This is a genomic window from Mucilaginibacter sp. A5337 (genome assembly GCF_059690695.1).
Window position 1 is genome coordinate 334,271 of sequence record NZ_JCAWEC010000005.1, and the last position, 115,343, is coordinate 449,613.

Genomic DNA, 115,343 nt, shown 5'->3' on the forward strand with positions numbered 1-115,343 from the left:
ATTGGTGGAGGTTTTAAAAGCAGTTGGTACCGATGCATCGCAGGTGAACCTGCAGGCCGAAGCAAGGATCTGGAAAGTGTATTGTTTTAGCAGGCTTACAGATCTTTATGGCGATATCCCATATTCGCAGGCGGCGCAAGGTTATAACCAGGCAATTTATAAACCTGCTTATGATGCGCAGAAAGATATCTATGCCGATTTATTGAAGGAGCTTGACCAGGCAGCCCAAAGCCTTGATGCTTCCAAAACAACCTTTGGCTCTGCGGATTTAATTTACGGTGGTAATACCGTAAAATGGAAAAAGTTTGCCTACTCACTTATGCTCAGGTGTGCCATGCGCATGACCAAAGTTGATATAGCCCAAGCTCAAACTTGGGCAACAAAGGCTATAGCAGGCGGCGTTATTTTGGATGATGCCGATGTTGCCAAAGTAGCTTACGTGGGTGCCGGCCAGGACATCAACAAAAACCCTTTAGCGCTTGATCTTTATAACAACGATTATATTGCAGGTAACGGCAGTACCAATACCGAGGGTGGCAAGTACCAGGATGTATTTATCAGTTACCTGAAAGCTAATAAAGATCCGCGTTTGGCTGTGGTGTCTGTAGTATGGAACGGTGGGGGTGCTGATACAACCTCGGCTATCCAAAAGGGCATGTCAGCAGGCTTGAATGCCAAGCCTGCCGATTTTGTGACGTACTCCGAGCCAAATCCTAAAACTATATTGTTGTTAAACTCTCCGCGATTGGTTTTTACTGCTGCCGAAAGCTACTTTCTGTTATCTGAAGCTGCTGCAAGGGGTTGGTATACCGCAGCTACTGCCGAGTCATTGTACCAGAATGGTATAGCCGCGTCAATGCGCCAATGGAGCATTATTGCAGGCAGCGCGGGCACAATTACTACTGCTCAGATCAATTCATACATTAACGCACACCCATTCAATACAGGTGGTACATTAGATCAAAAAATGGAGCAGATCTATACCCAGTTTTGGGTTGGTATATTTCCTGACGCGCAGGAGGTTTTTGCAAGCTACAGGCGTACCGGTTATCCGGCGCTTGTACCTAATAATTATGTGGGCAATGCTACCGGTGGTAAAATATTCAGGCGGATGTTGTACCCCGTTAGTGAGCAAAACCTTAATGCGGCATCATATGCTGCTGCCATTGCACGACAAGGTTCAGATGATTTTTTAACCCGGATCTGGTGGGATAAACAATAATGTGAAAGTTTGATTAGTTGATGTTGTTTTCGGGGAGGGCGTGGGGCCTTCCCTGATTTTTTTAAACGTTTTTTTGATGTATAAGAAATATCTTTTTTCCCTGCTGCTGTTTTGTTGTATCCAAGGCGTATCGGCACAAAATGATCTGGTTAAGGATGATAATGCAAGTAATTATAACCTGAATAAGCCCGAACGCGAACTATGGCTTAAAAACACCGGCTTGGGTTTGTTTATCCATTTCAGTATGGATAGCCAATTAGGTGTGGTGATCAGTCACTCGCTGGTTGGCGCAAGCGATGATTATGTGAACCGATACTTTAATGAGCTGCCCAAAACCTTTGATCCTTCCAAGTTTGATCCGCACCAGATAGCAACACTGGCTAAGCTGGCCGGGATGAAATACATCGTATTTACAACCAAACATCATTCGGGTTTTTGTATGTGGGATACCAAGACCACCGATTTTAGCATAACCCATACCCCTTATAAAAAGGACTTGTTAAAGGAGTTTGTTGATGCCACGCGCGAAGCCGGGCTGCAGGTTGGCTTCTATTTTTCGCCGGAGGATTTTAACTTTCTACGTGACCATCGCATTGCCATCAGCCGTACCGATGTTAAGATGGATGCCCAAACCCGGCATCAATATGATGAGTACACCCGAAAACAATGCGAGGAGCTGATAACTAATTATGGTAAGATAGATGTGCTTTTTATAGATGGTGATCCGAAGGAAGTAGTTAAGCAAACCTGCTGGAAATTGCAGCCCGATTTACTGATAACCCGCGGCGCTATCAAAACACCCGAGCAGATCATGCCAGGTGCTATGATCAACGAGCCATGGCTCTCCTGTATAACTATGGGCACGGCCTGGGGATATCAGCCAACTAACGAGCGCTATAAATCAGGCAATCAGTTGATCGGTTTATTGATTGAGGCCAGGGCAAAAGGCGGGTCGCTGTTGCTGAACGTTGGCCCGAAGCCTGATGGCGCATTACCTATTGAGCAAGAAGAACGGCTGCGCGAAATGTCGGCATGGTATTTTGTTAACCGCGAATGTATTGATAGCGTACGAAGCTGGGTAATAAGTAAAGAAGGAGATACCTGGTTTACCGCTAAAAACGGGCATACACTTTATGCTATAGTAACTAATGCCGCTGATTGGAAGGAGGGGACACGCAAAAGTTTCCTGATCCGCTCGGCCATAGCCACTAATAATACTAAGGTGAGTGTGTTAGGGCAAAACAGCAGGATCATCGAATATAAAAATGATGATGTAAGCTGCAGGTATAAGCAAACCGATAAGGGGCTTGAAGTATCGGTAGTAAAGGCACAACGCATTTATGACGATCACCGCTGGCCTAACCCGGTAGTGATCAAACTGGAAAATGTTAACCCCGTTTTTAAAGAAGCCGCCATAGTTGAAACGGGTGCAAGTTCAAAAGTACAAACCGGCGCGGTTTTGAAAGGGAAGGTCCTGAACTACAAGAACATTTCAGCAAAAAGGGCCCGGTTTGATTACCGCCCTTATCATGGGCAGGTTGAAACTTTATATGCAGGCAAGTGGACAGCCGGTACATGGGTAAACATACATGCTGATGGTACTTTTGAAGCAACGTTACCACTAAAAGCCGATTATGAATATAAAGCAGTAGTTGAACAGGCTAATGTTGAAATTGAGGGAGAGAACAAATTATTTAAGCCGTAGTATTTCTAAGAAGCTGTTTACAAACGAATGGAAAGTTTTTTGTAGAGGCGCATCACATGCGTCTCCCGGTGGACAGGCCGATTTAAAAGGCTTCTAATTCCGTCGGAAATTGCACGCGGGAGACGCATGTGATGCGTCTCTACATTTAAAAACAATCAAATTTTAACAGCTCCTTAACATTATGAAAAACGGGATTACGCAAAACGTAATCCCGTTTTTAGTTTTAAAGGTCTTTGATATTATCGTTAGGATTCCTGTCAATCAGTTTGCTAAACGGATCGATGCCTATAGAAGCAGGCTGGCCTTTAACAACAATACTGAATTGCTGTTGCCCGCGTTTAAGCTTATACTTTTTGAGGTATAGGGTATTACTCACCATGCGGTTACCTGCACCTTGAACCTGCTTGCCGAAAATTCCGATATCGATATAGTCGTTCATGTTAACAGCCGGGATGTCGTTGTTCTTTGCATCCTTCCACACTTTATCAATATCAAGCTTAAAGGTGACTTTATATTCATTTTTATTACCTGTGGGCTTGCTGCTTGCTTCAACCACCCGGTTATCATACAGGGTGATCTTCTGCCAGGTATCGGTAAGGTAATATTGCAGCGAATCGGGCACGTGCTTTTGAAGATATTGGTAAAGATTGTTGGCTCCGGCAAAAGGGCCGTCTGTTTTAAAAGTATAGGCCTTTTTAAATTCGCGCAATGCCACGTTTATGCTGTCTTCACCAATCAGGTCGCGCAAGCCATATAAAGCTACGCTTGCCTTGCCTCCCCATAAAAACCATTGATCGGCTTTTATCAAAGGATGTTCATTTTCATTAAGGTGCCGCCGGATAAACAGGTAGTACCACAACTGGTCAAGCACAATGTAACGCATGTTATCTTTACCGTATTTGCGTTCTGACATTACCAGTTGATCATAGTTTGAAAGGCCTTCAGGTATTACCAGGCTACCAATGGTATTGTTTGGTGCTGTCTGAAAACGCCACCATTGTTGGGACAATAGTCTTGTGGTACTGGCATAACAATAATCAAAGCTGTTGGGATCCCTGAAATCGGCATTCCATCCAAAATATTCGGCGTATGTATCCAGGGTGGTCATAGAGGCATCCTGCGGACCATAAACAGATGTTTCTACCAGTCGGATGTCGTTGAACGGATAATTGCCGTAAACCTTGCTGTAATAAGTCAGGCCATCTTTATAAGCGGCAATATACCTGTCGATATTGATGTTATGTTCAGGGTGATAATAAACCTCAATGTTCACCTGGTGGTCTAACTGAACGGTCGCCTTTTTTACGGCCAGTTTTTCGGATATAATACCCATTGGCATATACATGCCCGGTTTGTCCTGCACATAATGGAAATAATTGCGGCCATTTTGCTGCCAGTTTTTTACGAGCCGGCCGGGGGCGATGGCGGTTTGATCGGCCAGGGTTCCAATGGTTACATCAAGTTTCAGGAGATCGGCGGCCCTTCCTGCTTTAAGTGTGTTGATGCCCTCCGGGTTATCCTGCTGAATTTCTTCTTCCTTTTTTTCGGGCAGGCCGGCTTTTTTACGTTCATAGGGGCTGCCCAGTTCGTCGTCTTCATCGTAGCCTAAACCGGGCAGTCCTCCGTTAAAAAAGGTGCCATTATTAATGAGGGCTGCCGCATACATCCCATTGGTAAACCCTTTGTGAACTATTTCAGACTTGATTTCCAGCGTTATGGAGTCGCCGGGCATTAATGGTTTTATAAACTTATATAAACGGAAATCGGCGGTATCCATTTTCGGCCTGAACCAGTTGAAAAATCCGCGGGTATACAGCAGCGGGGCGGTAAACGGAATTAATACACCATTGGTTTTAAGCGAATAATTGCTGAGTTCATCGCCATCAAGCAGCATTTGAGATATGGCAACTTTGTTTTTATTGGTTATAGTTACCCATGCGTGTGTAGATACCTGTTGTTTATCGGGATAAAGTTCTACCTGCATTTTTATGCCGGTTACTTTAGGCAGCGGAAGGCGTTCATATTTTTTTAGCGTTTTTTCATATTGGACCGCTCTTGCTATGTTTTCACTTTTGATGAGATAGCTGTTTAAAAAGCTTACGTTGTAATAATTCCACGCGCCCACTGCCAAAAATGCCATCGCTACTATAGTAGTAATGAGTGCCGTGCTTTTGTTAAAGCGTTGAGGTAGTAAACGTAACCGCTCTTTAAAAGATGAGGTTACCCCCCGGTAATAAAATAGTGCCGAAACAATGATGAGCAGCCCTGCAAACAGCAGCCAGTACAGGTTAAACCAATTAATTGGTGTTACCATGTGGCCCATACCGGTCATATCAGAGATCCCAGAGGATGGAGTGTATGAATATAACAGCAGGTTGTAATCAAAGGTGCCCGTTTTACGCAAAAAGAAAACAATCACCCATAAAAACACACCTATGCCGTGGGCTGCAAATTTGTTATTGATAACAACATGTACCACATAGCAAAATACCACCATCTCCAGTAATGCAGGCAGCAATATGTACAATATGTAGAGAAAATATACCGACGGGTTCAACGTATGATAACCCTTTAATAATTGAACAATAACCCCGGTTAGTATGGGTATGAAGGATAAACCTGTACCTATCAATAACAAGGTAATGAGCTTTGACCCGTTCAGGATCCAGTTTGGCGGCGGGAGCGAATCATTGATAAAAGCATAGCGGGTTGTCCTGTCGCGGTGCAGGGTTTCGCCGGTATAAAACATCAGGATAAAGAAAATGAAGAAAGGAAAGGCTTCATTAAAAATTGCAAGCAATGTAACTGTGCGCGGGAAGTCGGGAACGCCGTTTCTGTTGTCGCCAAGCCAGAGTACAAAGCCAAGGAATAAGCTGCCGCTGATCAATATGATCCAGAAGTAATTATCGCGAATGATATTAAGCAATTCAACCTTTACCAGGTTGCGTAATGTGTTCCTGTTGTATTTGCCCGTAAAGCTAACAGCCGGCTTAATAGTTATTGCGTTCTTGGTTTTAGTACCTACTTCATCAATTGCTGCTTTATCGCGCCTGCCGCTAAAAAAGCGCTCGAAGTTAAACCGCAAATAAGTAAAAATTACTACAATTATCCCGATGCCTCCCCATACTACACGGTTGAGCATAAAAGTACCAGTTACCGGGAACAACGTGGTGTTTTGTTCAAGGGTGCTTGAAGAGCTGGTTTGCAGCCTGATGCCGTTGAGACCAAAAGGATCGCTTAGGTTGATTACCGTTGGATTGTTGATATGGTTGAGGAAAAACAGCGCAATAAAATAAAACAGAAATAACAGGATACCACCAAAGTAAATCACCTTTACGTTGCGTGTAATAGCCACCAGTCCAAAAAACAACGAAGAAGTGAACAAAACGTTTGGCAGCCCGATAGTGAAAAACGGGTGCAGGTAGTAAATGAGGTTATTGGGGCCGTATTGTTTTACATCCGTCCATCCCATAGCCGGGCCAAGTTTGGTGCCTATAAATGCACCGATAATAACAGCCGATGCTATGAAGATCATAAAAACGAATGAGCCAAGGTAACGGCCCCAGAAATAACCCGCTTTTGTAATAGGGTAGGTTAGGTAATAATCTTTTGTGTTATACTCAATATCGCGATATAGCGCGGTACCCATAATAGACGAACTCACAAGTGTGATCATCATGGTGATGCCTGAGCACCATAAGGCAAGTACATAAGGTGCGTTTATGTGTTCTTTTTCGCCCAGCGGTAACGAGCCTGTTGAAAAGGTGAACACTGTAAATATGAGTGCTGCCAAAAAATATAGGTAAACGGCTGGCCTGCGGACCCTATTCCGGATCTCGAACAGAAATATTTTAAGAAACATAAACTATTGGTTTATAGTGAGTTTAAATAGTGTCTACATCTATTCGTGTAGCGATGTTGCTGAAGTACACATCTTCCAGGTTTGGGGTGCTGCTGATAAAACCGTTGCCGGGTTCGGCTTCGCTGATAATGCGGATATGGAGCTTGCCGGTTTTAAGCTGCGTTGATATTACCTGGTAATCATCTTTATAAAAGCCCAACTCTGATTGGGTGATCACCTTGCTGTAGATCTTCCCGTTCAATTCATTTACCGCGCTTTCAGGGTCGCCGGCATATAAAACCTCGCCCTGGCAAATGATAGCAAAGTTGGCGCAAAGGGTGCTTACATCCTCAACAATATGGGTTGAAAGGATCACGATGGTATTTTCCCCCAAACGGCTTAACAGGTTGTAAAATCGGTTCCGCTCAGCCGGGTCGAGGCCTGCGGTTGGTTCATCAACAATGATAAGTTTGGGGTTACCAATTAATGCCTGTGCTATTCCGAAGCGCTGTTTCATACCGCCGGAGTAGGTGCCGAGGTGTTTTTTTCGGTCTTTATAAAGGTTTACGCTTTCCAACAGTTGCAGTACCAGGTCTTTTCGCTCGGCATTGTTGCCAACGCCTTTGAGCTGGGCAATATGGTCGAGCATGCGTTCGGCTGATATTTTAGGGTATACACCAAACTCCTGCGGTAGGTAACCCAGTAGCTGCCTGACTTCGGTTTTGTTTTTCAATACATCCAGGTCATCCAAAAAAATGCTGCCTTTATCGGCCTCCTGCAGGGTGGCGATGGTACGCATGAGGGATGATTTGCCGGCACCGTTTGGCCCAAGCAGGCCAAACATGCCATTATTCAGGGTCAGCGAAACATCTTTTAAAGCATGTACGCCGTTGGCATAGGTTTTTGATAGGGAGTTGATTACTAATTTCATGATTTGCTAAGTTTTGGTCATTTATTGTTCCGGATCTGTTTTGTATTGCCATTCAGGATAAGTTTGGCGCTATCAGCAAGTTTGTAGTTTATGTTGCTGAGACTGTCGTCCTTGATCCATAAGCGGCTTTTGTTCCGGACATCGAGGTTGGTTTTACCGAATTGGTTGCCTGTTTCGATAGATAGGTTTGAAGCGCTGCTGCCGCTTTTGCCGATAATGGCATTTAGTATATTGAACTTGTTGTTTTTTAGTAAAACGGTGGAGGCATGATCCTGGATAATATCGAGTTTATCTCCGTTGAAACCTTTGATTGTAGTAACGCGCCAGCTGAAGTCTTGTGTGGCTGTCGTATCTGTAATTTGAACATCACCCGCCTTGTATTTTGCATCAGCGTAAAAGGCATCCAGTTGCGGAAGGGATATGTACAAAACGTTTGGAGGTTGTACATTATGAAAGTTATCTTTAAACACTGCGCGTATAAAGAGCGAATCATGCCGTTGCTCAATTTTCATAAACTCCATAGCTTGAGGGGCGGCAAGCACCTTGAACGGACCTTTTACAAGCATGATGTTAATTGCTGTTGATGAACCAAGGTCAATAACTTTGAAATTTTTGAAATTCAGGCTGCTGAAGCCATTGTAAGGATTTTTGTACTCGCCTTTCAAATATTCTGCTTTCAGCTGAAAGTCATAGATCCCTACCGAAACTATGAGTAGTAATACCGCGGTAAGTAAAAATTTATTGCTTGTTTTCATCGTGGCTGGCCTGGTTTAGTTCATTATTTTGTTGTGCCTGAAAATTTTGATATTGCAGGCTAATCTCATCTATTGAAATACCCAACAGGTACATGTTTTTAAAAAGCTCGGGCAGGTTTTGACGTACAAAGTTTTCTTTACGATAAGCTTTTACTTTATCAAAACCGTCATCGGCCACAAATAAACCCAGACCGCGTTTGTTATATATAATTTCGAGCCCCTGCAAAAATTCGTATGATCGCATAACCGTATTGGGGTTTACTTCCAGTTCTACAGCCATATCGCGTACCGATGGGATTTTTTGCCCGGCAGGCCATTTGCCCATCAGGATCTGATCGCTTACAAAAGCCGCTATCTGGAGGTATATCGCTTCGTTATCTTTAAATTCCATTATCGTCTTTTTTAAGCCTGTTTTTCCTTGAGTTTAAAATATGCCGCTATCCAAAACAGCAGTGATATAAGGGGGACTACAATAAAAACCCAGGCAGATTGCTGTGCATTTAAACCAACGGAGTAAAAGTTTATGCCATCCTGAAAATTCAGAAATGAAAAAGGCATTACCGGTTTGATAGGCCTGCCAACAATAAATCTTACAAATACAGTATTCACAAGGATTAGCAGTGCATAAAAAATAAAGAAACTGAACCCTGTTTTTATGAAGTGTAGTTTTTCGAACCGGATTGCTCCGTATAAGGTGACGGAATGCAGAAATGAAAACAATACCATCACTATCACAAATTTGTCCTGGAACAACGAAAGTATTTCACTTTGGTGCCCGGGCCAGGGTTTTAGATTCATCAGTATAAATAATACCAGGTAAAAAACGCCTGTATAAACCAACAGGAATATAACGTACGAATAGATCCAGCTAACCATAAACTTCTCGAGTTGCGATGCGGGCAGGGTCAATATCGGAATAGCCCTTCGTTTGTCGCCCAGATCAGCAAAAATGGTGCTTGTAAATAATGGCCCCGCTATGATCATGAGTACCCCGAATATGGCCATCTGAAAGCCGGCGTCTACCGGGCCGGGGATCATATAAAATATAAACGAACCGCCAAGCAAAAATACGCCTGCCAAAACCGCTGCCGACATTAAATAGGTGCGGTAATGCTCCACGGTGTGTTTCATGAACAGCAGGCCAAAGCGTTTTAAACTGAAGTAGTTATGCATGGCTTGTAGTTGGTTTTAGTACGTTTAATAATTTGCTGCTGTTGGTTGTTGTGGCATTAAATAATAATTCAAGGTCCATTTTACCGTATTTACCTGCTGTGTTTTGTACAATAGCATACTTGCCCATGAGGGTATCTTCTTCATATAATACATTCATTCCGGTAAGGTCTTTGAACACGCCGAAAAACAATTTATCGGTAAGCTCATCTACAGTATTTTCTATCACTATGCGGTGATCATCTAAAATCAAAACCGTATCAATGAGGCTGTCCAGGTCTCTCACCTGGTGGGTTGAAATAATAATGCAGCGTTCTTCATTTAAAACCGATGCAATCAATTTTCTGAACTGCACCTTTGATGGAATGTCAAGCCCGTTGGTAGGTTCATCGAGTATCAGCACGCCGGTATTTGTTGCCAGTCCGAAGGCGATGATCATCTTTTTTTGCTGCCCGTATGACATTTTGGTCATCAGCAAATCGGGATCAATATCTAATATTTTGAGGTAACTGTAAAAATCTGTAATGCTAAAAGCGGGGTAGAAGCTTGCTGTCCTTTCCAGAAATTGTCCTGGCGTTAGCGCAGGCACGTAAACCTCTTCGGCAATAAAATAAAGGTTTTGTAAAGTGGATACCAGCCGTTTTGAGCTTTCTGTTCCATTAATAAGGCATTTGCCCGATTGCGGAAAGGCCAGGCCTGCGATATTTTTAAGCAGGGTTGATTTACCTGCGCCATTTTTACCCAGCAAGCCATAAATGTGCCCCGCCTTTAATGAAAGGTTCAGATTTTTGAACAGCGGTTTTTTACTGTTGTAGCTGAAATTCAAATTATTTATTTGAATCATGATTTAGTGTATTAGTGTGGTAGTACACTGCAAATGTAATTAAACATTTTTAAAATGCAAATGATATTTTTTATTGGGAGATGTTCGTGAAAACTAATCATCCGCTTAACAGTTAATAAGATATGTCAAAGAAAAGAACCATGCCAAACGAACCAGATGAAATGCCGGTAAACCCGGAACGGCCGGAGATCAGGCAGCCTACAGACCCCGGTGAGCCGGAAATGCCTGAAGAAGCGCCCGAAAATATCCCGAATGAAATTCCCGATACCGAGCCGGATGAGCCAGAGGTTGACCCCGATGAGTTTGAAAAGTAAGAGGAGGGATATTAATTATTGTCATTGCAATCAAGCGTTTGCGTGAGTGGCTGCGCTTTTGTATTTTATAAAGGGGGGTATATAACCTAAACTGCTTAAATTGCATTATGAAAATAGCTACGTATAACGTAAATGGTGTAAACGGGCGCCTGCCTGTTTTGCTCCGCTGGTTAACTGAAACAACCCCTGATGTTGCCTGCTTGCAGGAACTCAAAGCCCCGCAGGAAAACTTCCCCGAACAGGCTATTCTTGATGCCGGTTATAAAGCCATTTGGCACGGACAAAAAAGCTGGAACGGTGTAGCCATACTGGCAAAAACAGATAAACAAATTACTGAAGTTTGCAGGGCGCTCCCGGGAGATCCCACAGATGAACATAGCCGTTATATTGAAGCTATTGTTGATGGTATCACCATTGGCTGCCTTTACCTGCCCAATGGTAACCCTGCGCCCGGCCCTAAGTTTGATTATAAATTAGGCTGGTTTGAACGATTGAAAATTCATGCAGCCGGTTTGCTTGCTGCTGATAAACCGGTTGTGTTAACCGGCGATTATAATGTGATGCCTACCGAGCTTGATGCTTATAAACCGGAGCGATGGGTAAATGACGCCCTATTTCGCCCTGAAACCCGCGAGGCTTTTAAAACACTGGTGGAACAGGGATGGACGGATGCCATCCGCAAACTATATCCTACCGAGGTAATTTATACCTTCTTCGATTATTTCCGCGATGCTTACGGTCGTAACGCCGGTTTACGTATCGATCATTTTTTGTTGAGCCCGCACCTGGAAAAGCGGCTTGTAGCTGCCGGGGTAAACCGGGATGTACGCGGCTGGGAAAAAACAAGCGATCATGCGCCTGTATGGATTGAGTTGAAAGATGCTGAATGACCTTGAGGATTGAAGACTTACGAAGTTTTTAAAACTTCGTAAGTGTGGGTTCAAACTTGTTATGTTACCTCCTCATACCAATATTTTCGTGCACCCATTTAACCTCTTCTTCCGGTGTAACTTTATCTACGGTACTGCTTACCCGGCTAAATGTAGCCGCAGGAAAATCATAAGGGTTGCTATCGTCAAAAAACGGGCCTACAACGCCTAATATCCACACGTATTCGGTAGCCCAGTGGGGCGGATTGACCCGGTACTTAAATACCTCATAATGTATAAAGTTGCCTCGCCCGTTAAGATCAATGGTAACCCGTTTAATGTGTTCAATTTCGTCAGGACAGGCATCCAGTTCAGTAGGAAACTCCAGCCATTGGGCCAATGAGCTTTCTGCCCCTTTAATTAGCGTGTAGTATTCTTCGGGAAACAGGTGTAGTTCGCCAAGTTCCCTCAAATATAAAAAGGTATCATAGCGGGTAAGCAGGTTTTGGGCAAAGGGCAAAACATCTTCGGCGGTTAGGCCTGCAGCCGATTCTGCCTTTTTATAAAGTGGCAAAATCCTGGCCGATCGTTCTAACTCAAGTTTCTTTTTTTTCTTCTTAACGTCGAATAACCTGAAAGCCGCAAACGCTATAATAAAAACTATAACAGTAATGACAATAAGCGTGGTTATATCCATAATGATATGAATGTAAGCTTTTATGTGGACGTAGTATCAAATTTATCGTGTTATCAATGGAAAATCCACACTTAACGTTTTACCCGCCGCCGGAGCTATTACAGCTAAAACCCTGTCATCCTTATTGATGGCGCCATCCATGTTAACATCCTGGTAATGATCACCGCCTACGGTTGCCGGGGGAGTCTGCACCGGCCAGTTATTGATCTCTTGCTGCGAAGTAAATACGCCTACTTTAATAAATGATCCAATTGTCGGATCGATAACCTGGCCATCACCTGTGTAATGGTACAGGTAATAAGTTTTGCCTGGTATAACGGAGAAGCTAAGCTGGCCGCCGGCGTTGCTTATTGCCGATAGGGTATCTTTCCCAGGATAAATCCGGGTTTGATCGGACAAGATAGAAAGGTAAACATTGGATTTTGCGGAACCTGATTTTACATTAACAATAATCCGGGCTTTTCCGCCATCTTTTTTGCAGGAAAAGAACATAAGGACGATGGCCAAAACAGAAAGGAGTTTATTACGCATGATATTTTGTGAATAAGGCGGGGCTAAATTAGTAAAATAAGGGAAAACACAAGTAATGTGTTATAAAAGGGTTTAGATGCATAGGGACATGCATCTGCATGAAAATAGAGGGTTAATACAGCTATTTATTTCATTTTTACCTCTTTTTTGTTGTAGAAACCACTTGGTTTTATAAAAAGTGAATTTATTTATATAATTTCTATAGAATTAGTAGTATTTATCAAATCTTTTTTTACATTTGCCTCAGAAAAATTAATCACAATAATCAAATCACTTAAAAGCACCCACCATGCAACCCGAACTTTTACCTAAATACGGCTTTGCTGATAATCAGTTAACTGCTGCTGCTTTTACTCCTTGTTGTTATTCTTGTTGCTGCTGTTAAGGCTGCCTTACCAGGGTTAATCCCTTCTCTATAACGGTGCGTTGACCCGCCCGGAATCCCAGATTTTTAATTCATTACATTATTTAACGGGCATTGCTGCTTTGTGCGGATTGCTATGCACTGCCTGCATGTTTAATCACTTAATAAGTTCATTATGACCATTAACGACGTTTCCCTAATCGGGAAAAAGGTGTTGGTAGGTGTTATAGTAACCCTCATCCCTTTTGTTATCATTTTCGGTGGGCTGTGGCTTGGCCGTAAACTATTGGAAAAAGGCCCTGCAACTAAGACAGCACAAATTGTTCAACCCTCAAACAGCTTCCCCTTATGAAATTAGAGCAGGCAACTAAGGTACAGATAGCAAAGAATGCTTTGCTGAGCCTTTTTCTGTACATATTACCCATCGTGCTCATGTTTGTAACGTTCGCCATAACCGGCCAGCGCCCCTGGGAAAAGAAACAACAGCATAAACAGCAAATAACCTCAAAAAGTAAAACTGTAAACTCACAAGACAATGATTGATCAGATAAAACAAATAATAGAAAACCTTAACGGCTATGGTTTTTCCGTTTTGGTGTTGGTACTCGGTGTACTTGAATTTTCGTTCGGCCTTTATAAAAAACGCTGGAACAAAAATGAAAAATGGGTTGATATTGCCTGTTTCACCATCCCTAAGCTGGTAGTAAAACCATTGGTGGCTTACTACGGCTTAAAAGTGCTGCCGGCTATATTGCCCGGGTTAAAAAACACCTTTGATTGGGTTCCGTTTTTCTGGGGATTTATCATCATTGCGGTGGCCGATGATCTTACCCAATACTGGTACCACCGTTTGCACCACCAGGTGCCGTGGTTGTGGCGTTTTCACCGTACGCACCACTCGGCATCGTATATGGGTATGGCCATGGCCAGCAGGCAAAACATCATTTATACTATCTTTTTTTCGCAAACCTATTTAACTACAGCGCTGGTTTATCTTGGTTTGGGTATCCCGGCGGTAGTGGTAAAAGGTATCAAAGGCACCATTACTACATTGGCGCATTCAAGTATCCCATGGGATAAGCCTTTTTATCAATATAAAATATTGCATCCGCTGGCCTGGATCCTGGAACGCACCATTTCAACTCCGGCTACGCACCACGCGCACCATGCGGCAACTACCGATGATGGCGTAGGTTATTATAAAGGCAATTTTGGCAATATGTTCTTTTGGTGGGATATCATTTTCGGTACTGCCCATATCTCGCGCCAGTATCCTAAAGCTTATGGTATTTCTCATTACGAAGGGGATCAATGGTACGCACAACTGGCCTGGCCTTTATTTAAATCAAAAGTGCCAGGAAGCGAGCTCGCTGCTGATGGCCCTATGGTTAAGGATGATGTGCCTTTGCAGCCTCATCAATTATACCGGCCCGATGTTGTAGTTGAGCCCGAAACAGAACAGGTTGATGCGGCATTTCAATTACAGCCTGTAAAAGCGTAATGAAAAAGATTGTATTTATGTTTTTTAGTATCGTATGGTTTGCATCATGCAGGCAACCGGCGAAACCAGTGGTGAGTATTGCGGTAGCCACGGTTCCCGGTACTAAAAAGAAACTTTGCTGCGAATCAAATATCCCCAACAGGTTTAAAGCAGCAGGACTAAGCGGTGCGGCGCTTAGTTTACCTGAAACCGGTAACACCCATGCCAACCATGCGGGGATGGCATGGGTGCCGCCCGGCACTTTCAGGATGGGGGCAGATAACCAACAGGCCGAACCTGATGAATATCCCAAGCATGACGTAACTGTTGATGGTTTTTGGATAGATAAAACCGAAGTTACCAATGCCCAGTTCGAAAAATTTGTGAAAGCTACAGGCTATATTACCACAGCCGAGCGAAAGCCCGACTGGAACGAGCTAAAAAAACAAATGCCCCCGGGCACCGAAAAACCTGCAGATAGTTTGCTGGTACCGGCTTCGCTGGTGTTTGTGCCGGCTGATCATCAGGTTAATCTGAATGATTATAGCCAATGGTGGGCCTGGAAAACCGGGGCCAATTGGAAACATCCGCACGGGCCGGGCAGCGATATCAAGGGTAAAGACAATTACCCGGTAGTGCAGGTGTCATGGTATGATGCTGTGGCTTACAGTAAATGGGCCGGTAAACGTTTACCAACCGAAGCCGAATGGGAGCGGGCTGCGCGGGGGGGGCTTGAAGATAAGATCTATCCATGGGGGAATGAGAAGGTAAATGAGGGACAGCCCAAAGCAAATACCTGGGACGGTAGTTTTCCTTATAAGAATACCCAACGCGATCGTTACTATTATTTAGCCCCGGTTAGTTCATTTGCACCCAATGGTTACGGCTTGTACGATATGGCCGGTAATGTATGGGAATGGTGTGCCGATTTGTATAACAACAATTATTACAAAACGGTAAGCAGCCCGGCAGGTGTTAAAAACCCCAAAGGCGCTTCCAAATCATATGACCCTGATGAGCCTTATGCCATCAAAAGGGTAGTGCGGGGCGGCTCATTTTTGTGTAACGACAGCTACTGTTCAGGCTATCGTGTATCGCGCAGGATGAAAACTACCGAAGACAGCGGCATGGAGCACCTTGGTTTCCGTTGTGTTAGCAATTAAAATAATACCCCTGAAATAATTGATTGATCGGCCTGCTTTATCAGGCATAACCAGAAAGGAACATGAAAAAGTAAACAACTACATTCTTCAAATAAGGGAAAAGCAAAGCCTTTCCCTCAGTCATTAAAACAACGAAACAGGGATCGATTGGCGTTGAGCCTGTTTCAATTGAGTCATTTTAATTATTCAAATCTATGCAAAATATTGCAAATGCAGGGATTGGCTATGCGTTGCCTTTTCCGCTACAGGCAGCATCTTTTACGCTGCAAATTATTGAGGATGCCTTTCATCCGCAGCAATTATACAGGCCGTTCAATGCGGCTATTGATCAGTCGTCCGGTTTTTCATCTTTTAAAAACCTGTCGACATGAAAAAACTGTTATTAATCCCATTCCTGCTGTTTATTGCTTTTCCGTTGCTAACCATCGCGCAGCAAACCCAGCCTACCATCAATTCGCATTTGGTTGGCCGTGTAATTGACAGCGCAACCCGTGAGCCCTTGCCCGGTGCAGTGGTTAAGATCCAGGGTACCACTCACGTGGTTTCAACGGACATTGAAGGCAAATTCAGCTTTATAACCGGCCAGAAATTTCCTTATAAACTCATTATCACCTTTACCGGATACGAAAAGAAGGAGTTTATTGCTGATGGCAGTCCGGTTGAAATCAAACTTAAAGATGCTCAAACTCAGCTAAACCAGGTGGTTGTGGTAGGCTATGGCTCGCAAAAACGTAAGGATATCACCGGTTCGGTGGCTTCTGTTCCGGCACTGGCTTTAAAGCAACCGGTTCCTTCGCTCGACAGGGCCTTGCAGGGTTCTGTTTCGGGCATCCAGGTTACACAAGCTACCGGGCAGCCGGGAGCAGGTGTAACCGTGCAGATCCGCGGCGTAAACTCTATCAATGCTGTTGCCGAACCATTGTATATTATTGATGGTTTCCCAACATCAAATAGCAACTCGCTTACCGACGCGGGGGTAACCAACGGACCAAAGATCAATCCGCTGGCATCTATCAATACTTCGGATATTGAAAGTATCGAGGTTTTGAAAGATGCTTCGGCCACGGCTATTTATGGTACACGCGGCGCCAATGGTGTAATCATTATCACCACAAAAAAAGGTAAAGCAGGCGTATCATCTATCAATTATGATGGCAGCTACGGCAAGCAGGAGGTAATTAAAACCTTGTCTTTGCTTAATACTCCTCAGTGGGAAGCTTTACGTAACGACGCGCTGGTAAATACCGGAAAAACCGCCCAAACAGAGGCTCAACTAAACCCATATAATGCCAATACCGACTGGCAGGCCGCCGCTTTCCGTAAGGGAACGTCGCAAAATCATAGTCTTTCAATATTTTCTGGTACCGAGCGCACGAGACTTGCTTTTTCCGGCAATTACTTTAAACAGGATGGTATTCTGCAAAATACCAATTTTGAGCGTTACGCGGGCCGTGTGAATGTGGAGCATGATTATAACGACAAGTTTAAGATTTCGTCATATATCACCGGCAGCCGTACCACCGCGCAGATAGCACCGGCTGGCGTAGTTCCTGCCATTTTGCTGATGACCCCAACCACACCCATTTATAATACAGATGGCTCCTTCTTTAGTAAAAATATATTCGAAGGCACTTACGGAAACCCAATCAATACGCTATATAACCAAACCAACACCACTACCACAAGCCGCATTTTAGGTAACATCGCGGGCGATTATAAGATTACCGAAAACCTTACCGCAAGGGTATTGGCTGGTGTGGATATCATCGACAATAAACAAAACCGTTACCTGCCTGCTACCGTTTATGAGGGCTCAGGCTACTCAGGTCTCGGTGAAGTTGGTACACTAAACTCATTTAACTGGCTTAATGAAAATACGCTTACTTACAACAAAAAGTTTGGCAAGCACTCGCTTAATGTATTGGCCGGTTTTACGCAGCAGCAATTTAAAGCAGAAGGTTCTATTAATGGAGCATCAGGTTTTGTGAGCGATTATGATACTTTCAATAACCTTGGATCAGGCAGTGTAACCAACGTTTCAGGAAGCGGTTTTGCTATCGCACCATCTTCATCATCAAATACCTGGGCTTTAAAATCTTATTTGGGCAGGATCAATTATGGTTTTAACAGCAAATACCTGTTAACCTTAACCCTGCGTGCTGATGGTTCGTCGAAGTTCGCGCCCGGGCATCAGTGGGCATCTTTCCCATCGGCTGCCATAGCCTGGAACGCATCGAGCGAAGATTTCCTGAAAAACGTAACTGCTGTCAGTCAGTTAAAACTGAGGTTGAGCGCCGGTCAAACCGGTAACAGTGATATCCCGGCTTACCAGTCGTACTCGCAATTAGGTTACTATCGCTACAATTTCGGTAACGCTACGGTTGCCGGTTTTGCACCCAATAGTTTGTACAATCCCAATTTAACCTGGGAAAAAACAAGTCAGTATGATTTTGGTTTCGACCTGGGCTTGTTTAAAGACAGGGTTACCATAACGGCGGATGTTTATTATAAGAAAACCACTAACCTGCTGCTTTACCTGCCCTTACCGGCAACAAGTGGTTTAACCATCATTACCAATACGGCTATTACCAACCCCCAGCAGTATGAGAACGTAGGTTCGGTACAGAATAAAGGTTTTGAATTGGGCATTAACTCCCATAACCTTGTTGGCAGTTTTGTATGGAACACTAACCTGGTATTTGCACTTAACCGTAACAAGGTGTTAAGCCTTGGCGGCAACGGTGTTAATCAGTTTATCCCCGATTCATCCCTGCCATCCATCATTAAGGTTGGCGAACCTATAGGCTCATTCATCGGTTACAAAACCAATGGCCTTATTCAGGCCGGCGGACCGGTACTTACTCCTGCGGCCAATACTTCACCGGGCGGTCAAAACTACCAGGATATTAATGGTGATGGTAAAATAACGCAAACCGGCGACAGGGTGATACTCGGTAATGCTCAGCCTAAATTTACCGGAGGCATTACCAACACGTTTGCCTATAAAGGTTTTGACCTGAGTGTGTTTTTACAAGGGTCTTATGGTAATAAGATCTATAATCAGCAACGCAACGTTCTGGAACTGGGTACCGGCTATACCAATGCTACAACCACCTTGCTAAACCGCTGGACACCAGCCAACACCAATACCGACGTACACAGCGCATATCAGGATCCTGCGCCAACCATATCAGACAGGTTTGTGGAGAATGGGTCGTACCTACGGTTGAAAAGCCTTGGTTTGGGTTACACGTTTCCGCAATCGGTACTTTCTAGGTCGCCTATCAAGAAAGTCAGGATCTATCTGAGTGCCCAAAACCTGGCAACCTGGACTAAATACACCGGTTATGACCCTGAAGTGAGCAGCAACGAGCAATCAGCCATTACATCGGGAGTCGATAATGGAGCTTACCCGAATAATAAATCTGTAATAGTTGGCATAGGAGTTACCCTGTAACAGCTAAACCTTGATTTTTTAGATATGAAGACGAAAAATATTAAATACCTCATTATACTGGTTGCTTTTGCCGCGGTTTCGTGCGCAAAGCTCAAAGAAGACCCGCGGTCGTTCATCCCGGCAAGCCAGTTTTATAAAACCCAGGCAGACGCCGTGGCAGCAGTTACCGCCGCTTATTCGTTATTGAACGCCGGGGCAAATAGTGTTCAAACACCTTATAACACCCTTTTTAACACGGGCATGAATTTTATGGCCGATGACGAAGCTCCGGGCCCGGGCGCTACCAATCCCGATGTACGCTCACAAGCAGTATTGGGGCATTCGGCATCAGGTTTGCGTGTTTTGCAGATCTGGCAGCAGCATTATGCCGCGATTAAAAAGGCCAACATTGCTATTGATACTATCCCCGATATCAAGTTTGATGCTACGTTAAACAAAAGACTTGTTGCCGAAGCTAAGTTTTTAAGGGCACTGTATTATTTTAACCTTGTGAGGCTTTATGGCGATGTGCCATTAGTTTTGCATGATCAAACCTCTATAAACCTGGCCGATCTTCAAATTCCGAGAACGGCCGCGGCTACCGTGTATGCGCAAATAGAAACCGATTTAACCAATGCAGCTGCCGATTTACCCAATAACTATACTGGCCCTGATATAGGCAGGGCTACAGCGGGTGCAGCCAACTCCTTACTGGCTAAGGTTTATCTTACCGAACGCAAATGGGATAAAGCTGTAGCACAGGCAGAGGCTGTAATTAATGGCCCATACGGGTACGATCTGTTTGCCAATTACGCCGATGTGTTTTTGCCTGCAACTAAAAACGGAAAGGAGCATATTTTTTCGGCGCAGTTTAAATCAAATTCGCAGGGACAGGGCAACAACCAGGCACCCCGGTCAATATTGAACGGTATCCCGGGAATGGTGGGCAGCTACGCCGACCAGGTGGTATTTTATTCTGTACCTGATGCCACCAAACCAGGCGGTGTAGATAAGTTTTTCAGTATTTATAAACTGTATCCGGCCAATGATAAACGTAAGCGGGTAAGCTTTGTAACACGCTTTCAAAGTCCTACAACCAATCTGTGGTATGGTAAGCTGAATGATGCCACAATCCCTAATGATTCAATCCCATTCTTTAATAAATATTATGATCCAAGCGTTGCTGCTAACGAGGCAGAATCGGGTGCTAATGTATCTATTATTCGTTTCTCGGACGTATTGCTGATCCACGCCGAAGCGGAGAATGAACTGAACGGGCCAACAGCAAAAGCATATGCATCCATCAACAGGGTAAGGAAACGCGCCGGGCTTGATGACCTTACCGGGCTTGATCAGGCTTCATTTCGCAACGCGGTTTATCTGGAACGCAGACTTGAGTTTGTATTTGAATACCAGCGCTGGTTTGATCTGATCCGCGAACGCGATGCTTCGGGTAATGGCATATTGGAAGCAAGCCTCCTTAAAGTTGGTAAAACCAATGTGAGCAAAGGCGCGGCGGGTAAATTTTATCTGTTCCCGATACCACAGCAGGAGATTGATAACAGCAATGGTAAGCTAACACAAAACCCTGGCTGGCAATAGAAGCTGATGAACTGAGCGATGCGGGCAATGGTCTACGCGGTTCCCTCTTGCAAAAGATGATTTAAAAGCGATATTCTATGAAAAAGATAACAATGTTCCTGCTAATCCTGACTGGCCTCGTAAGCCGGGTATCGGCACAAAGCGCCCCTATCGAAAGTGGCTCGCACGGCATTGACCCGCGTGTAAGTGCTGCCGTATTGCAGGTGCTTGATGAGTACATGTCCACCTTTAATGCTAAAGATTTGAAAGGATGGGAGGCCACCTACCAGTTTCCGCATTACCGATTGGCCGGCGGCAAAATGTCAGTATTGGAGAGGGCTGGTCTGCGTGATTCGGCAAAAGTATTTGGCGAATTGCAAAAAGCAGGGTGGGACTACAGCCAGTGGGACCACCGCAACATTGTGCAGGCGTCGGCAGATAAGGTGCATGTTGATACCCGCTTTTCGCGCTTCCGTGCCGATGGCAGCCTTATCGGGCATTATGAATCACTATACATATTAACCAAAGAAAACGGCCGCTGGGGTGTAAAATTCCGCTCCAGCTATGCCGAATAAACCTACATAAACATGAAAACAAAAAAAATAACATTGTTCCTGTCGCTTGGCCTGTTAGCAGCATTTACAGCCAAAGCACAAAACGGACAAGCACCGGCATTTGGCGGCACGGTGGGTAAAACGCTTGATGATTCGAAGGAGTGGTGGCCCGAGCCTCATAAAGCGCCCACCGGCGCGCCAAACGTATTATGGATCATTTTAGATGACGTAGGCTTTGGTGCTACAAGCACCTTCGGCGGCATCATTAAAACCCCAAATTTTGATACGCTGGCCAATAACGGCCTGCGCTACACCAATTTCCATACGGCAGGGATCTGTGCACCAACACGCTCGGCTTTATTAACCGGGCGTAATCACCACTACGTTCACGAGGGTGGATTTTCGCATGTAACTCTGTCTGCCGGCTTCCCCGGATATGATGGCAGGATCCCATCGGATAAAGGTACGGTAGCCGAAATATTACGCGAAAATGGCTACAACACCTTCGCTGTGGGCAAATATGGGTTAACGCCGGATGAGGACGCTACCGATGCCGGTCCGTTCGATCGCTGGCCTACGGGCAAAGGCTTTGATCATTTCTTCGGGTTTTTAGGTTCGGCAACAGATCAGTATAAACCCGACCTGGTAGAGGATAACGCCCACGTAACACCGGATGGCCGTCACCTCACTGATCAGATCACTGATAAAGCCATCTTCTACCTTACACGGCAGCATAAAGTTGCACCTGACAAACCGTTCTTTTTATACTATGCGCCAGGCGCTACACATTCACCTCACCAGGTGGCAAAAGAGTGGAGCGACCTGTACAAAGGTCAGTTTGACAGCGGTTGGGACGATTTCAGGGAGAAGGTGATTGCAAGGCAAAAACAATTGGGCATTATCCCGGCCTATGCCAAATTGCCCGAGCGTAATACACGCATCCCGGCCTGGAAATCATTGCCTGACGCCGAGAAAAAACTGTACGCCCGTTTCATGGAAGTTTATGCAGGATATTTGACCTATACCGATCATGAAGTTGGCCGTTTGATCAATCACCTGAAACAAAGCGGTCAGCTGGATAATACGTTAGTGTTTGTAATTATCGGCGATAACGGTGCCAGTAAAGAAGGTACAGTTCACGGTGTTATCAACCCTAAAAAGAACTCGTCCAAATTGGTTGCTGAAGATGCTTACCTGAAAACTAATATCGAGGATATTGACGATATCGGTACTCCGCAAGCAAGCACCAACTATCCGCTTGGCTGGGCACAGGCAGCTAATACGCCGTTTAAATACTGGAAACAGGATGCCAACTCTGAAGGTGGCACCCGTAACCCATTGATTGTTTATTATCCCAAAGGAATTAAAGACAAAGGAAGTATCCGCACCCAATATGGTCACGTAATTGATGTGCTTCCTACCACGCTTGAATATACCGGTATTAAGCTACCTGAATATATCCGTGGCATTAAGCAGGATACTTTGCAGGGCACTTCATTGGTGTATTCGTTTGATCATCCCGAGGCAAAATCAAAACATGTTTTGCAGCACTATTACATTTTCGGTTCGAGGTCGATTTATAGCGATGGCTGGAAGGCCGAAGCCGCTCATCACCCTGATAATGTGGAATTGGGCGACTTTAAAGTTGGGCAAAACGTACCCGATAAAAGCTTTGATGAGGATACCTGGGAATTGTATAACCTGAATGAAGATTTTAACGAGCGCATTGACCTCGCCAAAAAATATCCCGAAAAGTTAAAAGAGCTGAAAGCTGTATTTGAAGCACAGGCCCAAAAGAACAACCTATATCCGTTTATCGATTGGTATGATGTGTATCACCAGCGTATCCACAAAAATTATAAAAAGTAACCAATTATATAAAAGCTAAAAGCAGAAGGCAAAAAGCCCAAAGCTTGATTGCTATTTGTGAACTGAATAATAAACTTTATATAACCATTTACAATTATGAAATACGCTTATCAACGAATTGTCGCCTTATCGGCAATAGCCGTGGCGTTCAGCTTGCCTGCCTTTGCGCAATTGCCGCAGGTTAAGGTGACGCCCGCTAATATAGCGCCCATCGATCCCGCCAATTATAAAGGCGTGGAAGGTAAAACCCTTGCCGAATCAAAAGAGTGGTGGAATAAACCACTCAAGGCGCCGAAGGGTGCACCAAACATTGTCTGGATTTTGCTGGATGATGTTGGCTTCGGCGCATCAGGCACCTTTGGTGGTTTGATCAGTACGCCAAATTTTGATACGCTGGCTAATAATGGCTTACGCTATGTCAATTTTCATACAGCAGGTATCTGTGCGCCAACACGATCTTCATTACTAACCGGACGTAATCACCATTATGTACACATGGGTAACTTTGCACACGCTTCAACGGCTGCCGGTTTTCCGGGCTATGATGGCCGGATCCCGCCAGATAAAGGTACTATTGCCGAAGCTCTTCGAGCCAATGGCTATAGTACTTTCGCGGTAGGTAAATGGGGGGTAACACCTGATGAGGATACTACGGCCGTTGGTCCGTTTGATCGCTGGCCTACAGGTAAAGGTTTTGACCATCACTTTGGTTTCCTTGAATCTGCTACCGACCAGTATAACCCGCCGCATTTGGTTGAGGATAATTTCCACATCAAACCGGATGGCCGCAACCTGAACGAGCAGATCACTGATAAAGCCATAGCTTATATCGATGCAGCCCATAAAGCAGCGCCAGATCAGCCTTTCTTTTTATACTATGCGCCCGGCGCCACGCACGCGCCACACCAGGTAAGCCATGAATGGAGCGATCTGTACAAAGGCAAGTTTGATGAAGGATGGGATGTATACCGTGAAAAAGTATTTGAAAACCAGAAAAAGGCAGGTTATATCCCTGCTTATGCCAAATTGCCTGAGCGCAACGAGCGTATCAAGGCCTGGAACAGCCTGCCTGCCGATCAGAAAAAATTGTATGCCCGGTTCATGGAAGTTTATGCAGGCTATTTGACCTATATCGACCACCAGGTGGGCCGCGTAATCAGCTACCTGAAAGCTTCGGGCCAGTTTGACAATACTTTGGTTTTTGTGATGATAGGTGATAACGGCGCCAGCAAAGAAGGAACTGTGCACGGCGTGATCAATCCTAAAAACTCAGCAGCAACCACACCCGAAGCAGACTACATCAAAAGGAATGAAAGCGATTACGAAACCATCGGTACGCCCGAAGCTTCAACCAATTATCCTTTAGGTTGGGCACAGGCAGCCAATACGCCGTTTAAATATTGGAAATCGGACGCTGATGCTGAGGGCGGTACCCATAACCCGCTGATAGTTTATTATCCAAAACTCATCACCGAAAAAGGCGGCATCCGCACGCAGTACAGCCATGTATCTGATGTATTCCCAACCACTATTGAGGCTGCCGGGTTAAAACTGCCCGAGTACGTTAAAGGCATTAAGCAGGATACGTTGCAGGGTAAATCATTCTTCGGTTCGTTCAATAATGCGCAGGCAAAAACATTGCATACACAGCAGTACTATTACATTTTTACTTCGAGGTCGATATATAAAGATGGCTGGAAAGCCGAGGCTGCACACCGCCCGGATAATGTGGACCTGCTGAACTTTCCAAAAGAGAAAACGATTCCTGAACGTAATTACGATAAGGATGTTTGGAAATTGTATAACCTGAACGAGGATTTTAACGAGCGTGTTGACCTGGCCAAAAAATATCCTGAAAAGTTAAAAGAATTGAAAGACCTGTTTGATGCGGAAGCTAAAAAGAACCACATCTATCCATTTATTGACAGGGACGATATCAACAACAAAAGGATCCATAAACTCGAAAACAACAATTAATTATGAAAAACTTAAAAATTGTATTACTGGCCCTGCTGGTAGTTTTCACCGGCGAAGTGAAAGCACAATCACCTGCTTTATTATCGCTCGAAGCTTTTGCGACTAAACTGAAACAGACAAAAGAACCACAGATATTGGATGCCCGTTCGGCGGAGGAATTTGCGCAAAACCATATTAAAGGTGCTGTAAACGTTGATGCCAAAGCAGCAGATTATCAGCAAAAACTGGATGGTTTGGATAAGGAAAAGCCAACCTTTGTTTACTCAATAGCTAATGGCCGTAGCACAGTGCTTTCGCGCGAGTTGCGTGCTAAAGGGTTTACCAACGTGGAGGAACTGCCTGGCGGTTTAGCCAATTGGATAGGTTCGGGTTATCCTATCATTTCGACGACAAAAAAGGGCGTTTCGTTATCAAAAGCACAGTTTAATGAATTGGCTGCTTCGTCACCTTTGGTGTTGGTTGATTTTGGGTCGAGGTATTGCGGGGCCTGCAAAAAGTTGGTGCCTGTATTGGATTCGCTCAAAGCAAATTCTGCCTTTACTCCGAAGGTGATCAGTATTGAGGTTTATGACAATACCAACTTAGCAAAAGAGCTAAAGGTAAATGTATTGCCAACGCTGGTGCTGTATAAAAACGGTAAGGAGGTTTGGAAAAAGCAAGGCTTTTCGTCAACTGCGCAGGTTATAGCAACTACCGAACTGGCCAAAAGTGGATTGACCGCCAATAATAAATAACCCGGAACATGATTAAACACATTGGCTACCTATTGGTAGCTATATTTTGCACGGGGCCTGTATTTGGGCAGGCCCCTAAGCAAAAGCCCAATATCGTTGTCATTTTAGCCGACGATATGGGCTTTTCTGATATTGGCTGCTTTGGTTCGGAGATCAGTACGCCTAATATCGACAGACTTGCCCGCGAAGGTCTGAAGATGACACAGTTTTACAATGCCGGCAGATGCTGTCCATCGCGGGCTGCATTATTAACCGGCCTGTACCCGCACCAGGCCGGTGTTGGCGACATGGTAAAATACAAAGGCTCTCCCGCTTACCAGGGTTACCTGAATGACCATAGCGCTACCATTGCCGAGTTGCTGAAAGATGAGGCAGGTTATAACACCATCGTATCCGGTAAATGGCATGTTGGGTTGCAAAAATCTGCACTGGCCTATAACCGCGGTTTTGATCAATCTTTTACCATGCTAAACAACGGGAGCAGTTATTTCAACTCGGCGCCGTTGTATAATGATGGCAGCAAGATCACCTTTATGCTGAATGATAAGGAGATCACCCGCAGTGATACTTCAAAATATCTTACACAAGCCATTACCGACTTTGCTATCAAATCATTGAATGAGATCAAAGACCAGCAGAGGCCGTTTTTTATGTACGTAGCTTATAATGCCCCACATTGGCCTATTCAGGCGCTGCCACAGGATATTGCGAAGTTTAAAGGCCAATATCTTAAAGGCTGGGATGTATTACGGAAGCAGCGTTATGAAAAACAGTTAGCTGCCGGTATTATCAAAAAGCAATGGCAATTATCAGCACGGGATAAACGCGCACCGGCATGGGATTCATTATCTCCCGAAGAAAAAGACAAATGGGATACCCGCATGGCCATTTATGCAGCCATGGTTTACCGGATGGATGCCTGTATAGGTGAGATCATGACCAAACTGAAGCAACTTGGGAAAGATAAAAACACCATCGTCCTGTTTGCTTCAGATAACGGAGGTAGTGCCGATGAGGTTAAGAGCCTGTCGACTGTAATACAAAAAAACGGAACTCCCGGTTCTGTAAACTCAATTGACAGTTACGAAATTCCCTGGGCCAACGTTAGCAATACCCCGTTTAAGTTGTTTAAACGCAATACACACGAAGGCGGTATAGCAACGCCGCTTATTGCCTGGTATCCCGGCCATATCAAGCCCGGAAGCAGTAATAGTAGTCCCGGCCACTTGATTGATCTGATGCCAACCTGCCTTGACATTGCAGGTATTAGTTATCCAACGCAATATAAAAACAGGCAGTTAACGCCGTTGGCGGGTATTAGTTTAGTTGATGCTCTTAAAGGGAATCCTTATAAAGGTAATGAAACTTTATTTTGGGAACACGAGGGCAGCAGGGCTATAAGAAAAGGACGCTGGAAACTGGTTGCAGAAATTGGTGAGCCCTGGGAGTTATATGATCTGGAAGCAGATCGATCTGAAATAAATAACCTTGCAGCTCAATATCCCGATAAAGTTAAAACCCTTGAAACAGAATATTTGGAATGGGCCAAAAAAGTTGGCGTTGTTGATTGGAATAGTATTAAAGGGTTGTAAACAAACAGTAAGCAAAGCTGAAACCAGATAGGGGGGCGGCTTTGCTTATTAACTATTGTGCTATCCGGTCTTCAAATTCCTGTAATAGCATAGAAACCTTGACCCGGTACCGCTCTATTAGTTTCTTTTGAAAGTTTTCGGGAGATGGTTTGGCGAAATGTTTGCTTGCTGCCATACTCATTACATTACCCCGCATATTCAGCTTTTTCATTTCGGTTTTTTTGTTCCAGCGGCCAGATGTGATCTGCATTAATGTATTATCGAGCCAGTTGCCAAATGGGTTATTAAACAGCCGCTCTGCAAATACCTTATACCAGGGCTTTTTTAACGGCAGGGCAGTGGCAAGGCGCATGCATTTATTGGGCAGGAAATCGTGCATCCAGGCATTGGCTTTATAAAAATTCTCAAAGGTAACGTCGCCTTCAAGCGGAATAATAGTTGCTACTTCAATGGCTGTATAAATGTTTTTTTCAACTATCTGTAGCTGTACCTCATCGATATAATAGTTCATGCAGTAGTTGTGCTGTTTACCAACCAAAAAAGTAAGCTTTTTGAACATGTGCATCAACGTACGCGCAATCCAAAGCCGGTTACGTTCGGTGATGATAAAGAAATCAATATCTGAATTATCGTCCGCGCAGTTTTTAGATAAGGACCCTGAAATGCCTATACCACGCACATAAGGAAATTTGATCAGGAAAGCTCCCACTTCTTTAGCCTTGTTGATCAGCTCGGCTGCTTTCTTATTTCCTTTATTGCGCTTTATCGCAATCATATAGTCGTTTTTGAGCGAATAGAACCTGTCGAAATGGAACACCAGCTTATTAACAACAAGCTGATCGAGCGCTTCGGTAAAATCATATTGCCCATATTTATTTTCCAGAAACAGGAATATTTCGCCATATGTTAGCGGATAATCCCACATGTCAAAATAGGCAAGGGTAGCTAAGATATTGTTCCGGGTATTCAACAAGCGTTTATTGTTTTGTTCAACTAAGGTGGCTATACTTTTCACGTCTTTGTATATATAGTGATGACGTACCCCTTGTAGCTTTGGTTGCCTGCTAACAAAGTAGTTACACAATATTTTTAGCTTGATTGCCAACATCCTGAAGGCTTCCTGAAAATATCAATAACGAGAAAAATACGCTGTAAAAAAAGATTCCCTTATCTACGTCTAAAAAGTTTTCGGAAAGGGAAACGGCAGTTACAATAACCATAAAAGCCATCAGTAATAAGTCGCGTTTTGCAATTGCCGTTCTGATGCCAAAAGCCAGCACAAACAGGTAAACCAACAAGCCGGCGATCCCCGATTTAATAAAGAAGCTAATGAACTGGTTATGTGCATTTAATTCTGCTAAATACGATCGGTAAAATTGATGATCAAAAAATGGGTCTTTGAGCAAACCAATCTCGGTACCTGCACCATGACCAATAACCGGCGATTGCGCGCCCACGCTAACGGCTACACCCCAACGGGCCAGCCGCGGATCGGTAAGACCGGGGCCGGTTGATTCACTAAGGTCTTTTCTTAGTTCGGTGACATATCTTTCACGGAAGGCCCGCATCGCAAAAATGCCTGCAACCACTACAACAAACATCGATGTAACTATAGTTGTGTATTTTAACCGTACCTGCCCCTTCAGTATAAACCATGGTATAATCACATTCAAAATAATAACTATCGCCGCAAATATTGATTTTGAGCTAAGCTGGATAATGCCGGCAGCCAGTAAACAACAGCATAACATATAAAGTATCTTAAGCCTGGCTGAGCTTTCTTTTATGAACATATATAATAGATAAACCAGTGCAATAGCTATCTGCATGGAAAAAAACGTGGCGTGGATCTCCAGCGGTCCTGAAAAATTATGATTTGTAAATGCCGGTGATACCAACGCTTTAAGTGGTAAATGATAATATCTGATGGTAATAAGGGCCTGCAAAAAAAGATATGCTATCGTAATCGTACATCCAATGGAAAAAATTAGCAACAGGTTATACCGGTATTTTTTTAGATCAAGCGGGTTGAAGATAAAGATTAATGGAATCAGCAAAATAGTAACCTGCCTGCCTAATTCTGTAAAAGCCTGCGGTTTATTGGTAGTATAAATCGTGCTCAGCAGCGTTACAAAAAATACTGCCGTTAAAGCAAAGTTAGTTTTGGTTAAAACAGGCTTGATGTTGTTTCTACGAATCTGGATAATGGTATGCAAAGCCAGGCCTATCAACAACAGGTGACTGTAAAACATATTGAACGGCAGGCTCAGCAACAATAACATCAGCTGGTAATAGCTGATCCTGTTGTTCAGCGTATCATCAGGCCTTAGCAGCTTTTCCATGTTGTTCCTGGTAACATTGTAATATAAAATCCTCGTAATCATTGATCACTACCTCCCAGTTAAACTGGTATTGTATCTTTTGAAGGTTGTTCTTAACCATTTCACGCTCGATATCCTTGCGCTGTACGTTTTCAACCAGGTGCCGAACCTCGTTGGCATTATCAAAATAAAAAGCATCCGAGTTAAGTACCGATTTATTGAAAGGATTATTATGGGCAGCAATGAGCGCTTCGCTGGCCATGGCCTCGAGCAATGAGGGGTTAGTGCCGCCCACGCTATGCCCGTGAAAATACAGATAACTGTTGTTCTGCAATGCACGCACAACCGAGTTGTCAAAATTGGCGCCTTTAAATTGTATGCGGTCGTCGTTTTTAAACCGGTGCGTTATGAATTTGCCAAAGCGGTTGCTGGTATCGCCCAAAACCATAAAGCTTTTTGTTGATGAACTGTTGTTAAAACCCTCTAAAATGGTTTCGATATTGTTTTCGGGCTCCATGCGGGCCATTAGCAAAAAGTAATCTTCTTTCAATACTTCGCTTTTATCAAACTGCTCACGTTCCTGTTCCGAAAAAAGATCGGCACCATAAGGGATATAGCGGCTGTCAACCTCGTACTTATCTTTAAGGTATGACCTGATCACCCTTGAATCGGAGATGTAATACTGGCTATGTTTTACGGCCAGCTTTTCGGCATATTTAAGGAATTGTTGTACCGGTTTTGAGTACTTGGAGCGTTTCCATTCCAGGCCATCCATATTGGTAATGATTACGCTGTTTGGCGGATAAAGGTGGCCCCAAACCGAGCTGCTGGTATAGCCCATAAGCAGCACCACATCAAATTTACGTTTGCGGGCGTCCATAAGACAGTTAAAGTCATAGGCAAACTGCCCGGCGGTACCTACAAGGTATTCCGGATCATAACAATGCACAATGTTAACGCCGTTCCAGGTATCGGCTTTGTAAGGGTGGTTATGCGAGTTATAAACAGTAACCGAATGCCCTTTTTTTACCAAACCGGCCGATACATATTCAGAAATATGCTCAAACCCGCCATAGTAGTTCGGGATGCCCCTCGTGCCTAAGATCGCTATTTTTAGTTTCATGACAATGAAAGTTTGCTTGTAATAAATTGTAAAATATGATGCCGCTTTTTTGCCAGTGGTACCGTTGTTCAACATGTTCGGCTACCCGGCTGGTAAATGCATAACCGGGAGGTTGCTGAACGGCGAGTGACAGTTTTTGCTCAAAAACGGCCTGATTTGCCGGGTCGAAAGTATATGGCGCAAAAAAGCCAAAGTTTTTCATGGCTGTTTCTGATGAGCACAGTACCGGCGCTCCGCAAATGGCAGCTTCAAGTGGCGGAATCCCAAAACCTTCGGCTTTTGAGGGATACACAAACAATCTGCATGCGCGGTAAAACGCTGCCAGATCGGCTTGTTCTGCCTGTGGGATCCACCTGAAAAACTGCTTTTGCTCCGGCGTGAGGCTCCTGATGAGCTTGGTTAACCCGGGTGTTTTTATTGACGCTTTGCCGATAAATACTAAGCTGATCCCTTTTTCATATAACCTCAACTTTAAGTATTTCTGAAGTAATAAAAGGTGATTCTTACGCGGTTCAATGCGGCTGGTGTACAGGATAAAATCCCGGATGCCGAATTTCTTTGCTACCTGGTCTTCAGCTTCCTGCTTTGATGCCTGGTATTGCAGCAGCGAGTTACTTACGCCGTTTTGGATGATGTGTACTTCATTGACGGGAATCTGATAGTAATCACAGATCCGCGCTTTTGAATAGTCGGATACCGTGGTTTTTATATCAGCATTTTTGATGCTGCGGCCAAAAATGTAGTTGCGCGGGATGCTGAACAGGATTGGGAAATCTTTCCTGAAATCATTAAAAAGCATATCATGCATGGTGACGATATACCGGCAGCCGGCTATTTTTTTAGGGCAGATGTATTGGAAATGCGCAAAATCAAACCTGTATTTTTTGATATAAGCAGGGATATCAAAAATGAAACGTAAAATGTTAAATCCCCGGTTTTTGTAGGGCAATATGTTTTGCGGCGGCAGCAGCGGGAACTGCCGGCGAATATTTTCGGTATCACGTGCGCCGATGTAAATATCTATGTCAGGGCGCTCTGCCAGCAGGTGGTTATATAGCTCGCGTATAAAAGTTTGCGCCCCCTGAAATTCTTTATCAAAGGAGTGTGCGTCAACAAACAGTTTTATCTTTTTAGCTGCCATAGTTTAATTCCTTTTGATTTAGAACAGCAGTTGGCAGTTCGGCTTCGTCGAGACGAAAATTGCCTTTGCCTATTTGATACAGTCTGAGCAATGTACGCTCGGGCAAAAACGTCATCAGCAGTAAAAAGTAATTCTTAATATGCAGCGGACTAATAGACAGCGTTTTGATCAGGTTTTTTCGTGCTTTTTCGGGCTGGTAATTATTCCATAAGTATTTTTTGCCGATTAGGGCATAGTAAGCCCCTTTTTTGATGCGGGGAGACAGCTGCTTAATGCCAATCTCCGATAACTGCCTTCCTTCGGCCTCAGTAATGCTCAGCTTACGCAGGGTTTTGTATTTGATCTGCCTGAATTTTCCTGTGCGCCACTTTTCATCAATGGTAATAGATTCGGCATTAAGCCTTACTTTAATGAGTGGTTGATTGAGATTAAAAGCCTTTTCGTGTTTAAGGATACCAGCCCACAAAAAATGATCTTCAAAAGTATAGGCCAGCTCATTATAGCCACCTGCATTTAACACAGCGTCGCGTTTGTAAAATACGCTTGAATGAATAAACGGACAGGTCTTGTAACTCAACTGCCTGATCTCATTGTGGCTCAGTGCATCGGGCTGCCAGGTAAATATCAGGTCGCCATGCACGTCGGTATAATCAACTCCTGATCCTATTATACTGTAGTATGGATGCGAAGTGATAAAATCATACTGCACCTGCAGCCGATAGGGATAGCATATATCATCGGCATCAAAACGGGCAATGTAAGGTGCACAGGCATGACGTAAACCGTTATTAAGCGCCGTGGCTACGCCTTTGTTTTCCTGTGTTAAAACCTTTATGCGCTCATCTTTAAATGAGTTGATGATCTCGAGTGTGTTATCTGTAGAACCGTCATTTACAATGAGTAGCTCAAAATCAGTAAACGTTTGTTCAAGTACCGAAGTAATAGCTTCGCGGATATAGTTACCTGCGTTATAAGCAGGCATTAGAACAGTAATTTGAGGGTTATGCATATGCAAGTTCCTCCGGCACTGTGGTTTTTGTTTCCAAATCGGGCGTTGTGGTTTCTTTTATATTGAGGAATAGCATCAGTTCAAAAAGCACGAGTACCGAAAGTTGCTCAAACCAGTAATCGAGAAAAAATATGCCCGCTACCATCATGATTATGGGTAAACCGTAACTAAGCTTTTTGAAATGCCGCGCAAAAAAGCCGAGGTAAAAAATAATGAGGGCAAGAAAGCCCAGGATGCCATATTCGCTCAGCATCTGATCATAAGTGGAGTAAGGGCTATTGCGTACCGAACGGAACTCGGCATTTTTGCTGAAGAAGCTCAGGTACAAGTCGAGATGGTTACTCATAAAGGCCGGGTTGATATAGATGTATTTTTTAGGATAATCGCCCCTGATACCTGCGCCCACAGCCCTGAATGCTATTTTGGACGAAAAATTTCCCGGGCCTAAGCCGGCTATGCTTTGCAGCGGATGTGCCGCGAGGTAATTGAACGTTTGTGCAGCACCGGTGATTTTACCGGGTAGGGTTGGCCTGAAAGGTTCAACCTGGCAAAGCGGCAGTTGAGCCCGGTGAGTAGTTATGCAATCAATCAATTGTTGCCTGTCGGGCGTTATCTCACCAATATTATAAAATTCGGCAAAGTGGGTGTTGGGAGCGGGTATGTACAATCTGCCATCATCTGTAAGGGGCAGTTTTTTGATTTTTTTATCGAGTGCGCTGAACTTTTCCTGACTGGCCTTTATCGTGCTCAGGCTATCGAGGTAGTGTTGCGCATATTGTCTGCGGCGTTCGTCCCTGCTTAATGTATTGCCAGTATGGGAAACCGCGTTGTTAACTGTTCCTATTTGCTTTTCAGGGCGATTTTCACGCAATGCACTTGCCGTAACCTCATTAAGGTATTTTCCGTTTTGCGGCGATATTTTAACCATGGAGATGATATAGATCATCAACGCTACCACGATCATGCTTTTTTGATCGCGCGTAGTTTTAAAAGCAAATATGAAAACCAGGATAAGGAGAAATAATACACTAATGAGGTTACTGTAGGTAAGTACCAGCGTGCTCATACACACAATCATCATGGCCAGGTTGGGTTTATAGATAAAATAAAACACACCGAAAGCGCAGATTACCGCGTTGGTTGACGAGAGATCAAAGCTAATGCCCATTACATCATCGCCGGTATTTATAAAATAGCGCTGGTGCATTCCCATGTACGCGTAAGGGTTAATGCTTTTGATTATCCACATAATATGCACCAGGTTCGCTGCCGAAAAAATTGCATTTATGATAAAAAAGATGATGAGCGTGCGGTAAATGGTTTCGGCATCCGTTTTATCAACCATGAGTTTAACCTGGTGAACTGCCAGTATGGCCAGTACCCAGCATATTAATGCCCAGCCAAAGACAGGTAAATAGTATAAGTCAACAAAGTTTTGGTTAATGAGCGCGGCAACGATGGCTATCGGAAAAACGAGCAGGTAAAACAGAGGGATCCTGGAATTGCGAAGCTTAAACCCAAACCTGAAGTTAAACTGCGTTAAATAAGCAAAAAGCAGCGCAACTATCTTAAACGGAATGCGTACGTTGATGAACAGCAGCAGGAAAATAAGCAGCCGCCAATCGGCGTAAGTTTTCCACTTCTTAATATCAAAACCCGGCAAGCTGATTGTCATTATTCCCCTTGTATTTATTGATGTTTATTCCCGGTTTTGCAGGCCCGTTCGTGATTGTTCTGTTTAAATAGGTTACGTGTCAAAAAATAGAATGGTTGCCTCGGCTTTGTGCTGATATATGCAGATATTTAACCGGTTTATAAAAATGTTACAGGCAACCTGCCGGTAAAAACATTAGTATAAGGGTATAAACAACATATAGCGTTGCTCAGGAGTAAAGCGTTCATCAGGTTTTTTTCATCAGGTTTGCAGGCATTGGCCCTGCAGGTGCTTGGCAGTATCTTTTTTTATGTTATTTCTGTTTACCTCAGCAAGGATAGCTTTGGAGCTATAAGCTGGATGAATGCAATCTCTATCTTCATTACTACAATACTTGGTTTTGGTTTGGAGCAGGTGGTGATTCGCCGCATAGCAGCCTCACAACGATCAGACTGGGCTGCTGCGGCATTTTTATTTCATTCGTTGGTTGCTTTTTCGGCAACACTTGCCGTGTTGTGGCTATTGAGTTTAGTACTTCATGATGATATCTACAGGTTGCTTCCCTGGTTTTTTGCGGCTCAGGGTTTGCTTTTTATGGGGATACCGTTAAAGCAGTTTTTAAACGCCAAGGAAAAATTCACGCCGTATGGTGTCATTGCTATTGTAAGCAATAGTTTGCGGGTTTGTGGGGCATTTTATCTTATTGCAGTTCATCAGTTGCAGGTCCGTTCTATCATCATGGTAATGATATGTACTGCCGGGGCCGAATTATTGGCCTTGCTCACATACGTTATCGCCAAAACTGATTTTAGTTTTAAATTTCGTTTTCAGGCTTATAAAAAACTGCTTAAAGAGTCCACAGCGCAATATATATCTGTAATTTTTGACATGAGCCTTTCGCGGATGGACTGGCTGCTGTTGGGCTTCATGGCAAGTAAAGCCGTTTTGGCCGATTATAGTTTCGCTTACCGGGCTTATGAGCTTACCCGGCTGCCCATGCTTATTATAGCTCCGGTTATTTTGCCGCGTTTATCGAGGTTAATGACGTCAAAGCTAACTAACGAGCTGCGTGATCAGGTAAACGCTTTTAATACTGCCGAACTGTTGCTGGCCATGCTTTTGCCTCTCGTGTTTAATATACTTTGGACACCTGTAGTTGGCATGATAACCGGCGGTAAGTATGGTGCCACCAACGCCGGCGAGTTTTTGATACTATCGTTGTGTATACCATTGCAGTTTTTTATCAACCTGCTTTGGTCGTTAAGTTTCAGTATTAAAAAATATAAGGCGGTATCGTCTGTTACCGTAGCATGCGCCATAACAAACATCGGCCTTAACTTTGTATTGATCCCACTATTTAATGGTATCGGTTCGGCGGTAGCGTTTTTAATTACCAATGTGTTACAGGCTGTACTTTATTACCGGCTGGTAAATAAACATGTGATGCATATCAGCTTAAAGCCCTTTGCAATATTGTTGCCGATAGCCCTGGCAGGTTGGTTTATAACAGCTTTTTTAAACGTTCATTTTTTGTTAAGGCTTTTATTGGGGGTTGGTTTTTATCTGGCAGCGGCCGTGGTTACAAAGCAACTAAGCAGGCGCACTATACAAAATACTCAACAATTTTTAACGCAATGAACATTTTATACCTGTGCGATGAATACCCTCCAGGGCCGCATGGCGGTATAGGTACCTATGTATGGCTTATTGCCCGGCAAATGGCAAAGCTTGGACATAAGGTAATTGTTGCCGGTTTGTACAGCCGCGGGTATGGAGGCGCTGATGAATTTGAAGATGATGGTGTAAAGGTTTTCAGGTACCGTTGGGGAATTGATGGCAAGTTGTTTGAAAAGCAGCAGGGTATAGGCACGCGAATAGTTAACAGGGTATTGCTGGATACGGGCATAACCCGGCGGGATATTAAAAAAAGCCTGGCTGCTTACCAAGTTAAACTGGAACAGATCATCGCCTCTGAGAAAATTGATATTATTGAAATGCCTGATTATAACGACTACATCAGGTTTTGTAGTTCTTATATCCCGTTCCCCAATTTATCAGTTCCGGTAATTGTTAAGTTGAATGGTTCAATTACTTATTTCAATGCGGAGGCCGGAAAATCTGTAGCTCCGTATGTTTTGAAAATGGAGCAGGATATTTTAAACCGTGCAGCGGCTGTAAGTAGTGCGAGCGCTTATACTGCTGATAAAAGCGCCTCGTATCTGTTGTATAATAAGCCCATAAGCATATTATATAACGGTATCGATACTGATATCCCTTTTGAGAGGAATAGGATGTGTGATAACAAGCAAGTTGTATTTACAGGCAGTCTTGTTCAAAAGAAAGGGGTTTTTCAGCTGGTAAAAGCCTGGAATATAGTAGTTAAAGAGGTTCCTGATGCCCGGTTGCTGATACTCGGCAAAGGCCCGGTAGGTAAGGTTGCCGCTTTTTTACAGGAGCACGCAAAAAGCAGTGTGACCTTTAAAGGTCATGTAAATAAAGATGAGCTTTATGGCTGTTTAGCCGACTCGGCAATGGCGGTATTCCCGTCATACGCCGAGGCCTTTGCGCTGGCGCCATTGGAGGCCATGGCATGCCGAACGGCCGTGATCAATTCAAACCGAACATCAGGTCCGGAACTGATTGATGATGGCGTTAACGGATTACTAATAAATCCTGACGATGTTGAGCAATTGGCATCGGCAATTATAATGCTGCTTAACGATCCCGAAAAGCGATTGAAACTCTCCGTAGCAGGAAATGAAAAAGTGAAGCAGTGTTTTGATATCGATATTATAGCAAGGCAGACGCTGCAATTTTATGCGGAAGTGCTCATTAAACATGTTCAATAGTCAATTCACTATGATAAGCATCTTGTGTTTGCGGCAACTCTTTATATTGTTTCAAATAAAGGTATTTAAGATGCGTGTTTTTATAAATAACACGTGCTATGGCCAATCCCTCAGCGCCATCCAAAAAGCCCAGCCTGATAATGTAATTACGTAAAAAACCAAAAGCAGGCGAAAAGTAAAGCTTTATAAACGTTGCTTTTTTACCGGCTTTATAATACTTAGCGGCACTTAGTTGCGCATAGTGAACAGCTTTGCGTTTAAAGTCATCAATATCTGTTACCGAATGATGATGGATATAACCTGCTATGTTTTTAATTTCTGCACCGGGTGGCAAAAGCAAAGTTTCGTGCACTTCTGTTTCGCCCCATTTTACCAACAACCGGTTAAATAAACGCAGGTGATGATCGTTCCCCCAATTGCCAAAGCGGATCAGCTTTTTACCAAAGTATGATCTGAATTTGATGTCATAAACAATGTTTGGTTTATCTAAATTTAAATTGTGAAGCGCTTCGATAAGTTCCGCGTCTGGTACTTCATCGGCATCAAGGCTTAAAATCCAGTTATACCGTGCCTCGGCTATCCCTTTATTTTTGTTTGCACCGTACCCGCTCCAGCTTTTTTGAAACACCCTGCAGCCGTAACGGGAAGCAATGAGTGGGGTACCATCGGTACTGTCATTATCAATCACAACAATATCATCCGTAATTAAACGGGCCATTTTAATACAATCCTCAATAAAGGCAGCCTCGTTTTTAGTAATGATCACAACAGACACCGGTACCATGCAGCAGTAGTATTAGTAGTATATATTAATCAAGGATCTGTTACAACCCTTTATAAGATATATCGTACATGTTTTCCGTATGGTTGCCTTAAGTTGGGTAAACAAAAAAATATTATGGATTTTGTTTATTCCATGCTGCTACATTGATCAGTTTATCAGAAACAGTATTTCGACAGGCTGCATTAGGGCATAGAATGACCCAGCGATCTTTGGTTTGTTCAATAACCGGGCGGCGCCCGCATATTTTACAATTGTTAACAGGGAAGTTTGGGTTTATCTCGGTTCTCATAAAAGGCCTTTAAAACAGGCGGAAGTTGTATACATGAATATTACGCTATAAACACACATTCCGGTTGCCTTCAAATCAAAAATATAACTATTTGCAGGGATTTATTGGGGATGCACTAACTTGTACATATTTTGTATAAATAGCCCTCATAAATGTGAAAATTGAGCATAGTTTTGCTCAGATATGAGAAATAATAAAAATATTTTCAGCAACAGGCAACCTTTTAATATTAGTTGCCGTGATGTGCGTAGATTAGGTTAAATTTATGCACTTGATTCTGAGTTTATAAAACCCCATATGGGCGAAGAAGAGTTACATCAATTGATCAATGGCTGCGTAAAGCAGGACAGGAAGAGTCAAAAAATGCTCTATAAGGCGTTTTATGGCTTTTCTATGGGTATTTGCCTGCGTTATGCTGGCAACCGTGATGAGGCTGCAGAAGTGATGAACCAGGGCTTTATGAAGGTATTTACCCATATTGACAGGTTTGACACTTCAAGGCCGTTTAAGGCGTGGATAGGCCGTATCATGATGAACGTTTCTATCGATTATTATCGCGCCAATTTAAAAATGGCTTATACGGAAGATTTAGAGAAAGCAGAGAATGTGAGCGAGGGAGACCTTACAGATAAAAATTTAAACTATGAAGATCTGCTGGCTATGGTGCAGCAGTTGCCGCAAGCTTATCGTACCGTATTTAACCTTTTCGCGATTGATGGATATTCGCATGAGGAAATAGGAGAGATGCTGAACATAAGTCCGGGAACTTCTAAATCAAACCTGCATAAAGCAAGGCACAAACTAAAACAAATGATATTAAAAGCAGAGGAAACTGCTAATAAAACCAATTACAACAGGGGTATGGATTTTAACCCGATTGTGGCCTGTAATGGCATAGGTATAGATGTAAGGACTACTTTTTTTAATAATGGTATCAGAGGATGAAAAGCGAAGAGGATTTAGATAACATTTTTAAGAAGGGGCTGGAAGACCCGGCAAATCATCGCGCGTTTAACGAGGATGACTGGGATGCGCTTGAGCAAATGCTTGATAAGGGCAAAAAACGCCGTGGAATTATTTACTGGTTGCCAATTGCAAGCGGCATAGCAGCTATGTTACTGTTGTTTTTAGGCTGGTGGTTTTTTAAACCCAATGTACAGGATAATAACACAACAGGACAACAACAGGTTAAAGTTAAACCAGTTGCGCCTAAAACCAATTCTGTAACAGGTAACGGGGGGATACAACAACCTCAAACAGATACCATCCAAAAAGCGCTGCCGGCAAATAATAACCTGGCTGCCAATAGCAGCAGTACAAGCAGTCATGCTAATACTGCTCAAACTACTTTATTACCATCTGTAAGGGCCGGACACCGTAATGCCGGAGGTACAGGTGACAAATCTACGATCGGTTCAGATACCATTATGCGGCGTTATCCTGCACTCATAGCAGGTACCGGTACAAAAGGGAATAACAATCCTGCTTCAAATTTGCTGGCAAGTAGTGTCTCGTCTTTGAACCTTACACAGGCTTCTTTATCAGCGCCTGATTTTAAAACTCAAATTGACAGGCCGCTCGTAATAAATACAAGTACATCTAAACCCGATAAAAAAATAACCAAACAAAGTTTTGGCTACCGGCCGCAATGGGCTATCACCGCACTGGCTTCATCTGATGTTAATGGTACAAGCTCTTTCCAGGGTAAAGTTGGCAGCAATTATGGCTTGCTGCTTTCATTTGGTGCTACTAAAAGGTTAACCATTACCAGTGGCGTAGTGTATTCATCAAAACCTTACAACACAAGCTTTGCTAATTATAATACCACATATAACTTTAAGCATGATCCAATTGATGTAACTGCCGACTGTAAAATGCTTGATATCCCAATCAATATAGGTTACCAGGTGTATGGTAATTTCCGCAATAAATTATCGGTGGGCACTGGTTTATCATCGTACCTGATGCTGCACGAAAAATATACTTATAACTATGGTAATGGTGCTAACAGTGCCGCATGGCCTCAAACTTATACTGTACCAAACAGTAAGGGATATTTATTGAGCATTATCAATATCAACGCAACCTATGAGCACAAAATAAACTCAAAGTTTGGTGTAAGCGTTCAGCCATATATGAAAGTGCCAATTTCGGGAGTGGGGTATTCTGATATTAAACTGCAATCCACGGGTGTAGCAGTGGGGGTAACCTATAATCTTAATTCGTTCAGAAAGCCGTAATAGCTTGTACAGCCCTTACGATGAGGCTCGAATTCCTTTTATAATAAATGGAATTATTATCTTGCGCCACATTTACCGCACAAGATCAACATCCATGAAAAAACTACTGTTTTTTGCTCCTTTGTTATTACTGTTTTCATGTGGACATGGCCCGGCACAGCAACTCGAAAATAAAAAACTCAATAGCCTTGCTGTTGAATATGTAAAGCTTGGCCTTGCAATAGGGCAATACGATGGCGATTTTGTAGATGCCTATTATGGGCCAGATTCATTGAAGCCCAAATCAGAGCCTCTTAAAACTTTCCCGAAGGATAGTTTGCTGGCATCGGCAAATAGTTTGATGAACGATTTACGTATTGTTGCCAATACTACAAAAATTGATACCAATAAAATCCGTGCTAACTGGATGGCCGATCAACTGGTGGCTTTTAGTCGCCGCATCCGGATTTTTTCGGGCGAAGAGAGACCCTTTGACGAAGAATCACGCGAGTTATTTGGTGTAGCCGCGCCGGTTTATACTGACGATTTTTTTAGGGGACAAGTAGCCCTGCTGGATAGTATTTTGCCGGGCAAAGGTAACGTGAACGACAGGTTTCAAAAACTGGCCAATAAATTTATCATCCCTAAAGATAAACTCGATCCGGTTATAAAAGCGGCCATAGCTGAGGCCCGTAAACGCACCCTTGCCCATTACCAGCTACCGGCCGGCGAAACGTTTACGCTGGAATACGTGACTAATAAACCATGGTCGGGTTATAACTGGTATAAGGGAGGCTATAAAAGCACCGTACAGATCAATACCGATCTGAAGATCTTTATTGATCGTGCTATTGATGTGGGCAGCCATGAAAGTTATCCGGGGCATCATGTATACAATATGCTGCTGGAGAAAAACCTGTATCATGATAAAGGCTGGGTGGAGATCTCGTTATATCCCCTGTTTAGCCCGCAATCGCTCATCGCCGAAGGCAGTGCCAATTATGGTATCGAGGTAGCCTTCCCGGGCGATGATAAAATAAAATTCGCCAAAAATGTACTGTTGCCGCTGGCCGGTTTGGATACTACCAGTATCGATCTGTATTTCAAAGCCCTTGCTATAAAAGGAACTTTAAATTATGCCCGCAACGAAGCAGCACGAGGTTTGATCAATAATACCATGAGCCAGGATAAGGCTTTATCATACCTAAAAAAATACTGCCTGATGAACGACGAAACTGCGCAAAAATCAATCAGCTTTATCAAAAAATATCGCAGTTACGTTATCAATTACAATTATGGTCAGGATTTGGTGAAAAACTATATTGAATCAAATGGAGGTACAGCCAAAGCACCCGCAAAACGTTGGGAATTGTTTGGCAAATTGCTGAGCCAGGAAGTTGAGCCGGTAAGTTTGGTGAAAAAGTAAACGGCGTTTTACCGTTTGGACGATGTTGTGTCCGTTTGAAACAGAGGTCTGTATAGAAGAAGCTGTGTCATAAATCAAATTGGCGACTCTGGTATTTTTGGTAATTATTAGTTAAGTTTTGCCGGAATTTTTGTACAAAAGGGGGTTAACACATTTTTGCTGTAAAATTATATTAATTATCTGATTGTAAGCTATTTAAATAAATGTTAACCCTGAATTGTGTTAACCCTGTTAACCCCCATTTTGTTAATAAAGTTAATTCAACAGAAACTATATATCGCTTAAGTTATCTGAATAAAAAAATAATGCTGATCATTTATGATACCGCCTTCTTCTATTTATAAGATAATTTTTATTCATACTTTAGAGGGCGTCGTTTCCTTATACATAACCAATTTAACACCAATATTACCCTTATAAATGATTAAGTCCCGGTACTTTATTGCCATGTGTTTTGTGGCTGGTATTTATGTGTCCTGTAAAAATCAACACAGTGATCAAAACAAGGATTATAGCGGCTGGCCGGCTTATGCGGGTTCAAAAGAAGGGCTGCGATACTCCTCAAACGAAGAAATTACTTTAAATAATGTAAACAAGCTAAAAGTGATGTGGACTTTTAGCACCGGCGATAGGGACACCGCTAACCTGAGTCAAAATCAATGCAACCCGATTATGGTGGATAGCATTTTGTATGGCACCAGTCCTAAATTAAAGCTGTTCGCCGTAAACGCCGTCACCGGTAAACAAAAATGGCTGTTTAACCCTGCAAAGGATGACACCACCAATAACGGCGACCCGATGGCCTATTATATGGTGAGCCGGGGCGTAACTTACTGGCAAAATGATGATGGCGGTGAAAAACGGATTTTCTACAGTGTAGGCGCTAAAACCTGGGCTATTGATGCGGAAACAGGTGCCCCCATACGTTCATTTGGCAAAAATGGATATCTTGACCTTACCAAAAACCTGGACAGGGATACCAAATCGTTTGTGGCAGGCACTACGCCGGGCGTAGTGTATAAAGATGTACTGATTGTGGGCGATCGTGTATCAGAATCGGTTGATGCCGCTCCGGGGCATGTGCGTGCTTATGATACGCGTACAGGCAAATTAAAATGGATTTTCCATACCATACCTCATCCCGGCGAAGTGGGGTATAATACCTGGGCGGATACCGCGGCTTATAAAAAGTTTGGCGGGGCCAATAACTGGTCGGGCATGGCACTGGATGAGAAGCGGGGGATTGTTTATATCCCGACCGGTTCGGTAGGCGGCGATTTTTATGGCGGTTTCCGGAAAGGGCAAAACCTGTTTGCCAACTCACTGCTGGCGCTTGATGCTGCTACAGGCAAGTTGAAATGGTATTATCAGTTTGTGCATCATGATTTGTGGGACCGCGATTTGCCTGCTAATCCCAACCTGGTAACCATTGTTAAAGACGGTAAAACGATAGATGCCGTAACACAGATCACCAAACACGGCTATGTATTCATGTTCGATAGAACTACCGGCAAGCCGATATTTCCGATAGTGGAAACGCCCGTGCCAACAAAAGGCCTGCCCGGCGAAGCCCCATGGCCAACACAACCTATTCCAACGCTGCCTCAACCTTTTGCACGGCAAACGTTTAATCCCGAAGATGTTACCAACCGCACTCCCGAGGTGCACCGGGAGATGCTGGCTAAATATAACCAGGTTAAAAGCCGAATTATGTTTACACCGCCAAGTAAAGAAGGCGGCTGGATTTTCCCCGGATTTGATGGAGGGGGCGAATGGGGCGGAGCGGCAGTTGACCCCGAAACCAAGATCCTGTACGTTAATTGTTCGGAATTGCCCTGGGCCCAGGTAATGATAGATGTGCCTAAAACTAATACTGATGACCACTCGCCACAGGCACTGGGACATGTGGTATATAATACCAATTGTATTGGCTGCCACGGCGCGGAACTGAAAGGGAACGGAACATCATATCCCTCGTTAGTTAACATCGGCAAAAAATACACAGCCGATCAGGTGAGCGGAATTATTGCCAGTGGCCGTAACATGATGCCATCGTTTAAACAAATTTCGCCCCAGGATAAGAAAAATCTTCTTGCGTTCCTGCTTAAAATTCGTGAAACAAAGGTGGCAAAAGAAGTAGCCAAAGAACCAACCAGTGATCGTACGGCAAGTTCGGCAACGGAGAAGAAAATGGTTGATGAAATACCTTATACCATGAACGGTTATAACCGTTTTCTGGATAAAGACGGTTATCCCGGCATAAAACCACCCTGGGGCACGCTCAATGCTGTCGACCTTACATCGGGCAAACTGCTCTGGAAAGTACCTTTGGGCGAATTTGCCGAGCTAAGCAAAAAGGGTATCCCTGTAACCGGTACCCAAAATTACGGCGGCCCGGTGGTTACTAAAGGCGGTCTGATCTTTATTGCAGCAACTAAAGATGAAAAGATCCGCGCGTTTGATAAGCGCACCGGCAAAGTAGTTTGGGAAGCTCAATTGCCCGCGGCTGGCTACGCTACCCCGGCAACTTATTCAATTGATGGTAAACAATACGTAGTTATAGCTTGCGGAGGCGGAAAAATTGGAAGTAAGTCGGGAGATAGTTATGTTTGTTTTGGATTACCCCGCTAATACCTCATTATGGATTTATTTGAAGCAGTTTTTGATTTATACGAGCAAATAAGGTTAAAGGCCGAAAACGATTTTCAGGACCTGATCAAATGCCAGTATACGCAGCAATGTTACAGCGATAATGGCGCTTTTTGCCTTGTATTGGAAATTACTGTTTTGAAAAATATCTCCGATGATGATTACGGACTGGTATTTTCCATCAACGCCCAAACAGAACCTAACCACGCCGGTCATAAAAGCGATACTAAAGGCATCTTTTTAATTGCCGATGTACATCATGGTGATCATAAAGTAATTAGTAGTTTGGATGAGCTTGTTTTTGATCCGCAAAATGATGCTGAAGTAAGAGCGGCATATGCAAAAATTGAGCATTTTATTAAACCTTTTACTACAAGTGTGAGCGATTTGCTTTTGCAGGGATATGATATTAAAGTAGAAGATAATTCGGTAAATTAGTTTCGGCGCAAAATCTTTTTATTTTAGCTAAACAAAACAGCCTTCATATGCAACCTAAACTTTTGATAATCTTTATTGTCGCTGTAGGGTTATTGGGCTGTACTAAAGAGAAAACAAAAACACCAGACAAAGTTGTCCCCCCGGTTAAGATTAATTACGGAAGTGTGGTTGTTGGGGATACTACCTATAAAACTATCGAAATAGGCACCCAGGTTTGGATGGCGGAAAGTTATCGTGGTTTTGGAAGCCCGTTGGCTATTGCAGTCGTCCAGGGGCATAACACCAATTTATATTATGGTTTATACATGACCGAGGATTATAAATTACCCGCCGGGTGGCGTGTACCAACAATAGCTGATTATAATAAGCTAAGCAGTAATGTAACTAAAACCAGGGATAGCAATGGAAACTATTTGGCTTTAAAAAACGATAGTGCGAGAAAGCTTACTTCTCCTTTTTTATGGAAAGGAACTGACGGTACAAACACACTTCATTTTAACGGTGAGCCGTCAGGTTATTATCTTCATTTTGGGCCAAGTGGGTTTTACCTTCACAATACAGACAGGGGCTACTACGTCATTGATGATAAAACATCTGATAAAAATAACAATAAGAAATTTTACTGTTTAAGCCCGGATTATGCCGGAATAGTTACGATTAATGATAAGGATAGCGTCGGGTATGCGCTTTTAAGGCTGGTTAAAGATAAATAGACTCTAAAGAAAGCTACGCGACTACACTATCGATATACGTGGAAGTATTTGAAAATTAAAACTTCTCCTCATAAACCGATCCTCCCGGTGTTTCCAGCTTATATTGCTTAACCTCACCGGGCCCTTCAAACTCAAACCGGATACCTACAATGCGGCCCATAGTGCTGGCTTGTTTAAATTCAAAGATCTGCTTGTCGTTGAGGTAGATCTTCAGATAGCGATCTTTAACACTACACCTCAGGTTCTGGAATTGCGACATATCTGTACCAAAGGCACTCAGGTCATGATCTTTGCCGCTAACCCAGGCTGTGCCGGTTAAAATGCCCATATCGGATATGCAGCCTTTGTTTACTATAGGGATAACAATAGCGGTACCATTACCTAAAATAGTAAGGTCGGCTTTGGCACAGGCCGACTGGCCGGGTGTTGAGGTGTTGCGCAGGGTACAATCCATCGTAAAATTGTCTGCATTGACGCCCGGAAATTCACGGATGTTAGCAAACTTTACCCATGTATTATTAAAAACAGGCGTACCCAATTTTTGCTGCATTAGTTTTGCATCAACCCCCATGTATCCCTCTCCTTTAATCTCATCGGACGCAAGGTAAACAGGTATAGGCTGATGGTCGAGAATGCCTTTCCAACCTTTGGTTTTGATAAATACCGCTGTCTCTTTTTTTACATATTTATCTACAATCAGTTTTGCTATGAAATAGCCCGGATAGTAATAAATTGAGGTGAATTGTTTGCCATCCCCCGGAACCTGCTCGCGGCGGTTGGGATCCCATGACTGCTGGATAAAAACGCTGTCGGAGTGAAATGCCGAAGCATCGTAATTAAATACAACCGAGTTTGGCAAATCGTCAGAAACCTTTTTACTGCTGAATTTTATTGAAGCCGGATCAACAGGCTTATTGCGCTTGCTGCTCATGAAAAATAAAGCACCAAGAACAAGCAATACAGTACTGCCAACCCATATATAACGTAAACGAGGCTTGGAGCGAGTGACAACAGGGAGGTTCTTTATCTCGTTGACTTCAGCAGGTTGTTCAATTATGCCGTTAACCTGGTGGCGCTGCCTGAAATCGCGCCAGCTGGTGTAATCAAGGAAACAGGCAAGGGCGTTCAGCGTAGCTGCATTGGGGAAGCTTTCATAGCGCACTTTGCCCCAAATCCGTTTTAGGGTTGATACGCTGAGCTGTACCCTGGTTTTATCAAAAATCTGTTGACTTAGCTGCTCAAAGTCATCATTGCCCCAAATGCTGCTATCACCCCAGTTTAACATTTGCTCAATAAGCTGCCGGCATAGCAAAAGCAATTGTTTTTCCTTTTCCATTGATCTACAGGTAATAATGTGGTTTAAAAGACTTTTAAAACGCCTTGAACAAACTTGAACTTAACTTGAAACGCCGCCCGCGCCTGATTGTAAAGGCAATTTGCAAGTTTTGACTAAAGTTAAATCAAAACCAATGAACAACAAGATTTTATTCATTGCCATACTAAGCATGACGCTTGGCAGCAGTTTTTGTTACAGCCAGCAGAAAAAAGTTACATATGATATTAATAGCTTACTGAAGGAAAATAAGCTGATTAAAGCCTATCCCCGCCAAACTGTTGCGGAGGTCACTGACGGCAGTAAGCAGGGCCTTACTTCAGATGGTATATTATGGCTCAAGAATGTAAACTTTAAAACAGGTACTATAGATGTAGACCTGCGTGGGCGGGATGTTTTTCAGCAAAGCTTTTTAGGAATAGCCTTTCACGGGGTGGATACTACAACCAATGATGTTATCTATTTTCGCCCTTTTAATTTTCAAACCACAGATACGCTTCGCCGGATGCATACGGTGCAATACATCAGCGAGCCCGATTTTCCCTGGGATAAACTCCGCAAAGAGCATCCTTTAGTTTATGAAAATGCGGTAAACCCATTTCCGGAGGCTATCGCCTGGTTCCATGCGCGTATCGTTGTAAATGCTCAGGATATAGTTGTGTATGTAGATCATTCGGATAAACCCTCGCTTACGGTAAAGAAACTCAACAACCGGCAAAGTGGGCTTATAGGTCTCTGGTCATCCGGGCTGCCCGGCGATTTTGCCAATCTTGTCATCACTCAATAGTCATAAATCAATCATCATGAAAAAACTAATCTTACTGGTCGCCTTGTTTGCTGCTGTAAAAATACAGGCTCAGCAAAAGTATCAGCTGTATGACCTTTCGGTTGTAAACCCTAAACAATGGATCATCCCCAAAAACGATACGCTCGACTACGAGTTGGGGAGTTTCGACGGAAAAAAAGCTTTGCTTATCAAACGAAAAATTCAAAACTACAAATCGGCCAGTTTGGCTTACAAGCCGGGTTTAAATTTTAAAGATGGCATTATTGAAATGGATGTAGCCTGTACTATCCCTAAGGGTGGTTTTGTGGGCCTCGCTTTTCATATTAAAGACGAGCATCATTATGAAACAGTTTATTTCAGGCCGGGATCATCAGGTACAACTAACGCCATACAATATATGCCCGAAAAAAAGACCGAGTTTAACTGGTGGGATTATGAGGCTACAAAATACCAGGCCAAAGCTATAATTCCGCAAAATAAATGGTTCCACATAAAAGTGGTGGTACAGGGCAGCAAAATGGAGGTGTATGTTGATAATGCCGCAAAACCAGCTATGACATATACTGCGCTTGACCCATCATTGAAAAGCGGTGCTGTAGGTTACTGGCATGGCAACTGCCCGCAGGGGGCTTATAAAAATCTTATTGTAAAGGCTTTTAATTAATGCAGTTATGAAAAAGGTTTTATTGCTGCTGCTGTTTTTTTACCCGTAATTGTTAAAGCGGGGCTTTGATGGAAACCATGGTGATGGGCTTCGTGCTAAAATAAAGGGATAAATATTACTGATATAGTTATTAATAATCAATTAAATACGGTGTTTTCACGGATTGATTCTTAAATATTAGGGTTGTAAATTTATATTAATATTTCACTCTTTAAACCTATTACCATGTCAGTATTAGATTCATTAGTACCCGCTTTCAGGGACAAAGTAGTTCAGTTATTAGCTAATTGCAAAGCCGCAGGTTATGAAATGCAGCCAACAGCAGGGTTACGACACCCGGTTGAACAAGGAAAACTATGGCGCCAATCCCGGACCAAAGCCGAAGTTGATGCAAAAATAGCAGACCTACAGGCACATGGCGCCGCTTTTCTGGCCGATTGCATCATTAAGGCAGGCCCGCATAACGGCGATCATGTTACCAATTCAATTCCCGGACTATCATGGCACCAGTGGAATGAAGCCGTAGATTGTGTTTGGATTGTAAACGGCAAAGAAGAATGGAGTGTTAGTAAGCTTGTGAACGGCAAAAACGGCTACCATGTATATGCCGATGAAGCCAAAAAAATGGGTTTAACTGCAGGCGGTTTGTGGAGCACTTTTAAAGACTGGCCACATGTACAGTTACATTCTGCACCAAGCCCGGCCGGAGATTTTTCGTTACAGCAAATAAACGATACGATGAAGAGACGTTTTTCATGAGATTGTACCTGACTTACGAAGTTTCCAAAACTTCGTAAGTCTCATCGTTGTCTTTTTGCCCCAAAAATCGCCCTCACTACATCGATGTAGTAGAAAAATCTGCCAATTACCCGTCTGTTGCTTGTTTTTTTGAGTGTAAAATCTGCACTTTTATGACTTGAAACGTGCCCTGCATAAGCACTTTAACCAGTTATATAGTCTATGAAATTTAAACACTTGTACAAATCGACAATTACTGCATGTTTGTTAGCGCTAAGCCTCAATTCCTTTTCGCAAAACGGCTTTAAGCCTCAAAAAGATGTATTGGCAGCTATCAAAAAAAACTTTGCCGATGCCGATGTTCAATATAAGTATATGGCCAAACAATTTGGGAGCGATCAGTTTCCGAAAACCTATCACCCAACTACAGATAAGTTTGAAACAAGTAACAGCAGCTGGTGGTGCAGTGGCTTTTATTCGGGTACATTGTTGAAGATCTATCAGCAAACTAAAGATGCTGAGCTGCTTAACCAGGCTAATAATAATTTAAAAGGCCTCGAAAAAGAACAATATAACAAAGGGACACATGACCTTGGTTTTATGATGTATTGCAGCTTCGGCACGGCAAATCATCTTGAGCCAAAACCTGAGTACAAAGAAATTCTGATTAACAGTGCCAAATCGCTGTCAACCAGGTTTAACCCAACAGTTGGCTGTATCCGCTCATGGAATTCAAAAGCCAACGACTTTCTGGTGATCATTGACAACATGATGAACCTGGAACTGTTGTTTTACGCTACAAAAGCAACCGGCGATTCAAGTTTTTATAAAATAGCGGTTACCCACGCCAATACCACTATGAAAAATCACTTCCGCCCTGATTTTAGCTCGTACCACGTAATTAATTACGATGAGCAAACAGGTGCGGTGAAGGAAAAGAAAACCGCACAGGGCTTCGCTAACGAGTCGGCATGGGCAAGGGGACAATCATGGGGCTTGTACGGCTTCACTGTAATGTACCGCGAAACCAAAGAGAAGAAATATCTGGAAGAGGCAAAAAATATAGCACATTTTATACTGACCAATCCAAACCTGCCCGCTGATAAAATTCCTTATTGGGATTATAATGCGACAAATATCCCTAACGCGTTGCGTGATGCTTCTGCAGCATCGGTTATGGCTTCTGCCTTACTGGAGCTTTGCCGTTACGTTGATAAAAAAGATGGCCAGGAGTATTTCAACACAGCTCAAACCATTATCAAAAACTTATCAGCTCCTGCATATAAAGCCGATTTGAATACCAACGGCGGGTTTATTCTGAAACACAGTGTTGGTCATTTTCCGGCAGGTACCGAAGTTGATGTGCCTTTAACTTATGCTGATTATTACTTTATTGAAGCTATGCAGCGTTATAAGGCTTTTGCCAAATAATGCTATATTTAGCCCATGGCATTAGGCAAAGGCAGACTGGAAGCATTTAGTGATGGCGTAATAGCCATCATTATCACGATCATGGTTTTGGAGCTGAAAGTTCCGCACGAGGAAAGCCTGGAGGCTTTAAAACCATTGATTCCCGTTTTTCTAAGCTACCTGCTCAGCTTTGTATATGTAGGCATTTACTGGAACAATCATCACCACACCATGCAGGCTGTGCGGTCGGTAAACGGGAAAATATTGTGGGCCAATTTGCATTTGCTGTTTTGGCTGTCGCTGATACCTTTTGTAACTGCCTGGATGGGGGAGAACCACCTAACCCAATGGCCGGTCTTTTTTTACGGTGTAGTATTGATCATGAACGGGATAGCCTATCGTATTTTGGCCTTCTGCCTCATCAAACATCATGGTGAAGGCTCGTTGATAGCACAAGCTTTCGGCAATGATTTTAAAGGAAAAATATCAGTGTTGCTATATGCAGTTGCTATTTTTTGTACCTGGCTAAACCCTGTTATCAGTGTTGTAATTTACGTTGTGGTAGCCGGTACCTGGTTTATACCGGATAAACGTTTTGAACGCCTCCTCGATTCTGAATAGATTTAAAGGTTATGGATGTATGACAACATCAATCCTACCGAAAACTGGGATGCTTTGGTATATCCGGGATCGCCGCTTAAATAATTAGCTTCATTAGGGTTGTCGAAGTTCACGTTTTGCAGATATTTGTTAGTTGTACCGTATGATAACAGGAGGCCTGTGCGCAGGTTAAACTTGCGTTTCTTTACATTAGTGCCTAACTGGCAATGATAAATATTATAATTGCCAGTGTTTGACCTGTAGCCCGAATCATCTATACTATACAGCGTTTTGCTGATATTATTAAAATCGGTGTGAAAGGACACGTAGCCCATTAAATCGGGCTTTAGCAAATAACTCGCACCTATACCAAAGTTAGTTACCGATTTGCGGGCATCTTTGAATTTTAAAAATTCTGGCGTAAAAAAATCATCGCCACTATCCACGCCTTTTATAAAGCTTTGACTTTTAGGTGTTATGATGTTGTATTCGCCAACGCTGGCAAAATACTCTGCCGCAATGTAAAACTGGCCACCTTTGTAGTCACAGGCATAGCCAAATGCAACACTAAAGGGCATTTTGTAATTAACTTTGAGGCTGCGCTGTCTCGAATTAGCCAGCAAGTTTACCGTGTCTTTTTCCTGGGGCATTATTAAATCACTGGTCTGGCTGTCGCTTAATATGTTCCCGCTGCCTGCCACGTGCAGCAGAGGCGATGATAAGGTTAAACCCAAATGATGCCTTTCGTTATCATAGGCAAATCCACCTTTAAATCTGATCCCTACATTGTAGTAACCTGCAGTATAAGATTCCTGCACATTTGAAAATGGCGGAAGTTCAAAACCACTGGTATTATACAATGCCCTTGAACTTACATCGTAATCATAATCCTGCTTCCGGATCTGTCCTTCGGCACTGATACCAATGGCAAAATTATCAGAAGCTTTAAAGCCGCCGCTTATAATTCCTGCCGTTTCATTAATAGTATTTACGTTTTTGTATTGTCCCAAAAAATACTCGTTGCCGGGACTATAAGAGTCATCAAGGACGTTTAAAGTAGCATCGCGCTGTTGATTAACCCTGTACGTCATTACCGGGTTGTGGGTTAATGCATACCCGATAGTAAAAGGATGGCTACCTTTTAAGGATATGGTTGCCGATATCATTTGCGGGATGATGTTGGTAGATGTTGATTTAAGATCGAGCCCGGTGCCTGCACCGTTTTTGATATTAATACGTCCGTATTGATAAACTGATGCGTTGATAGAGGCTGTATTTTTTGTACTGTGGGCAAGTAGCGCCGGGTTCAGGAACATCACCCCACTATCGCGGTTAAAAGCTATAACAGCTCCGGGAGTTAAAAACCCACCCGGGTTATAACTTGACGACCAATAGTTAGCATCCTGGGCCTTAACGCCTTCAATAAACAGGAAAACGCACAGAAAAGTGGTAAGGAATTTTGTCATAGGTTCGTTTTTATATAAAAATATCATAAATTCACTTAAATGGTTAATAGTCAGTATAGAAATTTTCATTATAAGTGAAAATTCTGTTGGATTTAACTTAAGCCTATGCTTTATGAAACTTTTCCTGAATGCTTTTTTAGGTCCCTTTATGCTGATCCTTGTGGGTTTAGGTTCGGTTAGCGCTCAGAATTTAAGCCTTAGTGCACCCCTAAACTTTCTCCCCTCAGCCAGCACAGATAAGGCCATTGATATTACCAATTTTAAAGGACGATATTTTGTGACCTGGAAAGAATCCGGAGCTACCGGTCTTATTCATGTATGCTACCTGGGCAAACGATATGACACTCAGTTTTCGCAGCATGATGCTACAGTTGGTACAGAAACGAGTGCCTCGGCTCCGGTGCTCAGGGTAACCGACAAGCATATTTACACCTTTTGGATAGGTGTTGACGGCTCTTTGAAATACATTATCAATAAAAGTGATACCACTTTTAATACCAGGATTGTGAATACCGTAAGTTTCGCTGGTACGCCGAAATTAAAGCTGGGAATTACAGCTACCGTTATTGGCGATAAGGTTCTGATTGCATCGCATGCTGATAATAAAAATGATATGGTTTTTGCCCTGCTTGATGCTGATGAAAACGGGGTATTTAAACCTGCTGTTTTGGAAACCGTGGCAAATAAGCGAAGCACCGACTATCCTTTTATCGTCACCTTATCAGATAATCGGATCCGAATCTGTTACACTAATGATGATGGTATGTTTTATGCCGACTATAATCCGGCAGATAAAACATGGACTAAAAGGATTGCGGTAGAAAAGTCAAAAACAAAAGTAGCCCCGGCCGTTTATCATGCTTTTAATACCACCCGGTTGTTTTATATATGGAAAGGTTTCAAGAAAGATAATTTTATTTACTATGCTTCTGAATATGAACAGAATCAGCCTGTAAATGGCTACAAATTGCCCGATTATTTTAAAACCCTATACCCCGTATCGATATGTAACGTTGATGCCAAAAAGTTTATCATGGCATTTGTTGGTGAAGATCAAAAGTTATATCTCAGTTATTTTACCAACTATAACCCGGCAAGCTGGATGGAAGATACCTTATTCCCTGCAAAAGCTAACCTCACTTTAAAAGATATTGTGATTCCGGGAGCGCACGATGCGGGGATGTCGGCTTTAAATGGTACAGGGGGTATTCATGGAGGTTCCATTAATCCATGCAATACGCTTACGCAAAAACTAAATATCGGGAAGCAGTTAAATGCCGGCATCCGAATGTTTGATTTAAGGGTAGGGGCGTTTAAAAACGCCATTTACATTAAACATAGCTCGTCCGACTGCATGGCCGATGCTATGGGAGGTGGCTATGGTGAACAGTTTAAGGATATCCTTGATTCTGTTAAAACGTTCCTGAACCGTCATGAAAAGGAGTTTATAATTATAACATTCAGCCATTTTTGCCCAAAAGAAGCTTCTGCTGATCATGTGGCTGATACTATTTTCAGTGTACTCGGAAAGGGCATGATCTATAACAACCAATCAAAAAGTATAGGTGATATCAAACTAAATGACCTGGCTGGCAAAGTGATCATTACGTTTGAACAGTATGCCAACCGCGAAAAGCTGATCGACTCCAATTCAATGGCCGATAAGGCTAAAACTTTTCTGAATTTTCGGCGTGCTTATGCAGGCACTAATCAAATAAATAAATTGCTGGCAAGAGAAGAGTTGTTTTTTACATCGATGAAGGACGGCATCAATAAAAACGACCTGGTGCGGCTGGACTGGCAGTTAACCCAAAGCAGTGATGAAGCGGCTTTAATATGTAATGATTTTGAGGATGAAAAAGTTAGCCCTGTTGTAAACGGGATAATGCTGCTAACTAATGTTGTGAAAAAGAATCAAAGTATAACTGATCTTGCTCAATTCGGTAACAAATACTTGCCATCTAAAATTAACTCGTGGATAACGAGTGGTATCATCAATAAAAATAATAAACCCAATATATTATATGTTGATGTGGCCGGCACCTGGATAACAGATTATTGTATTGAGCTTAACGGCACACCTTTTTATAATTAAAACTGTTGCTTGATCATTTTTTCGGTTGGTATAGCTGGTTGTAAAAGATACTCAGTCCGTACTTTGCCGATTTCCATTTTTCGTCAAGCGCTGCAGAGACAGGTCCGGGGCTTTGGGCAAAATTACCGGTAATGATATCCATATCTCCATCGCCGTCAACATCTGCTTTTTCGAGGGTTAGGGTTTTGATAGGTACGTCGCTTTTTTGAATGTATGATTTAAATGTAAACTGATCTTTGTTTGTGTTTTCGAGATAAACGAATGATTCATCCACCAGCTTGCCAAAGTCAGGAAAAAAGGAGGTTGCTACAAAGTCGATATCGCCATCCTTGTCAAAATCATCAGCTAAAACGCGGGTTACGCCATATATCGGATAAAAGAACTTTTCCTTGAAAACATCGACTCCCTGGTTTATATGCAGCCTGATGCCGTGGTATGCTTTCAGGATATTGGAATAATCGGCATTATCGCCATGTACGGTTACGATGTCGGTAAGGCCGTCGCTATTATAGTCAATCAAAAGCATATCGGTAGTACCATAATCAGGCGGGAAGCGTAACACGCGTTTGGCCTTGAATTTAAGGTTATCCTTTTGATAAAAAATATAAACGCTTTCATCACCCTGCGAAAACATGACTACAAGATCCTTTTTGCCATCGCCATCCATATCTTTTATATAACATTTGATGGCGCCGGGTAGGGACAGCAGCACATCCTCAACATATTTACCGGCTTTATTTTTCTTATACAGTGACAAGCCCCCTGTTTTATTACCAAAGTTACATACTACAATTTCGGGTACGCCATCGTTATTTAAATCTGCTATTCGTGTATTTACAGGTCTGTGCAATGATGTAATTAACGACGTGCTGGTGGTATCGTTAAGTTGCGCATACATACCGGTGCTTAATTCGGTAGGGTATAGTTTGCCTATTTCGGTTAAGTAAACGTTGTTTTGATAGAAATTGAAGTCGACGACAGGGCTGGCTGTATTTGTCGTTTTGACAACCCCTTTACCGTACCGCCAGTTTAGTACCTGGTTGTAAAAATTGCCTATCCAAAGGGTTTTAGTTGTAGTGTTATACTTAAGCCCGGTAATGAGTGATGGTGTTTTATCATCAATTTGCACATCCTGCCTTATAAACTGCGTAAGCGGGCTGTTGCGGGTGAGGCGTTTTTCATCGACACTTACACTATCAGGAGCATTGCTGATAATGTAATCCCTGATCTTAGCCCAATCTGCCTCCGTACAAACGGGTTCTTCGGGGATGATATTATGCTTTTTAACAATGGCGCGTTCTTCATCAGATAATCCCCTGAGCGGATCGTAATTGGGATAAATAATACCCATGCGTGCCGCCATAACAGGCAGCACATGGGTAGTCCAGATATTTTTTGTAAGCTCCGCCGGGTCGGGTGCTAAATGGCAAACAGCGCAATGCCGTAAAAACAATATACGGCCTTCTTCATCTGTAGCAGCCGTACGGGTTTGGATAGAGAACGAATTCAGGCTCAGGAGTCCGGTAATAATAAAAAGCGATAATAAAACCGTCCCCCTGATCCTCATAGTTAAAAGCTGTTTGCTTTTAACTACGTTCTAATTGCCCAAATAGTTTACTCCGGCTGCTTTTAATTTTTTTATAACTGCGGTGGCAACATCGCGTCCCTGCTTATTCCCGTTTACTATAGCATCATTAAAATGGATACCGCCATAGAAACGGGATACAGAAGCTTCTTCGGCAGCCTGCCTGAATGATTTAAAATCGCGCGGGCCAACACCGTACGGAATCTCAGAATCATCGGTATAACTAAACTTATCGCCCAATAGATAGCTTAACACACCGGCCGACGAATTCGACAACACAGCATGACCACTTGGATATTCGGGAAAGGGTGGAGTTTGCAACATAGGTACCCATTTAATATCAATGTACTTGTTGATATAGGTTTCGGGCCGGATGCCGTTACTGCGGTATTTCTCGTCCCAGCAACTGATAAAAGCATCCATTTCGGTCATCGCCACCAGCGCTGTTACCTCTATCGATTTATCAAAACTAAGTCCGGCTTTTTTTACCGCAATGCCGGTAATATTCATCCAGTGTCCTCCCGGACTAATTTTTTTAAAGCCGATCATCATATGGCCGGATGTAGTAACTGCAAAAGGGTTACAATCCCAGAAATTGGCAATCATGATCTGCTCGGCCGACATATTTTTGGATACCTTGTATACTGCATAAGCCTCTTTGTAAAATTCACTGGTGCTATCGGTGCTGAAAACTGCGGGCCTAACCGGTACAAACTGATCCGACGAATCAATGAACATTGGGCGAATGGTTTTCCAGTTGGGTTCAACAGCTTCCATGTACATTGGTGGGGTGGGGAACCAGTTTTTACCACCTTTTATAGGCGAATACCTGAGCCTGCCGCTTAGTTTGTTGTAGTTATCTGATTTGGAATATTTAATAACCTTAGCTGTCATTTCGGTGGCAGCGGCTATTGATTGTTTGATCACCTCGTCGCTAATGCCGTTGTCTTTAAGCAGGGCTACATATTTATCCTCGTCATCCTGCAGCATAAAGCCCGATGGCAGCATTTGCTTACCGGTTTCCAGTATGCAGTACATAGCAGCAATACGGTAATCGTATTTATCGGCCGGGATGTTGATCTGGTTATCCTGTGTGTAGCTTTTGATGAAATTACCCACAGGTACTATTTGTTTATTGTTGATGCTCACCAGGTTATAAGCCCCCAGGGTTACATAAGCATAATACCGTGAGGCAGCAGGTGGGTTTACCACATCATGGATCATAACGGCCGAAATAGCCTTTACAGCCTTGTCAATTTGCAGGTACGGGAGGATTGGCTTTTTACTCTTTTGCGCGTAGGCTGTTGTAGCTATCAGTGCTAAAAACAATATGGATATTCGTTTGATCATTTTTTTAATCTTTTTCTGATTGTCAGGAATCGCTCCTTATAATGACTTTGTGATTGTAAGTTGTTGATTATTAGATTTTCTTTTTAAATCGACATTGCAAATATGGGCGTTGCCTGCGGCCCGTGCTATCCGCTCATACTACACAGGCATTATCCGTTGGCTAACGGACGGTATCCGCTACTATCACTAACGCGGCCCCGCACACTATCACTAAAATATATTTTATACGCCATCACGATTTTTTTCAGGGTTTTCCTGATGCTCACTCGGAATGACGGATTTTAAATTACATTATATTGTAAGCCATTTTACTTGATCTTAGAACTTAAGACTTTCGACTCAAGACTTCCAAATTAATACTTATAAAACTGCAATGCCTCTCCTGATGCGCCTATCAGTACATAATTAACGCCGTTTATTTTTACTTCAGTAGCCGATTTTACATCTCCATTTACTGATAGCCCTGCCAGTGGCTGAGTTTGGTATGTGAAATTGCCTTTACCGTCGCCGGTAAGCAGGCAGCCGTAATTAGCATCAAAACTACCCAGTTTAAGGCGGTTATCTGAGTGGTTGCCCAACAGCAGCAGGTCGGTTTTGCCGTCGTGGTTAAAATCGCCGGTAAGGATTTCTGATACCGATGAGTATTGAGCCTGTAAAGGCAGCTGGCCTTTTACAAACTTACCACCGCGGTTCAGGAAAAGGCTTGTCTCATCCTCGTTAGCAGTGAGTTTAGTGGCTTTTGCAAGCTCTTCCGGCGTAAAAATATCCTTCATAGTAGCATCGCAATAAGCTTTGTATGAAGCAAAGCGTTTGCGCATTGGATAAATCTGATCGTTCAGTTCATCACGGCTTACAAATGGATAGCTTACACCTTGTATGTAAAAGTTAAAGAACGGATCGATAGAGCCATTGCCGTCAAAATCGGCAAAGTACATTTCGGCAGGTTCGGCCTGGCTGGCATGAATCTGCGTATTTTGGCCAAGGTTTCCGGCAATAATATCGGGTTTGCCGTCACCATCTACATCGGTAATTGTTATGGTGTTCCAAAAGCCGCTTACCGGGCGATCAAAATATTTGGCGGTTTCGTCAACAAAGCCAGTTTTTGTATTGGTAAACACCAGGATGGACATAAATTCGCCACATATTACGAGGTCTTTACGGCCATCGCCGTTCAAATCTGTCCATTGTGCATCTTTGATCATGCCAATATTAGCAAATGGAGCGTCAGTAATTTCAAAATGACCACCGCCGGTATTGGTAAGCAGGTAACTTTTTGGAGCCGATGGGTAATAGCCCGGCGTAATGTTTGAGCCTACAAACAGGTCGGTTTTGCCATCGCCATTATAATCGCATGGGCGTACGCATGATTTACTGCTGCCGGTTAACATTGGGAGCGAAGTACTTGAAAAACTGAAGTTGCCTTTGCCATCGTTTAGGTACAGTTTATCCTGAAGCTCGCTGGCACCAGGCTCTAAAAGAGAATAGCCGCCTTTAGCAATGTATAGGTCAGGGAAACCATCGCCATTGGCATCAAAAAAGGCTGCCGCTGATGTGACCCCGGGGGTAACATCTGATATTTCCTGAATGGTGTAGGTACCGCCTGCTTTTTGAATAAAGATCTTGCCTGGTGTATTTTGATCGCCGGCAATAAATAAGTCTTCAAGTCCATCTTTGTTCACATCAGCCTTAACAATCACAGGGCCCGTTTTTGAGCTCATGAAAAGCATCAAGGGCTGTCGCTTAAAATCGTTAATGGGGTTTTCGGTGTGGGTATAATCAATAATTGGTTTAGCTAAGTTGAAAACTGATTTGGCGGTGATTTTACCATCGGTTTTAAATATTGGGTTACCTGTTTTATAGGTGATGTTTAAACGCTGATTAGCTTTAACACCTGTAAGCAATTGCGACGTTTGGTCGGGCCAGATAATTCGTACAGAATCTACTTGCTGCTGATCGCCTAACCCAAAATTCAAAACAGTTGACACGCATGAAAGATAGCCCCTGTTAGGATTTATCTCCTGATATTGCACCTGCTTGCCGTTGTATACGAATACTTTTGAACCTATGGCATTTGTATTACCCTCCGGTTGTTTAAGGTTTACGGCCAGGTAATTCTTTTTACCGGTTTCCATAGTCATGTTCTGTAATATGGAAGCCTCGCTGTTGATGTTATTGGTCACCAGGTCAAGGTCACCATCATTATCAAGATCAGCATAAACCGATCCGCTGGAGATACCGCCTTTATTGATTCCCCAATCCTGTTTTTTATCAGTAAAGGTGAGGTTGTGATTATTTTGGAAAATATAGTCTGACAGGGTAGTAGAGGGCATAGCTTTAACCAGGTCCATGAGCCGGAAGGGTTCGCGGTCCATAGCTTTTTTTAGCTTATAATCGCCCCAGTAACGTAAAAAATCTTTGTTGGTATAATCGCGGAAATAGCCGTTGGAAATAAAGATGTCCTTATAGCCATCGTTATCAAAATCGGCAATGAGCGGGCACCAGCTCCAATCTGTATTGGAAACACCTGCAAGCTGACCAATTTCACTGAAAGTACCATCGCCATTATTAACCTGCAACATATTGCGCATGTATTGTTTGTACAGGTTTTGGTTCAGCATTAGCTCAAACGACTCATAGTTTTCCTGTAACTGCAATAACTTTTGGCGGCGGTTATCGGGCGGCAACATATCAAGCGTCATCATATCGGGGAGGCCATCGTTATTGATATCGGCTATATCAACCCCCATCGAAAATTGCGACAGATGTTTGAAACACTTTTTACTATCCTCAGTAAAAGTTCCGTTTCCGTTGTTTATGTATAGGTAGTCGGGTTCGTTGTAATCGTTGGTTACATAAATGTCCTGTAAACCATCTTTGTTTATATCGGCAATGGCAACACCAAGGCCAAAGGTGAGGGGATTTTGAATGATGCCCGCTTTTTTGGATACATCAACAAAATGGCCTCCCTGGTTTTCAAAAAGTTTATTGCTGGCAAGCTCGTCGGTTTCGCCTTTTGCTTGTGCAAGTTCAAGATTGCTGATTTTTTTTACGTTATGGTTAAGCAGGAACATATCCAGCTTACCATCATTATTATAATCAAAAAATACAGCCTGGGTGCTATACCCCGGATCATCAAGGCCATATTGTTTGGCCATTTCAACAAATTTGTTGTTGCCTTTATTAATGAAGAGCTGGTTGCGGCGTTTGGCATTATCGCCAAGGCCTGAGTAGCATACATAAATATCCAACAGGCCATCGCCGTTAACATCGGCCATGGTAACGCCTGTTTTCCAGTCGCCGGGCCTGCCTGCAAGGCCATCTCCGGCCTGCTGGGTAATATCTTTAAATTTAAAGTTCCCTAAATTAAGATAGAGTTTGTTTGGGCCAAGGTTACTTGTAAAAAAAAGGTCTTCGAGGCCATCGTTATTGATATCGCCAACGGCAACGCCTCCGCCATTGTACAGGTATTCGTACGAAAGTACATTAAGCTTTTCATCCTCAACCAAATCATTGCGGAATTTAATGCCGGTTTCTTCAGAAGGGAGTAGCTTGAAAAGCGGTTGCTGCGCATTTGCCCTAAATACTGAAAGGCCTAAAGCAAGAATCACAGCTAAAGTTTTTGAACTTCTAATAGTCAAATTAAAGAGGGGAGAAGAACAACACATTATCAACAGATTTTTATTATTCCGGGTTGCAGGGGACTTAAAATTAATTATTTGAATTGAGAAATGCTACCGGATAGCCAATCCTTTTTGTTGTAAAACTAAAAAACAAGGCTATGAAGCCATAGCCTTGTTTTTTAGTGAATCTATATAGGGGTATTATTTATCCCACCATACTCGTGACGTAAAGTTATCGCCGCCTGATAAACTTTTAACCGCTGCATTATAATTTGCAGCGTTAGTGGTGATCAGGGTAAGCGGGTACTGAATACGACGAGGAATAGAGCCATCGGTGAACTGGCCAACATATTTAACCGGCGTAAGTGCAGGGATGCCTGTCCTTCTCCAGTTAGCCCAGGTTTCGTTATGGATAAAAGTTGAAGATGTTTCAACATAGTACTCCATATTTATTTGTTGCAGTGCAGTGGCTGGTACCAAGGGGTGAGCTACTGCATAAGCAGTAGCTGTGGCATTACTTATGGTTGCAGCAGCATTGAACTGAGCAAGTTCAAGCTGGTCAGCAACAAGCGCGTTTGCATAATGTGTTGCCGCAACACCTGTATTCCAGCCTCTTGTTGCCGCTTCAGCTAATAACAACTCAGTTTCGCCGTAAGTTAGAAGCATATTGATACCGCTTTTATCAACAGGTGAGATGCTGCTGCTTGAGGTATAATAAACCTGTAACCTTGGACGTGAGTATTTACCGTCTGGTGCTGCAGCGTCATTCGCAACGGATGGATCGGCAGGTGAAGTACCCGGATAACCTGGTGCTTTGCTGATATCAGTAGCGCCGCCGTTAAGGTCATAACCGTTTGGCATACCATGCTGAACAGATGCATCGTTATTGCCTGCTACAGTTTCGTTTGAGTTAGCTGCTTTGCCGGTTCCGGATGCAATCTCAGCGATAGCTGAAATCCTTGGATCGGCAGTGGTTTGCATATAGTCGATCAGGGTTTTTGACCAGCGTACTTCTCTGAAATCATCAGGAACGGTAAGCGCATTGATTGTGCTATTTGAATTACCGTTCGCATTGTCGGTTTTTACTTTAGCATTGTCATCAATGCTGGTCATGGTACCGGCGGCATATGCTTTTTCAACATATTTTTGAGCGGTAGCAGCATCAACTTTAGTTAAACGCATAGCAACCCTCACCATTAGTGAATAGCCTAATTTTTTCCATTTGGTGATATCACCAGTGTAAAAAAGATCTGAGCTTGGTTTATCTTTTGAAGCATCAAGACCAGCAGTAGCACCATCAAGATCAGCGAGCATGGCATTATAAATATCCTGTTGTTTGTCGAACTTAGGTGCAAATATCCCTTGCTTGGCCATACCAGCTTCAGAATAAGGAACATCGCCGTAGGCATCTGTTACACGCTGCAAAATGAATACCTTCATAATGGTAGCAATTTTATTCAAATTGGCGTATTCGGCTTTGCCATCGGTAAGGTTTTTCATTTCCTGTACAAGTGTTTCGGCAGAGTAACCGCTGTTGTAAACCCTTGCTTTGTAATCATTAAATGAACCTTTATAGATGTACTTATCACCGTTGCCATAATAATCGTAAGTTGAAGCTAACGATTGTGACCACATGCTTTGGTAAAGCAATTGATCGTAACCAGTTTGTGAATACTGGATCTGGGCCTGTGCTAAAAGAAAGTTAGGATTAAACACAGCTGCCGATGTTGCATTAGGGTTTGTGTTTATCTTGGTGAAATCTTTTGTACAACCCGAAACAAGAGCTGCGGCTAAACAAAAGCCGCTATATATGAGTCGTTTTTTCATCTCTCTGTTATTTTTTAAGTTTAAAGTTAACATTTATACCGTAGGTACGTGTGCTTGGTAAGCTGGTACCTTCAATACCTGCGTAGGCAAGGCTGTTTGCAAAGCCCGATTCAGGATCAATGTTGTTTGAGTATTTCTTGATTGTCCAAAGGTTACGGCCAACAGCTGATATAGTTACGCCATTAAATGGAGTGCCGGTAAGGAAGCCCTTTGTAAAGGTGTAACCTAAAGTTACCTGGCGCAGTTTAATAAAGCTGCCGTTAAGTACGTTTATCGCAGATACCCTTTGAGCTAAAGCCTGGTAGTAAACTTCGGCCTCTACAGCTTTGGTGTTTTTCTGACCATCTTCAGTTACACCGTCACCTACAACACCACCTTCACGCCCAGGTAAGGTTGATTTGTTTAAACCGCGGTAAGTGCTGTAATAGTTGGTTGCTGATAACACTTTATTGCCAAACCTGTAATCGATCAGGAATGATAAGTTAATGTGTTTGTAGCTGAAATCGTTATTAAAACCGCCATAATATTTAGGAACTGTGCTACCGTGCGGTGTACGAACACCATCTGACTCCGGTAACCCGTTTGCGTCAAAAATAATCTGACCAGCAGCATTGCGTTTGAAATCGGTTGCCATAACTTGTGGGCCAGGCATGCCTACTACAAGTGCGAGGTTTGCATTTAACGGCCTGTAAGTACCCAAGCCTTGCGTTGTACCTAAAGGGTCAGTTTGTAATATTCTATTATTCACATAAGTGAAATTGATAGACGGCGACCATGAGAACGATGGTGTTTGAACCGGAGTTCCCTTTATCTCAACTTCTATACCTTTGTTTTGAGTAGATTGAGTGCCAATGTAACGGTTATTGTAACCAGTAGCTACATCGAGGTTACCTTTAAGTATTTCGTCTTTAGTTTTGCGATAAAAATAAGCAATATCTAAACTTGCACGGCCGTTCAGGAATTTCATCTCAGTACCAATCTCAGTTTCTGTTAAAGTATAAGGTTTCAGGAAATAGTTTGGAAGATCGCCTGAGAAACCTCCGGTAACAACACCATTAACAGGGTTGTTGATATTGTAATACTGTTGAGTAATATAAGTGCTGCTTGGCTCGTTGCTGGTTTTTGCATATGAAACACGCAGCTTACCAAAATCAAGCCATGATGGATGAGTAAACTCAGAGAAAATGAAACTACCTGCTACTGATGGTGTAAAAATACCTCCGTTGCCTTTTACTACGACAGGATACAGTGTACTGTAGGTGTCATAACGACCAGTAGTACTTAACACAAGATAGTTTTTAACTGAAAAATCTGCAGTGTAGTAAGCTGAATTAACCCTTGATTGATAGAAGTTATAACTTGCAGCGTTTTTGGTTTGCAGGTTTGAATAGCTATAGAAGTATGGCAAAATGAACGGGCCGCCGCTTAAGCTGGTATATGTATAGCTATTTCTGCGCTGGTTGGCACCCGCTGATATATCAAACGACAAGAGATCTTTTACTATGTCGTGTTTTACACCTAACAATGCATCATAGTTTATTTCGTATTGCTGTGCGGTTGATTGCTCATCTAAGCCACCTGCGCCATTACTTGAATAGGCAGTACCGGTAGGCGTAACTTTAAAGCGACTGTCGTTAATGTTATCATAACCAATACGCGCTTGCAGATAAAGCCACTTGGTGAAATCATATCGTGCAGTTAATGAAGAAATTAAACGTTTCCTACCTGTGTTGTTGATGAAGCTATTAGCTGCAAAGTAAGGGTTGGTAACGTAAATATCGTTATTCCACTGTTGTTCTGCGCCGGAAGCAGTTGTACCTGGGCTTAAAGCGGCCTGATCTTCGTTGGCAGCAAGGAACAATACGTTGTTAGGGTTACCCGGACCATCACTTAAGCTTGGCCTGTTTTTTGAGTTTTCAACAAGGTAATTGGCAACAACAGCAATGTTCAACTTATCGGTAACATTTTGATTAGCGTTTAAGTTGAAGGTTTTCCTGTCTAAAGTACTGTTTGGCACAATCGAATTGGCATGTAGATCAGATAACGATAACCTGAAGGCACCTGTTTCATTACCACCGTCAAATGATACAGTATTGGTAAAGGTGCTGCCTGTACGGTAAAAATCAAGATAGTTGCTTTTATTTGAGTACGGGTACATTTTACCATCAAACTGGATAGTTGGTTTACCATCCAACTTTTCGCCCCAGCCTAAGTTACCGGTTGATATAGCGCTTGCCACATTAGTAGGTCTTACACCATGTTCACCCTGGCCGTAAACGGTTTGGAAGTCTTCATAGTTAATTGGTTTATCGAATTGCGTGTTACTGTTAACCTCAACACCAAAGCCTGAGTTCTTTTTACCACCTTTGGTTGTGATCAAAATTACACCATTTGATGCACGAGCACCATATAGCGCTGACGCTGACTGGCCTTTTAATACAGTGATTGTTTCAACGTCATCAGGGTTGATGTTGCTGATACCATCGCCATAATCCGCACCGCCCCACTCGCCAGATGTACCACGGGATGAGTTGTCCATAGGAATACCGTTGATAACGAATAATGGAGAATTCGCTGATCCGCTGGTTACACCACGTAATAAAATGCGTGCTGAAGAGCCAGGACCGCCGCTTACACCACTAATACTTAAGCCCGCAACGCGACCTTCTAATGAGTATGCAACGTTCGTTTCTTTTGCTTTATCAAGCAAATCCCCTTTAACGGTTGATACCGAGTAACCTAATTTCTTCTGTTCTTTTTTGATACCTAATGCCGTTACCACAACCTCGTTTAGGTTTGTATTGGCATTTAATGTAATAGTGATTGTTGATTTGCCTCCCACCGCAACTTCTTTGGTGGCATAACCAATATAGCTTACAATTAATACAGTGTTTGGCTGTACATCAAGTGTAAAGTTACCATTGGCATCTGTTTGGGTACCTGTGGTGGTGCCTTTGATCCTGATACTTACGCCTACAAGCGGTTCGCCTTTTTCGTCAACTACCTTACCGGTAAGCTTTGCGAAGTTTAAGTTAAAATTAAAGTTTGAATTGGCTTTTGCTTTTGGCGCTTCAGCAGCCGAAGCCTGCATGTTCAAGAGCACCATACCTGCAAGGGCAAATTTACACAGGTTGAGGGATTTTGATACCCATGGCCTGTGTACACCCACCGGGTGTTTGAAAAATTTCATATTTTATTGAATTTAAAGGGAGTTAATAGCGAAGCGCCCTGGAAGCACTGCGCAGTTATAAACATTCAAAAATCTTTTTCGGGGCAGTAATTCCCTCCGGGTAATTATTGCCTGTAGCGGGGAGAGTAAGCTTTTTTTACATAGGCATTCGTTTTCCTGGGTTTATTAATAATGTCATATAGTTTGGTTAATGATCACCGTGCTGAAGGAAAAAAGTATCCTTCGTAGGGACGCACCATGGTGATTTAAAGTGAGGACAATTAAATTTTAGCGATTGCCTACAAACCCGTAAAAAATATTTTGTAACTATTATTTACCAGTATTTTAAACTGCGATAAAAAAAGAGGGGGGTAGGGGAACAGGTGTGATGTTAATCATGTAATGACAGATATTCATTAGCCGGAAGTCTTAAGTTCTAAATCAAAAATGTATGAACTTAACTTTTTACTTAAGACTTAGTACTATTAGCTTAACACTAATATTGCCCGGTGCCTGACATGATCATGGAAGCAAGCTGATCGTCACGGTCATAGATATCTTTGCGGAAGTTGAGAAGATTATTCCTGTCAGTAAAAGCGGTAAAATAAGCTATAAATACAGGCATTTTTTGTTTGAGCGTAACCTGCTGCTCTTTACCAAGATGCATAGCTTTATTGATGCGGGAGGCGGTCCAGGTGCTATCATATTTTAAAAGGAATGAAGCCAGTTTTGCAGGCTCACCTACACGAATGCAGCCGTGACTAAATGCCCTTGATGATTCGCCAAATAGTGAGCGCGATGGCGTATCATGTAAATAAATACTGTAACTATTCGGAAACAGGAATTTAACCAGCCCTAAAGAGTTGGACGGCCCCGGTTTTTGCTGAATTACCGGAAGTCCGTTTTCCTTTCCGGTTATTACCATATTGTGCTCGTTAAGATAATTGCGGTTGCTGCGCATAGCAGGGAGCACTTCATTGCGTACAATGCTTTCGGGCAGGTTCCAGTAAGGACTAAATACAACATACTGCATTTCGCCGTAAAATATAACTGTTTGATGCACTTTTTGGCCAACCACCACATTACAGCTCCATAATAAGCTGTCGGCGTGATAAACGTGCAGCTTAAATTCAGGAATGTTTACGGCAAGATAGTCGGCATTTAAACTTACTGGCAGCCAGCGGCAGCGCTCCATGTTTACAATGATCTGTTTGATCCTCGACTTAAGGGGAATATTCATTTCAGCCATAGTGCCGGAACCAGGCAAACCATCAGCTGTAAGCCCGTGCCTGGCCTGAAATTGAGTTATGGCAGCCTTAAGCTCATCATCAAACTTATTGTTTAAAGTATCTCCCTTAAAATCTTCCAGTTTGTATAAGCGGGTTTTTATACGGGCAATTATTGCAGACGAATCGCCGGGTTTTAATTTGCTGTTGAGTTTGATCGGTTCCCAGCTTTCATGAGCATCGAGCTCGCGGTATTTGGTAAGAAAGTTCTTCAGTAAATCATACTGACGGTATACGGGCTCGCTTAAGGTGGATGCTTGTTTCGATGGCTTTTTCAGGAGCGTATCCAGAAAATCATCGTAAGCAATCTTTTTGCGTGGCAAATACCAGTTTACTGCCCGGCTTACCGAATCGCTCATGCCCCGGAATGCCACTTTTGAAAAAGCGAAATATTGCGCTGTAAGCATTAGCTCGGTGCCAATATCCGGTTTTTTAACTTTTGTTTTGGAATGGCTGTCAAATATCAGCGAATCCAGATCTTTTTGATAGGGGATACCTTTATATATCCCTTCGTTTTGCAGGTTCATTAACCTGTCGTTCAGGTTGCCGGCCTGTTCAATTAATGCGCCTTTTTCATACCAGGCGTAGGCAAATTTGCGCTTGCGGTAAAAGCTTCGCAGATCTTGTTCATAAGGCACCAATGCAGGGTGGCTTTGTAGAAAGGCGGCAATGCGCGTGCTGTCAAATACAAGTTCGGTTTGATCACTAAAGTTACCCGGAATGGTTTTTGTCCATTCCCTGGTCATTTTCTTTTTTAGGGAATCGGCTTTAGAAACGAGATGTTGTTTTGTGTTGTTTTTACAGTTGGAAAGGACTAAAACACTTAAAGCAAGTACGATAATGTATTGTGGTTTCAGCCTGTTCTGCATAGTTAATTTATTAGTTATACGGAACGTAAATTACAAGGTTTTGTTTTTCAGAAAAGGAAAGGTATCGAATGTTAACCGATAGAAAACCCATATAGAACAGGAAATTCTGATATTGAAAAATGGGTAAATATTTTTTTAATAAATTCTACTAGGTTTATAGATATTGTAGTATATTTGTTGCATAACATTCAAAAACAAATGACGGGCAACAGTTTAATCACCAGCAACAGATATACATCGGCCGAAAACAGGGGTGGTGTGTATATGCCCATGTGTTGCTGTTGTTGAAATTTTCTCCACAACATACAAGCTGTTACACTCCTTTAAATTTACTGACCTCAATTAATATATTTTTATGAACACATCCAGCAATAAACAAATTAGCAGCGTCATCCCGCCGGGCTTGCTCATGCGTTACCGGGTAGTTTATGGATTATGCCGTTGTTGTTGAACAATAAAACTCAACTACAATTACCTTGAAACATTATCCGTAACATCATAAATCTATTTCAAAATGCAAACCACAAATAACAATAAATATCCTTTTTTTGACCTGCTTGAAGTTGTTGCCGAACGTGACCTTAGCTTTCGCAAGCTGAAGTCATTACACCCTGTTAAGGCTGGTAATTTGGTTCCTGAATTTAAATTAAGTAACGATTATAGCCGTTGGCAGCAATTTTATAATGGTGCCGAAACACACGGCCCAATTTCACAGCGCAATTTATTGAATAAACCATTGGTTATCTCTTTTTACTCGCGTCACTGGGGGCAGCAAGGTTTGGCTCAGCTTAAACAACTAAACAATCTGCATCATGAAGTTAAAGCAAGCGGAGGCAACCTGCTTATCATTAGTGATGACCGCACCGATGAGCTTGAGAAATGGGCATGGGAGCAAAGCCTTACCCTTAATTTTTATCATGATACCGATAAAGAAATAGCGCAACAATTCAGGGTATATTCTGATGATTACCCGGTATGGGACAGGTTTTCGGGCATCGACGAAAACGCGCCTTTACTGGCAACTTATATTATTGAGCCATCAAAGCAGGTTATCTACAGTCATATCGATTGGGATTTCCTGGGCACTTTTTCTTCGGAGGAGATCATCAGCGCAGTTTATGAATCGGCATTGATCAGCAACAGCCGCAAATCAGCATAAACATTCAGAAAGTTAATTATTAGGTAAAAGGCATCTCAAGTGTGTAGCTTAACAATCGCATATGAGATGTCTTTTTTGCGTTGAAATGATCACCATCTATTTGCTTTTTCTAATTTAAATGCCCTCCCCTTAGCCTGGCTTTGTAATAGCTTGGGGTAGTACCCTCTATCTTTTTAAACGCCCGGCTAAAGTAATTAAGATTATTGAACCCGGCTTTAAAACAAGCTTCGGAGATGCTATTGTGCGGATTGTTCATGAGCTGCTTGGCTAATTGCAGACGCTCTTTAATGATATAATCTACCGGTGATATCCCTAGTTCATGTTTAAACGCCCGGAAAAAACTGGCTTTGCTCATGAAGGCCATCTGGCTCAAAGCATCAATATTAAGTTTTTCGCTTAGATGAACCCTGATATATTCAAGCACATAAGCAAAACGGCTGCCGCTTGATAACTCATGCAGGTTATCGCTGATCTCGTTAAGATTTTGCATCTGCATAATGCGGATCAGCAATTCCTTTAAAGTGAGGTTGGCCAGCACATCTTTGGTTAACGCATCGCCGGTGCTGATGCGGATAAGTTTGTTGATGAGTTGGGCCAGTTCATAATTATTAAAAAAGTGGAACTGGTTATAATTAAGCTGCCATATCCGTCTATCTTCCCTTGGGTAGTTCTCATTTAAAAAATCAAGCGTATTGGCAATCTCCTGGTGGTTAATAGCCAAAGCGGTGCATTGCGATGGCTGGTTGATGGTGGCTTCCGGGAAATCAATTTTCATGGTAATATTGGGTGGAACGATAACCGTTTCACCAGGCAGATAATCAAAACCGGGCTTATCAAACAGGTGCATCACTTTTTTACCCCTCAACATGCTGGTTATTACGAGGTCGCTAAAAGTAAGGGGCACGAGTTCGCTGCGCTGAAATGTTTCAAAAACGTTGAGCTCACAATGGTTCATGGTGTAAGCCTTGCGGTTTTCAATCAATGTATTCAGTTCTTTTCCGTGTGAAAGGCTTAGTGGAGATAACAGGGTTTTGTTATTCATAGCCGTTTATAATTTATACCAAATTAGGCATACTTATTTTGATTAACAAGCGGGTAATAAAAATGCGACCATTGTGCTACCATTTGAGAGCATAATGCAAATGCCTTACAGCGAGACAGCTCTACATTAGTGTTACCAAAAAAACATAAAAATTATGAGCGCTGTTTCTAAACCATCCTTTAAGGAAAAGTACGACAATTTTATCGGCGGCAAATTTGTTCCGCCTGTTAAAGGCGAATATTTTGATAACATTTCGCCCATTGATGGCAAGGTGTTTACTAAAGCTGCACGGTCAGGAAAGGAAGATGTTGAATTGGCTTTGGATGCCGCTCATGCCGCATTCCCAACATGGGGCAAAACTTCGGCCGCACACAGGGCATCTCTGTTAAATAAAATAGCCGACGTTATTGAAGCTAACCTGGAGTTTTTGGCTGTTGTAGAATGTATTGATAACGGCAAAGCTATCCGCGAATGCCGTGCTGCTGATTTACCTTTAGTGATTGATCACTTCCGGTATTTTGCAGGCGTGATCCGGGCAGAAGAGGGCGGTATTTCTGAACACGACGAATATACTGTAAGCATTTGTTTAAATGAGCCGCTGGGTGTGGTAGGACAGATCATTCCGTGGAATTTCCCGCTGTTGATGGCTACCTGGAAAATTGCCCCTGCGCTTGCTGCAGGTAACTGCTGTGTAGTTAAACCGGCCGAGCAAACCCCAACATCCATCATGGTTTTAATGGAACTGATCCAGGATATTTTGCCGCCGGGTGTTTTGAATATTATTACCGGTTTTGGTCCGGAAGCAGGCAAACCGCTGGCTTCATCGCCAAGGGTTGCCAAGGTTTCCTTCACCGGCGAAACAACAACAGGCCGTCTTATTATGCAGTATGCGTCTGAAAACCTGGTGCCGGTTACGATGGAACTTGGAGGCAAGTCGCCCAATATTTTCTTTGAATCGGTTGCCGATGCCGATGATGAATTTTTTGATAAAGCTGTGGAAGGTGCGGTACTGTTTGCCTTAAACCAGGGCGAGGTTTGTACCTGCCCGTCGAGGATCCTGGTGCATGAAAATATCTATGACAAGTTTATGTCGAAAGTGATTGAGCGCACCAATGCCATCATTATGGGTAATCCGCTTGATGGAAATACCATGATGGGGGCACAGGCATCTAACGATCAGTACGAGAAGATTCAGTCGTACCTTAAAATAGGTAAAGAGGAAGGTGCGGAAGTACTTTGTGGCGGCGATGTGAAAAAACAGGAAGGTGAGTTGGGAGGGGGCTATTATATTCAGCCAACTTTATTCAAAGGCAATAACAAAATGCGCATTTTCCAGGAGGAGATTTTTGGTCCTGTTGCTTGCGTAACCACTTTCAAAACCACCGAAGAAGCCATCGCGATAGCTAATGATACCTTATACGGTTTAGGTGCCGGTGTATGGACACGCGATGCACATGAACTTTACCAGGTGCCACGTGCCATACTGGCGGGCAGGGTTTGGGTAAACAACTATCATGCTTATCCTGCACATGCTCCGTTTGGTGGTTATAAAAAGTCAGGTTTTGGCCGCGAAAATCATAAAATGATGCTTGGTCACTACCGTCAAACTAAAAACATGCTAATCTCATATAACAAGAACAAATTAGGTTTTTTCTAAAATTTGATCCCCGTTCCCCCGAGACTTACGAAGATTTCAAAACTTCGTAAGTCTTTATGCGGTTATGTCATTGATATACTTTGAATGTTTAAAATGCAGTGATTTTTCCATGGTCAAAAGAGTAACCATAACACCAGAAGCTTCCGGGCTCATAGCCGAACTCAAATCCCGTTTCGGTGAATTGATGTTTCATCAAAGCGGTGGTTGCTGTGATGGATCATCGCCTATGTGCTTTGAAAAAGGAGAGTTTAAACTTGGAGGCAGCGATGTGAAAATAGGAGAGGTAGATGGCTGCGAATTTTGGATGAGTAAAGATCAGTTTGAATACTGGCAGCATACCCAGCTGCAGCTTGATATTACCAAAGGCCGTGGCTCAAGCTTTTCAATTGAAATCCCGACGGGGTTTAGGTTTATGATCCACTCCAGGTTGTTCACCGATGAAGAGTTGAAGGATTTGGAGCCCGTGAGTTTTATTGAATAGCCCCTCTAAATCTCCCCTGAAGGGGAGACTTGAAAATTTCCTTTTGCGTATAGTCATTTCTCCGCTTGTACCTTATCCAGCTTATCCATAATTTCTTTGGTATATTTTATTGATAAGGCTTTCTTAAAATACTTTTCGGCATTGGCCTTGTCATCGCGAGCTAAAAAACAATCGCCCATGCTATCGTAAACATTAAAGTTTTTTGGATAATTATCAATGTTCACCTGGAAAAACATAGCAGCTTTTTCATAGTCTTTTTGTTGTAAAAAGGCATAGCCTATGCCATTCATTTCGGCTTCGGGTGGGCGTACAGTGTAACCTCTTTCGGCCGACACTGCTTTGTAATGTTCATCTATCATTTGCCTTAATTGCACAGCACTATATTGTTTGTTAAAGTATTGGTTATAAGGCTGGTTTCCCGGGAATCGATTGTTTTTAAAAATGAACCGCAACGCATCATATTCGGCATTGAACTGAACCGAATTATGATCATCATCGGGATAGTATTTTTTTACCCATAACAGTTTGTTGGTTTTATTGGCGGCAAGATTATCAGCCAGCTTCATGATCGACCGGATATGATGTGATACTTCGGACGTATCCTTTTTTACCTGTAACGTGTCTGTCCCGGTTGGCATGGTATTGGCAAAGCCAAGGAAAAGCTTTTTACCGTCGAAGCTCTTTTGTCTAAGTATAGCGTTTGCCTGTTTAAGCAGGTTATCATTATTATAAAACATGCTGGGGTCAATAGCTACATAGCCATTAAAAACCTGGGTGTGTTTTAATAGCATATTGATCACGGTTAATCCGCCCAGTGAATGGCCAATCATGGTACGATAGGGGGCGGTTGGATATGTTTTATCTATATATGGGATCAGCTCCTTCTCCATAAAAGTTGCAAAGTTTTCGCCTCCACCTGATGATTTATCCATAGTGCTGTTGGTAGGCGTAAGATCGCGGGTACGGTGGCCTGGCGTGTTCAGGATGCCGACTATGATCATTTGCGGCAATACGGTGTTACCGGCGGTTGCACTAAGTTCTTTGATCATGGTAACCAGCGACATGAAATGATCATCGGCATCTAAAACGTACAAAACCGGAAACTCCGGTTTTGAAAAATAGTTGGTATCAAATCCAGGCGTATAAACCCAGAGCGGCCGGTTTTCTTTCAGGGTGTTGGAGTAAACCGTGTCTATCCGTCCCAAAACAATGGGTTGTTGCGGCGGCTGGGCTTTTAAAAAGTACGCAATGGTGAGATGAATGAGTATCAGGATAAGCTTTTTCATGTGGCTGTTGATTTATAATTCAATGATACAGCAACAATATGCCCTTCAGAAGTAAATGTGATGAATGCAGCTGTTGATGTGACGGAAATAATTTGGAGCATGTTTTCGTTTTAAAGAATACCGAAACATGTTTTGGTAAGTTTTTGTTAGTCGTTACATCATCTATAAATAATTGCCGTGCTCAATACCTATAATACTGCCCGTAAAAAGAACAGCTTAACAAAGTTTGAGACATTGATATTCGGATTAATGATCATGTTCACCATAGGGGCTATTATGCTTTTCTTTGCCGCTAAAGTATATTTTGACATGATGTACAATCCTGCCGGTGGATTTATTGGTTATATCACCGTTTTGTTGCTGCTCATCATTCTTGGGGTTTCAATAGCATACATCATAAGGCTTTCCCGCTACCGCAGTATCCAATTTTGTATTGTTCTGATTTTGGCGGGAATAGTAAGCTTCTTTTTTATAGCCGAAAAAATGAGCAGTCTGCCTGATCTTTTTCATCTGTCAACCCATTCGCTGTTTAAAACCAACACGGTAATATTGGGGGCAAATGCAAACGGAATAATCAAAATTAATGAGACCGGCAAAATCGTGCTCTATTGGATTTTGATAGCCGCAGGTGCTTTTTATTTTTTGATACTGCCGTTTATATACCGGAGTAATTTTAAGGCTAAGCGATTTATTGATAGAATCGGGATCCCCATTCCGCATCGCAACCATGTTATCGCAATAATTACGTTAGCTATTTTAATGGTGCTATTTTCGGCTGTGAATGAATCAGAGGTTTTACCGCTTGATCTCTCCGCTATATTTTTGCTGATACTGCTATGCCCGGAAAATATCGGTGTTTTCAGGCGATAGTCATATTTTTTTGGCCATGCTGTAATTTGTTTCTTTTCGGCCGGGTTAATCCGATCATTTACTGCAACTTTGTAGTAAACCTTTCAGTTACAATCTTATAATATATGGCTACAGTTTCATTAGGCAGCCCTGCCGGCAAATGGATCATGGTTTCGGCTATACTGGCTTCGGCTATGGCGTTTATTGATGGTACTGCGCTTAATGTGGTGCTGCCGGCTTTACAACAAAGCCTCGATGCCAAAGGGGCCGACCTATTCTGGATCCTGAACGCTTACCTGCTCATGCTGGCTTCGCTTATTTTAGTTGGCGGTTCACTCGGTGATAAATTGGGGCGAAAGAAGGTTTTCATGATAGGCATCTTCATTTTCATAACCGGTTCGGCACTTTGTGGCCTTTCGCCGGGAGTATTTTACCTTATTGTTTTCAGGATAGTACAAGGTGTTGGCGGTGCGCTGATGATACCGGGGAGCCTTTCGCTTATTTCATCATCTATTGATGCAAAAGAAAGGGGGAAAGCAATAGGTACGTGGTCGGCCATTACAACGGTGGTAACTATGGGCGGCCCGGTGCTTGGCGGGGCTTTAGCCGATGCAGGTTTGTGGCGATACATATTTTTTATCAATGTGCCTATTGGGATAGTGGCATTACTCATTCTCTGGCGCAAAGTTGCTGAAAGCAAGGATGACAGCGCTGATCAGTCTATTGATTTTCCCGGCGCTATTTCTATTGCTCTGGGACTTGCGTTGCTTACTTTTGGCTTTTTGCGGATGCCCGCAGTTGGCTTTAATAACTGGCAGGTTTATGGCTCATTAGGAGCGGGAATATTGTTGCTGATAGTTTTTCTATATATCGAAAGTACAAGTAAACATCCCATGATGCCGTTAAGTCTCTTTAGCAACAGAACATTCAGCGGTATAAACCTGCTTACATTTTTTCTGTATGCCGGTTTGGGCGGGGGAATGTTATTCATGTCGTTAAACATGGTGCAGGTGCAGGGGTATAGCCAATTGCAATCGGGCTTAACGTTTTTACCTTTTACAGTGCTTATGATCTCCATTGCGCGTTATGCCGGTGCCATTGCCGATAAAAAAGGCCCGCGTTTATTACTCATTGTTGGTCCGGCGTTAGCAGGAGTGGGCTTGCTGATCCTGTCGTTTATAAAACAAACCGCAGGCCCGTCTGATTATTGGACAAGTTTTTTTCCGGGAGTACTTGTTTTTGGCTTTGGTATGTCGTTAACCGTTGCTCCGCTTACAGCTACAGTTATGGGCTCGGTGAGCGATCATTTTTCGGGAACGGCATCGGGCATTAACAATGCCATGACCCGGATAGCCAATGTTTTTGCCAATGCCATTTTTGGTGCACTGGCAGTATTGTTTTTTTCGGGGGCGATGCAGGGCGAGTTGAAGAAGCTAACCCTGAATGAAAAAGACAGAAAAGCAGTTATAGAGCAATCGGCAAATTTAGGCAACGCCAAAGTACCTGTTGGTATTAACGAGCCGGATAAAAAGGCAGTTGAGATTGCTTATCATAACGGATTTATTTCAGCATACGGGAATATTATGCGGATCTGCGCCGGGCTTGGTTTTTTGGGCGCGCTGATGTCGGTCATTTTTATCAGGAACAGTGCGATTAAAAAAGAGTGATTGTTTTTGTAGAGACGCATTACATGCGTCTCCGAATATGTGCCTTGCAGAAAAATGACGGAAGACGTATATAGTGTACCTCCTTATAAATAGATCCTAAAAAAATCAAATTGACTTTGCAACCATTTGTTTATCACCATCGTCTACCTTATAAATCCATCTAAAACTTATTGTTATGTTCAAATCGATATTCCCCCGAAATTTTGTAAAACTCATTGCCCTATGTTTTTTATGCTTTGTTGCGGTTAACGTATCCGCCCAGGATAAAACCAAAGCTATAGGCAATAAGCCCCGTACGGGCTCATCAAACACTTCTTTTGATGCTGTTAAAGGCAGACAAGTTGGCATTGAAATGAGTGCCGGTAAAAAACAAGTACAACTGCTCAGGCTGAATTTTCATACGCAAAACCGCTCAAATGACAGCATTCCCTTTAAAGTAAATGTTTACCAAATGGCCGGAAAGTTTCCAAACGAAGCCAATTTGGTTAAAGACGAAATAAAAGGATATATAAAAAAATATGATAACCAGGAAACACATCAGCTAACTACTGTAGATTTATCTCCATATAATATTAAGGTAGCCGGAGATATCGTAGTTTCCATTGAGTTTTTGACAACTAAACCCGGTTCAAATATTGGCTTTGCCTGTGGCTTATTTAATGGCGGCACTTTTCACAAAGACACTGAAGCCGAGCCATGGAAAAAGATCCCGGTTGTTGGTGTTGATTTTAATGTGCTGGTTAAGAAGTTGAAGTAAATCGCCTAAATTAATCTTCTTTTTGAAAGCAGGGTTATTGCAATCTATAATATGCAACGCAAGTTTAAGCGTCTTTCGCTTGAACTATTACCAAAGTAAGCGTCCACGCTTACGTTTATACCGCATTACGAGAGCGTGGACGCTCAATTAAGACTAACGATCAAACGTAGACGCTTAATCGTGCTGGGAAACAATAAACTATGTCATTGCGAGCGCAGCGCGGCAATCGCACTGAAGTACAGCTGCCCTGTAGAGTATGAGATTGCTTCGTCGTTCCTCTTCACAATGACATGGTTCTTTACATTACCGCACAGTAATAACTACACGTTGATACCTTGTAAGTGAAGGCGAACCATTATCTGTTGCTTCAAGAATAATGTGGATGGTTTGACCTGACACTGCATCGGCAGGAATCTCCACTACGGCCTGCGCAGAAGTAGCGTTGACTATATTCACTTTCTTTTGATAAGTTCCAACCTGAAACTGCCACCAATTGATTGAAACTGCGTTTCCATCCGGGTCAGATACTTTGCCGTTAAGGCGTATTTTTTCTCCTGCGGAGGCCATAATATTCAAGGGTCCTTCTATTTTTACTACGGGTTCATGATTGGCACCTGCATATTTAGGGGTTACAGACCATTTGAGGCGGGCAGCAAAATCCTGTTGTGCTGCAGGGAAAAAGTTGGGATAAGCGGCAACATCTGCAGTTTTGTTGGTTTGGGCAGTGGCGGTGCTGAGTGTAGCTGCCATGGCGCGTGACGAAGTATCACCCGTTTGAAAGAAGATGTTTTTGGTATTCGGGTTGATAATCTCACGGCCTCCCCAGCCACCGAAAGAACCCGCTTCGTAGGCGCGCAGCCCGTTTCCAAGCATATTCATAAAAGTAGGGTCATCACCTTCTCCCAGCCACGAGCCTTTTTCCTGTACAGGCATCCAAACAACATATCCCATTTTTCTTAGCTCATCATCAGTGTGGCCTGTTAAACCAAAGTAATCCATGATATCGCCTTTTGCCATCTGTTTGCCATCGCCCCAAACGCGGTATAACGAGCCTAACGGGCCACGGCCTGATACGTTTTCTTTCATCCAGGATGATGTCATATAAACCGAATCTTCAGTTCTGGCTTTTAATTGTGCGCCATAACCATAATTTGGCCCGTCCTGAAATTGCCGGCACTCAATGCCCGGCCAATTGGGTTTGATATACTTTGCATAGGTATCATCCTGGTCGCCGGAAGGGAGCAACACAACTTTTCTGGAAATTTTTGCTTTGATCTGTTCCCATTGAGTAGTGTATTCATATTGCTCCTGGATAGATTTGAGGGCGCGGGCAATAGTACTTTGCCCTCCCCAGGCAGTGATATATAACTGTCCTGGTTTATTATCAAGTATTAATGATTTAATAAGATCTGATCCTGGCGAATCTTTCGAAATATCACCGTCAAATTCAATATTTCCAAAACGGATCTTTGACCGGAGCTCAGCAGGCAAAGGGTATGCGGGATTATGTATTTTTAGGTTTGGATACACTTTTGCGTAGGCCTCTACCGCGTCATGAATAAAATGCTCATCTTTTGCCCAGCGCCAGGATTCGCAGGGGCATAAATTCAACCCAAAGCGGGCATATTCCCTGCCGGGGACAAACCATTTGCTGCCCTTTCCGTCGCCCTTCCAATGGAAGGCGCTACTCGCGTATATCAGCCCTTCAACCTCTACATCGCTGCTGTAAAGTAAAAAACGGATAAGTGAATTATTGTCATCCAGTTCCGGATCGGCAGTAATCACAATACGCGGCCGTACTGGCTGATAAGGGCTTTGTGCAACTGCATTGTTATGGATACTGCTCAACAGTAAAAGAGCAACAATATATTCGCTTATGCGCGGAGATAAGCATTTTATATTCAGGTTCATAAGCTTGTTTTGATGCTGAGGTTATGATGCTGAAAATAAGTAATTATCTTAAAAAAAGTTCAATGCGTTTTGCTAATAATAATTTGATAGGTTTTATTACTTGTCGGGTTTAAATAATACCGCATCGGCTGTAATAGCGCCCGGTGATCCGTTGTTGCCGATCTCTACATAAGGCCGGTTTTTTTCAGAAAGTACAAAAGCTCCTAAAAACACCCATTCGCCCGATGTTTGCCCCTGAACTTTGATATCCGATTTGATGAGTGTTTGAAGATGTAGTTTCCGGCCGTCAAAAATTTTGATGCTGATAGTATCGGCGCCTGCCGGTAAGGCTGTATAATAACTATACAGCTTAAACGTACCGTTTGTTGATTTTTCGGGATAAAACCTAACTGCAGCAGTGCTTTTACCATGACTATCTAAATAAAGCAGATCCGGCCCGTAAGCATTGCCCTTTTTGGTTGCCCAATTCCCTTTTACCGCAATATCCTTGCTTTGATTATCGATTACCTGTTCAGGTTTTTGCCCATTTAATAAAGGATTGTTTTTAATTATGCTGTTGATATTTTGATAATTAACCTTTTGAACTGCGATATTATTGTCAATGGCTATCCCTGCAGCAACACCCGCCACCTGCGCCAATACCATAAATATAGGCTCCATACGTATCGAACCATAAGCAATATGACTGGCCGATAAACAAACAGGCACCAGCAGGTTATTGCATTCCTGCTGTTTTGGTAACAAAGCCCTGTACGATAAAGGATACGGAGGAAAACCGGGGATTTCTACATTCCCTTCGTTCTTCACCATATGGTTTACAACCAGGCGGTCACAATTATGAGAATCCATGGTGTAAGCAGCCATTGCAATACTATCAGCAACTTTTACTTTTCCGGTGCAGTTTGCCTGGGTCATGACATAAGCACCGATCATGCGCCTTGCTTCCCGGATATAAGGTTGAAACGACCAGTTATTATTGTCTTTAAATTCATCTTTAGGGTATCCCCATTGCATCATTTGTTTGCGTAGGGGCAGAGGGACCCGTTCATCATGCCCAAAAAAATACAGCAAACCTTGCGTATATAATTTCAGGTCATTGATGTACTGGTTTCTAACCTGATAGCTGCCATCGGGGTATGAGTAATTTGTCCCGATCAGGTCGGTTGAAAACCCATTACGGTTATTGATATCAGTTTTTTGGCCCGGCATTGAGCTCCAGATAAAATAATCGTTTAGGCTTAGTTTATCCTTTTGTGCTTCAATTAGCCTGGCAAGCAATTCGTAACGTGTTGAATCATATCCCGCCGGCCGGCTGATGGGTATGCGGTTGGCTGGATTATTAGTTAAGCAGATGCGATAATTGTATGCCTGAACTTTTTTGTCGCCACTTCCCAGCGGAATCAATTTACTGGAGCTTATTCCCCAGATCATGCCGCTTGTTGAATCTCCCTTAACCCGATAGGGATCTATATGGTCGGGAAACTGGTGCCCTTCCAGGAGTTGCACGCCATTGTAGGTTTCATTGTAGGTTGTATTTGCTTCTCTGCCAACTGTATAGCTAACCCTGGATTTGGCCATCAAATCACCCTCGTAACTGCAATCAATAAATATTTTGGCCGAGATAAGCTGAGTGGGAGCAATTGAACCCGGTGATTCTACTACAATTGACTTAATGGCATTTGCTTTTTTAATCACATTTGAAAGCCTGTAACGATATAATACCTTAATATGGGCCTGGCTGATGTAACTTTGAAAGGTATTTTCTGCCACGTGCGGCTCAAAAATCCATTGTTCCAACTGTCCGTAATGTGTTCCTATCCTGCGGTAAAAATCTTTTGCCAGGCCGGTCACCACATACTTATTACCGATATCTGTAAAACCCAGGCCTCCTGAACTTAGCCCGCCAAGGTGATTCCCGGGTTCAATTAGTAGCACGGTTTTCCCCATTTTTTTGGCGGTATAGGCGGCGATAACTCCTGCTGATGTTCCGCCGTAAATGCATACATCTACCTGAGAGGCTGTTGCTTTTTGTCCCTTAGCTATTGAGCTGCCAGTCACAAAAAGTAAGAATAACAGGATAAAACCGTTGGCTTTGTGATTTTTCACGTTTAGGTATGCTTTTTATTTTGAGTATAGTACGGGATGCCGCACCTATGTTCAAATATAACAAAGCATTTTTAAAGGTTTACAGCGTAAACCCGGTTATCTCAGAAAGTAAAAATGGTATCAGTAATGGCGCTTCGAAAAAGAGCGGCTTTGTTTGATCTTTAATAAGAGGACCTATTTTTTAGGTTTCTTCTTTTTAGAAGCTTCGGCAAGCGGGTTAAATTCAAGGCACAGGTTTATCCAGTAGTTTAAATCTGCGTTGTTTTGTAAATTAAGATCTTCAACATAAACATAGCCTTTCATCACCCGGTTGCCGCTTACCATCTGGTTGCAGTTACCTTTCTCAAGTTCAAGTTGAGCGCGTTGCTCACCTATACGGCATAAGATACTATTATCGCGAACGCAAACACATAGTTTATCATCAACCATAAAACAAACTCCCTGAAACATTTTCTTTTCTTCCACTATGGGTAAGTCCATTAATGCTTCGCGGATGCGGTTGGCCATTTGTTGGTTGTAAGCCATGTTTTGATCGTTAATTTTCACGCAGAGGTATAGTGACAAGGTAACTATACCTCTGCGTGAAATGATGATGAATGTTAATTTTTATCAACGAATTTGTAATTGGCCTCGTTATACCTGTCGCCGGTATCTGGGTATTTGGCTAAAACTGCTTCAATATCCTGCAGATCGGCGGAAGTTAATTCCACATCAACCGATCCTGCATTATCCAGCAAATATTTTCTTCTTTTTGTACCCGGGATGGGGATAATATTATCACCCTGTGCCAACACCCATGCAAGTGCCAGCTGAGCAGGCGTGCATTGTTTTTGAGCCGCAAGCTGTGCAAATTCATGAGCAAGGCCCATATTGTTTTCGGCGTTTTCGCTCTGATAACGGGGCAGGCTTTTCCTGAAATCGTTATCGGCAAGTTTGGTTACATCTAACGCGTTGGTTACCAATCCTCGCACCAGCGGACTAAACGGTATAAAAGAAATCCCCAATTCTTTACAAACGGGTAGGATTTCGGCTTCAACATCGCGCGTCAATAATGAGTACTCGCTTTGCAAGGCGCTGATTGGATGTACTGCATGGGCACGGCGGATAGAATTGGCCGAAGCTTCAGATAAACCCAGATATTTTACTTTGCCTTCTTTTACCAACTCGGCCATTGCGCCAACCATGTCCTCCACGGGCACGTTAGGATCGATGCGGTGAGCGTAATACAGGTCTATCACATCTGTTTTTAAACGTTTCAAGCTTTGCTCAACGGCGGTTTTGATATAGGCAGGCGAGCCATCAAACTCGGTAAGCCTGCCATCTGAGCCTGCCCTGAACCCGAATTTAGTGGCGATGAAAATTTTATCACGATTAGGCACCAATACTTTTGATACCAGTTCCTCATTTCGGCCATTGGCGTATACATCGGCTGTATCCCAAAAGTTGATGCCTATTTCTATTGATTTTTCAAGTGTTGCTATCGATTCATTATCATCCGGCTGGCCGTAAGCATGGTTCATGCCCATACAGCCCAGTCCGATGGCCGAAAGTTCGACTCCGGTGTTTCCTAATTTTCTGTATTTCATGGTTTGGTAGTGTTGTAGTGTTGTTATATATCAAAGTACGTGAAATAACAAAAGCTTATCAACCTTAATTTATAAGTGTTATGTAATGTTATAGATTGCGCGCACTGAAATAGTATTAGGCAGATTAAGCTTTTTCTGATTACTTTGAAAAAAAAATTGTGCAGTTGTCCAATTCAACCAAACCTGATCGTCTTTTGGTTTTTAACCATTAAATTTAAAAACATGAACGAGTTCTTATTGATTTTCAGAAGAGATGCAGAAGCCACAGCAGTAAAACGGTCACCCGAGCAAATGCAAACCATGATGAACTACTGGCGCGAGTGGATTGGCGGCATTGCTGCGCAAAACAAACTGGTAGCCGTTGGTAACAGGCTGGACACTGCCGGCAGTGTAATTAAACCAGATAATGTAGTAACAGATGGCCCTTATGTTGAGGTGAAGGAAGCTATTGGCGGTTACACCATTATCAAAGCATCAACCTTAGAGGAGGCAACCGAACTATCAAAAGGATGCCCGATATTATCGGTAGGGGGCAGTGTTGAAGTCCGTCCTATCATCCCAATGGAAGTGTAAATTAATTTTGCCGCCTCTCATATACGGGAGGCGGCTTCTTTTATGCAGCAGGATCAGCTTTTACCGCATTTGTTTCGCTCCGAATATCAAAAGATAATTGCAGTATTATGCCATTATTTCGGCTTTGAACATATTGAAGCTGCAGAAGATATTGCCAGCGATACATTCCTCACCGCCGCTGAAACATGGGGTATTAAGGGGCTGCCTGATAATCCTAAAGCATGGTTATATACCGTAGCCCGCAACAAAGCAACCGACTATGTAAGGCGTGGTGCAAGGTTTAAGCAAAAAATAGTTGAAGGGTTTGATGCGGAAGATAATTTTGAAGCAGAGATCGACCTGTCTGATCAAAATATCAGCGACAGCCAGCTGCAAATGATGTTTGCCATTTGCCACCCGGTACTTCCTGCCGAGGCGCAGATTGGTCTTGCCCTGCGCATTCTTTGCGGCTTTGGGATTGACGAAATTGCCGAAGCTTTTTTATCCAATAAAGAAACCATTAATAAGCGCCTGTTCAGGGCCAAAGAAAAACTGCGGGAGCAGAAAGTGAAAATTGTTTTCCCTGAACCGGGCGATATCGTTAACCGTTTAGGCATTGTATTGAAAACCTTATACCTGCTTTTTAATGAAGGTTATTACTCCAGTTGCCAGAGCACTACATTGCGTAAAGACCTTTGTTTAGAGGCTATGCGCCTTAACTATCTCCTGATAGAAAATAAACAAACCAATTTGCCAGAAGTAAATGCCTTGTTATCGCTGATGTGTTTTCATGCTTCAAGGTTTGATGCCCGGATAGATGAAAGCGGCGAAATGATCCGCTATGACGATCAGGACAGGACGCTTTGGAATGACGAACTGATAGCGAAGGGAAGACACTATCTTAACCTGGCCTCAAAAGGGAATGAGGCGGGCAAATATCATATTGAAGCTGCTATAGCCTATTGGCATACTGTTAAAGCAGACACTGCCGAAAAGTGGGAAAATATATTAATGCTATACAACAGGTTGCTTATTGCAGCTTATTCGCCCGCGGCTGCGCTGAACCGGGCATACGCTCTGGCGAAAGTAAAAGGGAAAGAGAAAGCTATTAATGAGGCCGAGAAATTAAAGCTGGATACCAACCACCTGTACCATGTGTTGCTTGGCTATTTGTATACAGATGTGGATGGTGAAAAAGCAGTATCGCATTTGCAAATTGCACTAAAATTGGCTAAGACTGCTACTGATAAAAGTAGAATTAGGAAGGATTTAACGGCTTTGTTGTAAAAAACTCAAAAGTATAATCCAGACTTACGAAGTTTTTAAAACTTCGTAAGTCTTTATCGTATTAGCTCAAAATAGCTTCCTAATTAGCTATTTTAAAATCAGCCGTCAGCTTTTCATCGGTCGAGCTGCTGCCCAGAACCAGCTTATAGCTGCCTGGATAAAGTTTCCATTTGTGGGTAGCAAGGTCCCATTTTTGCAAATCCTGAACCGGGATTTTCAGTGTAACCACACCCCCTTTGTCCTGCTCCAGGCTAATGCGTTTAAAGCTTTTCAATTCCTTAACCGGCATCCTGTCGATGTTTGGATATTTGATATAAGCTTGTACTACCTCGTCGCCGTTGAATTTGCCGGTATTTTTAACATTTACAGTTACTGCAACGGTGTCTGCTTTTTTGTAGGTAGCTTTCAATTTGCTGCCAAGAGTATAGTTGAATGTGGTATAGCTTAAACCAAAACCAAAAGGGTATTGCACAGGGCCGGTATAGTAACGGTAGGTGCGGTTTTTCATATTGTAATCGCTATAATCGGGCAAGTCGCTCATGTCTTTATAAAAAGTAAGCGGCAGGTGACCTGAAGGCGAAACTTCGCCAAAAATAATATCAGCTAAAGCGTTACCACCCTGTTCGCCAGGATACCAGGCAAAGATGATGGCATCTGCATAAGGTTCAATGGCAGATACATCAATATCGCTGCCTGCGGTAATTACGGCTACGAGCGGTTTGTTTTTTACGCTTTTACGTAATTCTTTCATAAAGGCAATTTCGCTGGCAGGCAAACTTAAAGTCTTTTTATCGCCTCCACTTTCTGACAGGAATGCATCGCCAGCTTCGCCCTCTAAAACAGGGGACAGGCCAATAACCGCGATGGTTGCATCGGCATTACCTGCAGCCCAGGTGCCGCCAAAGTGGGTGGTATCTTTATAGTCGCAACCTAAATCATATTCAACGCGGGTAGCTTTATCAACAGCGCCGGTAATACCTTCAACAAAGTTGATCACCTTGCTGCTGGTACCATGGTAGTTAGCTATCATAGCATCAAGCGAGGCCGCATTTGGCCCAACAACCATAATGCTCGAATAATTGCTTTTTTTGAAAGGCAGAACATTGTTGTTATTCTTTAACAGTACCATACTTTGCTGGGCCACTTTACGTGCCAGTGCCAAATGTTGTTCGTTATGCACACTGTCTGCACCATAGCCATGATATGGGTTAGCAGTCTGGTCATCATAAAAGCCCAGTTTAAACTCGGTACGTAATATAGCGCTCAACGCCTGGTCAACATCCTTTTCGGTTAGCAGGCCTTGTTTAATAGCCTTGATACCATCGTTTTGCAAAATAGATGAACAATCCAGGTCAACACCTGCTTTGATTGCTGCGGCAGCTACTTCAACAGCAGTAGGCAGGGTTTTGTGGGTAAGGTAAACATCATCCAAAGCGCCGCAATCAGTAACTACGTGGCCATTAAAGCCCCATTCTTTACGCAGGATGTCTGTAAGTAATACTTTATTAATAGAGTTAGGTACGCCGTTAACGCGGTTATATGCGCTCATTACCGATTCTACATGGTTTTTAACCAGTTCGTGAAAAGCATACAGGTAAGTTTCGCGCAGGTCTTTTTCATCAACTTTGGCGTCAAACTTATCGCGGGTAGCTTCCGGGCCGCTGTGTACTGCAAAGTGTTTGGCTGTTGCCGATGCTTTCAGATATTTAGGATCGTCGCCCTGCAAACCTTTAACAAAAGCCGAACCCATACGGCCGGTTAGGAAAGGATCTTCTCCATAAGTTTCCTGTCCACGTCCCCAGCGTGGGTCGCGGAAAATGTTGATGTTGGGTGTCCAAAAGGTAAGGCCCATGTATTGCAAGTGCCTGTCCTGGGCAATAGCCAGGTTGTATTTTGCACGGGCTTCAGTTGAAATAGCAGTTGATACCTGCTTTAGCAGATCGTCGTTAAAGGTGGCAGCCATGCCGATGGCTTGTGGAAATATAGTTGCCTCGCCGGCACGGGCCACACCGTGTAAAGCTTCGTTCCACCAGTTGTAGGCAGGGATGCCTAAACGAGGGACAGCCTGGCTGCGGTAGCCTAGCAGGGAGATCTTTTCTTCAAGGGTTAATTTTGATAAAAGGTCTTTAACACGTAAATCAATCGATTGCGAAGCGTCTTTGTAAAAAGGGACCTGCGCATTTGCGGTAGAAAATTTTAGTAACGCCGCAAGCATTACTAAACAGGATAGGAGTTTGTGTTTTATGGTGGATGCCATTTTAGGGTAATTTATTTTTTGAGTTTAAAGTTAACATTTATTCCGTAAGTATGCGTTGGCGGAAGGCTCGCACCCTCAATTCCGGCATATTTTATATCCGGCGAAAAGCCCGATTCGGGGTCAATATTGTCAGATCGTTTCATGATCGTCCACAGGTTTCGGCCTACTAATGAAAAAGTTATCCCTTCAAATGGCGTTTTATCAAGAAAGCCTTTTGAAAATGTATAACCAAAAGTAACCTGCCGCAATTTAATAAACCTGCCATCCAAAACATTCAATGCCGAAACACTTTGAGCAAGTGCCTGGTAATAGGTTTGTGCGGGTACAACAACCGTGTTTTTATCACCATTGGCATTTACACCATCGCCAACAACACCGGTTTCCCTCCCCGGCAGGGTAAGCTTATTAAAGCCCCTGTAAATGCTGTTGTAATTTGTGGCCGAAAGTATTTTGTTCCCAAAGCGGTAATCGATCAAAAATGACAAACTGAATTTTTTATAGGTTAAATTGTTGTTTAACCCACCATAAATGTTAGGTACCGCGCTGCCCATAGGTACCCGAGAACCTGCTTGCGGTAATCCGTTACCGTCAAAAATGATCTGTCCTTTAGCATTCCGGAGGTAATCATTAGCCATAATTTGCGGTCCCGGCAAGCCTTTAACCAATGCCGTAGCCGCATTAAGCGGCCGATAAGTACCAAAACTTATGTTAGCCGACTCAGGCGTACCATCTGTTTGAAGGATCTTATTTTGTACGTAAGTGAAGTTAAACGATGGCGACCAGTTAAAATTGGCAGTTTTAAAAGGTGTGCCGTTTAGCGAAACTTCAATGCCGTTATTTTGGGTAGAGCCTGTTGGTATAAACCGCCGGGCAAAGCCGGTTGCAAGGTCAAGATCGCCTTTAATGATCTCGTTCCTGGTTTTGCGGTGGAAGTAGGCCACATCAAGTCCCAATCGCCCGTTTAAAAATTTCAGGTCGGTGCCTACTTCCATTTCGGTAAGTGTATATGGCTTTAAAAACAGGTTAGGCAAGCTATCGCTAAAGCCTCCGGTAGGTACGCCATTTACAGAATTATTAATGGTATAATATTGCGACGTAATGTATACATCGGTAGGTTCGCCGCTGGTTTGGGCATATGATAACCGAAGCTTTCCAAAATCAAGACCGGGGATCCGTACAAAATCCGAAAACAGAATACTTGCCGATACCGATGGCGTAAAAATACTGCGGTTGTCAACCGGAAGGGTTGAATAAGTGTCATAGCGGCCTGTGTTGGTTATCGTCAGGAAATCCTTTAACGAAAAATCAACCGAATAATAGGTTGAGTGGGTTTCAGAACTTTTGTAATCGTAGGTGCTGTTTTTTGTAGCAAGGTTAGTATAACTGTAAAAATTGGGTACAATAAATGGGCTGCCGAAAAGACGTGTAAAGTCATAGCTGTTTTTACGAAGATTTGCCCCTGCAGATAAATCAAAGCTAAGCAGGTTTTTTATAATGTCCCGCTTGGCACCGATCAAGACGTCGGCATTAAGTTCAGAGCGTTCTGTAGATGATTGTTCATCCATCGAACCCGCATCACCAGGCGAATAAGCAGTACCGGTAGGGGTAATGGTTAACCTTTTATCATACAGCACATCGTCGCCCAGGCGGGCCTGGGCATACAGCCAGCTTTGAATATTGTATCGGGCGGTAATGGCCGATATCAAACGGTTCCGGCTTATGTTATTAACAAATTTGTTTACAGCAAAATATGGATTGGTTACAAATGTATCGCCGGTCCATCTCAGTTCGTTACCGCTTGAGTCATATCCCGGTGCCAGGGCCGCCTGGTTTTCGTTGGCAGCAAGGTATTGAATGTTATTGGGGTTAAGAGGCCCATCACTCAAATTGGGTTTCAGGTTTGATGACTCATCTATATAGTTAGCAATAACATTTACGTTGAATTTATCGGTAATTCCCTGGGTTGCAGTGAGGTTTACTGTTTTGCGGTTAAGGCCGCTGTTACGGATGATTGAGCCATTGCGGAGATCTGAAACCGATAGGCGAAAAGCCCCCGTTTCATTACCACCATTAAAAGCTACGGTATTGGTGTATGTATAACCACGGCGATAAAATTTATCAATATTATCCGTAACGGCCGAGTAGGGGTAGTATTTACCGTCAAACTGTATAGTTGGCTTACCGTCAAGCTTTTCACCCCAGCCGAAATTGCCCGATGTTATGGCGTTATTCACTGAAGCGGGCCTGATACCATACAGCCCCTGCCCGTAAACCGTTTGATAATCAAAGGTATTAATGGCTTTATCGGTTTGATAATTGGTGTTAAATTCAACACCAAAACCCGAATTCTTTTTTGCGGTTTTAGTAGTGATAAGGATTACGCCATTAGCTGCCCTTGCGCCATATAATGCTGATGCAGCCTGTCCCTTCAGTACGGTCATGCTTTCAACATCATCGGGGTTGATATTGCTGATACCGTCGCCAAAATCGGCACCGCCCCATTCGTTGGCCGCTCCGCGCTGGGTATTATCAATAGGGACGCCGTTGATGATAAAAAGAGGCGCGCTTGCTCCAAAACTGGTAACCCCTCTTAGTAAAATACGTGCGGACGATGCAGGCCCACCGTTAACACCGTTGATGCTTAAACCTGCTACGCGACCCTCCAATGAGTAGGCCACGTTTGATTCTTTGGCTTTATCAAGCACTTCGCCGCCTACTGTTGTTACCGAATAGCCAACTTTTTTCTCTTCTTTTTTTATGCCAAGTGCAGTTACCACAACTTCACTTAAAACATTGCTTACTGTAAGTGTTATTTTAAGCGGAGCTGCGCCCGATAGTTTTACATCTTTGGTGACATAGCCTACAAAGCTGATAATCAATGTTGACTGGTCTGGCGCTTCAAATGAGAAGGCACCCTTTTGATCAGTAGGTGCACCCATTGTTGAGCCTCTTACCCTAACAGTAGCGCCGGCAAGCGGTGCTCCGGTTTCATCAACCACAGTGCCTGTTACCTTAACCACATTAACTATTTCATCAACCGGGGCAATTACTATGAGGTGATTGGCAAGTTCGGTGTAAGAAAAACCAGAGTTAGCTAAAATCTTATCCAACACGGCTTTAACATCTTCATTATCAAAGCTAATGTCGGTTTTATTTAAAACAGGAATCTTCCGTTCGCTGTAAACAAAATGATAAATACTTTGATGCTCGATGGTTGATATTACCTTTTTAAAATCGGCCGATTTTAAATTGATAGTGACACGGGTTTGTGAATATACAGTTAATATAGCCAGTAAATTGAAGAATAATATTAACGTAAACCGTATTTTCATTTATACCGATAACCTAACCTGTCGCCAACATCCATTGGGGATGCCTAAATTTACATAAATTTTATAATTAGAACAGGTAATAGTGTAAAATGAACGGATTGATGTGTAACAATTATGAATATTGTAAAGCTATCGAAAGAAAATCGGCAGTTAATAAATATAAATGGCCGAGTTTTTTACCTTATAGTGGAAATCTTCGGTAATGCGTAATGCATCAAGCGCCTGGGTAATGGTTTCTTTTTCATAAGTGCCAGTAAAACGGTACTTTTTCATGTCATCATTTTTAAACTTGATTTCAACACCATACCAACGTTCCATACGCATGGCGAGATCGGCAAAGTTTTCATCTCTGAAAATGAGTTTATTTTGAGTCCATGAAGTTTCTAAAACGGCGCTGTCATCCTGGTGAAGGCGGGTAAAGCTTGTTAAAACATATTGCGGACCCTCACTGCTGTCGGTAGCGGGTGAAAGTTTGTCCTGTTTTTTATGAACAGTAGTAAACGATCCTTTTTTAACAATCAGTTTTTCGCTTGGTTTTAAAATGATCCTGTCAGATGGGCGGTCATCAAGTGTAACTTCAATAGCCCCTCTGATCAGGGTTGTTTCACTTGATGGTTCATTGGGATATGATTTAACGTTGAAAGCAGTGCCCAGTACCTTAATGTTCATTTTTTCGGTATGAATAATAAACGGATGTTCATGGTCCTTATGTACATCAAAAAAGGCCTCGCCGCTTAAATAAACTTCACGGGTTTTGCCGGTAAAGTTTGTTGGGTATCTTAATGAACTTTTTGAATTAAGCGTAATGCGCGTACCATCGACTAATACAATAGTGGATTTTTCACGAACGAAAGTGCTTTTGTTTTGCCAGGCGCTGGGAGCTGCGTTTGCAATTTCCCTGCCCGAAATACTCATTTTTGAATAAAAAAGGTAGGAGCAGCCTCCTATTAAAACAACTGCAGCGGCAGCCCGCCATAGATAATATATAATACCTTTTTTTGCAGAAGAAATGATGGTTGAAGGTTCAGTAACCTCTTGTGCTTTAATTTTTGATTTTATTTTTTGAAAGGCAAGGGCATTATCGGCGTATACGGTATCGCTATGTTTCCAATAGGCAGAAATAGCCTCGTATTGTTCACGAAGGGAAGCATCATTAGCTAAGCAACGCTGAAGTTCGGTATTTTCATCAGAGCTGATTTCATTTGACAGTTTTTTGCCTACCAGCTCTATAAATTTATCATTGCCCATCTTATAATTGCATCCTTTTTATTGATAGGACAACTTATTTAGGTAAATTACTTACAAGTGTAAAAAAAATAATTGTAAAATCACAATTACAGAGCCTAAAATGTTGACAGCGTTTGGTTTAGGTTGGATATCGTTATGTTTATTGTATTGTGTCAAAACGACACTAAGCTTTTTAATTGCTCTGAATAACTGAGTTTGCACGGTGCGGGGCGAAATATTAAGAATTTCGGCTACTTCTTTGTACTTCATGCCATCTTCTTTTATCAGTCTGAAAACTATGCGGCATTGTTGCGGTAAACCGGCTATGGCCTGGTCCATTCTGAAAATCAGCTCTTTGTTTTCTATTTCCCTTTGCGGGTTATAGGTATTCACAAATTCAACCGAGTTGGTTTCTTCAATTTGTACAAGATGAATGGTCGAGAATTTTTTAATATGGTTTAGCGATTGGTTTTTTACCGCTACAAACAGGTAGGTTTCGGGGTTTTGGATTTCGGTGAGGTTTTTACGGTTAATCCAACACTTTACAAATACATCCGAAACTATTTCTTCGGCAATCTCCCGTTGATGTACGTATAGTACACAAAATTTAATGAGCGAGTTGTTAAGAATATGGAAAAACAGCTCAAAGGCATTCTCATCGTCATTATTGCAAATGAGTTTCCATAATTTCAGCGTATCAACTTTTCTGTCTCTCAAACCGAAGATTTTTTAATTAATCAACTAAATTTAAAACTTAATAATGGTGTAACAATAATAACATATTAATATCGAAAAATAAAATTTTATGATGTAAGTTGCGATGTTTTTTAAAAAATTTTAAAAAGTGTGTAGGCAATACACTATATAAAATTGTCAGTAATTTATAAAATAAAAGCTTGATGAAACGATTATTTACAGCATTTCTTTTGGTTTTAAGCTGTTACAAAACCTTTGGGCAACAGCACAATATGTCAAAGCAATATGTTCCTGCAGGCGACCCTGCAGTTGAGCAAAAAATTGCAAATTGGCAGGATCTTAAGTTTGGTTTGTTTATGCATTGGGGTACCTACAGCCAGTGGGGGGTAGTTGAAAGCTGGAGCATTTGTCCGGAAGATGAGGGCTGGACACAACGACGCAGCCCGTATGGTGCAACTTATAATGGTTATAAAGCTGCTTATGAAAATTTGCAAACCACTTTTAACCCAACCAAATTCAATCCCGAGAAATGGGTGAAGGCTGCTAAAAATGCCGGTATGAAATATGTAATTTTTACTACCAAGCATCACGATGGTTTTTGCATGTTTGATACCAAAGAAACCGATTATAAGATCACAAGCAGTAAAACACCTTTTTCAAGCAATCCAAGGAGCAACGTAACTAAAGAAATCTTCAATGCTTTCCGTAAAGATAACTTTATGATAGGGGCTTACTTTTCAAAGCCCGACTGGCATACCGAAAATTACTGGTGGCCATATTTCCCGCCAAAAGATCGTAATGTAAACTACGACCCTAAAAAATATCCTGAGCGCTGGCAAAAGTTTAAAGATTTTACCTATAACCAGATAAGCGAGTTGATGAGCGATTATGGTAAAGTTGATATTTTATGGCTCGACGGAGGATGGGTACGCCCTAAAAGCAGTGTTGATACCACTGTAGAATGGCAGCGCGGAATCAAATTTGACCAGGATATCGATATGCCGAAGATAGCCGCTATGGGCAGGCAAAAACAACCAGGATTAATAGTGGTTGACCGTACTGTAGCCGGCAAATATGAAAATTACACTACTCCGGAGCAGGAAGTACCCGAAGTACCGCTTGATCATCCCTGGGAAAGTTGCATAACCATGGGTAACTCATGGAGCTATGTTCCCGGCGATCATTATAAATCGGTACAGCAAATAGTTCAGTTGTTGGTGAAGATCGTATCGCGCGGTGGTAACCTGCTCATGAATATTGGTCCCGGCCCTGATGGTGATTGGGATCCGGTTGCCTATGAACGCCTGCAAGGTATTAGCCAATGGATGAAGATCAATGGCGAAGGTATTTATGCCAGCCAGTCAGTTGCACCATATTCAACAGGTAATATATACTATACAAAAGCCAAAAGCAGCAACACCATTTACGCATTTGCCTTAAGCGATCAGGAAAAAGTAGTTTTGCCTGCTACCGTATCTGTAAAATTAAAAGATATAAAAAAGGTGAAGAAAGTAACCCTTCTTGGCAGTACCCAAAGCCTTAAGTGGAAACAGGTAGCTGATGGTATCGATATCAGTATCCCGGCAAAATTGCAACAGGCCAGCGGGCTAAATGAAGCGGCCGGTTTTAAAATAGTTTATTAATTACGTAGCCAAAATATCATGTCATTTCGACGAACAGGCGGGGTTGAGCAATAGGAGTGAGGAGAAATCTTATATAAGCAATAAGCAAACTTTGAAGAGTGTATAAGATTTCCTTCGTTCCGTATCCACGCCTCTGCATACTCGTCTGAATGACAATTATACCGACAAAATCCCACATCATATAGCCAAGTTGTTACAGCTAAAATGATTTGGCAGTTTTTAATTTTGACATTCATCCAATCTAAATAAATGACAACAACCCGTTCTGCAGGCAGATCTGCATTGTTTAAATTTTCATTAGTGTTATCCGTGCTTGCTTCAGGCGTTTATCAAAACGCAGAGGCGCAAACCAGTTATGAACTTAACAGTGGCTGGAAATGCACCTCAATGAATAGTGTTAAAGATAATGGCACAATTATTTCTCAAACTAATTATGATCTGGCTGCATGGAACCCTGCTGTGGTGCCGGGAACTGTGCTTACAACGCAAGTGGCTAATAAACAGGTTCCGGATCCATTTTACGGGATGAACAATGAAAAGATCCCTGATATCTATAAAGTAGGCCGCGATTATTACACTTATTGGTTTGCCAAAGATTTTAAAGAGGCTGCGCCAACTGGTAGTAATCAAACCTATCTTAACTTTCGTGGTGTAAATTATAGTTGCGATGTATTCCTTAACGGGCATAAGCTTAACAGCAAATTACATAAAGGTATGTTTTTGCGCCAGAGCTATAACATTACTAAATGGCTGAACAAAAATGGCAACAACCGTTTAGCGGTGGTTGTTTATCCGCCGGATGTTGTTGGTAACCCCAACGGCGGTCAGGGTGGTGACGGAACCATTGCCCGCGGTGTAGGTATCCAATACACAGCAGGGTGGGACTGGATCCAACCCATTCGCGACCGCAATACCGGTATCTGGGATAAAGTGACCATTGAGCATACCGGCGCTGTGGCTATCAAAGATCCGCATGTGGTTACGCTGGTTCCGGGTGTTCGCAAGCCAGAAGGTGCACAGCAGCCTGCTATTATACAGGTATCTGCCGAGGTTGAAAACGCTACAGGTGCAGCGGTGAGCGGTACTTTACAATATAATTTAGATGGCAAGCTGGTGTCACAGCCTGTTACACTAAAAGCCAATTCAAAACAGGAAGTTAAACTGACCGATTACAGCCTTAAAAATCCTAAGCTTTGGTGGCCAAATGGCTACGGTCCGCAAAATTTGTATAAGCTTAATTTACAGTTTGTAGCAGGTGGCAAGGTATCCGATCAAAAAAGTATTGAAGTCGGCGTACGCCAGATCACTACCGAGTGGAACAACAAAACCGAAAGCCGCCAGGTTAACATAAATGGTCAAAAGATCTTTATTAAAGGTGGTAACTGGATCATCTCCGATCAGATGCTGCGTTTTAGTGATGCCCGTTATGATGCCGAGGTTCGTTTTCACCGTGATATGAACCTGAACCTGATCCGGGTTTGGGGTGGCGCACTGATTGAACGCCCAGAATTTTATGAAGCTTGTGATAAATACGGTATGCTGGTTTTTCAGGATATGTGGGGATCGGGCGACTGCAACGGCCGTTGGATCGATCCAATGAAAGCTGATGACCAATGGACCCGCCGCAAATATCCGGATGATCATGACCTTTATTTAAAATCAGTTGCCGATCAAGTTAAACTGGTACGTAACTTCCCGTCGCTGGCAATCTGGTGTGGTGGTAATGAGATCACCCCGCCCGAAGATATTTTTGCAGCCATGCGCGATACCATTATGCCAAAACTGGATAATACCCGTTGGTTTATCCCTTATTCAAACTCCGAAGAAATGTCGCGCAATGTACAGGGCGGCAATGGCGATGGCCCTTACGGCATCCAAAGCCTTACAACTTTCTGGGATCATCAAACTTATCCGTTCAATTCGGAAGTAGGTTCGGTTGGGGTTAGCGATTATGAATCGTTAAAGCGTTTTATCCCTGCCGAAAATATGATTGTGCCTGAATTTGATGCCTCTACCGGCAAAACTAAAACAGACCCGGTTTGGGAATATCATAAATATATTGGCTACGACGGTTTTGTTGATAAATACGGAAAAGCCAAAAATGTTGAAGATTTTGCAACCAAAGCACAGTTGGTAAATTATGATCAATACCGTGCTTTGATGGAAGGTTTTAGCTCACACATGTGGGATTGGTATACAGGTACCATCATCTGGAAAACTCAAAACCCGTGGACAGCGATGCGAGGCCAGATGTATGATTATTACCTTGATCCTAACGCTTGTTTGTACGGCTTACATAACGGTAGTGAACCTTTACACATCATGTACAACCAAACAGATGGTATGGTGATGGTAGCCAACAATACCTTTAAAACGCATAGCAATATGCTGCTGGTAGCCAAAACTTATGATATGGATGGCAAGGAGAAAGTGTTAACAAAGGTTTTTGCCGATGTAACACCAACTACCACTAAACGCTATTTATCACTGAAAAGAGAGATCGAGAGAGAAGCAAAAGACAAAGGCATTTTCCTTTGCCTGCAATTGCTTAAATCAGATAACGAAGTGATCGACGAAAACATTTACTGGCTGCCTGATGCCAATGGTGATTTCTCCGGTTTACAGAAAATGCCTAAAGGTGATTTAGGTGCAACAGCTAAATATTTAAAGAACGGCAAGGTTGAGGTAACGCTCACTAACGAAGGTAATGGTGCCTTGGCATTCTTCAACCGTTTATCATTAGTTAATGCTGATACCAAACAACGCATCCTTCCGGCTTTTTATAGCGATAACTATGTAACCGTATTGCCGGGCCAAACTAAAAAAGTTGTTATCGACCATAACCCTGGTGCCGATAAAAACCTTGCAGTAACTATCGGTGGCTGGAACGTAACAGAAAGAACCATATCTATCGACAAATAACAAACAGAAACAATGAAGATCATTTCAAAATATTTGTCAGTAGCGGCATTAGCGCTTATTTGTACCGGTGCTGTTAACGCCCAGGAAACAGCAGCAAAATTTCCTCTGATCCCTTACCCGGCTCAATTAACGGCGGGTGAAGGTTCATTTACTATAACATCTAAAACCGGCATAGTAACTTCCAATGCTTTTAATACTGAGGCTTATGCCTTGAAAGACCTGCTGCGTAAAGGCTTAGGTAAGCCTATTGAAGTAAGTAAGGTAAAGAAAGCTCATGCTATTAACCTTGTTTATGACGCAAGTATAACCACTCCCGAAGCGTACCGCATGAGCGTTACTAAGGAGCAGATTGTTATTCGCGCAAAAGACCCTGCCGGTGTGTTTCACGCGGTAGAAACTATCCGTCAGTTATTGCCTGTTGGCATTGAAGCGGGCGTTGTGCAAAAGCAATTGTCTTTACCCGTTGTAGCTATTGAAGACGCGCCTGTTTACGAGTGGCGTGGTATGCACCTGGATGTATCGAGGCATTTCTTTTCGGTAAGCTACCTGAAAAAATTTATCGACAGGATGGCTTTGTACAAGATGAACAAGCTTCACCTGCATTTAACCGATGATCAGGGCTGGCGTATCGAAATAAAAAAATATCCCCTGCTTACCGAAGCCGGTGCATGGCGCACCTTCAACAATCAGGACTCGGCCTGCATGAAAAAGGCTAAGGATAATCCGGATTTTGTGATCGATAAGGAGCACATCATTCAAAAAAATGGCAAAACATTATACGGTGGTTTTTACACGCAGGATGAAATGAAAGGCGTAGTGGCTTATGCCGCAGCCCGTCATATCGACATTGTTCCGGAAATTGATATGCCGGGGCATATGATGGCGGCCATTAACTCATATCCGTTTTTAACCTGCGATGGTGAAAATAAATGGGGCGAGCTGTTCACCAAACCAATCTGCCCGTGTAATGAAAGTACCTTTGAGTTTGCCGAAAATGTATTTACCGAGATTATGCAGATCTTCCCGTCTAAATATATCCACATTGGCGGCGATGAAGTTGATCGTACCAATTGGGGCAAATCAGACGCCTGTAAAGCTTTGATGGCCAAAGAGGGACTTAAAGATCTGGCCGCATTGCACAGTTATTTCATTAACCGCATGGAGAAGTTTTTCAACTCTAAAGGCCGCAAGCTAATTGGTTGGGACGAGGTAATTGAAGGCGGCATCAGTCCAACAGCTATTATTATGTACTGGCGTACCTGGGTGCCTGATGCCCCGGTTAAAGCTGTTAAGAATGGCAATACCGTGATCATGACACCCGGCGAACCGCTTTACTTTGATAACCAGCCCGACCAGTATTCTGTTAGTAAGGTATATCATTTTAACCCTGTGCCAAAAGTATTGAACGCCGAAGAAGCAAAATCAATCATTGGTGCGCAGGCCAATCTCTGGTCAGAAATGATTCCTTCAGAAAAACGCGCCGATTATATGTATATGCCGCGGTTAACCGCATTGTCTGAAATGCTGTGGACGCACAAGGAAAGTGAATACGATTCATACCTGGAACGTTTAACTCAACAATATAAAAGGATGGACGCGATGAAGATCAACTATCGTCTGCCTGATCTTCCTAACCTGCTTAATCAGTATGTTTTCACTAACGAAGGCAAGCTAAGCATTGCGTCTCCATTGCCAAGCCTTACTATCCGTTATACTACCGATGGTACTTTGCCTGATACCCAATCGCCGGTATTGCCATCGCCATTAACTATCTCTAAATCAGAGTTGGTAAGGGTTGCAGCGTTTACACCAACCGGGACACGTGGCGATGTTTATAATTTGAACTACACACAACAGCAAATGCTGGGCCCGGTAAAAATTGCCCCGCCTAAACCCGGACTCGCAGCTACTTATTACAAGGCTTTCTTTAAAAAGACTGCATTAATGCAAAATGCAAAGGTTGACAGCACGTTTAGTACTGATAAAATAGAAGTACCTGCTACGGTTAAAGCTCCGTCATTTGGTATCACTTACAAAGGCTATATCGATGTGCCAACCGATGGTATTTACAGCTTTTACTTAACCTGCGATGATGGCGGTGTGCTGTACATTGGCGATAAAACTGTTGTTGATAACGATGGTAATCACTCGGCGCAGGAACGGAGCGGACAGGTTGCGCTAAAAATGGGTGCGCATCCGTTTAAGCTTGATTTTATTGAAGGCGGCGGCGGCTTTAAGTTGCTGCTGAAATACAGTGTTAATGGCTCGGCCCCTCAGGATGTGCCGTCATCATGGTTCAAAAACTAATAACCTAATACCAATTATGAAGAAGTTTACAGGCATTGCCTTATTGTTACTTACAGCCGGTTTAAATAGTTTCGGCCAAACTGCTCCTAAGCCTTATGGCGTATTGCCTACACAAGGGCAGCTTAACTGGCAGGAAACTGGGATGTATTGCATTATCCATTACGGCGTTGATACTTATACCAACAAGGAGTGGGGATTTGGCGATGAAGATCCGAAGATTTTTAACCCATCGCAGTTCAGCGCCATGCAGATAGTTGCTGCTGCAAAAGCCGGTGGTTTTAAAGGTGTGGTTGTGGTAGCCAAACACCACGATGGTTTCTGCATCTGGCCAACCAAAACTACCGAGCACAATATCACCAAAAGCCCATATAAAAACGGCAAGGGCGATATGCTGAAAGAATATCGTGAAGCTTGCGATAAGTTAGGCATGAAACTAGGTGTTTACTGCTCACCATGGGACAGGAACAACCCTAATTACGGCACGGCCGAATATGTAAAGATCTACCGTGAGCAACTGAAAGAATTGTATACCAATTACGGTCCGTTGTTTATTTCATGGCACGATGGCGCTAATGGCGGTGATGGCTATTACGGCGGCAAACGTGAAGTAAGAAAAATTGACCGTTCAACTTATTATGGATGGGATACTACCTGGGGCATTACACGCAAATTGCAACCGAATGCTGTTTTATTTGGCGATGTTGGCCCGGATGTGCGTTGGGTAGGTAATGAGGAAGGCCATGCAGGTGAAACATGCTGGGCCACTTACACTCCTCACGCTCCTGATGAAGGCAAGATCCCTGCTAATGGTTATGTAAAGGATTATGAAGGCACCGAAGGCACCCGTAACGGTAAGTATTGGATGCCGGCCGAATGCGATGTGTCATTGCGTCCGGGATGGTTTTATCACAAAGCGCAGGATGAAGGTGTAAAATCGCCTTATACCTTGCTCGATCTGTATTACAAAAGCGTAGGCCGTGGCGCGGCGCTTGATTTGGGTTTATCTCCTGATCCGCGTGGTATTATTAACGAGATTGATGTTAAATCATTAACCGAGTTCGGCAACTTGCTTAAGCAAACCTTTGCTGTTAATTTGGCAAAAGGGGCAACACTAACGGCAAGTAATGTGCGTGGCGGTAACAAAGCCAAATTTGGTCCGCAGTTTTTGTTGGATGATAACCGCTACAGCTATTGGGCTACTGATGATAAAGTAACTACTCCCGAATTAACTATCGATCTGCATTCGCCAAAAACGTTTAACGTGATCCGTCTGCGCGAAAATATTAAGCTTGGTCAGCGTATTGAAGCAGTTGCCGTAGATGCTTATTTAAATGGCAAATGGGAGCAAATAGGGGAAGCTACCAGTATTGGCGGTAACAGGCTGATCCGTTTAACTCAAAATATCACTGCAAGTAAACTGAAACTGAGGGTTACTGTGTCGCCGGTGGCTATTGCTTTGAGCGATTTCGGGATTTATAAAGAGCCGGTGCATTTAACTGCACCAAAAGTATCACGCAATAAAAAAGGCGAAGTAAGCATTATTACCGAAGCTCCTGTAAGCGCTATCCGCTATACGCTTGACGGGCACGAGCCAACATCGAGTTCGTCGGTTTATACTAAGCCGTTTGCGCTTAATGAGGGCGGAGTAGTAAAAGCCCGGAGTTTTGAAGGTAAAAATCAACAAAGTGAAAGTGCTTACGCATCATTTGGCTTTGCTAAAACCGATTGGAAAGTGCTGGATGCCACTGCAGCTAATGATGGCTGGGGGCGTGCAGAAAATGCTTTCGACGAAAATACAGGTAGTCTTTACAGTACCCTTAAAAAAGAAGATGCGCAATTCCCGCAGCAAATCAGCGTTGATTTGGGTAAGGAACAAAAGATAAAAGCATTTGGTTATTTGCCAAGGCAGGATAAACAATCTGAAGGCATTGTTGATAGCTACATTTTCTACGTCAGCAATGATGGCAAAACCTGGGAAAAGGTGGCATCTGGCGAGTTCTCTAATATCAAATCGAACCCAATTGAGCAACCTGTAGCTTTAAAGCAGGCATTTAGCGCACGTTATTTTAAATTTGAAGCCACGCACGTAATTGCAGGCAATGGTATTACCGTAGCCGAATTAAGCGTTTATTAATAATCTATTAAGTATTGAGGTTTACTTTGACAGCAATATAAACCTCAATACATCATTTAAATAAAGAATGAAAAAACAACTCGTTTTGGCCGGTTTACTGGCCCTGGTTAATTTAAGCGCCCAGGCACAAAGGCACCAATCGCAGCCCATGAAAAAGGCTGGCGGTTTAACACAATATGTCGACCCATATATTGGCACCGGTTTTCATGGGCACGTTTTTGTGGGTGCCAGTGTTCCGTTTGGAGCAGTGCAGTTAGGCCCAACCAATATTTCTGAGGGTTGGGACTGGTGTTCGGGCTATCATATTTCCGATTCTACCATTATCGGTTTTCAGCATACGCATTTAAGCGGTACCGGTATTGGTGATCTGGGCGATATTTCTTTTATGCCTACAACCGGGTCAATCAACGTATACAAAGGCAGCAACAAAAATTTAAAAGGCGGTTATGTATCGTTGTTCAGTCACAAGGATGAGGTTGTAAAGCCGGGCTATTACAAAGTAAAGCTTAAAAAATACGATATCGGTGTTGAGCTTACTGCGAGCGCCCGTGTTGGGATGCATAAGTATACTTTCCCTGCATCAAAGGATGCCCACATCCTGATTGATTTGCAGGAAGGTATTGGCTGGGACAGGCCAATGGAAACCTATATTAAACAGGTAGATCAAAATACCATTTGTGGTTATCGTTTTTCAAAAGGCTGGGCAAATGATCAACGTATTTATTTTACAGCGGTGTTTTCAAAGCCTATTAAAACATTCAATGTTTATGACAGTACCGCCAGCGCAAAAGGTACCGAGCTTAAAGGTGTAAAAGTAAAAGGTGTTATCACCTTTGCTACTACCAAAGGCGAAGTTGTTTATGCTAAAGTTGGTATCTCACCGGTGAGCGCGAAGAATGCCCTGCTTAATATCGAAACTGAGATACCAGGATGGGATTTCAATAAAGTGGTTGCCGATGCTGATGCTGCCTGGAACAAACAGTTTCAGAAAATTGTGATCAAGGCCGATTCATTATCACAGATGAAGAAGTTTTATACTGCTTTTTATCATACTATGATAGCGCCGTCTATTTTTAACGATGTGAATGGCGAATACTGGGGAACAGATAAAAAAGTACACAAAAACGAAGGTTTCAATAACGTAACCACGTTTTCATTGTGGGATACTTACCGTTCAAACAATCCGCTGTCAACCATTATCCACCCTGAGCATGTGAATGATATGATCAACTCTATGCTGGCTATTTATCAGCAACAAGGTAGTTTACCCGTTTGGCATTTGATGGCTAATGAAACCAATTGTATGGTGGGTTACAGCGCGGTACCTGTTGTTGCAGATGCTTTGTTAAAAGGATATAAGGGTTTTGATGCTAATTTAGCATACGAGGCCATGAAAACCACAGCAATGGGTGACGATCGCGGTATCAAATACGTTAAAAAATACGGCTATATCCCTGCCGATAGCAGCCGCGAATCGGTTTCAATGGGCCTTGAATATGCCATAGACGACTGGAGCCTGGCGCAGGTAGCCAAAAAATTAGGCAAAACCGAAGACTACGCTTACTTCAGTAAACGCGGTGCCTACTACAAAAACTATTATGACGCAAAGGCTGGCTTTATGCGCGGCCGTTTATCGCAGGATGCATGGCGTACACCGTATAGCCCATTCATCTCTATCCACGAAACCGGCGACTTTACCGAGGGCAACGGCTGGCAGTACACTTTCCTTGTTCCGCAGGATGTAGAAGGTTTGATTGATATGCTGGGCGGCGTTGATAAGTTCAATACCAAGCTTGATTCATTGTTTATTGCGCAAGGTGATATGGGCAAATTTAAATCGCCTGATGTGTCAGGTTTGATCGGCCAGTATGCACATGGCAACGAGCCAAGCCACCCAATGAGTTATTATTATGCTTACTCGGGCAAGCCATGGAAAACAGCCGAAAAAGTAAGATTTATCCTTGATGACTTTTATACCGATAAGCCGGATGGTATTATCGGCAATGAGGATGTAGGGCAGATGTCGGCCTGGTATGTGTTATCTGCTGTTGGTTTTTACCCGGTTAATCCGGCCAATGGCCTGTACGTGTTCGGCAGCCCGGTAGTTAACGAGGCTACATTGCAATTGCAGGGAAATAAGAAGTTCCATGTAGTGGTTAAAAATAACGGCCCTAAAAACAAGTATATCCAGGCTATGACGCTTAATGGCGCTGATTATACCAAAACTTATATCAAACACACCGATGTGATGCAGGGCGGCGAACTGGTAATTACTATGGGCGATAAGCCTGGCACCGTTTGGGGTGTTGGTGAAGCTAATAAAGCGGTTTCAGTGTTGAAGTAAGGTTTTCCAAGGAAAGCCCACTTCCACGTGTCATTGCGAGCGCAGCGTGGCAATCGCACGGAAACCGAGCCGCTCTGTACAGCCGCCCTGTATCGCATGCGATTGCTTCGTACCTCGCAATGACATAATTATATATTAATGAAAAAAGGGATGCCCGTCGGGCATCCCTTTTTTCATTAAAGAGACTTAAGGCAATAATCTAAAATATCTCTATAAGATAAATTCCTAATTAAAACTTAATATCCCCTCCGCATGTTATCTCCACATGAACCGTCTTCTCAAAAAGCTCGAAAAAATTGGCCGCGACCCAAAGATCACTGCCAAGGCAGTTGGCCTACGTTATGTATCCGACTCATCGCCGGGGTATACCCGTAAAAAGTCGGGCAAAGGCTGGAGTTATTATGATGCAGATAGTAATTTAGTAAAAGACAAAGAATTGTTAACCAGGTTCAACAAGCTGGTGATCCCGCCGGCATATACTAACGTTTGGATCTCGCCCTACGAAAACGGCCACTTACAATTTACGGGTACGGATGCTGCCGGGCGCAAGCAATACCGGTATCATGCTCATTGGAACCAGATCCGGAACCAATCCAAATATCACCGGATGCAGACTTTCGCAGCGCATTTGCCGGCAATTCGCAAGCAGGTAGATAAAGATTTGGCAAGGCATAACCTTGGCCATGAAAAAGTAGTTGCACTGGTAGTGAGGTTAATGGAGCTTACCAGTATCAGGGTTGGGAATGAATCGTACAAAAAGCTTTATGGATCATTTGGCTTAACGACGTTGCAAAACAGGCACGTGAAGGTTGACGGATCCAATCTCCGGTTTGAGTTTAAAGGCAAGAAAGGAGTGTTTCACAAAGTATCGCTGCAAAGCCGTAAGCTGGCACGTTTGGTAAAGCAATGCCGTGATATCCCCGGGAAAGAGCTTTTTCAATATTATAACGAGGATGGTACAAGGTGCAGTGTAGGCTCGGGTGATATTAATAGCTATCTGCGTGAAATTACCGGAGAGGATTTCACAGCTAAAGACTTCCGTACCTGGGCAGGTAGTGTAAGCGCATTGTACGCTTTTAAAGAGGCAGGAGAATTTGACAGTGTTACAGAGTGTAAAAAGAAGATAGTGAGTGTTTTGGACGAGGTAGCCATAAACCTTGGGAACACGCGTACTGTTTGTAAAAAGTACTACGTGCACCCAACGGTTATTAAAAGTTATGAGGAGGGAACCATTTTTAAATACATCAGCCAGCTTGATGAACGCGAAGATGTAAAAGCCGCCGAACTTAATATTGCTGAGAAAGCCTTACTCAACCTGCTGGAAACGGAAAAACTGGCCGAGGCCAGTTGAGAAGGTTGATTATGTTTAAAGTTGCTTAAGAGCGTGTTTATTTCTATTAATATTAACTGATCTTATCGAAATAAAACTACTCACCTAATCTAACTTAATCAACCAATTACGTTACTTTTTACGGGTACCTATTACAACTACACCGTCTTTAGCTTTATCGCCATATTTTTTTGTGGCATCGTCGCCTTTGAGTATAGAAATACTCTCTATTTTGTCCGAACCGAGTTTTTTCAGTGCATCCATGGTGCTATTTTTGCCATCTATTACAACCAGTGGGTCTTTGTCGCCATTGGTTACAATGCTCATTCCGTTCACTTTTATTGCCTTAACGTTTGCTTTTTTACCGTACCCGGTAACAATAACATCACCGCCTTGAGCTACTATGGCATCATCGTCAGATTTGATGCTGTATGAAAGAGCTGTAGGTTTTGCTTTTACACCGTTAATAGTTATTGTACTGTTGCTGCTGCCAGTTGCCGAACTGCTTACACCTTTCACTACAACAAGGCTTTTAACATGTTTTACATCAACACTTTTACTAACTGGACCAACAGCCACTACATTAATATTGTCATCGTCATTTAGCACAGTATAGCCACTTAGGTTTGTGCTAACCTTTTTTAAAGTAATATTTGGTACACTTTTTTCGAGTTCTTCTTTGTTGGGAGCGTCTTTAGTAATTATATAAGCTACTTTAATCGGTTTGCCCTCTTCAATCTTAGCAAATTTCCGCGCATTGTCTCCTGTAAGTATATACATGTTCTCGATCTTTGTCGGATCGATGGTTTTACCGGCAGATACCGCGCCATTTACTACAAATACCAATGAATCTCTTTTAATGTCGCTTATTATTCTGATCTTTTTGATAGTATCATTTGGAGCGGTTAATGGGGCGGCAGGCGCAAGCGCACTTAATGCGACTTTGGGAAGTGCCACCGGAGCAGCAGTAATTGCAGCTTTAGTTGCCCTTGCTTTTGACACCGATTTTGAAGCTTTGGCGGGTTTGGTATCCTGTTTAATAACCTCGTCCGGGTTAATGTTAATGATCCTGGCCAGAGGTTGTACCGCGTTGGCAAGGGTAATCCTCACAGGTTTGGCAAAATCAGCTTTTGAAATGCTGAATACCAGTAACAAGGCCATAACGGCCGGCACTACAAAAGCGTAGCGCGTGAGGTTAAGTTTCGACGATCTTTTCGCGTTCATCATGATTATCCGTTTTTTTATAGTTGAAATATTGAAATGGTTTACAATGCCGGGTTGGGTATTATTAAAACTTACGTTTACTAAACTGTATTGGTAAGTTTTACTGTCTACACCATTTTTCAGGATCTTACGATCGGTAATAAACTCAATGTTTTCCCTTACGGCCCTTTTGATAAGCCAGATGCCAGGGTTAAACCAGTAAAAAATACTGCTCAGTTCGGCTAACAGAATATCTGCGGTGTGCCATTGGTTCACGTGCACCTGCTCATGCAGCAGGATAGATTTAAGGTCGGCTGGTTCATGTTTAGCGGGGTTTACATAAATACTTCGCCAAAAGGAAAATGGCGCGGCATCTTTGTCCATTACCCTAACCAAATGTTCGCCTATGTATTGAGGTTTGGAGTTTTTATACAATCGTAACAGGGATAAAAGCTGTAAGGCCAGGCGAATGAGCAGCAGGCCGGCCCCTGTCCAGAAAATAATGCCCAGCCAATACCAGTAATCAAATGTTTGAACCGGTTGGCTTGTCAGTTGTACGTGCGATTGCCAGTTGATGGCAATCTGCTCCATAGGTTTGGCCAGTTCTTCGTGCCGCTGTACAAAGGCCGAAAAATTGATCTGCGGATAGATGCTTGCAAACAGGATAGCCGCAAGCAAATAGATCCGGTTAAGTGTATAAAAAGTGAGGGGCCTCAGCACCAGGTAATAGCCCGCGCAAAACAACAACAGGGCTATGTTTACTTTTAATAAAAAAACAAATGTTGCCGGCATCATCGTAAGGTTTATTGTTTTTCAATGAGTTTAATGATCTCTTTCAGGTCGGTGGCGCTGATTTTTTTTTCATTGGCGAAAAACGTTACCAGGTCTTTATAAGAGTTTTGAAAATAGTTGCTCACAAAACCACTCATAAAGCGCTTTTTATATTCCTCTTCCTGTATCACAGGCAGGTAGCGGAAGGAGTTACCCATTTTTTCGCTTTTCAAAAATCCTTTGCGCTCCAGGTTTTTTATGGTAGAGGCAAGGGTAGTGTAAGGGGGCTTTGGTTCGGCCAGTTGATCTAAAAAATCCTTGATAAATCCCGGGCCCGATTGCCACACCGCCTGCATTGCTTCTTCCTCTTGTTGCGATAATTTTTCCATTGTATTTACGATTGTTTCGTAAATCTACGAACTATTCGTAGTAAAGCAAATTTATTTTCACTTTTTAACAGAATTTAACGTTTGGTGGTAGAGATTAGTGGTTGGAGATCAGAGGTTAGGTTGTAAGAAAACTAATCTCCATTCTCTAATCACTAACCTCTGTCCTTGCGTTAGGGATAGGAGCGGGTACCGGCCAATGAGCGTAATGCCTGCAGGCGTATGAGCGGATAGCCCGGCCGCAGGCAACGCCCATAATCTGAACCGTTGACGTGAATGATTGCGTTGATTGCGTTGATTTTTGCCTGAACCGCGATTAAACGGGTGAAAGAATTTATAGGATTTGAATTGCATCCTTTAATTAACTTCACATTCAAAAAATCCCTATTCATACAAGTAACTGGTCAATAATTCTATCACTAATGTCCATCAACCCATTGGCCAAGCCAGCACAATCGTTCTCGACAAAACCAACCTCTAATTAATAACTGAGCTTAACCATATCTTAACGCAAATCCATTAGCTACCAAACCAACCCTGTTAATTTCATAAAAACCTTAACAAAAGTTGTTTTAAGCTTAACATAGAAACAAACAAAAAACTATATTTAAAGCAGAGTTGATTGTAAAACATAAATACGCGCTTATTGAAAACTATTACCCGCAGGGACTTTTTAGGAAAAGGTGCCATGTTGGCTGGCGGGGCTTATCCCGCTATGCTTGCCCTTGGCTTATTAAAACCATCGCCGGCTCATGCCTTTAATCTCGAAGGCAATGGCAAAGGAAAACATATTATTATTTTAGGCGGAGGTTTGGCCGGCATGACCAGTGCCTACGAACTTGGTAAACTCGGCTATCAGTGCACCATTCTGGAGGCGCGGCAGCGCACGGGTGGACGCTGCTTTAGTATCCGTAATGGTACTACCAATACCGAAATTGATAAACCAACAGCTACCGCCCGCTTTGATGCCGGGCAGTATTTTAACGCCGGCCCTTCGCGCATTCCGCACAACCACGAACTTACACTGCATTACTGCAAAGAGCTGGGCGTGCCCATCCAGGTTTATAATAACGTAAACGAGGGGGCATATTATTTTGCTGAAGGCAAAGGGCCTTTATCCAACAAAAAGATAAAGGTTAGGGAGGTGCATAATGACATTCGTGGTTATATGACCGAAATGCTGGCTAAAAGCATTGACCATGGCAGTCTCGACAGTAACTTTACAAAAGAGGATGGCGAAAAGATCATTGAATACCTGCAGGCCGAAGGTGGGCTGGATATTGGTAAGTTATACAAAGCATCGGCGCGCCGTGGTTACGCTGAATCACCGGGGGCAGGGGACAAGCCAGGCAAAATAGCTGATCCGCATAAACTGGCCGACCTGCTGCATTCGGGTTTGATGGACCCCGATTTTTATAACGTGGCCGAATATACCTATGAATTGCAAATGACCATGTTCCAGGCCGTTGGTGGGATGGATCAGATAGCCAAAGCATTGGAGAAGAAGGTGGCTCCATCCATAAAAATGGGCGCGGAGGTTACGGCTATCAATAATATGGCTGAGGGTGTTAAGATAACCTATAAAGATGCCACCGGCGAGCATATATTAAACGGTGACCTGTGTATCTGTACCATCCCGTTGCCGGTTTTGAGTAATATCAGCAATAATTTCAGCAGTGATGTTAGTCGCGCTATTGATTATATCAGCTATAACCAAACAGGGAAGATTGGCCTGCAGTTTAAGCGCCGTTTTTGGGAGGAGGATGAGCATATTTACGGTGGTATAACGCACACTAACAATGATTTAACGCAGATTTTTTATCCATCCTATGATTATTTAGGAAAAAAAGGTATCTTGATTGGATATTACAATTTTAACGAAAAAGCGCAGAAGATAGGCGCTTTAAGCTACGCCGAGAGGGAGAAGTTCGCACTGGAAAAAGGCAGGCTCGTCCACCCGCAATATGACAAGGAGTTTGAAAGCTCGTTTTCGGTAAGCTGGCATAAAACCAAATATAATTTAGGCGGATGGGCGGTGTATACCACCGAAACCCGTAAAACACAATACCCGGTACTGTTAAAGCCCGATAAGCAGGTATATTTTGCAGGTGAGCATTTAACATACCTGAATGCCTGGATGGCCGGGGCATTTGAATCGGCCAGGAGTACGGTTGCCGCTGTACATGCCAGGGTTACTAACCAGCGCACCCAATATCCGGTTCAGAAATAATATCAACGTAAAAGCATTAAATACCACCACCATGTCAAGTACAATTAACCGCAGAAACTGGATCAAATCCAGCGCATTTATGGCCGGGGGACTGGCCTTTTTTTCAGGAACAATTGGTAAGCTGGCAGCCATGCCGGCCCGTGTATTTAAACCATTAAGCAGGGCATTAACCGATCAGGAGGCTGTTACTAATGCAGGCTTTGAATTAAAGGCAAGGTTGCTGGCCAATGAAAATCCTTTCGGTCCGTCGCCGGCTGCAAAAAAGGCTATACAGGACGCTATTGATAAAAGCTATCAATACCCGTTCATGACCCAGGGTACCTTATACAATAAAATAGCCCAGTATGAGGGCATCAACTACAATAATATCCTGATGGAGTCGGGCTCGTCACCATTATTACTCGCGGCAGCTATACATTACAGCAAAGGCGGGAAAAGCATTATTACCGGCGATCCTTCATATGACGACCTGCCATCGCACGCGCAGCAGCTGGAAGGGAAGTGGATCAAAGTACCCCTTACGGCCGATTACAAGCTTGATCTGGATGCCATGGAGGCCAAGATTGATGATAATACCGGGCTTGTATATATATGTAACCCTAACAATCCAACGGCTACGATATTAGATACGGCTAAGCTTAAAGCTTTTTGCGAACGTGTGTCAAAAAAAACAACCGTATTTGTTGATGAGGCCTACATCGATTACCTGCCCGACCCACAGGCCAGTACGATGATCAGCACTGTGAAAGCCGGAAACAACGTTATTGTTGCCCGTACTTTTTCAAAGTTGTATGGCTTTGCCGGTTTGCGTTGCGGCTACGTAATTGCCCAGCCCGATACGATTAAAACGTTGTCGATGTATACAACAGGCTTTTCGCTTGCCGCAACCACTATTGCAGGCGCAATTGCGGCGTATCGCGAAGAAGAGTTTTTAAAGGACGCTCTCCAAAAAACAAACGCTTCCAAAGAATACCTGTATTCGGTACTAAAAAAAGAAGGTTATGAATACATCCCATCATCGGCAAACTTTGTAATGTTCCCGCTAAAAATGGACGGTAAAAAATTTGTCAGTGAAATGATGAAGCGCGGTGTAGGTGTCCGTAACTGGCAATTTAATGGCAAGGACTGGTGCCGCGTGAGCATCGGTCGTATGGACGAAATGGAAGCCTTTGCCGATGCGTTTAAACAGTTGTCTTAAGTGATTAGAGGTTGGAGATTAGTTGGAAAAGCAAAATCTAATCTCTAATCTCCAATCTCTAAAACAACCAACCTCTAATCTCTAACCTCCAATCTCTAAAATGAGAAAACTCACATTAACACTACTACTAACTTCATCTCTTTATTTTGCCCAGGCGCAAACAGTAAACCCTCGTCCGCTTACTATGGATGAGTATAAAAAGGCACAATCATTCACGATTGCCAACCTGGATAATGACACTTACATTAAATTTGAAAATACATATGTGCTTGACAGGTATGAAAGCCGTAAACCCTATTTCATAACCGGATCTGACGGGTTAAAAAAACGCATCGACCTGTATAAACTGATGGCCAAAGAAGGTATGCAGGAAATAGGCCTGATGGTATTTTATACCAACGAAAAGGGCAAACTTTACAAAGCCCTGGTACCTGATTTTACAGCCGATGCCAAGGTTTGGGAACAATATTTTCAGGATATTGATAATATCAACAAAGTAGAGCAAAACTTTATCCTAAAACTATCTTATGTACTGTCGAAAGAAGTTAGTTTTCAGCAATATAAAGTACTTAACGGCGGTAAGGACCTGAAAGAGGAAGCTGCTACCTATGGTAATGATATCTGTTTTCCGGGCGAAGAACTGGTAACTATGGCTAACGGCGATAAAAAGATGCTGAAAGCTGTAAAGAGCGGAGATGAGGTAATTTCTGTTGATCCTGCTACTAAAAAGAACATGATAGTTAAGGTGAAAGAACTCACTACTCACGAAGCAAAAAACTACGCGATTACTCAACTGGTGTTGGTATCAGCTCAAACAAAAACTACAACACAGGGGAAAGAGGTTAAATTGAATAGCAAGGTTCTGCAGGCAACTCCCAATCACCCTATGTTAACCAAACAGGGCAATGTCAAAATAGGAGAGGTGGCAACCGGACAGGAAGTGCTTTGCCTCAATGAACAAACAGGTAAATACGAAGCTTTCACCGTGCTGCAAAAAACAGAACATGCAGGCGGCGTACAAAAAGTGTATAATATTGTTGCCGATGGTGGCAGTACGCTGCTCATGAATGGTGTAATGGTGATGCAGAAGTAATCTGCCTCATGATCTGCAATTCTAAAACTTCGTAAGTTTGGGTGAGGGCATCAATCCCAGGGTAAAAATACCATTACCCGGCCGCATAGGGCAAGTAAATGACTATCTTGTCCGTTCAAAATTATCTGCATCAACACTTATGCCTATAAAAACAACGGTTATTACCGGGGCTACCTCCGGCATTGGTAAAGCAACGGCAATAGCCCTTGCCGGGCAGGATCATGCGGTTTACCTGCTGGTTCGTAATATCATCAGGGGTGAGGCTGTTAAACAGGAAATCATTAGCCAGACCGGCAATAAGCATATCTATGTAATTAAATGTGATCTCGCCGATCTGCAAAGTGTTCGTGAAGCTGCAGCTGAGCTTTCATACAAGTTGATGTCGGTTAACACACTTATTAATAATGCAGGCGCCGGTTTTAGTGAGAGACAGGTAAGTAAGGATGGGTTTGAAATGACTTTCGCTACCAACCATCTCGGGCACTTTTTATTAACTACGAGCTTGATGCCATTGCTTGAGCGTGGGCAGGCGCGCATTATCAATGTGAGCTCCGAGGGGCATAAATTAGGGAAACCCAATTTCGACGATTTGCAATCGGTACAAGGATATTCGGCTGTTAAAGCTTACGGTATGGCCAAACTTTTTAACGTTTATTTTGCCCGGTCACTCGCACAAAAGTTTGGCAACAATGGGGTACTGGCATTCTCTCTCCATCCAGGTGCCGTGAACAGCGGCTTTGCCGATAAGCTTAAAGGGTTTGAAAAAATATTCATGAAGCTGGCCCGGCCGTTTATGATCACACCTGAACGGGGCGCAGAAACATCCATCTACCTGGCAACTGCATCTCAATTGGATAAATTTAATGGTAGCTATTTTAAAAAGAAGAGGGTTGCTAAAACGGCTGGAATAGTACAGGATGCTATAGCACAGGAAAAGCTCTGGCAGATAAGTGAGAAACTAATCAGTAAATCAATTGCTTAAAATTTGTGCAAAGGTTTGTAACTATGAATTTACCGTGAATAATTCAATCATTTGCTTGAAAATGTTGCAACATTAAAATCAATAAGTTAATTTAGATGACTTAAACATGACAATTATGCCTGTTAACAAAAAATTATTAGTTACACTCGGTCTGCTATCCATAGTAGTGTTTGGCGCCATGACCACCAGTAAGCCACAGGACGAAGGTTTTAAAAATCTTAAAGTATTGCCTAAAAAGATTTCTGGCGAAAACCTGCATAAGGTAATGGAAGATTGGTCGCATTCTTTGGGCGTGCATTGCAATTTTTGCCATGCCCGTAATGAGGAAACTAAAAAGATGGATTGGACAAGCGATGCCAAACCAGAAAAGGAAATGGCTCGTGATATGTATAAAATGATGAACAAAATTAACCAGAAATATTTTCATGCTAAAAAAGACTCATTGGGCATGATTATGCAGAGCGGAGTTAATTGCAATACCTGTCACCGTGGTACAGCCCATCCTGAAGTGATGGTACCAGACGGAAAAGGCCCGGGTGGCCCAGGAATGGCCCCTGGTCCAGGGGGACAGCCAGGTCCGCCGCCGGGTGCACCTGCGCCAACTAAACCATAATTGAAATCATATTATCTATAAAACAAAAATGCCTTTGGTTTTGCCAAAGGCATTTTTGTTTTATGCCTGCTTTGTATGCAAGTTACTTTAGGTAATGATTAAAGAAAGTATGAATTATTTAATTAACCGTCGATCGCGTATTCTTTTTAGGAATAATTTTAAGCCGAGTTCATGAAAAATTCATTCATTGTAACTATTTTTATACAAAATAATAATTTGTTGATTTTATATAAAAACTTTATTTGTTAGTTTATTATAGGTTAATGAATTAATTATTACAACCTTTAATAATTATCATAATTAACAAATGACTGCGGAGTTTCGAATTAAACCACAGGAGACGGCTAATACTACAACAAGTTCCAGCGAATTAATGTGCCGGAATTGTAAAACCCGTTTAAGCCGTGTTAAGCGGAGCGCATTTGCTAAATTTTTCCTGTTTGGCTTACCTTTCAAAAAATACATCTGTTATAAATGTTCTCGTAAAACCTACAGGTGGGTTTCTAAATAACATTTAATATTTCATGCCGCTTTTATAAGCATCTGGCATATGATAAGTTTTTGGATAAATCAATTACATTTGTTTTATGCAGAAAATATTGGTTGCCAACCGGGGCGAAATTGCCTTGCGGATTATGCGCTCTGCGCGCGAAATGGGTATTAAAACCGTTGCTGTATATTCGGACGCGGATAGAGACGCTTTACATGTGCGCTATGCCGATGAAGCTATAAACATTGGAGAAGCTCCTTCCAGTCAATCTTATCTTGTTGGTGAAAAGATCATAATTGCCTGTAAGCAAACCGGTGCGGAAGGGATTCACCCCGGATATGGCTTTTTAAGCGAAAATGCCGGTTTTGCCCGGTTGGTAAGAGATTCGGGGCTTATTCTTATCGGTCCTTCGCCGGAGGCTATGGAGGTGATGGGTAACAAGCTATCTGCTAAAAATGCGGCGCTTAGATACAATATCCCGATGGTGCCCGGAACCGAAGAGGCAATTACCGATATTAATGAAGCCAAACAGCGGGCTATTGAAGTGGGCTTCCCCATATTGATCAAGGCAGCTGCAGGTGGTGGCGGTAAAGGGATGCGTATTGTTGAAAGTGCCGGGGACTTTGAAGAACAGATGCAGTTGGCGGTTTCTGAAGCTACATCAGCCTTTGGTGATGGTTCCGTTTTCATTGAGCGCTATGTTTCATCCCCCAAACACATCGAAATCCAGGTACTTGGCGATACACATGGTAATATTGTGCACCTATTTGAGCGCGATTGTTCGGTACAGCGCCGGCATCAA

The 115,343-nt window shown here is 42.9% G+C and carries 87 protein-coding genes (2 of these 87 running past the window's edge); 51 read left to right on the top strand and 36 right to left on the bottom strand.

The window, feature by feature from the left end; translation table 11 throughout:
- Both AC59JO_RS18655 and AC59JO_RS18660 read left to right on the top strand, forming a co-directional pair.
- A protein-coding gene (locus AC59JO_RS18655) for a SusD/RagB family nutrient-binding outer membrane lipoprotein (protein WP_497307101.1) crosses the window boundary here: on the top strand, positions 1-1,222 show its 3' portion. 311 nt of this gene lie to the left of the window's left edge; 1,222 of the gene's 1,533 nt are visible here — the last part of the coding sequence; its start codon lies beyond the left edge, outside the window; the stop codon is at positions 1,220-1,222.
- A gap of 76 nt (positions 1,223-1,298) precedes the next feature.
- A complete protein-coding gene (locus AC59JO_RS18660) occupies positions 1,299-2,927 on the top strand; it encodes an alpha-L-fucosidase (RefSeq protein WP_497307103.1) in 1,629 nt (542 codons plus the stop codon).
- Positions 2,928-3,150: 223 nt separating this feature from the next.
- Here the strand turns inward: AC59JO_RS18660 and AC59JO_RS18665 are convergent, their stop codons facing one another.
- The 6 genes from AC59JO_RS18665 to AC59JO_RS18690 form a co-directional block, all read right to left on the bottom strand.
- On the bottom strand, positions 3,151-6,720 hold the full coding sequence (locus AC59JO_RS18665) for an ABC transporter permease/M1 family aminopeptidase (RefSeq protein WP_497307105.1): 3,570 nt from the start codon (positions 6,718-6,720) through the stop codon (positions 3,151-3,153).
- A gap of 91 nt (positions 6,721-6,811) precedes the next feature.
- Complete coding sequence (locus AC59JO_RS18670; RefSeq protein ID WP_497307107.1) at positions 6,812-7,699, bottom strand: ABC transporter ATP-binding protein; 888 nt, start codon at positions 7,697-7,699, stop codon at positions 6,812-6,814.
- Positions 7,700-7,716: 17 nt separating this feature from the next.
- Positions 7,717-8,454, bottom strand: coding sequence for a hypothetical protein (locus AC59JO_RS18675; protein WP_497307109.1), 738 nt, complete (start codon positions 8,452-8,454; stop codon positions 7,717-7,719).
- Positions 8,438-8,845, bottom strand: coding sequence for a GntR family transcriptional regulator (locus AC59JO_RS18680; protein WP_091211516.1), 408 nt, complete (start codon positions 8,843-8,845; stop codon positions 8,438-8,440). Before AC59JO_RS18680 ends, AC59JO_RS18675 begins: the two co-directional genes overlap by 17 nt.
- Positions 8,846-8,856: 11 nt before the next feature.
- Positions 8,857-9,627: a hypothetical protein gene (locus tag AC59JO_RS18685; RefSeq protein WP_413667404.1), complete on the bottom strand. Its 771-nt coding sequence runs from the start codon at positions 9,625-9,627 to the stop codon at positions 8,857-8,859.
- The gene (locus AC59JO_RS18690; protein WP_413667405.1) at positions 9,620-10,468 is read right to left on the bottom strand and encodes an ABC transporter ATP-binding protein; all 849 of its coding nucleotides are present in this window, start codon (positions 10,466-10,468) and stop codon (positions 9,620-9,622) included. The genes AC59JO_RS18685 and AC59JO_RS18690 overlap by 8 nt, the downstream gene beginning before the upstream one ends.
- 122 nt (positions 10,469-10,590) lie before the next feature.
- Here AC59JO_RS18690 and AC59JO_RS18695 point away from each other — a divergent pair, with 122 nt between their 5' ends.
- Together AC59JO_RS18695 and xth are read left to right on the top strand one after the other, a co-directional pair.
- Complete coding sequence (locus tag AC59JO_RS18695; RefSeq protein ID WP_413667406.1) at positions 10,591-10,782, top strand: hypothetical protein; 192 nt, start codon at positions 10,591-10,593, stop codon at positions 10,780-10,782.
- Positions 10,783-10,889: 107 nt separating this feature from the next.
- Positions 10,890-11,672, top strand: a complete 783-nt coding sequence (xth, locus tag AC59JO_RS18700; RefSeq protein WP_413667407.1) for an exodeoxyribonuclease III — start codon at positions 10,890-10,892, stop codon at positions 11,670-11,672.
- A gap of 64 nt (positions 11,673-11,736) precedes the next feature.
- Here xth and AC59JO_RS18705 read toward each other — a convergent pair whose 3' ends face one another.
- Complete coding sequence (locus AC59JO_RS18705; protein ID WP_413667408.1) at positions 11,737-12,348, bottom strand: hypothetical protein; 612 nt, start codon at positions 12,346-12,348, stop codon at positions 11,737-11,739.
- A gap of 42 nt (positions 12,349-12,390) precedes the next feature.
- A complete protein-coding gene (locus AC59JO_RS18710; protein WP_497307113.1) occupies positions 12,391-12,879 on the bottom strand; it encodes a hypothetical protein in 489 nt (162 codons plus the stop codon).
- Positions 12,880-13,418: 539 nt separating this feature from the next.
- On the opposite strand from AC59JO_RS18710, the gene AC59JO_RS18715 reads away from it, so the two are divergent.
- From AC59JO_RS18715 to AC59JO_RS18770, 12 genes are all read left to right on the top strand, one after another.
- A complete protein-coding gene (locus AC59JO_RS18715) occupies positions 13,419-13,595 on the top strand; it encodes a hypothetical protein (RefSeq protein ID WP_413667410.1) in 177 nt (58 codons plus the stop codon).
- Positions 13,592-13,786: a hypothetical protein gene (locus tag AC59JO_RS18720; protein WP_413667411.1), complete on the top strand. Its 195-nt coding sequence runs from the start codon at positions 13,592-13,594 to the stop codon at positions 13,784-13,786. The genes AC59JO_RS18715 and AC59JO_RS18720 overlap by 4 nt, the downstream gene beginning before the upstream one ends.
- Positions 13,779-14,744 (top strand): sterol desaturase family protein, encoded by a 966-nt coding sequence (locus tag AC59JO_RS18725; protein ID WP_413667412.1) that lies wholly within the window; start codon positions 13,779-13,781, stop codon positions 14,742-14,744. The genes AC59JO_RS18720 and AC59JO_RS18725 overlap by 8 nt, the downstream gene beginning before the upstream one ends.
- On the top strand, positions 14,744-15,886 hold the full coding sequence (locus tag AC59JO_RS18730) for a formylglycine-generating enzyme family protein (RefSeq protein ID WP_497307116.1): 1,143 nt from the start codon (positions 14,744-14,746) through the stop codon (positions 15,884-15,886). Before AC59JO_RS18725 ends, AC59JO_RS18730 begins: the two co-directional genes overlap by 1 nt.
- A 194-nt stretch (positions 15,887-16,080) precedes the next feature.
- Positions 16,081-16,257 carry a hypothetical protein gene (locus AC59JO_RS18735; protein ID WP_497307118.1) on the top strand — a complete coding sequence of 59 codons (177 nt, stop codon included), beginning with the start codon at positions 16,081-16,083 and terminating at the stop codon, positions 16,255-16,257.
- Positions 16,254-19,343, top strand: coding sequence for a SusC/RagA family TonB-linked outer membrane protein (locus tag AC59JO_RS18740; RefSeq protein WP_497307120.1), 3,090 nt, complete (start codon positions 16,254-16,256; stop codon positions 19,341-19,343). Before AC59JO_RS18735 ends, AC59JO_RS18740 begins: the two co-directional genes overlap by 4 nt.
- Before the next feature lie 24 nt (positions 19,344-19,367).
- Positions 19,368-20,924: a RagB/SusD family nutrient uptake outer membrane protein gene (locus AC59JO_RS18745; RefSeq protein ID WP_497307122.1), complete on the top strand. Its 1,557-nt coding sequence runs from the start codon at positions 19,368-19,370 to the stop codon at positions 20,922-20,924.
- Positions 20,925-21,001: 77 nt separating this feature from the next.
- On the top strand, positions 21,002-21,478 hold the full coding sequence (locus AC59JO_RS18750) for a DUF6841 family protein (protein ID WP_497307124.1): 477 nt from the start codon (positions 21,002-21,004) through the stop codon (positions 21,476-21,478).
- Positions 21,479-21,490: 12 nt separating this feature from the next.
- Complete coding sequence (locus AC59JO_RS18755; protein ID WP_497307126.1) at positions 21,491-23,326, top strand: arylsulfatase; 1,836 nt, start codon at positions 21,491-21,493, stop codon at positions 23,324-23,326.
- 96 nt (positions 23,327-23,422) lie between these two features.
- Positions 23,423-25,303: an arylsulfatase gene (locus AC59JO_RS18760; protein WP_413667419.1), complete on the top strand. Its 1,881-nt coding sequence runs from the start codon at positions 23,423-23,425 to the stop codon at positions 25,301-25,303.
- 2 nt (positions 25,304-25,305) lie between these two features.
- Complete coding sequence (locus tag AC59JO_RS18765) at positions 25,306-26,037, top strand: thioredoxin domain-containing protein (protein ID WP_497307128.1); 732 nt, start codon at positions 25,306-25,308, stop codon at positions 26,035-26,037.
- An 8-nt stretch (positions 26,038-26,045) separates the two neighbouring features.
- Complete coding sequence (locus AC59JO_RS18770) at positions 26,046-27,629, top strand: arylsulfatase (protein ID WP_497307130.1); 1,584 nt, start codon at positions 26,046-26,048, stop codon at positions 27,627-27,629.
- Between the two features lie 52 nt (positions 27,630-27,681).
- Here AC59JO_RS18770 and AC59JO_RS18775 read toward each other — a convergent pair whose 3' ends face one another.
- The 6 genes from AC59JO_RS18775 to AC59JO_RS18800 all read right to left on the bottom strand — a co-directional run bounded on the left by AC59JO_RS18775 (position 27,682) and on the right by AC59JO_RS18800 (position 34,898).
- Positions 27,682-28,644 carry a hypothetical protein gene (locus AC59JO_RS18775; RefSeq protein ID WP_497307132.1) on the bottom strand — a complete coding sequence of 321 codons (963 nt, stop codon included), beginning with the start codon at positions 28,642-28,644 and terminating at the stop codon, positions 27,682-27,684.
- 61 nt (positions 28,645-28,705) lie between these two features.
- Positions 28,706-29,971, bottom strand: a complete 1,266-nt coding sequence (locus tag AC59JO_RS18780) for an O-antigen ligase family protein (protein ID WP_497307134.1) — start codon at positions 29,969-29,971, stop codon at positions 28,706-28,708.
- Positions 29,949-31,073 carry a DUF1972 domain-containing protein gene (locus AC59JO_RS18785; RefSeq protein WP_413667424.1) on the bottom strand — a complete coding sequence of 375 codons (1,125 nt, stop codon included), beginning with the start codon at positions 31,071-31,073 and terminating at the stop codon, positions 29,949-29,951. Before AC59JO_RS18785 ends, AC59JO_RS18780 begins: the two co-directional genes overlap by 23 nt.
- The gene (locus AC59JO_RS18790) at positions 31,012-32,214 is read right to left on the bottom strand and encodes a glycosyltransferase family 4 protein (protein ID WP_497307136.1); all 1,203 of its coding nucleotides are present in this window, start codon (positions 32,212-32,214) and stop codon (positions 31,012-31,014) included. Before AC59JO_RS18790 ends, AC59JO_RS18785 begins: the two co-directional genes overlap by 62 nt.
- Positions 32,204-33,223, bottom strand: coding sequence for a glycosyltransferase (locus AC59JO_RS18795; protein ID WP_497307138.1), 1,020 nt, complete (start codon positions 33,221-33,223; stop codon positions 32,204-32,206). The genes AC59JO_RS18790 and AC59JO_RS18795 overlap by 11 nt, the downstream gene beginning before the upstream one ends.
- Entirely contained in the window at positions 33,216-34,898 is a 1,683-nt protein-coding gene (locus tag AC59JO_RS18800) for a hypothetical protein (protein ID WP_497307140.1), read from the bottom strand. Before AC59JO_RS18800 ends, AC59JO_RS18795 begins: the two co-directional genes overlap by 8 nt.
- A 204-nt stretch (positions 34,899-35,102) precedes the next feature.
- On the opposite strand from AC59JO_RS18800, the gene AC59JO_RS18805 reads away from it, so the two are divergent.
- A complete protein-coding gene (locus tag AC59JO_RS18805) occupies positions 35,103-36,515 on the top strand; it encodes an oligosaccharide flippase family protein (protein WP_497307142.1) in 1,413 nt (470 codons plus the stop codon).
- Entirely contained in the window at positions 36,512-37,726 is a 1,215-nt protein-coding gene (locus AC59JO_RS18810) for a glycosyltransferase family 4 protein (RefSeq protein WP_497307144.1), read from the top strand. Before AC59JO_RS18805 ends, AC59JO_RS18810 begins: the two co-directional genes overlap by 4 nt.
- Here the strand turns inward: AC59JO_RS18810 and AC59JO_RS18815 are convergent.
- On the bottom strand, positions 37,710-38,510 hold the full coding sequence (locus AC59JO_RS18815; RefSeq protein ID WP_413667430.1) for a glycosyltransferase family 2 protein: 801 nt from the start codon (positions 38,508-38,510) through the stop codon (positions 37,710-37,712). The two genes, AC59JO_RS18810 and AC59JO_RS18815, sit on opposite strands and share 17 nt — an antisense overlap.
- Before the next feature lie 112 nt (positions 38,511-38,622).
- Positions 38,623-38,799, bottom strand: a complete 177-nt coding sequence (locus AC59JO_RS18820; protein ID WP_497307146.1) for a hypothetical protein — start codon at positions 38,797-38,799, stop codon at positions 38,623-38,625.
- A 297-nt stretch (positions 38,800-39,096) separates the two neighbouring features.
- Between AC59JO_RS18820 and AC59JO_RS18825 the strand changes: the two genes are divergently transcribed.
- The 6 genes from AC59JO_RS18825 (at position 39,097) to AC59JO_RS18850 (ending at position 46,244) form a co-directional block, all read left to right on the top strand.
- Positions 39,097-39,744, top strand: a complete 648-nt coding sequence (locus AC59JO_RS18825) for an RNA polymerase sigma factor (protein WP_413667431.1) — start codon at positions 39,097-39,099, stop codon at positions 39,742-39,744.
- Entirely contained in the window at positions 39,741-41,039 is a 1,299-nt protein-coding gene (locus AC59JO_RS18830; protein WP_497307148.1) for a hypothetical protein, read from the top strand. Before AC59JO_RS18825 ends, AC59JO_RS18830 begins: the two co-directional genes overlap by 4 nt.
- A gap of 94 nt (positions 41,040-41,133) precedes the next feature.
- Entirely contained in the window at positions 41,134-42,444 is a 1,311-nt protein-coding gene (locus AC59JO_RS18835; protein ID WP_497307150.1) for a hypothetical protein, read from the top strand.
- Positions 42,445-42,864: 420 nt separating this feature from the next.
- A complete protein-coding gene (locus AC59JO_RS18840; RefSeq protein ID WP_497307152.1) occupies positions 42,865-45,075 on the top strand; it encodes an outer membrane protein assembly factor BamB family protein in 2,211 nt (736 codons plus the stop codon).
- Positions 45,076-45,084: 9 nt separating this feature from the next.
- On the top strand, positions 45,085-45,531 hold the full coding sequence (locus tag AC59JO_RS18845; protein ID WP_413667435.1) for a hypothetical protein: 447 nt from the start codon (positions 45,085-45,087) through the stop codon (positions 45,529-45,531).
- Positions 45,532-45,578: 47 nt separating this feature from the next.
- Positions 45,579-46,244, top strand: coding sequence for an FISUMP domain-containing protein (locus AC59JO_RS18850; RefSeq protein WP_413667436.1), 666 nt, complete (start codon positions 45,579-45,581; stop codon positions 46,242-46,244).
- Positions 46,245-46,299: 55 nt separating this feature from the next.
- On the opposite strand, the gene AC59JO_RS18855 is transcribed toward AC59JO_RS18850, so the two are convergent.
- Positions 46,300-47,580 (bottom strand): hypothetical protein, encoded by a 1,281-nt coding sequence (locus tag AC59JO_RS18855; protein WP_497307154.1) that lies wholly within the window; start codon positions 47,578-47,580, stop codon positions 46,300-46,302.
- 133 nt (positions 47,581-47,713) lie between these two features.
- Between AC59JO_RS18855 and AC59JO_RS18860 the strand changes: the two genes are divergently transcribed.
- From AC59JO_RS18860 to AC59JO_RS18880, 5 genes are all read left to right on the top strand, one after another.
- Positions 47,714-48,364 carry a hypothetical protein gene (locus tag AC59JO_RS18860; RefSeq protein WP_413667438.1) on the top strand — a complete coding sequence of 217 codons (651 nt, stop codon included), beginning with the start codon at positions 47,714-47,716 and terminating at the stop codon, positions 48,362-48,364.
- Between the two features lie 16 nt (positions 48,365-48,380).
- Positions 48,381-49,028: a LamG-like jellyroll fold domain-containing protein gene (locus AC59JO_RS18865; protein WP_413667439.1), complete on the top strand. Its 648-nt coding sequence runs from the start codon at positions 48,381-48,383 to the stop codon at positions 49,026-49,028.
- Positions 49,029-49,253: 225 nt separating this feature from the next.
- Positions 49,254-49,787 (top strand): M15 family metallopeptidase, encoded by a 534-nt coding sequence (locus AC59JO_RS18870; protein WP_497307157.1) that lies wholly within the window; start codon positions 49,254-49,256, stop codon positions 49,785-49,787.
- A 201-nt stretch (positions 49,788-49,988) separates the two neighbouring features.
- Complete coding sequence (locus AC59JO_RS18875) at positions 49,989-51,197, top strand: glycoside hydrolase family 88 protein (RefSeq protein ID WP_497307158.1); 1,209 nt, start codon at positions 49,989-49,991, stop codon at positions 51,195-51,197.
- A 15-nt stretch (positions 51,198-51,212) separates the two neighbouring features.
- A complete protein-coding gene (locus AC59JO_RS18880; RefSeq protein ID WP_413667442.1) occupies positions 51,213-51,797 on the top strand; it encodes a TMEM175 family protein in 585 nt (194 codons plus the stop codon).
- Positions 51,798-51,799: 2 nt separating this feature from the next.
- On the opposite strand, the gene AC59JO_RS18885 is transcribed toward AC59JO_RS18880, so the two are convergent.
- Positions 51,800-53,242: a hypothetical protein gene (locus tag AC59JO_RS18885; RefSeq protein ID WP_413667443.1), complete on the bottom strand. Its 1,443-nt coding sequence runs from the start codon at positions 53,240-53,242 to the stop codon at positions 51,800-51,802.
- Positions 53,243-53,354: 112 nt separating this feature from the next.
- Here AC59JO_RS18885 and AC59JO_RS18890 point away from each other — a divergent pair, with 112 nt between their 5' ends.
- Positions 53,355-55,337: a phosphatidylinositol-specific phospholipase C domain-containing protein gene (locus AC59JO_RS18890; protein ID WP_497307161.1), complete on the top strand. Its 1,983-nt coding sequence runs from the start codon at positions 53,355-53,357 to the stop codon at positions 55,335-55,337.
- 13 nt (positions 55,338-55,350) lie between these two features.
- On the opposite strand, the gene AC59JO_RS18895 is transcribed toward AC59JO_RS18890, so the two are convergent.
- The 6 genes from AC59JO_RS18895 to AC59JO_RS18920 all read right to left on the bottom strand — a co-directional run bounded on the left by AC59JO_RS18895 (position 55,351) and on the right by AC59JO_RS18920 (position 69,043).
- Positions 55,351-56,904 carry an FG-GAP repeat domain-containing protein gene (locus AC59JO_RS18895; RefSeq protein WP_497307163.1) on the bottom strand — a complete coding sequence of 518 codons (1,554 nt, stop codon included), beginning with the start codon at positions 56,902-56,904 and terminating at the stop codon, positions 55,351-55,353.
- Positions 56,905-56,934: 30 nt separating this feature from the next.
- Positions 56,935-58,272: a vanadium-dependent haloperoxidase gene (locus tag AC59JO_RS18900; protein ID WP_497307165.1), complete on the bottom strand. Its 1,338-nt coding sequence runs from the start codon at positions 58,270-58,272 to the stop codon at positions 56,935-56,937.
- Positions 58,273-58,625: 353 nt separating this feature from the next.
- On the bottom strand, positions 58,626-61,880 hold the full coding sequence (locus AC59JO_RS18905) for a VCBS repeat-containing protein (protein WP_497307167.1): 3,255 nt from the start codon (positions 61,878-61,880) through the stop codon (positions 58,626-58,628).
- Between the two features lie 213 nt (positions 61,881-62,093).
- Positions 62,094-63,719, bottom strand: a complete 1,626-nt coding sequence (locus AC59JO_RS18910) for a SusD/RagB family nutrient-binding outer membrane lipoprotein (protein ID WP_497307169.1) — start codon at positions 63,717-63,719, stop codon at positions 62,094-62,096.
- A 7-nt stretch (positions 63,720-63,726) separates the two neighbouring features.
- Positions 63,727-66,909 (bottom strand): SusC/RagA family TonB-linked outer membrane protein, encoded by a 3,183-nt coding sequence (locus AC59JO_RS18915; protein WP_497307171.1) that lies wholly within the window; start codon positions 66,907-66,909, stop codon positions 63,727-63,729.
- Positions 66,910-67,384: 475 nt separating this feature from the next.
- Positions 67,385-69,043, bottom strand: coding sequence for a L,D-transpeptidase family protein (locus tag AC59JO_RS18920; protein WP_497307173.1), 1,659 nt, complete (start codon positions 69,041-69,043; stop codon positions 67,385-67,387).
- A 514-nt stretch (positions 69,044-69,557) separates the two neighbouring features.
- On the opposite strand from AC59JO_RS18920, the gene AC59JO_RS18925 reads away from it, so the two are divergent.
- Positions 69,558-70,202 carry a redoxin domain-containing protein gene (locus AC59JO_RS18925; RefSeq protein ID WP_413667451.1) on the top strand — a complete coding sequence of 215 codons (645 nt, stop codon included), beginning with the start codon at positions 69,558-69,560 and terminating at the stop codon, positions 70,200-70,202.
- Positions 70,203-70,311: 109 nt separating this feature from the next.
- Here AC59JO_RS18925 and AC59JO_RS18930 read toward each other — a convergent pair whose 3' ends face one another.
- Positions 70,312-71,244 (bottom strand): AraC family transcriptional regulator, encoded by a 933-nt coding sequence (locus tag AC59JO_RS18930; protein WP_497307175.1) that lies wholly within the window; start codon positions 71,242-71,244, stop codon positions 70,312-70,314.
- A gap of 154 nt (positions 71,245-71,398) precedes the next feature.
- Between AC59JO_RS18930 and AC59JO_RS18935 the strand changes: the two genes are divergently transcribed.
- Both AC59JO_RS18935 and AC59JO_RS18940 read left to right on the top strand, forming a co-directional pair.
- On the top strand, positions 71,399-72,901 hold the full coding sequence (locus AC59JO_RS18935; protein ID WP_497307177.1) for an aldehyde dehydrogenase family protein: 1,503 nt from the start codon (positions 71,399-71,401) through the stop codon (positions 72,899-72,901).
- Positions 72,902-73,010: 109 nt separating this feature from the next.
- Positions 73,011-73,382, top strand: coding sequence for a DUF779 domain-containing protein (locus AC59JO_RS18940; protein WP_413667454.1), 372 nt, complete (start codon positions 73,011-73,013; stop codon positions 73,380-73,382).
- Positions 73,383-73,435: 53 nt separating this feature from the next.
- On the opposite strand, the gene AC59JO_RS18945 is transcribed toward AC59JO_RS18940, so the two are convergent.
- On the bottom strand, positions 73,436-74,668 hold the full coding sequence (locus tag AC59JO_RS18945) for an alpha/beta hydrolase-fold protein (protein ID WP_497307180.1): 1,233 nt from the start codon (positions 74,666-74,668) through the stop codon (positions 73,436-73,438).
- A gap of 177 nt (positions 74,669-74,845) precedes the next feature.
- Between AC59JO_RS18945 and AC59JO_RS18950 the strand changes: the two genes are divergently transcribed.
- The 3 genes from AC59JO_RS18950 to AC59JO_RS18960 all read left to right on the top strand — a co-directional run bounded on the left by AC59JO_RS18950 (position 74,846) and on the right by AC59JO_RS18960 (position 77,941).
- On the top strand, positions 74,846-75,538 hold the full coding sequence (locus tag AC59JO_RS18950) for a hypothetical protein (protein ID WP_413667456.1): 693 nt from the start codon (positions 74,846-74,848) through the stop codon (positions 75,536-75,538).
- Positions 75,539-75,642: 104 nt separating this feature from the next.
- The gene (locus AC59JO_RS18955; RefSeq protein ID WP_497307182.1) at positions 75,643-77,184 is read left to right on the top strand and encodes an MFS transporter; all 1,542 of its coding nucleotides are present in this window, start codon (positions 75,643-75,645) and stop codon (positions 77,182-77,184) included.
- A gap of 175 nt (positions 77,185-77,359) precedes the next feature.
- Positions 77,360-77,941 carry a hypothetical protein gene (locus AC59JO_RS18960; protein ID WP_497307184.1) on the top strand — a complete coding sequence of 194 codons (582 nt, stop codon included), beginning with the start codon at positions 77,360-77,362 and terminating at the stop codon, positions 77,939-77,941.
- Positions 77,942-78,244: 303 nt separating this feature from the next.
- Here AC59JO_RS18960 and AC59JO_RS18965 read toward each other — a convergent pair whose 3' ends face one another.
- Positions 78,245-79,852 (bottom strand): DUF1593 domain-containing protein, encoded by a 1,608-nt coding sequence (locus AC59JO_RS18965; RefSeq protein ID WP_497307186.1) that lies wholly within the window; start codon positions 79,850-79,852, stop codon positions 78,245-78,247.
- A 96-nt stretch (positions 79,853-79,948) separates the two neighbouring features.
- Entirely contained in the window at positions 79,949-81,958 is a 2,010-nt protein-coding gene (locus AC59JO_RS18970; protein ID WP_497307188.1) for an FAD-dependent oxidoreductase, read from the bottom strand.
- An 8-nt stretch (positions 81,959-81,966) separates the two neighbouring features.
- Between AC59JO_RS18970 and AC59JO_RS18975 the strand changes: the two genes are divergently transcribed.
- A complete protein-coding gene (locus tag AC59JO_RS18975; RefSeq protein ID WP_497307190.1) occupies positions 81,967-82,116 on the top strand; it encodes a hypothetical protein in 150 nt (49 codons plus the stop codon).
- Between the two features lie 16 nt (positions 82,117-82,132).
- Here the strand turns inward: AC59JO_RS18975 and AC59JO_RS18980 are convergent, their stop codons facing one another.
- Together AC59JO_RS18980 and AC59JO_RS18985 are read right to left on the bottom strand one after the other, a co-directional pair.
- Complete coding sequence (locus tag AC59JO_RS18980) at positions 82,133-82,483, bottom strand: TfoX/Sxy family protein (protein ID WP_413667461.1); 351 nt, start codon at positions 82,481-82,483, stop codon at positions 82,133-82,135.
- 74 nt (positions 82,484-82,557) lie between these two features.
- A complete protein-coding gene (locus AC59JO_RS18985) occupies positions 82,558-83,544 on the bottom strand; it encodes an aldo/keto reductase (protein WP_413667462.1) in 987 nt (328 codons plus the stop codon).
- A 222-nt stretch (positions 83,545-83,766) separates the two neighbouring features.
- Between AC59JO_RS18985 and AC59JO_RS18990 the strand changes: the two genes are divergently transcribed.
- Positions 83,767-84,117, top strand: a complete 351-nt coding sequence (locus AC59JO_RS18990) for a YciI family protein (RefSeq protein ID WP_497307192.1) — start codon at positions 83,767-83,769, stop codon at positions 84,115-84,117.
- A gap of 42 nt (positions 84,118-84,159) precedes the next feature.
- Positions 84,160-85,383, top strand: a complete 1,224-nt coding sequence (locus tag AC59JO_RS18995; RefSeq protein WP_497307194.1) for an RNA polymerase sigma factor — start codon at positions 84,160-84,162, stop codon at positions 85,381-85,383.
- A 79-nt stretch (positions 85,384-85,462) separates the two neighbouring features.
- Here AC59JO_RS18995 and AC59JO_RS19000 read toward each other — a convergent pair whose 3' ends face one another.
- The 4 genes from AC59JO_RS19000 to AC59JO_RS19015 form a co-directional block, all read right to left on the bottom strand.
- Positions 85,463-87,640 carry a glycoside hydrolase family 3 protein gene (locus AC59JO_RS19000; RefSeq protein WP_497307196.1) on the bottom strand — a complete coding sequence of 726 codons (2,178 nt, stop codon included), beginning with the start codon at positions 87,638-87,640 and terminating at the stop codon, positions 85,463-85,465.
- Between the two features lie 11 nt (positions 87,641-87,651).
- The gene (locus tag AC59JO_RS19005; RefSeq protein WP_497307198.1) at positions 87,652-90,972 is read right to left on the bottom strand and encodes a SusC/RagA family TonB-linked outer membrane protein; all 3,321 of its coding nucleotides are present in this window, start codon (positions 90,970-90,972) and stop codon (positions 87,652-87,654) included.
- Between the two features lie 150 nt (positions 90,973-91,122).
- Positions 91,123-92,220, bottom strand: coding sequence for a FecR family protein (locus tag AC59JO_RS19010; RefSeq protein ID WP_413667467.1), 1,098 nt, complete (start codon positions 92,218-92,220; stop codon positions 91,123-91,125).
- A gap of 51 nt (positions 92,221-92,271) precedes the next feature.
- Positions 92,272-92,916: an RNA polymerase sigma-70 factor gene (locus AC59JO_RS19015; RefSeq protein WP_413667468.1), complete on the bottom strand. Its 645-nt coding sequence runs from the start codon at positions 92,914-92,916 to the stop codon at positions 92,272-92,274.
- 251 nt (positions 92,917-93,167) lie between these two features.
- Between AC59JO_RS19015 and AC59JO_RS19020 the strand changes: the two genes are divergently transcribed.
- The 6 genes from AC59JO_RS19020 (at position 93,168) to AC59JO_RS19045 (ending at position 105,596) form a co-directional block, all read left to right on the top strand.
- The gene (locus AC59JO_RS19020; protein WP_497307200.1) at positions 93,168-94,538 is read left to right on the top strand and encodes an alpha-L-fucosidase; all 1,371 of its coding nucleotides are present in this window, start codon (positions 93,168-93,170) and stop codon (positions 94,536-94,538) included.
- Positions 94,539-94,787: 249 nt separating this feature from the next.
- Entirely contained in the window at positions 94,788-97,460 is a 2,673-nt protein-coding gene (locus tag AC59JO_RS19025) for a glycoside hydrolase family 2 protein (RefSeq protein WP_413667470.1), read from the top strand.
- Positions 97,461-97,472: 12 nt separating this feature from the next.
- On the top strand, positions 97,473-99,767 hold the full coding sequence (locus tag AC59JO_RS19030; protein WP_497307202.1) for a family 20 glycosylhydrolase: 2,295 nt from the start codon (positions 97,473-97,475) through the stop codon (positions 99,765-99,767).
- A 16-nt stretch (positions 99,768-99,783) separates the two neighbouring features.
- The gene (locus AC59JO_RS19035) at positions 99,784-101,901 is read left to right on the top strand and encodes an alpha-L-fucosidase (RefSeq protein WP_497307204.1); all 2,118 of its coding nucleotides are present in this window, start codon (positions 99,784-99,786) and stop codon (positions 101,899-101,901) included.
- 67 nt (positions 101,902-101,968) lie between these two features.
- A complete protein-coding gene (locus AC59JO_RS19040; protein WP_497307206.1) occupies positions 101,969-104,245 on the top strand; it encodes a GH92 family glycosyl hydrolase in 2,277 nt (758 codons plus the stop codon).
- A gap of 265 nt (positions 104,246-104,510) precedes the next feature.
- A complete protein-coding gene (locus AC59JO_RS19045; protein ID WP_497307208.1) occupies positions 104,511-105,596 on the top strand; it encodes a DNA topoisomerase IB in 1,086 nt (361 codons plus the stop codon).
- Between the two features lie 111 nt (positions 105,597-105,707).
- Here AC59JO_RS19045 and AC59JO_RS19050 read toward each other — a convergent pair whose 3' ends face one another.
- A complete protein-coding gene (locus AC59JO_RS19050) occupies positions 105,708-107,570 on the bottom strand; it encodes a M56 family metallopeptidase (RefSeq protein ID WP_413667475.1) in 1,863 nt (620 codons plus the stop codon).
- An 11-nt stretch (positions 107,571-107,581) separates the two neighbouring features.
- Complete coding sequence (locus AC59JO_RS19055) at positions 107,582-107,938, bottom strand: BlaI/MecI/CopY family transcriptional regulator (RefSeq protein ID WP_413667476.1); 357 nt, start codon at positions 107,936-107,938, stop codon at positions 107,582-107,584.
- Positions 107,939-108,581: 643 nt separating this feature from the next.
- Between AC59JO_RS19055 and AC59JO_RS19060 the strand changes: the two genes are divergently transcribed.
- The 6 genes from AC59JO_RS19060 to accC form a co-directional block, all read left to right on the top strand.
- Positions 108,582-110,165, top strand: a complete 1,584-nt coding sequence (locus AC59JO_RS19060) for a flavin monoamine oxidase family protein (protein ID WP_413667477.1) — start codon at positions 108,582-108,584, stop codon at positions 110,163-110,165.
- A 31-nt stretch (positions 110,166-110,196) separates the two neighbouring features.
- On the top strand, positions 110,197-111,363 hold the full coding sequence (locus AC59JO_RS19065; protein ID WP_413667478.1) for a pyridoxal phosphate-dependent aminotransferase: 1,167 nt from the start codon (positions 110,197-110,199) through the stop codon (positions 111,361-111,363).
- A gap of 100 nt (positions 111,364-111,463) precedes the next feature.
- Complete coding sequence (locus AC59JO_RS19070) at positions 111,464-112,456, top strand: Hint domain-containing protein (RefSeq protein WP_497307211.1); 993 nt, start codon at positions 111,464-111,466, stop codon at positions 112,454-112,456.
- A 139-nt stretch (positions 112,457-112,595) separates the two neighbouring features.
- Positions 112,596-113,438 carry an SDR family oxidoreductase gene (locus tag AC59JO_RS19075; protein ID WP_413667480.1) on the top strand — a complete coding sequence of 281 codons (843 nt, stop codon included), beginning with the start codon at positions 112,596-112,598 and terminating at the stop codon, positions 113,436-113,438.
- Between the two features lie 115 nt (positions 113,439-113,553).
- The gene (locus AC59JO_RS19080; protein ID WP_413667481.1) at positions 113,554-114,051 is read left to right on the top strand and encodes a c-type cytochrome; all 498 of its coding nucleotides are present in this window, start codon (positions 113,554-113,556) and stop codon (positions 114,049-114,051) included.
- Positions 114,052-114,638: 587 nt separating this feature from the next.
- Positions 114,639-115,343, top strand: partial view of an acetyl-CoA carboxylase biotin carboxylase subunit gene (accC, locus tag AC59JO_RS19085; RefSeq protein ID WP_497307214.1) — the beginning only. The gene runs 780 nt beyond the window's last position; 705 of the gene's 1,485 nt are visible here — the first part of the coding sequence; its start codon is at positions 114,639-114,641; the stop codon falls past the right edge of the window.

Bases quoted from the DNA above. Each gene is read 5' to 3' on its own strand.
- AC59JO_RS18910 (WP_497307169.1), bottom strand. From the start codon at position 63,719: ATGAAAAAACGACTCATATATAGCGGCTTTTGTTTAGCCGCAGCTCTT.
- AC59JO_RS18945 (WP_497307180.1), bottom strand. From the start codon at position 74,668: ATGAAAAAGCTTATCCTGATACTCATTCATCTCACCATTGCGTACTTT.
- AC59JO_RS18800 (WP_497307140.1), bottom strand. From the start codon at position 34,898: ATGACAATCAGCTTGCCGGGTTTTGATATTAAGAAGTGGAAAACTTAC.
- AC59JO_RS18795 (WP_497307138.1), bottom strand. From the start codon at position 33,223: ATGCATAACCCTCAAATTACTGTTCTAATGCCTGCTTATAACGCAGGT.
- AC59JO_RS18780 (WP_497307134.1), bottom strand. From the start codon at position 29,971: ATGGAAAAGCTGCTAAGGCCTGATGATACGCTGAACAACAGGATCAGC.
- AC59JO_RS19050 (WP_413667475.1), bottom strand. From the start codon at position 107,570: ATGCCGGCAACATTTGTTTTTTTATTAAAAGTAAACATAGCCCTGTTG.
- AC59JO_RS18810 (WP_497307144.1), top strand. From the start codon at position 36,512: ATGAACATTTTATACCTGTGCGATGAATACCCTCCAGGGCCGCATGGC.
- AC59JO_RS19075 (WP_413667480.1), top strand. From the start codon at position 112,596: ATGCCTATAAAAACAACGGTTATTACCGGGGCTACCTCCGGCATTGGT.
- AC59JO_RS18715 (WP_413667410.1), top strand. From the start codon at position 13,419: ATGACCATTAACGACGTTTCCCTAATCGGGAAAAAGGTGTTGGTAGGT.
- AC59JO_RS18850 (WP_413667436.1), top strand. From the start codon at position 45,579: ATGCAACCTAAACTTTTGATAATCTTTATTGTCGCTGTAGGGTTATTG.
- AC59JO_RS18935 (WP_497307177.1), top strand. From the start codon at position 71,399: ATGAGCGCTGTTTCTAAACCATCCTTTAAGGAAAAGTACGACAATTTT.
- AC59JO_RS19070 (WP_497307211.1), top strand. From the start codon at position 111,464: ATGAGAAAACTCACATTAACACTACTACTAACTTCATCTCTTTATTTT.
- AC59JO_RS18825 (WP_413667431.1), top strand. From the start codon at position 39,097: ATGGGCGAAGAAGAGTTACATCAATTGATCAATGGCTGCGTAAAGCAG.
- AC59JO_RS18940 (WP_413667454.1), top strand. From the start codon at position 73,011: ATGGTCAAAAGAGTAACCATAACACCAGAAGCTTCCGGGCTCATAGCC.
- AC59JO_RS18730 (WP_497307116.1), top strand. From the start codon at position 14,744: ATGAAAAAGATTGTATTTATGTTTTTTAGTATCGTATGGTTTGCATCA.
- AC59JO_RS18900 (WP_497307165.1), bottom strand. From the start codon at position 58,272: ATGATCAAACGAATATCCATATTGTTTTTAGCACTGATAGCTACAACA.
- AC59JO_RS18980 (WP_413667461.1), bottom strand. From the start codon at position 82,483: ATGGCTTACAACCAACAAATGGCCAACCGCATCCGCGAAGCATTAATG.
- AC59JO_RS18870 (WP_497307157.1), top strand. From the start codon at position 49,254: ATGTCAGTATTAGATTCATTAGTACCCGCTTTCAGGGACAAAGTAGTT.
- AC59JO_RS18965 (WP_497307186.1), bottom strand. From the start codon at position 79,852: ATGAACCTGAATATAAAATGCTTATCTCCGCGCATAAGCGAATATATT.
- AC59JO_RS18790 (WP_497307136.1), bottom strand. From the start codon at position 32,214: ATGGCAGCTAAAAAGATAAAACTGTTTGTTGACGCACACTCCTTTGAT.
- AC59JO_RS18915 (WP_497307171.1), bottom strand. From the start codon at position 66,909: ATGAAATTTTTCAAACACCCGGTGGGTGTACACAGGCCATGGGTATCA.
- AC59JO_RS19000 (WP_497307196.1), bottom strand. From the start codon at position 87,640: ATGGCATCCACCATAAAACACAAACTCCTATCCTGTTTAGTAATGCTT.
- AC59JO_RS18835 (WP_497307150.1), top strand. From the start codon at position 41,134: ATGAAAAAACTACTGTTTTTTGCTCCTTTGTTATTACTGTTTTCATGT.
- AC59JO_RS18860 (WP_413667438.1), top strand. From the start codon at position 47,714: ATGAACAACAAGATTTTATTCATTGCCATACTAAGCATGACGCTTGGC.
- AC59JO_RS18890 (WP_497307161.1), top strand. From the start codon at position 53,355: ATGAAACTTTTCCTGAATGCTTTTTTAGGTCCCTTTATGCTGATCCTT.
- AC59JO_RS19065 (WP_413667478.1), top strand. From the start codon at position 110,197: ATGTCAAGTACAATTAACCGCAGAAACTGGATCAAATCCAGCGCATTT.
- AC59JO_RS18995 (WP_497307194.1), top strand. From the start codon at position 84,160: ATGCAGCAGGATCAGCTTTTACCGCATTTGTTTCGCTCCGAATATCAA.
- AC59JO_RS18880 (WP_413667442.1), top strand. From the start codon at position 51,213: ATGGCATTAGGCAAAGGCAGACTGGAAGCATTTAGTGATGGCGTAATA.
- AC59JO_RS18785 (WP_413667424.1), bottom strand. From the start codon at position 31,073: ATGAAACTAAAAATAGCGATCTTAGGCACGAGGGGCATCCCGAACTAC.
- AC59JO_RS18695 (WP_413667406.1), top strand. From the start codon at position 10,591: ATGTCAAAGAAAAGAACCATGCCAAACGAACCAGATGAAATGCCGGTA.
- AC59JO_RS18895 (WP_497307163.1), bottom strand. From the start codon at position 56,904: ATGAGGATCAGGGGGACGGTTTTATTATCGCTTTTTATTATTACCGGA.
- AC59JO_RS18710 (WP_497307113.1), bottom strand. From the start codon at position 12,879: ATGCGTAATAAACTCCTTTCTGTTTTGGCCATCGTCCTTATGTTCTTT.
- AC59JO_RS18955 (WP_497307182.1), top strand. From the start codon at position 75,643: ATGGCTACAGTTTCATTAGGCAGCCCTGCCGGCAAATGGATCATGGTT.
- AC59JO_RS18680 (WP_091211516.1), bottom strand. From the start codon at position 8,845: ATGGAATTTAAAGATAACGAAGCGATATACCTCCAGATAGCGGCTTTT.
- AC59JO_RS19080 (WP_413667481.1), top strand. From the start codon at position 113,554: ATGCCTGTTAACAAAAAATTATTAGTTACACTCGGTCTGCTATCCATA.
- AC59JO_RS18705 (WP_413667408.1), bottom strand. From the start codon at position 12,348: ATGGATATAACCACGCTTATTGTCATTACTGTTATAGTTTTTATTATA.
- AC59JO_RS18875 (WP_497307158.1), top strand. From the start codon at position 49,989: ATGAAATTTAAACACTTGTACAAATCGACAATTACTGCATGTTTGTTA.
- AC59JO_RS18760 (WP_413667419.1), top strand. From the start codon at position 23,423: ATGAAATACGCTTATCAACGAATTGTCGCCTTATCGGCAATAGCCGTG.
- AC59JO_RS19045 (WP_497307208.1), top strand. From the start codon at position 104,511: ATGAACCGTCTTCTCAAAAAGCTCGAAAAAATTGGCCGCGACCCAAAG.
- AC59JO_RS19055 (WP_413667476.1), bottom strand. From the start codon at position 107,938: ATGGAAAAATTATCGCAACAAGAGGAAGAAGCAATGCAGGCGGTGTGG.
- AC59JO_RS18740 (WP_497307120.1), top strand. From the start codon at position 16,254: ATGAAAAAACTGTTATTAATCCCATTCCTGCTGTTTATTGCTTTTCCG.
- AC59JO_RS18855 (WP_497307154.1), bottom strand. From the start codon at position 47,580: ATGGAAAAGGAAAAACAATTGCTTTTGCTATGCCGGCAGCTTATTGAG.
- AC59JO_RS18985 (WP_413667462.1), bottom strand. From the start codon at position 83,544: ATGAAATACAGAAAATTAGGAAACACCGGAGTCGAACTTTCGGCCATC.
- AC59JO_RS18660 (WP_497307103.1), top strand. From the start codon at position 1,299: ATGTATAAGAAATATCTTTTTTCCCTGCTGCTGTTTTGTTGTATCCAA.
- AC59JO_RS18930 (WP_497307175.1), bottom strand. From the start codon at position 71,244: ATGAATAACAAAACCCTGTTATCTCCACTAAGCCTTTCACACGGAAAA.
- AC59JO_RS18815 (WP_413667430.1), bottom strand. From the start codon at position 38,510: ATGGTACCGGTGTCTGTTGTGATCATTACTAAAAACGAGGCTGCCTTT.
- AC59JO_RS18820 (WP_497307146.1), bottom strand. From the start codon at position 38,799: ATGAGAACCGAGATAAACCCAAACTTCCCTGTTAACAATTGTAAAATA.
- AC59JO_RS18745 (WP_497307122.1), top strand. From the start codon at position 19,368: ATGAAGACGAAAAATATTAAATACCTCATTATACTGGTTGCTTTTGCC.
- AC59JO_RS18685 (WP_413667404.1), bottom strand. From the start codon at position 9,627: ATGCATAACTACTTCAGTTTAAAACGCTTTGGCCTGCTGTTCATGAAA.
- AC59JO_RS19025 (WP_413667470.1), top strand. From the start codon at position 94,788: ATGACAACAACCCGTTCTGCAGGCAGATCTGCATTGTTTAAATTTTCA.
- AC59JO_RS18885 (WP_413667443.1), bottom strand. From the start codon at position 53,242: ATGACAAAATTCCTTACCACTTTTCTGTGCGTTTTCCTGTTTATTGAA.
- AC59JO_RS18690 (WP_413667405.1), bottom strand. From the start codon at position 10,468: ATGATTCAAATAAATAATTTGAATTTCAGCTACAACAGTAAAAAACCG.
- AC59JO_RS19020 (WP_497307200.1), top strand. From the start codon at position 93,168: ATGTCAAAGCAATATGTTCCTGCAGGCGACCCTGCAGTTGAGCAAAAA.
- AC59JO_RS18755 (WP_497307126.1), top strand. From the start codon at position 21,491: ATGAAAACAAAAAAAATAACATTGTTCCTGTCGCTTGGCCTGTTAGCA.
- AC59JO_RS19010 (WP_413667467.1), bottom strand. From the start codon at position 92,220: ATGGGCAATGATAAATTTATAGAGCTGGTAGGCAAAAAACTGTCAAAT.
- AC59JO_RS18840 (WP_497307152.1), top strand. From the start codon at position 42,865: ATGATTAAGTCCCGGTACTTTATTGCCATGTGTTTTGTGGCTGGTATT.
- AC59JO_RS18765 (WP_497307128.1), top strand. From the start codon at position 25,306: ATGAAAAACTTAAAAATTGTATTACTGGCCCTGCTGGTAGTTTTCACC.
- AC59JO_RS19035 (WP_497307204.1), top strand. From the start codon at position 99,784: ATGAAGAAGTTTACAGGCATTGCCTTATTGTTACTTACAGCCGGTTTA.
- xth (WP_413667407.1), top strand. From the start codon at position 10,890: ATGAAAATAGCTACGTATAACGTAAATGGTGTAAACGGGCGCCTGCCT.
- AC59JO_RS18675 (WP_497307109.1), bottom strand. From the start codon at position 8,454: ATGAAAACAAGCAATAAATTTTTACTTACCGCGGTATTACTACTCATA.
- AC59JO_RS18975 (WP_497307190.1), top strand. From the start codon at position 81,967: ATGCTTTTTATTTTGAGTATAGTACGGGATGCCGCACCTATGTTCAAA.
- AC59JO_RS19005 (WP_497307198.1), bottom strand. From the start codon at position 90,972: ATGAAAATACGGTTTACGTTAATATTATTCTTCAATTTACTGGCTATA.
- AC59JO_RS18720 (WP_413667411.1), top strand. From the start codon at position 13,592: ATGAAATTAGAGCAGGCAACTAAGGTACAGATAGCAAAGAATGCTTTG.
- AC59JO_RS18990 (WP_497307192.1), top strand. From the start codon at position 83,767: ATGAACGAGTTCTTATTGATTTTCAGAAGAGATGCAGAAGCCACAGCA.
- AC59JO_RS18770 (WP_497307130.1), top strand. From the start codon at position 26,046: ATGATTAAACACATTGGCTACCTATTGGTAGCTATATTTTGCACGGGG.
- AC59JO_RS18920 (WP_497307173.1), bottom strand. From the start codon at position 69,043: ATGCAGAACAGGCTGAAACCACAATACATTATCGTACTTGCTTTAAGT.
- AC59JO_RS18735 (WP_497307118.1), top strand. From the start codon at position 16,081: ATGCAAAATATTGCAAATGCAGGGATTGGCTATGCGTTGCCTTTTCCG.
- AC59JO_RS18750 (WP_497307124.1), top strand. From the start codon at position 21,002: ATGAAAAAGATAACAATGTTCCTGCTAATCCTGACTGGCCTCGTAAGC.
- AC59JO_RS18865 (WP_413667439.1), top strand. From the start codon at position 48,381: ATGAAAAAACTAATCTTACTGGTCGCCTTGTTTGCTGCTGTAAAAATA.
- AC59JO_RS18725 (WP_413667412.1), top strand. From the start codon at position 13,779: ATGATTGATCAGATAAAACAAATAATAGAAAACCTTAACGGCTATGGT.
- AC59JO_RS19030 (WP_497307202.1), top strand. From the start codon at position 97,473: ATGAAGATCATTTCAAAATATTTGTCAGTAGCGGCATTAGCGCTTATT.
- AC59JO_RS18830 (WP_497307148.1), top strand. From the start codon at position 39,741: ATGAAAAGCGAAGAGGATTTAGATAACATTTTTAAGAAGGGGCTGGAA.
- AC59JO_RS18845 (WP_413667435.1), top strand. From the start codon at position 45,085: ATGGATTTATTTGAAGCAGTTTTTGATTTATACGAGCAAATAAGGTTA.
- AC59JO_RS18925 (WP_413667451.1), top strand. From the start codon at position 69,558: ATGCAAACCACAAATAACAATAAATATCCTTTTTTTGACCTGCTTGAA.
- AC59JO_RS18960 (WP_497307184.1), top strand. From the start codon at position 77,360: ATGTTCAAATCGATATTCCCCCGAAATTTTGTAAAACTCATTGCCCTA.
- AC59JO_RS19040 (WP_497307206.1), top strand. From the start codon at position 101,969: ATGAAAAAACAACTCGTTTTGGCCGGTTTACTGGCCCTGGTTAATTTA.
- AC59JO_RS18670 (WP_497307107.1), bottom strand. From the start codon at position 7,699: ATGAAATTAGTAATCAACTCCCTATCAAAAACCTATGCCAACGGCGTA.